A 115,343-nucleotide genomic window follows, 5' to 3' on the forward strand; every position below is an offset into this window, starting at 1 on the left:
CCTTCGCTTTTTCCATTATGATTCTCCTCTACTATTGGATAGTTTCCAAAGACCTTTGGGCGATGTCAGGATAACGCTTACAATCATTCTCGAAACGATCCATCGTTTATAAATACCATTCCATATAACGATGTGAAATGACTATTTTGTCGCTTTCCATTGGGCGGAGCAAATGACCTGTATGTACGTCCTCCTCGCCTCTATAATTTACATTATTCTTAATTAATATCATATTCATTAACGATAAACAAGGGTATGGATGATGAAATATCCACGCCCTTGTTTATCTTTTTCTTCTATTGTAGGATTCGTTCACCATATGTGGGATTTGTGTACCTTGAGAATGAAATTGCTGCTTGTTTGCCTTCTAAAATAATCCGTCGATGACTCCATCATCTGACAATGACATACGTTCGGCAGCTGGTATTTTGGGCAGACCTGGCATCGTCATCGTATTGCCTGTTTCTACTACGACAAATCCTGCTCCAGCAGATAACGATACACGCGATACATGAATCGTAAAGTTCTCCGGTGCGCCCAATCGTGACGGCTGATCAGTAAACGAATACGGCGTCTTCGCCATGCACACAGGCAAATGACCAAATCCTTGCTTCTCCAATTCGTTCAGCATCTTTTGCGCGCTTGGCGTATAGATTACATCTTTGCCACCGTATAGATCACTTACAATCGTATAGATTTTGTCCTGTAACGATAATTTGTCATCATACAAAGGAGCAAATGCACACTGCTGATTGTCCAAAATTTGCAATAGACGCTCTGCCAGTTTTCTGCCGCCTTGACTGCCTTCTGCCCAAACACGCGACAGTTCACATGCTACTCCCAGACGTTCGCACTCCGACTGAATGATATGCAGCTCCTGCTCGGTATCCCCAGCAAAATGATTAATTGCCACTAGCACGGGCACACCAAATTTGCGCAAATTGTGCAAATGACGACGCAGATTGCTCATGCCACTACGCAAAGCTTGATGTTGCGCATCTTCGCTCGATGCGACTGCGGCTTGCTCCGATTGACCGTTATATTTTAATGCTTTCACTGTGACAACTAAGACCGCAGCGGCTGGTGAGAGGTCAGCTTGACGGCATTTAATATCAAAGAACTTTTCCGCACCTAGCTCGGCTCCGAATCCGGCTTCGGTAATGACGATATCCCCTAACTTGAGTGCTGTCTTCGTACCGATCACACTACTGCATCCATGAGCAATATTCGCAAATGGACCTCCGTGAATAATGACAGGCGTGCCTTCTAATGTCTGTACGAGGTTGGGCTTGATCGCTTCCTTGAGCAGTACAGCCATCGGCTCTACCGCACGCAGATCGGCAGCAGTAACCGGCTCGTTATCATACGTATAGCCGATAATGATGCGACTGAGCCGTTGCTTCAGATCATGCAGGTCTTCGCTCAGGCAGAGAATTGCCATCACTTCCGAAGCGGAAGTGATCACGTAGCCGCTCTCCCTTGTTTCACCATTGCCGCTGCCAAGCCCCGTTACGATACTGCGCAAGCTGCGGTCGTTCATGTCAACAGCGCGTGTCCAAGTGACTTTTTTCGGATGAATACGCAGTGTATTGCCGTGGTACAGATGATTGTCGATCAGTGCCGCCAGTAGATTATGCGCAGAAGAGATAGCATGAATATCCCCGGTAAAATGAAGATTGATCTCGTCCGCCGGTACAATCTGTGCCTTGCCACTGCCGGTTGCTCCGCCCTTCATACCGAAGCAAGGTCCAAGCGATGGTTCACGCAATGCTGCTACGCTATGGGTTCCTAGTGCATTCAGCGCCTGTGATAACCCGATAGTCGTCAACGTCTTGCCTTCGCCTGCCGGAGTTGGGTTGATGGCGGTAACAAGCACCAGCTTGCCGTCAGGGCGGGAGGATAGACGCTGCCGCAGTTCCGGTTCCAGCTTGGCTTTGTATTTGCCATAGAGCTGCACTTCTTGTTCTTCTATGCCTGTTTGCAGTGCAATATTCATAATCGGTTTCATTGTATGTAGTTCCCCCTATCCAGTATGTGCCTGTTCAAAGCTGATTTCTCTGGTATTATCCAGCATCCGTTATCGGTTTGCAACATGATGGGAATGGGTTTGCGCTTTTTGTCACAACTGTGATTTGGGACCTGCCAATTGTTGATGTGCATGATACAATCAGATGAATGAGCAGTGACAAGCATGAGAGCGTTTTATACAAATTTAGGATATGCAAGACTGTATACGATCTCATTTTATTTGTTGGTCCTGTGCAAATTGTGCTAAGAATATATGTACATGTAACCGAACTATACTATATAGTGAGGATAATTTGAAAAATGAGAACAATACTTTGCGAACGCATCGTATAGGGAGTGGAATCGTATGTGCAATGACAAGAATGAAATACCTCCGCTTCTTGCTCTGGCTCTGGATGCAATCGAAGATTTTGTCTACATTATGCATGTGCATGATGAACAATTTTACTACAGCTATGTAAATCGTTCGGCTGCATTATTCAGCGGTGTTGGAAAAGAAGATATGGGCAAGACCTTTTTTGAATGTTACGCAGATCAGCCAGATATGGCTATTTATTTGCAAAACAAATATACAAGGGTGCTCGCTTCCGGAGAAAGCATGCGCTTTGAGGACGGAAACGTGCTTCCGAACGGTAGTTTAAGTGGCGAAAGTATTATCTCGCCTTTACGCGATGAGCAAGGCAACATTACTCACCTGATCTGTATGACCCGTGATTATACGGAACGCAGCAAACATGAGGAAAAATTGAAATTTTACGCATACTACGACGAATTGACGCATCTGTTCAACCGCCGTTTTTTGTATGAATACGCAGTGGAGCATGGCACTTTATTTTTGCTAAATATCGATAATTTCAAAAGTATTAACGATATGATGGGTCATGAGAATGGCGATGCGCTGCTGATTCAATTGGCTGCTCGCATCAAGCAACTGTTCGTCGACGGTGAAATTATTTGCCGATTGGGAGGCGATGAATTTTTGGTTGTCTGCAAAGATTTGTCTCGCATCCCACATGAAACTGCTCAAAAAATGCTGGATGCTTTAAGTACTCCATTTTCGCTCAAAGATCGTGAACTGAAAATTACTGCCAGCATCGGAATTGCTCCTTTTACCCAGCATATGAATGCACAGACAGCGCTACGTCATGCCGATATTGCGCTGCATTATGCCAAAAGTCAGGGGCGCAGTCGTTATCATATTTTCGATACTGCATTGCGGTATGAGCAAATTGTACGGTTCCATCATGAGATGGCACTGAATAATTGCTTGGAAAAAGATGAGCTACAGCTGCTATACCAACCGATCTACAGTATGGATCATCATCGAGTGATCACGATTGAAGCGCTGCTGCGCTGGCACAAGGATCATAAGCAGCTCGTTTCGCCTGCGGAATTTATACCAGTTGCGGAAGATACCGGTCTGATTCTGCCGATTGGAGATTGGGTCATTCGCCAGGTATGTCGCGATCTGCCGATCTTGCAGAGCAAATATGGTGAGGCGATTCGCATTGCGGTTAATATTTCTCGCATTCAGCTGGATGATCCAGACTTTATGTACCGGGTGAACCGAATTCTGGAGGAAGAACAGGTCGCTGCTTGTTGTATTGATCTGGAGATTACTGAGAGTGTTGCGACCAGCAATGCGGTGGAAGAACATTCGTTACTATCTCATCTGCGAGAACAGGGATATACGATATCGTTGGATGACTTTGGCACCGGTTATTCATCGCTCAGTATGCTTACGCGTCTGCCTATCGATAAGATTAAGATTGATCGTTCCTTTGTCACACAGATGAATCCACCTGTACTCAAAGCGCTCATTACGATGGCAGAAGCACTCAATCTGAAGGTGGTAGCAGAGGGTATCGAAGATCAGGAGCAATTGGAGCGACTACTCGAACTGGGTTATCGCGAATTCCAAGGCTACTGGCTGAGCTATCCGATGCCAGTTAATCATTTGCCGGATCTGGATCATCTGTTGCCTGCTTCACCAGCGGAATGATGGTCTAGCCTAGCGATGATCTGTCGTCTCAGCATGAATGTAAAAGAAGCATAGTCACTTTTGCAGGAAATTCAACTAAGAATATTGCCTTATACATGTAAAGCAGCCATTTCTGCATCGAAATGGCTGCTTTTTTATTTATCTTGTTGCTGGTATTGGATTCGCTAATAGTTGTGGTGTGATTAACTTTTATAGGATCACAACATATTCAGCAGCAACGATTACGATTGAGCAAGCAGGCTTATTGTACGCTAATGTTCCATTCATTCACTGTCAATTTTCCGCTACCGCTCAATACATCAGTGCCAAATTTCACACCACTTACATAGTTGCCTGTCATCGTCAACTCACTGCGATCCAGCAAGTTTTTCACAAAATCAGTCAGGTTGAGTGAGATGCTTTCGGTATTGGCTGTACGTACATAGGTGTACGTTACATGATTGTTAGCATTCGCAGATGTAACAGTATGATCGGCATTGGTCGTTGTGCGGTATACATTCCATGTCGAACCACCGATACTTACCGTGCTCAGCCATTGTCCCCATGCACCCGATTCATTTTGCATAGCATCTGTGCTGCCTGCTGTACTAGTAAACACGTTATCCGCTACACTGGTTTCTGTGCGATTGGACATATCACTGGAAGACATAGCACCGCTTGTATCATCATTGCCAGGATTCGCAGACGTGGAAGTGATCACTTTGATCGTCGCTGTTGGTGTCGTATCCATACCTGCCCATTGCGTATTGTGGATATATACTGTGTATCCTGTTGCATAATCACCGGTTACATCAGACGTCGTATAGGCGACAGAAGTATCGATATTTTTCATCTGCGTTCCGCTGTTAGAGGAACGATTACGTGCATTGTCGCGGAATACCTCGACTGGAACATTGCCTGCCCCTTCGTAGCCATTCGTCCAGTTCCAACCGAATGAGATCGCTGGGGACGATTGAATGCCTGTTTTGTCTGCTGGATACATCCAGTTATATCCGAAGGAAGTCGCATTATCATAGAAAATGGATTGATCACTGGACATGATCTCCCCTGCTCCAGTTGCAGACGATGTACTGCCTGTCCAACCCGTATTACTCAAATAACTACTGCTATTCAGCGAAAAACTGCCATTCGCTGTGTTGTTCTGTTCAGCGAATGCCGCACCGGGAAGCAGTAGCGAAGCGGTTAATGTCATCGTTGCAAGTGCACAGATCGGTTTTTTGAAATTGGATTTCTTAGTCATGATTATTCCCTCCATTGATGTATTCAGTATGTTGTTAAGAGAGATCGATATACATTATGGTGCTAGAATAAATCTGTTTTACATAATAGAACATAACGACAAAGCTCCAAACTGATATGCAGAAAGGCACAGTAAAATAACAGGAATATTATCAATGATACGCATGGATACACATGCTGTCTTGTACAATAATGGCAACAACTAAGACCGCCACATTACAGCAATCGTAATCCTGATTCTGAAGCAGGCGGTATGTAGTTCCACATACTCAGGCTTCATCTCCAACTTGATCCTTGTATATCGACGTTCCCAGATATTATTTACCCACCCTTTTGCATCGAATAACCTATTTCGCAAAAATGTTTGAAAAATTTACTAATATTTGTAATCTTTTGTATGTAAAAATACCTAGAAATATAGCAAAACAGACCATTTGCATGGTCTGTTGTCTACTCCATATGATGTAGGTTACATAGCAAGATCGTACGATACGCATATTACGCTGGACATATAATAATCCTTTTCAACTGTGAAATTAGCTGCTAGCACGTGGGTCTAGCCGATCACGTAATTCGTCTCCGATCAGATTCACCGCCAGCACAAAGCTTGTAATTGCCAAGCCCGGAAATGTACAAATCCACCATGCAACTGTCAGATAGCCACGTCCTTGTGACAATAACGCTCCCCAATCCGGAATCTCGCTTACCGTTCCAAGCCCAAGAAAGCTCAGCCCCGCTCCGGTCAGAATCGAGCTGCCCAGACCAATCGTTGCCATAACGACGACTGGAGATATCGCATTGGGCAAAATATGACGACGGACAATATGCCAGTTGGATGCGCCCAATGTACGCGAAGATTCAATATAGCCTCGTGTGAGCAATCCAACAATTTGTCCACGCATGACCCGTGCATAGCCGGGAATGGACGCGACTGCAATTGCCAGTACGATATTAGGCAGACCCGGACCGAGTGCTGCTGCAATCGCAAGCGCCAGCAGGACACCCGGGATCGTCATGAGAATGTCCATAATGCGCATAATGATGATGTCTGTCCAACCACCGACATACCCTGCCAATGCTCCAAGTGCACCACCTGCAAGCACCCCGGCGATCACGGAACTGAAACCAATCAGCAGCGAATCGCGGGTGCCGTAAATAACCAGACTCAGAATATCACGTCCAAAATAATCCGTACCGAGCCAATTCGCTGCTCCGGGCGGCTGCAAAATCCGATCTGCCATCATCGCTGTCGGCGCATACGGCGCAAGCCACTGTGGCACTAGCGCAAACACAACTAACATCGCTACTAGCGCCGCCGCAAAGCCCGCCAGAATGAGACTGATGCGCTGCTGTCTTTTTTGCCGTTTCCAGCCGACACCTTCACCTTGTATGGCTTCCGCCTTGCTGGTGCGATTGCGTCCACTCAGCGCTGCTGTCCACGATAGAACTTTCATTCGCACACCTCCCGTTCTGTAACTGCATATTTCTGATTTTTTGGATCACTAATACTCAACATGTACAATCTTGCTCACTACAACATTTATGTGGAGCGACGAATACGCGGATCAATATACGCATATGACAGATCAACGATCAGATTGATGACTACATACACAATCGCTGTGAAAAAGACGACCCCTTGCACTACCGGAATATCTCGTCCCATAATCGCATCTGCTAGAATACGACCGATCCCCTGTCTGGAAAATACCGTCTCAATGACAACCGTTCCTGCCAGCATCTCGCCCAGCTGCATACCGACGATAGTCACTACCGGAATCAATGCGTTGCGAAGAGCGTGATGGTACATGATCACCCTTTCGCCGATACCTTTGGCACGCAGTGTGGTGATAAACGGTTCGTTGATCACTTCGAGCATGCTGCTGCGTACCATACGAATAATAAAGCCCGCACCAACGATCCCAAGTGCGACCGAAGGTAACACTAACGTCTGCCAGCCATCCGAACCCATTGCCGGAAACCAGCCAAGCTGAATAGAGAAGATCAGGATGAGCAGAATACCTGACCAGAACGTCGGCATTGAAATACCGAACAGTCCGATAATGCGGGCAATAACATCAATCCAGCCATTGCGATGTACTGCCGACAGCACACCGAGCGTAATACCGATCACCGCAGCGATGAGTGTACTGGTCAGTGTTAGCGTCAATGTTGCTGGAAAATGAGCAATGATTTTCGGCAATACCGGCTCGGAGTTGAGCATCGATACGCCGAAGTCACCGCGTACAATACCGCTAACATAATTCCAGAACTGCATGTAAAAGGGCTGATCTAGTCCTAACTGCACGCGCAGATTTTGTACCATTTCCGCCGTGGCATACGACGGATCGATCATCGACAATACCGGATCGCCGGGTAGCAGATAAAAGATGGCAAACACCAGCACCAGCGATCCCAACACGACCAGCAATGAAGAGATAATACGTATTCCTGCCAGACGGAGCATAGTTACCCTCCTGTTCCTGTCAATTTCACATCGTTAAAGTTTGGATAACCAAGATGGTTGAAAGTCAGACCTTGTACACTTTTGGACGCAGCTATCGTATACGGAAAAATGTAAATTGGAATAATGATTGCCTGATCGCTAATCCACTGCTGGATATTACGATAAATTTCTTCACGTTTGGCAGTGTCCTTTTCTACTGCGCCTTCATCCAGCCACTTGTCGAGCTGTGGATTGGATAGACCTGACAACGTCTCACGCGCACCTTTTGCAGGTGTATGGTAGAACGCGGACAATGCGTTAGGATCGGCATTGACTTGACTGTTGCCATACAGATCGTACGCCTGATTTTGGAATATCGTTGTAGCAACATCCTTGGTAATATTCACCTGAACCTCGATGCCAACGGCTTTTAGTTGCTGCTGCACCATTGCGGCAATATCATTGCGCTTTTCACGATTGGGCGAACCGTCTACATAGCGCAGAACAAGTCGTTTGCCGTCCTTGACACGAATGCCGTCCGCGCCTTTGGTCCAGCCCAGTTCATCCAATAGTTGATTGGCATGCTCTACATTGGGCTGGATTTTATTTTCCAGCGACGAGTCGTAGCCGAGAATGCCCGGTGTGAGCGAAGACCATGCTTGCTTGTAGGTGCCTAAGTACAGCGTTTTGACGATAGCTCCTACGTCGATGGCAGATTGTAGCGCCTGACGTGCTTTTAGATCATTCCACGGTGCATTGCGTTGATTGATAAATAGCGTGTATGGCAAGCCCGGTGTATCTGCCTGTAACAGCTGTTGATCCGGGCTATTTTGTAGCGCCAGTACATTTTGTGGTGGCACCGTTTCAGCAGCAAGTACTTGATTGCTCTGCACACTACCAATTCGCGTCGCTTCCTCTGGAATGATCGAGAAGGTAATGCCATCGAGATACGGCGCCTTCGTATTGCTAACCGTCTCTGGTCCCCAAGCGTAATTCTCATTGCGCTTCAGCTTGATGCTAGCGTTATCCTCCCAGCTGACAAATTCAAATGGTCCTGTGCCAACGGGATGCTGACCGAATTGATCGCCGTATTTTTTGGCGGCAGTCGGAGATACGATACCGAGCATCGTCTGACTCAAATTGACTAGAAATGCCTGTGATGGACGCGACAGATTCACTTTCACAGTATACTCGTCGATCACTTCGGACGAATCATACGGCTGTACCAGCGCAAGCGCATTAGCTGCCTTGGTCGCTGGATCGATGACGCGATCGAGATTGAATTTGACGGCTTCCGCATTGAATGGTGTGCCATCTTGGAATGTCACATCCTTGCGCAGCTTGAACGTGTAGCTTTTGGCATCTTTGGATTCTGTCCAGCTCTCAGCTAGCCACGGCTTGATCTTGCCATCATTATCCTGCACAACTAGATTGTCATAAATGTTGTGGAATACGCGCACCGACACCGCCCAGCCGCTACGATGCGGATCCAGCGTATCCGGTGTTGTTGCCAGCGCATATGTCAACGTACCGCCTGTTCCGCCATTGGCAGCTTGCGCTGCTTCACTGCCTGTACCAGCACTGGAAGCGCAACCCGACAGAATCAATACAATTGCCATCAGGCTGATCAGTGTACTACTCCATGTATATCGCGGCGACCACCTTTTGCGGCGTTCACTGCTTGTCTGCTCGGCTACATGTCTCGTTACTGAAGCATTTTTTTGCGACTGTTTGTGTGGAGTGGATATATTCTCTTTCTCTGTCACTATCGTCATCATCATCTCCCCTTCTTTCCTGTTAACTAGATAACATTATGTACACCGACATACAGAGAGATCCATTCAGAATAACGTCTGGATGCCGATGTGTTGCAAGTGTTGCAGCTTCATTCAAGACAACCGTCCGATGTCAGGAGTGGATTTTCGGAGCCTGACGTTCAGCGGTATAGCGATTCTGCGGTGCAGGCAGACCGAGATTGCCACGCAATGTGGAATGCTCATAATCAGTACGATACAGCCCTTTTTCCTGCAACAAGGGAACGACCTGATCAATAAATTCACCCAGCCCATTCGGTGTGCCGCCGCCCACAATAAATCCATCTGCTGCGCCAGCGAGGAACCATTCTTCCAGCTGATCGGCAATATGCTGCGCTGTTCCGATAAAGGTCGGTCGTGGCGTTGCCGCCTGTAACGCTACCTGACGCAGTGTCAGCCCATTCTCCTTGGCATTGCGCTTAATGCTATCGGTAGTACTACGGAAGCTATTGTCGCCAAGATCGCCCAGTTCCGGGAATGGCTCGTCCAGCGGATACTGCCCGAAGTCATGATGTTCAAAATAACGCCCCAGATAATCAATCGCATTATCGATCGTCACCAGCTGGGCAACCTGCCAGTATTTGCGCTCCGCTTCCTCATCCGTTTCCCCAATAATGACGCTAATGCCCGGCAGAATGAGCAGATCATCTGATGTACGTCCATATTGCGGCAATCGACCTTTCAGATCATTGTAAAAGTCCACCGTCTTCTCCAGACTGTCATGACGCGTGAATACCGCATCCGCCTGACTTGCTGCCAGATTCTTACCATCCTCAGAGGAACCTGCTTGAAAAATAACCGGCTGTCCCTGCGGCGAACGACCAATATTGAGCGGTCCTTGAACGGAAAAGTGGTCTCCTTGATGATTCAACGTATGCAGCTTATCGTGGTCAAAAAATTCACCCGTTTCCTTATTACGTACGAATGCGTCCTCTTCCCATGAATCCCATAACCCCTTCGTTACCTGCAAATACTCCTGTGCAATCCGGTAACGTTCTGGATGACTTGGATGCTCATCTCGGCTAAAGTTACGCGCCGAACCTTCCAGCGGTGACGTCACTACATTCCAGCCCCCACGTCCGCCACTAATATGATCCAGACTGGCAAACTGACGGGACACGGTAAACGGTTCACTGTACGATGTGGACAACGTGCCAACCAGACCGATACGCGACGTAACCGAAGCTAGCGCCGACAATAGCGTAATCGGCTCAAACCGGTTCAGGAAGTGCGGAATCGACTTTTCATTGATATACAATCCGTCCGCGATAAACAGGAAATCGAATTTGCCTTGCTCCGCCTTCTGCGCTTGTTGACGGTAATAGTCAAAGTTAATACTCGCATCTACCGTAGCTTCCGGATGCCGCCAAGCAGACATATTGCCGCCTACGCCTTGAATAATAGCGCCTAGATGCAGCTGTTTTCCGCGTGCATGACTGTTATTGGATGCAGAAGCAGCAGCTTGCGCTTGGGCAGCTGAAGCTTGTGAAGAACGGGATTGTGAATCATTAGCGTGATTGCTCATAGTTAGACATCCTCTCGTTTATGGGAAATGGAAGATAACGCATTTCTGGCAAACTGCACATGCAGGCGTGTGCCTAACAGCAGTACGTGTTCATCAATATCAAAACGCGGATGATGCAGCGGATACGCTTCTGTCTGATCCGGTGCCCGACAACCGATAAAGGCAAATGCTCCCGGTCGCTGCTCTGTATACAATGCAAAATCCTCACCCGCCAGCACCGGCTGCTCCAGAATCTGCACGCCATCCGCTCCGAATACTTGCTGCGCCGCTGCTTCCACCTGCCGCACAATATCAGGATCATTGCGCAGCACCGTTCCCGTTCGCTGAACCACTTCCGCGGTTCCACCCTGCTGCGTGGCAATCTGCTTGGCATACCCTTCAATCGCTGCTGTAATGCGCTCTACCGTCTGCGGATCAAAGGTGCGGAAGGTGCCGGTCAATTCACTTTTGCCAGCAATCGCATTTTTCACCGTTCCCGCATGCAACGTACCGAACGACAACACTGCCGATTCTAGCGGATCAATAAGCGTTGCCATGAACAGCTTGATGTCATTAATAAATCGTGCCGCCATAATAATGCTATCTGAAGCCAGATGCGGTGTGCTGTGATGACCCGGCGTTCCGCTAAACGTGATCGTAAAATGACTGGATGCCGCCATTGCTGTACCGGGATGAATACCGATCTGCCCGGTTTCTAGCTGCGGCCACACATGCAGTGCAAACACCTGATCCACATGCTCCAATATACCGTCCTCGATCAGATCGCGACCGCCGCTGATCAAGCGTCCATCTAGCGGCGACGGCTGTGCCCCTTCCTCCGCTGGCTGAAAGGCAAACACAATCGTGCCATGCAACTGCTCTCGCTCTGCTGATAACACTCTTGCCGCGCCAAGCAGCATCGCTGTATGTGCATCATGTCCACAAGCATGCATTACCCCTTCATGTACCGATGCGTATGCCGCCGTATTTTGCTCCGCAATCGGCAACGCGTCTACATCGGCACGCAGTAGAATGACTGGTCCCGGCTGTGCACCGCGCAGGATACCAATCACACCTTTATGAAAATGTCGACCGACCTGCTCATGCAGTTCAATATCCCATTTGCGCAGCAGCCCAGCTATTAGCTTCATCGTCTGATCCACATCAAACAGCAGCTCTGGATAACTATGCAAATGACGACGAATACGCGACAGATCGCTTTCCAATGTGTCATTCAGCAGCCCGGCTGAAGATGATAGATGATCCAGCATATTGTGCTCCTCCTTCCTCTTCTGTGCTTATTCATTTAATTCCTATCGAATAAATATGAATTATGTCATTAAATGTATGCCTTATTTTCGTCAGCGTCAATGTATCTGCTAATAGATAAGATCAATCCGCTTATAGAATATATCAATACAAGTTCTTAGCATTTGTTAAGAATGTTTTAAACAATTCTTGTGAAAATTAGCGCAAAAGCATTAAGAACTATCGGTTGTAATGAATAGAGTGAAACACGCTGCCGCTCAACACACGACAGCAATACTACGTTTGGAAAGGAACGTCGGCATGACAACATCTACTCTTACACCCGGCAAAAAAGAACGATTGTCCCAGCTTCAGGTCGTGCGTGCGATCGCGATTATGGGCGTCATTACTGTGCATTCAACATCGTATGCCACACTCAATATGCTGGAATCAAATTACTACTGGTTATACAATTTTCTGAATATTTTTATGAAATTCGGAACGCCGACCTTTATCGCGTTGAGTAGCTTTGTGCTATTTTACAACTATATGGATCGTCCGTTAGATCGCAAGATGGTAAGCAGCTTTTACAAGCGCAGGCTGCTATATATCGTGATTCCGTATGTATTGTTTTCGCTATTTTACTTTGGATTGCAGCAATATTTGAACGGTAGTCAGCTGTCGCTACATGAGATGACAGCGAATTTTATTGATAAGCTGCTGACTGGCAAGGCGTATACGCATCTGTACTTTGTGTTTATCAATATGCAGTTTTATATTCTGTTTCCACTGTTTCTATGGTTGTTCAAGTCTTCGCCGCGTCTTGCTCGCTGGGCGATACCGATTGGACTGTTGTTGCAATGGGCATTTGTACTGGGGAATAAGTATTATTTTCAGGTGGATAATCGGGGGAGCTGGTCACTGTCGTACTTCTCGTACTATATGCTCGGTGCGACGCTCGGCATCTATTACAATCAGTTGAAAACATGGCTGATCATCTGCCGTGAACATGTGTCTGCTGCGCGAATCGGAGCATGGCTGCTGCTATGGACGGTATGGCTCGGCAGTGGTCTAACACATGTATATATTTGGTATGAAAATCGGTTATACGGCACAGCATACAATTCTACATTGTTCGATCTGTTCTATAGTCTGTATGCCTTTACCAGTGTACTCGTGTTGCTGCAACTGTCATTTCTCTTATATCGCAGCGGACGTTCATTGACCGGACGCATCTTCTCACGACTCGGTTCATTTTCGTTTGGTATTTATCTGATCCATCCATTCTTCCTGCTGGTATATCGCAGATTAGTACCGGAATCAGGCAATTCGCTGCTGGAGCATGCTTGGTATGCAGGCGGATTCCTAACTGCGCTGCTCTGTTCGTGGCTAATTGTCTATCTCGCTGCCCGTTATCTTCCATTCGCATGGCTGGCATTTGGTAGTTTGCCAAAAACAGGTGCAACATCCAAACCGACAACAGCAACCATATCCAAACCAACAAGCACCGTACCGACAGGAAACACATCTACATCTACATCTACATCTGCAACATCAACTGCATCCAACATGTCGCCAGCATCAGCTAGAACTACTGGAACTACTGGAACTACTGTTCAAACTATGACTAAGAACAGCAAGCCTACAACTGATACGACATTCAGTTGATTCATATAGCATTCAGCATTATTTGATCTAGGCATTGTTTGATCTAAGTATCGTTCCGTTCGTCTGCATTATGTTCCGATTGGTCTATACACTACTCAATTGATCAATACAACACGATCCTATACAGATCTTATCTTAGGTAAGCTTCCCGTTCATGCCGAGTTCATACATGAATTGTATGATCATCCCATATTATATGCTGCTACATCTCATGTCGGCAGTGCGGGAGGATAACAATCATGACACAGGGTAAAATATTGCTTGTTGACGACGAGCCAGATATCGTCAAGCTGATGCAGATTTATTTGCAATACGAAGGGTATGATCTATTGACTGCTACGGACGGACAGCAGGCGCTAGAGATGATTGCCGCCGAACAGGTTGATCTGATAGTGCTCGATGTGATGATGCCCAGACTGGATGGCATTCAGACCTGTATGCAGATTCGTGAAAAAGAACATTTTCCAATCATCATGCTGTCTGCTAAAGGACAGGATATGGACAAAATCACCGGATTGAGTGTTGGCGCAGACGATTATGTCACCAAACCGTTCAATCCGCTAGAGCTGGTAGCACGCATCAAGTCGCAATTGCGCCGTGCTCAAAGCTATACGCCGCAGATCAGTACGTCGAGCGAGCAGATTGAACTCGGTGCTCTACAGATTGATGTGTCCAATCACGAAGTGCTATTGCATGGCGAATCGGTGCGATTGACTCCGCGTGAATTTGCCATTTTGTTACTACTCGTTCGCCACCCGGGACAAGTATTCAGCACTGAGCATATTTACCAGAAAGTATGGAAAGAAGACTATATGGATTCACCCAATACCGTTATGGTGCACATTCGCAAAATACGTGAAAAGATCGAGTCCAATCCACGCCAGCCCCATTATCTGAAAACGGTCTGGGGAATCGGCTACAAGATTGAGAATGTATAATAGCTTCTACCACTTACCAATATATGTTTTCCAGTAATAAAAACCTATCATGGACTTAGAGAAAGAGTGACTATATGATGATTCATCGACGTCTGGATACACTTGGCTGGCGCATGATTTTGTACAGTCTCGCCGCCATCGGATGTGCCGCCGCTATCGTTTTTGCCGGGTATGTGGGAGCGCGTATGCTGCTCTGGTTTCATCCGCCTCTGCCAGAACCGGCACTATACATCAGCATCATTCGCTGGTGTGTGAACAACATCGGCTTTGGTCCGGTGATGATCATTTGTTTTATTCCGTTATATGTATTGTTTTTGCATCGATTTTCTCGTCCGCTGCTACGTCAAATGCGTCAGCTTAGCAGTGGAATGAGTATGGTAGCAGACGGCAATACTTCCCATCGATTGCCGATATCATCCGGTGATGAGCTGGGCAGACTGTCTTCCCAACTCAATCATATGCTGGATCAATTGAATCAGGCGATGAATGAAGAACGAACGGCGTTACAATCGCAAAATCATCTCATTACTGGCGTCTCGCATGATCTACGCACTCCGCTCACATCGATAATCGGTTTTCTCGGATATGTAGAAAGTGATCGTTACCGCGATGAGATCGAGCTGCGACATTACGTGCATATCGCCTACGAGAAATCGCTAACGATGCAAAAGCTACTTGAAGATCTGCTAGACTATACCCGCATTACGTATCATGCACAACCATTGCAATCTACATCGCTAAATCTTGTTCAACTGTTGGAACAACTGGCAGAGGAATGTGTACCGATGCTAGAGCAAGCAGGTATGGAATACCGTCTCACCTCAACCGATCCGCTTATACGAGTGTCCGGGAATGGCGACGAGCTAGTTCGCTTGTTCGAGAACCTCTTTTCCAATGCGGTACGTTATGGAAGCTGTGGACACTGGCTAGATATCCAACTGCAACAGCATCACGATCAAGTGATCATTCGCTGTATCAATTACGGTCAGCCGATCCCGCCAGAGGAATTGCCCTATCTCTTTGACCGATTTTACCGTGCAGATGCTGCGCGTTCGAGTTATAGCAACGGTAGCGGTCTAGGACTTGCCATTGTAAAAAGTATCGCTGAGCGTCATCAAGGCAGCGTTTCTGTACAGAGCAATGCTGCCCAAACTTGCTTCGAAGTGATCTTACCTGCTAGCTGATCAATCTTTGCCCAATGCACCATAAATAACAAATACAAATAAGGCTACGATCGCTCATGCTGCTGCATCAACGATCGTAGCCTTATTTGTGTAATCATAATTCTATCGTTCCGGTCTGGTTCATCCATCAATGCTTGCTAGGTCCTGAATAGGAATCTGGCATCATTTCACTAGAAAAGACCGTCGTGCGATTTCTTCCTTCACGTTTGGATGTATACAGCGACTCATCCGCCTTTGCAATCAGATCATTCGGCGAATCTCCCTGTTCAGGGAAAACGACGACGCCAAGCGAGACAGTAATAAGCTGACCGGAAGGTCCCGGTGTGCTGCTAACCAGTTGACGCAGACGTTCTGCTACAATATATGCGCGCGTCACATTGCAGCCACGTAGCAGAATACCAAGTTCTTCTCCACCATATCGGAAACACAGATCACCCTCACGCGATACATTACGCATCGTAGATGCGAGGAACTGAATGACCCGGTCACCAACCAGATGCCCATGCGTATCATTGACCCGTTTGAAATGATCGATATCGACCATAATCAATGCAAACGGCTCCGTATCCAGACACCACGTTTCCAGCGTCGCATCAAAGTTACGTCGATTGGCAAGACCGGTCAATCCGTCCAATGCCGTCTCGTTACGCAGCTTATTGATGTACGTTTGCAATTGCCGTGTCGTTATACGCAAACTGTTATACAGCGATTTGATCTCATACGTGGCAGATCGAACAGGCGGCAGATCACCTGAGTTCCACTCGGTTAACATCTTGTTAGAATATTCTGCAAGTCGGTGCAACGGACGAACGACCAGATAGGTCAGCACCCATCCTGCCGCCAATGTAATCAGCAGCAGCGGTAGCGATTGTAACGTACTGCTTTGCAGCAGATTATTCAATGGCTCATTGATTATACTTGCCGGTGTTTGCGATACGATGCCCCAGCCGGACTTCATATTGTACGCATAACCGGCGTAATACTCTACCTGATTATTGTCCGTATACGTGACCGATCCGTTCAATCCAGCGATTACTTTCCATACCGCTTCGTTGGAAGCGATATTTTTGCCAATCATCGCTGCATCAGGATGAAAAATAACATTGCCTTTGGAATCGACCGCATATACATACGAGCCATCACTATCATAATCCTGCTGTAAGACCAGCTGCATCATGTTAGACTCATGCAAATAAATCGTTCCTGCGATATATCCATAATACTTGTTGTTTTTATCAAATAATGGACTGGTCACCAGTACAACTAAGTTTCCTGTTTTTCCGACAAACGGATTGGTCACCATATCATCGCGTGCTTTTACAATCGCACGGCTAGTATCGCTATCCAATGTTTGCCCAATTTTCAAATTGACACTCGTCGGTGCAACCCCTGTTACGGTAAAGTCATTGCGTACTACTGTCAGGGAATTAAAATATTCACTGTTTGTCAGATACAAATCATCCAGCCGGGCCTGATCAATACTGCCATCGCGCTTCCACATTTCAGCCATTGAATGGATACTTTTCTGAATACGCTCTAGCAAATCTCCGGTCGTGGCAGACAGATCCATAGCCCGATCATAATTGCCGCTCAAATAATTATTAACCAGGGATTGTTTACTGACATTATAAGCAGAATGAATGGAAATGATCATTGTGAGTACAATCGATACGACAATAATAAAGCTGACGATAGTAACAAGCTTAAACCCCTTTTTAGGATATAAACTCAATATTCCATCCCACCTGGCAATAAAATAGTATATCAACTTCATCATAACACACTGGTCGAGAGAAAGGAACGCAAAAGAACGGTATCCATTTCTATATCAATGCACCACCACATAGGGACAAAAAGCCTTCTGCGGATACGTGCACACACGTTTATCGGCAGAAAGCTCTGTTCGAATAAGTCAGCTACCAATCAAGAGTGAATGGTATGTTGTTGATCTTGACGATTCGCATAGACTTTATTCATTTTGTTCAATGTTTTATTAATCCAGATCGCAGCTTGTGCACCTTCACCCATCGCGATGTTCGCCTGCTCCGAATGTGCCGCCAGATCGCCCGCAACCCAGACATTCTCGATATTGGTCATTTTGGAACGTGGATGTGTCTCTATATGATGATTGTGCAGTGTTTCTACGCCGAGCTGCTCGGCAAGCTCAGAATTGACATGATTGCCACCAAAAGCGATAAATCCACGCTCCGCTTCCAGCAATTGACCATCTTCTAATTCTACGCTTTGCAATACGCCTGCTTCCTCCTGATGGATATGTTTGATTGCTGCCTCTATATATTCAATTCCGCTTTCGCGTAACCGTTCCATCGTCTCCGGTTTGAACGGTTTACTCTCATGGTTGATATACACCAGCTGGTCGGTGCGTGTCGATAAGATCAAAGCCATCTGTGCGCCAGCCTCGCCTGCTCCCATAACTAGAGTACGACGTCCTTCGATCTCATATCCATCACAATCCGGGCAGACATACACACTGTGACCAAGCGTTTCGATCAATCCCGGCAAACGTGGGAAGCGATCAATCAGACCGGTCGCCAATAATAATGTACGTGCGCGATAACTTTCCCCTTCCGCTCCTTTTAGCAAAAATTGATCGTCTTCTTTTTTTGCTTCTAGGATGCGATCGGCATGAAATTCTACGCCCAGTGGCTCAGCCTGGCTATGTCCAATTTGACGTAATTCATCACCGGAAATGCCATCTGGAAAACCGAGTATATTTCCATAGTTTTGGCAAAACGTCGATCGTCCTTTGCCAGCATCAATTACGAGTATCCGGTGTGCGGAATAACGTCCAAGTTGAATTGCCGCCTGTAACCCGGCAATGCCTCCTCCTACAATAATGCAATCATATATGGTGTTGCTATCGATCATATGGGAACCTCCTACAGTTCGGATATAAAGTATACTTTCGTAACATGCGTATACGTTAATATGTAAACCTTCTATATAATATGAAACGTAATGCATCCATAATTGGATGACTATTTCCTAAAATACCGATAGGTAATCTATTGGATTCGCTCAAGAGATACGAACATAAAAAATCCCATCGCTGCAATCATATCGCAAACGATGGGATCATGAAGAACGATTCGGTAAGAATATCCTTATGAAAAGTAGATATTGTATTTCATAAAATCAATCGGTCACATCTTCCGGTGTGATTTCGTACAGAGTATTACTCATCATACCGAAGCCACCAAATCCGCCAGTCATACCATCAGTACGATTCATGCCATTGGCTATCGTGCTAGAAGTATCGGAAGTGGATGTACTGTCTTTGCCAGACAACGCATTTTGTACAACAGATGTTGTGGTTTCTTCCCATTCGGATGATGGAACTTCTGTACCGTTCTGCTCAATCCATTCGGTAATGTCACTTGAACCACCGCGACCCATACCGCCAAGCAGGAAGTACTTGATCTCTCCGGCTTTGATCAATGCTTTCAGTTTATCGAGCGTCAGGATTGGATCGCTACCGCTATAGCCACCCATTGCCATAACCGCTTTGCCAGTTTTGATAATATAGGAAGAAGCAGAGTTGGAGTTGCTAACAGCAAACAGGTATTTCTCACCTGTATTATTCTCCGTCACATACGTCAGTAGCTTCTCATTGACCGATTCGCCCATGCCCATACCGCCACCGCGTGTACCGCCCGTGCGTGTTGTACCACCGCCAGTAGCGCCAGTGCCTGTACCACCCGGAGGCGTACCTGTCGGTGCAGTCATACCGTCATTTCCGTTCATACCACCGTTGCCGGTTGTACCTGTTCCGTTTGTTCCGGCACCATTGGTACCTGTACCGTTCATACCTGTACCCATTCCGTTCTCGGTTCCGGTTGTTGCGCCTGTTCCATTATTCATGCCAGGCTGACGTTGACCGTTACCCATGCCCATGCCGCCTGCACGGTTGCCACCTCCACCGCCAAAGCCCATTTCCGTTACCGGACCGCCGTATGGCAGTGCGATATTGCTAGAAGGATTCATTAGTGGGAAAGAAGACCAGTACAGAGGTGTGAGCAACAACGCGCCGATGGCTCCAGAAACGACATACGTTTTGGCATTATGCAACGCTTTGACGCGTGGTACTACAATCAATGCGACCGTTGCGATGATGCCCAATGCTGCGATCAGATAGAACCAGACCGAAGCAATCTCGTTGCGATACGGATAAATGACATACAGCTGGAAGGCAGCCGTCAATAACACACTGATTGGCAGCAGCCATGATAACCAGCCTTTGCCTTCACAATAATAACGCCATTGTGCAACCAGACCCGCTGCTGCAATCGCCGCAACTGGCGGTGCTAGCATAATCAGATAATACTGATGGAAGAAGTTCGCGATGCTGAAGAATCCAGCAACCGGAATTAGCCACATCAACCAGAATACAATCTCCGTATGCTCTAGACGACGCCAATTGTTACGACGTACACCTGCAAACAGTGCAATCAGTGAAATGATTGCAAATGGCAGAAGCAGACTTGCCTGTCCGGACAGTTCTTTTTGGAACAGTCGGAACGGACCGACTTCACCCGTGTTGAACATACCGCCGGTACGACGACCGTTATCACTGCCACCCGGAGGCTGCATATTGCCGCCTTGCATACCGGCACCCATAGCATTACCAGCTGCACCGTTTTCGGTCGATGTTTGCCCTGTCGTCGATGTTGCTCCACCAGTTGTACCTGTTGCAGTGGCACCATTCTCGGTTGTTGTACCGGTCATACCCGGCATTCCACCGCCACCACCCATATTACCGAAGCTTTGCGTTTCACCAGTCAGACGGCTCACACCGTTATAACCGAATGCTAACTCCAGTACAGAGTTTGTCTGGCTACTACCGATATAAGGACGCTGATCTGCCGGAACACTATCGACAATGACAGGCCATGAGAGCGATACCCCTGCCAATGCAATCGTACCGAGTACCAGTACAGACAGTTTCTTTTTCCAGTTTACTTTGTAAGCGAGCAGATAGAACAGATACAATGCAGGCAAAATCATATACGCCTGTAGCATTTTTTCGTTAAAGGCGACGCCGATCATCGCGAATCCGCCGACGATCCAGCCGATTTTTTGCAGACGGACACCTTTTAATAGCATCCACGATGCCAGCAGCAGCGTGAACACGAGAATGCCGTCCACGTTGTTCGAGCGTTGGACAGCTACTGCTACCGGCGTAATTGCCATGAACAGCGCAGCCACACGAGCAGCTGTCAGACCGAAGGTCGGTTTGACGATTGCATAAAGAAGACCGACCGAACCTACACCTGCCAGTGCCGCAGGTAAAGTAACACTCCATCCGTGCACGCCAAATATCGCCGCAAACAACGTCTGAATCCAGAACGCTACAGGCGGCTTATCAATCGTTACGAATCCCGCGGGATCAAATGAAGCATAGAAGAAATTATGGAAGCTTTGCAGCATGCTTGTAATAGCAGCTGTATAGTACGAGTTGGCATTTCCGTTATCCCAGATATTCCAGATATTCAGAAATGCAGATAAAATCAAGATGAGAATGAGGGGAATATCTACTCTTACGCGAGATACAGTAGTGGTTCTTGGTTCCATTGGACTTCCTCCCGAATTGGTAATTGGATGATCTGACGCATCCTTTACTGTTGCTCGTCTTGTTCCGTTCCGGATGAGGATGACAGATATTGGGATCGAGCAGTTATGACGGCTTGGTTATTCCTCCTCGTCTATTAAATATGATGTATATGTATTTTGTATGAACAACATTAAGAACAGCTCATAGAATTCTTAAAAACAAATAAAAAATAAAAAAGTACCGCTAGATAGCGGTACCTCGGACACTTTCCGATCAGAGTATGATCCTTATGCAACATATGGGGGGATATGGCATAACGGTTATCACCTTGAAAAGGGGGCATTCCTGCTGCTGTCGATACTGTAGCAATGATCATTGTATCGCATAGTACGAAACAGTCAGCAGAAACAGATTCAATCTATACAGCCGTTCATTTGCTATTGATCCCGGTAAGAATCAGTATTGTACATTGCCGCTTTCAGAAATATTCGCCGAGTTCACGCCACGGAATTTGGTCGGGATATTGTGATAACGAGTGTTGGTCATTTTCACAGTGGATGTACTGCTGTCTGTACGGAAAATAGATTCTTTCATATTAGAGATATCACAGCGGTCGATAATGACATTAACTTTAAACGTGCTGCCACCCAACTGACGGATGAATTTACCGGCATTGGAGCCTTTGAAGTTTTTGACGGTAAATGTAGCTTCCGCGTTAATCTGGAACATTTTATCGTCGCCATTGGTAGCAGAACCACCATCCAGCGTTACATTCCCTTTTTGTTTGATCGTAAGGGCATCTTCACCGATATCTTCCCAAACGATATTTTGCAGCGTTGCATTACCGTACGTATGTATGCCGTCTGCCGCAGGTGCACCGATGACTACGTTTTTGATGGCGCCACCATTTTCGATACGGAAAATAGGTTTTTGTCCTTCTTGTTGACTGCCATCACCCAGTGCGCTACCTGCGATATAACGTTGACCTTTACCGTCGAATACTTCGCCACTTTTTACGATGATCGTTGTATTCTGTACTCCCGGTGTTGCCGACGTTGCTGCTGATACTGTCGTTGTTGCTGGAACGATTGTCATAACCGAAGCTAGCACCGTACCTGCCATGAATGAGACGAACCATTTCTTCATTTTCTTACTCTCTCCTTCGTTATTCTATTGTTACCCGCAGTAGATTGTATTGCAGCGGGTACAACTCAACACTAGCATCAGTTGGATAATTTATCCATATGAAAATGAAGAACCCTTCTCATGAATAATTTTGAATTTTTATGTATATTGCATCATATTGTAAATTTTTACATGTATGCCTGATAATAATCCAATTTCTTGGGCATAATTCCTAATAATAATGGATGCATCTATTGATCACGATTTGCACATTGGCACAAAAATATACCGCACACCAACGATGTGCGGTATTCCCATGTTATTTTATCCACGTTTCTGCTCTTTATCGAAAAAGTAATGCTCATATCGAATATCTTCATCCTCAATGAAAAGTTTGCCATAAGAATAACGAGGCTGCATCCGTTTGTCGGTCGGAGAACCCGGATTAAATAATAGTACACCATCGCGTTCTTCCGCAAACGGAATATGCGAATGACCAAACACGATCACATCAACTTCACCAGGCTCAAATGAACGAAACGCGCGATCCTGGGTCGTCCCTCGAAATCCGCCATCTCCGTGTACGATTCCAATGTTCTTGCCGCCCACTTTAATAATCTTGCGCCGTCCCAGCTTGTCCACAATGCTCTGTGAATCATTATTTCCGGCAATCGCTTCAACCGGAGCAACCTCAGATAGCAATTCATATACGCCCCAATCACAGAAGTCACCTGCATGAAGTATTAAATCGACATCTGCCAGACCATCCCATACCTGTTGTGGCAAAGTCAGCCGATGCCGGAATAGATGAGTATCCGAAATAACACCAATAATCATATTACCCCTCCTTCGATTCATAGGCGAGCCGCCGCTCTTCACGCACACCCTCGCTCATTTTAGGACAGTTAAAACAGTAATCGCCGCTGTCCATCTTATGGTACAAACAGCAGGCACTGCGAATCAATACCTGTCCGCTACGTTCCAGATTGTCAGTATAACGTGGTGGAACCCGCAGTGGATTGCGACTGAGCGCAAATACATCCGCTGGCAGCTCGTTCAGCACATAGTTCAAATCCTGTTCTAACCGAATACGCACCGGCTCCTCCACCTGCTGCTGCCACAGCTGCACAAAATAATAATACCGTGCCGGTATTTGCCGCCACAGCATACGTACATGCTCACCTGTCACTGCTGCCATACTTTCAAGCAGCGGTCGTAAAATATCTTCATACATCGCTGCTACTGTATGATACCGCAACAAATCCCGATCACCAGACACAGGCTCCAACCAAAGCGTATCCGCTTCAAAAGCAAACTGACAATATGGTCCGCTCATATACATATTCAGTGTTAACTGCTGTAAGGACAGACGCATCGCAGTTTGATGCACAGATAAATAGTATTGCACCGCCAGCGGTAATCCAGTCAGCCATGAGCAGAAAAAAGTTGCCGCCGGTACAAGATCCGGCGCTCCCAGTCTGGGCGCATAGTCTTCAAGAAATGACTTCATTCCCTGCGGTGTTGCTAGCTCCACAAATGGAATCCGGTACAACACATCAGGTTGCGGCTCATTCACGATATAAAATTGCTGCCGCAGCTGTTCCCAATCCGGCTGTATGATATGCCCCATCGCATTCATCTCCCTTGCCGTATTCAAAATGATATTCATTCATCCTATACCTTTTATAAACGTAGTTCAAACAAAAAAAGGGACAGCCCGACATGCGGACTGTCCAAATCACGGAGGTAATGCGGAGAAAGCATACCCGTCTTCCTTCTATTGCGATCCCAAAGGATCATATCGTTGTGGGGGAGGCCACAAGCGATAGCAATAGGACGAGAAACGGATATTACGATGTAAACCTTAACCCAGTAAAGCTTCAGACGCTTATTGCGCCTGTTTGACGGCAGCCTGCTGTTTCTTGCTTGTCGCCGATTCCACGGCTGCCGTGCGACGGTCTTCTGGATTACCAGTCGACTGAATTTTGGCGATCTTGTGCAGCACTTCTTTATTCGGCAAATAATGAAGTGACTTGATATAACGAATCGTTTTGGTTTTAGCTCTCATCACGATGGAATGCGTTTCTGCGCGTTCGTCACCTACATAACGCACACCGCCCAGAATCTCGCCCGGTGTAACACCCGTTGCAGCGAAGATCACATCGTCTGTACCGATCATATCCTGCATCGTCAATACACGATACGGATCTTCAATGCCCATCGCCTTACAACGAGCAAATTCGTCGGCATTGGCAGGCATGAGACGTCCCTGAATTTCACCGCCAAGGCATGAGAGCGCCGCAGCCGCCAGTACACCTTCAGGCGCACCGCCAGAACCAATGTATAGATCAATACCGGCTTCCGGGAAAGCTGGAGCCATCGCACCCGCTACGTCGCCATCGCTTAGGAACTTGATACGAACGCCCGTTTTGCGCAATGTTTTGATCGTACTTTCATGACGATCACGATCCAGAATCATAACCGTCAAATCCGCCATTTTCTTACCCAGCGCCTTCGCTGCCTTGCGCAACGTGACATCCACCGGGTCTTCAATGCTGAGTTTACCAACAAGTGCCGGACCAACGGCCAGCTTCTCCATATACATGTCTGGTGCATGGAGCAGATTACCCTTGTCCGCTACAGCGATTACGGATAATGCATTATTCAACCCCTTCGCTACAATGACGGTGCCTTCCAGTGGATCTACAGCGACATCCACTTCAGGAGCCTGAGTACTTCCTAGCTTCTCGCCGATATACAGCATCGGTGCTTCGTCCATTTCTCCTTCGCCGATTACAACCGTACCATTGACTGATACGGAATCAAACATAGCTCTCATGGCTAATGTTGCTGCCTCGTCTGCACTGTTCTTGTCACCGCGACCCATCCACGGAGCCGAAGCCAATGCTGCGACTTCAGTTACTCTTACAATTTCCAATGCTAATTCGCGTTCCATGTCTTCCACTCCTTCTATTTTGTGGGTTTTCAAAGAGAAATGATTGTTTCTGCTGACTATAATAGCATCTTTCTTTGAATATTTGTTGCTTTTTTTGAAAATTTTCTTCCAAAACAAATTTATTGCATCTATAAAGAAAGATTATATGTAATTATAACCACTTTTCACGACATGAAACAACATTTTACATTGGGATTATAGTCCCTATTCCATTCAACTTCCGTACCCAAATTCATGAAAACAATCAAAATACACAATAAAAACGCCCAATAGTTAATCAATATTGGGCGTTTGGAATCATTTTAGCTATTATGAATATACGACAAAATAATATCAATAGATTAGAACATGCAAATACGGCTGATCAAGGGGGTTGACCAGCCGTAGCAAAACACAATGTCCGAAACCAACATTTTATGTCACATTCAGACATTTGCATTGCGATGAGCAGACACTGGATTTATTATCCGACTCTTCTCATCTGCAATACTTACTGTTTGTGCCTGTTTCCTTCATTAGATACATATACCACTATGAGTCCAACAGGAAACGATAAGCAGGCATAACAGCCTATCTATTAGAAGATCCCCACTGCGTCGAAAGCATCCTTGACGGAAGTGGTTTGCGTGGAGCCAGCGCCATACAGGTCTGTAGAAGCCTGTGTCATTGCTGCCCGGAAGTCAGCAAAGTCAGATGTGGACGTCAGATACAGTGTCAGTGCGCGATAAACAATCGCAATAGCTTGACTGTTACCGATGCCGTTTACCGTTACACCTTCAAATGTACCTCCGTGAGACAGCAAATAATATGTTTTGTTCGGAATGCCACTGTTTGTGTGAACACCGCCCCAATCCCCATCTTCGGTGTTGGGCAAGTTTTTGTACTGATCCATATGAGCCGGATCTCCATACAAAGTTGGATCTGCCATAGATCGCAGTGCATCACCCGCTTTGCTCGGCGTATACACATCTTCACCAATTAGCCAGTCATTTTTACCTTGAATGGCATTACCGAACATATCAGCAATCGCTTCATTCAATGCACCTGACTGATTCTCATATTCCAGATTGGCGGTATGCTCAATAACGCCGTGCGTCATCTCGTGAGCGACCACATCAAGCGCCCCAGACAATGGAGCGAATACCTTACCATCTCCATCCCCATAGATCATATAAGAACCATTCCAGAAGGCGTTGTTATATTTGGAACCATAGTGAGTGACCGACTGAATACGCAAGCCAGAACCATCCAGACTGTTGCGTTTGAACTTCTCTTTGTAGAAGTCATACACTTTGGCGGCATACGCATGAGCGTCAACAGCTGCTGGATCGTTAAAAGTAGAACTCGAGCTGGATATCGTACTCAGCGAGCCAGAGGTGCGATTATTAATCGTATATGTCTCAATACCGCCGCCACGCGTCGTGTCGCGCAGCAGATGACGTGTACCGACTTGAGCTACCGTTAACGATTTGGTATCACCTAGCACGCCTTTACCTGTGCCTGTTGCATGCTCCAGCAGCTGCTGCTTCTGTACGATAGATCCATTTTTGGCATCAATAAAATAACGCGTACGTACCGGCTCCGGGTCCAGCAGATTCACTTCCGTCATATAGACGAGGTGTGCCTCTTGTCCTTCTGGAGCATATATATACAATGTAGCTGTCGGATCGTCCAGTGGATGAACCGAGCTTCCAATCACTGCTGCTGTATCCTTCTGCGCAATTCGGATCGCCTCAGCAGTGCTCAACTTTGGTGTAACAAGGGACTTACTGTCTACACTAGATTCATTGTTATCCGAATCTGATGGATATACATCCTCTGTTACTGCTGGAGAAGATAGCGTTTGTTTGCTGTCTTGTTTACTATATACTTCCTCTGTCACATTGCCTTGAGACGAAGCCAGCTTGCCATATACATCGTCTACGACCTTACCGAGATAAAGGGATACTTTGCCCGATGGATCAAAATGCAGTGTTTGATCTGCTCCATAGATCGGCACACCTTCATACGTTTGTGCCAGACGATAGTGATCTGTGCCAGTTGCCGAATCCGGCTGACGCTTCGTAATCTCAAAGCGCTGACGGATATAATCCGATGACGCCTCAGAGGATGCATCATTTGTTGTTAATGAGCGATTTTGCTGTTCCAGAAAAGACCATACTTTCTCATCACCGGATATGGAAGTCTGACTGACTACTTTCGGTGTATATTCGCCAAGCGGATGTACATCTTCGGCGGCAAATACGGACGACTGAGTGCTGATCAACAAACTGCCTGCGAGTAGAAAACCTGCTGTTTTTTTCAAATCATTCTCTCCTGTTCCAGTAAAGTGGGGGTATGAATCTGACATGAAACATGCCATTTCCATGTGGCTTGAGTGAGATCCATTCTACGGTACAGCCTATGTATACCATCGCAACAAACATGGATAACGGAAGAAAAGTTCCGCTTGCTCCTCTATCTTCTTATACAGAGTTGCAAATAATGGAACACCTATCCATGTGTTGGAAAGAATATTACCATGATTCCTAAAGAAAATAAACACCTATTTAGATTTTAACAGAAAAACACCTCTCTACCGTCAGGCAGAGAGGTGCTTGACTTCAACTCCATCATCGAACCATTAGAGGGTTCGACAGCGGAATTAGTTGATACCAACCGCGCTCAGAGAGTTCTTCACAGCTGTAGTCTGTGTGGAGCTAGCACCATACAGGTCAGTGGAAGCTTGAACCAGAGCAGAACGGTAGCTCGCGAAGTTCGAAGTGGACGTCAGGTACAGTGTCAGTGCACGGTACACGATTTGGATCGCTTGGGAGCGACCGATACCAGTTACTTTCACACCATCAAATGTGCCACCTTGTACTAACAGGTAGTATGCTTTGTTCGTGATACCACTGTTTGTGTGTACGCCGCCATTATCGGAAGACGTGTTCAGGTAGTCAGCGAAACGAGCTGGTTGTCCACCTTTTTCAGGGTTATCCATGTAACGCAGAGCATCACCGGATGTACCTGGTGTATAGATAGCATCGCCGATCAGCCAGTTTTTACCTTCGATTGTGTTACCGAAGATATCGGAGATGGATTCGTTCAGTGCGCCGGATTGACCGTAGTATTCCAGGTTCGCTGTATACTCGGTTACACCGTGAGTCAACTCGTGACCAACAACGTCCAGATCGCCGGACAGTGGTACGAATGTTGTACCGTCGCCATCACCGTATACCATTTGCGTACCGTTCCAGAACGCATTGTTGTATTTGCTGGAATAGTGCGCAGTGGAGCGCAGAACCAGACCGTTACCATCGATGCTGTTACGGTTGAAGTTGGATTTGTAGAAATCATATACTTTTGCAGCATATGCGTGTGCATCAACAGCAGCTGGATCGTTGAATGTGCTGCTTGTGCTTGTTACTGTCGAACCTGGCAGGGATGTACGGTTCGATGCAGTGTATGTTTGGATACCTTTACCACGAGTTGTATCGGACAGAACATAAGAAGAACCGGATGTGCTAACAGTCAGTGTTTTGGTGTCGCCCAGTACACCTTTACCTGTACCTGTTGCATGCTCGATCAGGTCGTATTGGAACAGGATGGAACCGTCTTTCGCATCAACGAAGTAACGTGTACGCAGTGGCTCTGGTTGCAGTACGTTTACTTCTGTTACGTATGCCAGACGAGCTTCTTTATCTTCTGGAGCATAGATGTACAGTTTCGCTTCTGGTGTTTTTTGAGCTTCGCCCAGTGCGCCTACTTTGGAAGCAGCGTCTTTTTCAGCAACAGCGATTGCAGCAGAAGCGCTCAATTTCGGTGTTACCAGATCAGTAGCACTGTCTTCTTTTGCATACACATCAGCAGTTACGCCTTGTGCTTTTTCGGAAGATTCCAGTTTACCGTATACATCTTCAACGACTTGACCCAGATACAGAGATACGTTACCGGATTTGTCAAAGTGCAGTGTTTGCTCTGCGCCGTATACCGGAATACCTTTGAAAGTTTGATTCAGACGATAGTGCTCAGTTCCGGTTTTGGAATCGGATTGGCGCTTCGTAATTTCAAACAGTTCTTTTACATTAGTGGAGCTAGCATTGTCCGTTACGATGGAACGTTTTTGTTTATCCAAGAACGTCCATACTTTCGCATCGCCATTACCGGAAATACCAGTCGTTTGAGTGATCACTTTTGGTGTGTAATCACCGAGTGGTGCCAGACTATTCGTATCAGCTGCAAAAGCCGAAGTTGTTGCACCAACGAGCAAACTGCCTGCGAGTAAAAGACCTACTGTTTTTTTCAAAGTATTCTCCCCTGTTCACTTGGTTTTTTTTGAATAATAAACTGCTCCGGTTGAAACATTCAGTGTACATCCGTAAGTGTACCTGTTACTAAACAACCTGAGATTCTGCTTACACCCTGCCAGCTATGTATAGCGGGCTTGCCAAACCTGTGATGCCGCTGTCCTGTTCACCTCCTGCGATTTCGATTTAAATCGTCATTTGCGGAACACATCTCTGTGTTGGGAGAAAGCGTATCACGATTCCTAAAAAAAATAAATACCCTTTTGACTAAAAAAATGAAAAAATCTTAAAAAGATCCTAATAACTAACATATGAGGTGTCTTTAATTGACAAACGGTCAAAAAAATCGGCATTTTCACACGCAAAAAAGACTTAAAAAACGCTTCTGCGATTTCTTAAGTCTTTTTTTACATGTTAAATTAAGTTTTGATTCAAAACATATAGGAATCAGGAATATGATTCCTTCATTTTGACGCTATCATCTGCCTTTTTCTATCTTGCATTGCAAAAAAGCGAAATGCATGTAAGGAATAGTTCGCCAATCGAACTATTGCTGTATCAACGGTTACGACGATTGATTGAACACAACGAGCTTCGTTTCGAGCATATCTTCGAGTGCATATTTGACTCCTTCGCGACCAATACCGCTCTGTTTCACTCCACCATATGGCATTTGATCCACGCGGAAGGAAGGAATATCGTTCACAATTACGCCGCCTACTTCCAGCTGACCAATCGCACGGAAGGCAGTATCCAATCTCGACGTATAGATGCCCGCCTGTAGTCCATAATCCGAATGATTAACGGCAGCTACTGCTTCATCCATATCTTTGACTACATTAATCATGACAACCGGGGCAAACGCTTCGCGGCAAGCAATGCGTGCTTCCGGGTCGACATTCAATAATACGGTCGGTAGCAGCAAGCCGTCTTGTAACTCATTCCCGCAAGCGACTTTGGCTCCCTGCTCAATCGCTTCTCCGATCCATTCCAATGCGCGCTTCTGTTCCTTCGGTGCGATCATCGCAGCTACATCGGTATCTTCAGACAGCGGATCACCCAATTTGAGCTTGCCTGTCGCTTCGACAAACTTTTGTACAAACGTATCAAAGATCTCTTCGTGCACATAAATACGCTGAACGGAAATACAGACTTGTCCCTGATTGCCGAATGCTCCAGAGACCGCACGTTCAATCATGCCATCGATATTCGTATCGCGATCAATAATCAGCCCTGAGTTCGAACCTAGCTCCAGCGTCACCTTTTTCAACCCAGAGCGAGAGCGGATAGAAATGCCGACGCCTGGACTACCGGTAAACGATAACGCTTTGACCCGATCATCGGTTACGATGACATCGCCAACCGTCTTGCCGTCACCAGTTACTACATTTAATGCGCCAGCAGGCAATCCTGCTTCTTCTAATAACTGTGCTAACAATAGAGACGAGAGCGGTGTCTGCTCGGCTGGTTTTAACACGACCGTGTTGCCTGCTGCGAGTGCTGGTCCTACTTTGTGAGCAACCAGATTCATCGGAAAGTTAAATGGCGTAATAGCTCCGACTACACCGACAGGTTCTTTGATCGTATAGGCGATTTTGCCTTCGCCTGTTGCAGCGGCATCCAACGGCACCGTTTCGCCGTGAATACGCTTCGCTTCCTCTGCGGAAAATTTATACGTTTCAATCGTACGTGCCACTTCGCCACGCGCTGCTTTTAACGGCTTGGAGCCTTCGAGTGCAATGAGTCTTGCTGCTTCCTCGCTTCGCTCTTGTAGCAAATGTGCCAATTGTTCCAAAATGGCTGCCCGTTTGTGAGCGGGCAAATCCCGCATAATAGGAGCTGCTTGCGCAGCCGCAGCAATCGCTTGACGTGTCTCATCCTCACTCGCTTCCGCTACCTCTGCAATCTGCGCTCCATTATATGGAGAGTATAACGGCTCATACGATGCCGCCTCCTGCCATTTCCCATCAATATATAGATGCTTTTTCGCAACTTCGTTTAATGTATCAGTCATGATTATTCATCCTTTCTGCTGTGCTTTAAAGTACCCTACCGTTATTTTAAACGAACCAACGGTAGCCTAATCGAATACAGCCGAAATGTCTAATTTTGTTCATAACCAATCTACTTTATTCGATTAATTTCGACAAAATAAGATATATTTCCTATTTTTAACAGCGTGGTCCTAGGACTATAATTAATTTACTTAGTCCTACCGACATATAATACAGAGATTAGAAATGATTATATTTATTGGGCTAAAGACATAGATAATAAGGGGTTACATCATTGTAGTCTTTCTTTTATAAACATGAGATGCCAATGACGGCAAATCGGGAACGATTTCACAACCAGATTCTACCATACTTATATTCGACAAAAACCAGCATTTCCGCTACACCGTTTACCAATCGCAGCTACTTTAATCAGATGGAGTGATTTACATGCGCAATTTAACTGTACAAACGAAAATTTTAACCCTGCTCGCTGTCACAATCTTGTTTATGGCTGTTATCGGCTATGGTAGTTATAACGCTACCGTCCAGATCGCTGATAAAGCAAATGATATGTACCATAAAAATATGCTCGCCAGTGAAGATGTCAGCCAGATCATTATCGACAACCGTACAATCGAAGCTGCATTACTAGAAATGATGATTACGACCAAAGCTGAGCGCAATACCGAACTGACAAGTACAATCAATGAACGCAATGAGATGAATAAGACTTTATATGAAGAAATGAAATCTCTCGTTATTGGAGAACAGGCATCCAAACTGTACAACGAGTATTTGAATAATCTTGATACGTATCAAACCTTGCTGCAACAAGTACAGACAATGGCAACAAACAATCAGAATGCAGCCGCTTATACATTATTCAACACCCAGGTAGAACCATTACGTCAAACGATGAATACAACCGTTCGCAGCCTCAATGCTATCTTGAGCAGCGAAGCCAAAACAGCCAACACTGAAATTGAGCAAGTCACTAGCAATTCTCGTATGATCATGATCATCCTGATCGTTGCTGCTATCGCCTTGTCTCTAACTATCGGTCTACTGATTAGCCGTATGGTTACCCGTCCACTTCGCAATCTGAGTCAGCTGATGAGTCGTGCTGGTGCAGGCGATCTGACAGTGACTGGCGATTATCTTTCCCGTGATGAGATTGGTCAAGTAACTGGTTCATTTAATGAAATGATCACGAATATGCGCGACATTATCCGCAAAGTCGATGAAAGTGCTCTGACTCTATCTGCTTCGTCAGAGCAATTGACAGCAAGTGCAGAACAAACCGCTCAGGCGTCCGAACACATTACGATCGCTACGAGCGAATTGTCGACCGGTGTAGAAACACAAGTAGAATCGGTCAACCAGGTGAACAATTCCGTCAACTCTATGTATGAGAAAATGGGCATTGTTGCTTCCAACAGCCAACAAGTGGCGGCACTAACAGACGAAATGAAATCGGCGGCACAACATGGTCAGGAACAAGTCAAAGATATCAGCCGTCTGATCGAAACACTGGCGATTGATATGGAGCGCAACTTGCAGGTGATGCAGCAATTGTCTACTACTTCCGATCGTATCGGTCTGGCATCGTCCGCTATTCAGAATATCGCCAAACAAACGAATCTGCTTGCACTGAATGCTTCCATTGAAGCTGCCCGTGCCGGTGAAGCTGGTCGTGGATTCGCCGTTGTTGCCGAAGAGATTCGCAAACTCGCTTCAGGTGCTGCCGATTCTTCTCGTGAAATTTCCGATATGGTGCAAATGATGCAAGATAGCAGCAAAGCTGCTGTGGAACAAGTCAGCCAATCTTCCGCCAGCATTCAAGAAAGTGTGCAGAGCAGTCAAAATGTCAGCACCGCATTCGAAGCGATTCGCCAATCCGTTGACAATACAGCGGATCGCATCCTTGCTTCCGGCAGCATCATTCAGGAAGTTGCTCAGCAATCTGAGAAGATCGCTGAAGCAATGGAAAATGTCAGTGCGATCATGGAACAATCTTCCGCTAGCCTGCAACAAACCGGTGCTGCCAGTGAAGAACAACTGTCTACAATGGAAGAAGTTTCGGGTTCTGCCCGTTACCTGTCCGAACTAGCTGAGAATCTGCAACAAGTGATGACGCGCTTTACGATCTAATTACGATTGTACGGTCACGCCAAAATCACATGGATACAATCATTTGATATACAGAGAACAAATGACAAATCGTAACAATATGACGTAGCAAAAGGGGATTATATCGATATGAAAAACTTGCGTGTCCGTACCAAAATCGTTATTTTAATCATTGTCAATTTACTGTTGCTGACAGCTATCAGCTTGAATGGTACAAGTGCCAGTTCCAAAATGTCTACCATTGCCAACGATATGTATGAAACAAATATCAAAGCGATTACGGCAATAGATCAGCTCGTCATTAATTATAGTACGAATGCAACGCGAGTATTGCGACTGATGAATACTACCGATACCAGTACTCAGCAATCATTGATTGAAGAAGTGAATACAACATCAGCCAATACAAAACAACAATACGAAATTCTGGGACAATTGAAACTTAGTACAGCCAATCAACAAATCTCTGCTCAACTGGTTGCAGCTGCTCAAGCACAATCTGTAGTACGTCAAAAAGTATTAGATGCCATTACAGCGGGTAATCAAGCAGAAGCTCAAGCAGATTATGCTGAACTAGATGTAACGCGTAATACATTGAATCAATACCTGAACCAAATGCGCGACAATATTCTGAACGAAGCTAACGAAAGCAAAGTTGTTGCTGATACTACGTATAATGCTTCCAAAGGATTAACAATCATCGTTTTTGTAGTCGGTATAATCGTTTCTCTGCTAATGGGTATCTGGATTACTGTTATGATCTCTAGACCACTGCGCCAAGTACAAAACTTGATGAATCAAGCAGCAGAGGGTGACCTAACCGTTACTGCTAGCTACACAGCACGCGACGAGATCGGACAAGTCGCAACTGCGTTCAATAAGCTGATCGATAGTATGCGTAAAATTATAAAAAGTGTGGACGAGAGTGCGATGACGTTGTCTGCTTCATCCGAACAATTGACTGCTAGTGCGGAACAAACCGCTCAGGCATCCTCTCATATCGCTGTATCTTCTGGTGAATTGTCCACCGGCTTCACCTCGCAGACTCAGACTGTCATTCAAGTCACAGATTCGGTTAATCATATGGCTACCCAGATGGAACAAGTTGCCCATACGAGTAAAGAAATTGACGAATTGACCGGCAATATGAAACAAACAGCAGAACAAGGATTGGGCGAAGTAAACGAGATTACCGATCGCATCCAGCGCCTGTCTACCGATATTCACTCTACGTTGAATGTACTAACTAGCCTGAACACCAAGTCCGAACAGATCGGTTATGCTTCTTCCGCTATTCAACAAATTGCCAAACAAACAAATCTACTTGCGCTCAATGCTTCTATCGAAGCTGCGCGTGCGGGTGAAGCAGGACGCGGCTTTGCCGTCGTTGCCGAGGAAATCCGCAAGCTTGCAGAAAGTGCTGCCGAGTCCTCTACAATGATTACTGGACTTGTCAGCGACGTACAGCAGGAAAGTCAGAGTGCAGTCGAACAAGCTCAGGAATCAGTAAGCAGCGTACAGGCAAGTGTCGACGGTAGCCGCCGGGTTACAGTCGCTTTTGAAGCAATTCAACAATCCGTTGGCACTGCTGTGCAAAAGATCGACACGACCAGTTCCTTGATCGGCAATGCAAATCAGCGTTCCCAACAAATCGCTGAAGCGATGGAACATCTGAGTGCTCTTTCCCAACAAGGCTCTGCTGGCATCGACGAAATGAATGCTGCCAGTGAAGAGCAATTATCTACGATGGAAGATGTCGCTTCCTCCGCTCGTCACTTATCTGCACTGGCGGAAGAATTGCAACAATTAATCTCGTTCTGCAAATTATAATTCGCGACAAGCACAGAGTCGCATCCATTAGCATCACATATGAACATCGCACTGATATTCGCCTGTACAGGGGTATACGGGCTTGATCATATATCGCAATATCTTCTATAAAACAAACTCCGGCATCTTCGTGAACATGTGATCTTCACGAGGATGCCGGAGTTTTTGTGTTACTTCATATATCTGGAGAACAGATCGCCTGCTTTTTTGGCGAGTTCTTCGAGGTTGAGTGTACTGTTGACGACGCCAATCCGTGCATACCAATTTTTTACCGTATCAAGTACCCAAGATGGGATACTTTTACCAGCGATACGATCATAGAGCTGATCATAAGCCCATACCAGATGATCCCAGCGCTTATCATCGCCTTCTTTGACATATTCAGATACGTCGATTACTTTGGCACGCCCATTTTGCATAATTACATTTTTGAGATGGATATCGCGTGGATTCATACCAACGCCGCGTACATATTTGCGTGCAGCTTCCACATCGGTGATGACTTGACGCGGCACTTCAATTCCTTGTAATAAACAATCTTGCAGTGTCGGTCCAGCTTCATAGCTGAGTACTAGATAATTGGCGTCACTGCCGTAACATACAGGGAAGAAAGGTGCTGACTTCAAGCGTTCGTACACAGACACTTCCACCGGAATTTTGTCTATCGCTTGCGGCGTGAACACTTTGAAAGCATAACCAGGTGCTTGATCATATGTGAATACGGCTGCATCTGTACCAATTCCGATACAACGCACCCCTTCTGCGTATCCAGAAATAACGACCGGCTCATTATCCTCACTTCCGTTAACAGTAATTTGCTGTAAAGCATCTTTTGCGGTTTTCCAATCTTCCTTCCAATTCATCAAATGTGCTCCTCTCTCCTGCACCAGGGCAATCGCAATCTTTATACATTACATTTGCATATCGGTTTTGCGGGAATAGTTTTCATCAGCGTTCACATCCTGTAATATAGATAGGACGGATCATTTCATTTCCATGCATGATCCCAGTTCACTCGTTGTGATCGCCCTATTTGCGGTGCATAACGATACACATACAGTTAGTCGAAACGGAGGAACTATTCATGTCAGATTTTCAGACAAACCTGGAACAATATGCCGAGCTTGCAGTCCGCGTCGGCGTTAACGTACAACCAGGACAAAAGTTCATCATCAACGCACCGCTGCACGCAGCTGAATTTGTACGCCTGCTGACCAAAAAAGGCTACGAAGCCGGTGCTCTACTCGTAAAGGTTAACTGGTCGGATGATCAGATTACACGCCTGCGTTATGAGCTAGCACCTGACGAATCGTTCGAGCTTGGTCCAAAATGGTATGCTGCCGAGATGGAAGAACTGGCAGAAGAACAAGGTGCTGTACTGCACGTCGTATCGGACGATCCAGATCTGCTGAAAGGTATCGATTCCAAGCGTATCGCTACGTTCCAAAAAGCAGCTAGCAAAGTGCTGGTCAAATACCGCGAGTATGTGCAATCCGATAAAATGAGCTGGTCGATCGTAGCTGTACCTTCCAAAGCGTGGGCAGCGAAAGTATTCCCGGATCAACCAGCTGAAGAACAGATCAACCATATGTGGGATTACATTTTCAAAGCCGTTCGTGTAGGTCAGGGCGATACGATCTCTGCATGGCAAGAGCATGTCAAACTGCTGAACGAGAAATCCAAATATCTGAATGATAAAGCATACAAGCAACTCCATTATGTGGCGCCGGGCACGGATCTGACAATCGGTTTGCCAGAAGGTCATATCTGGGCAGCTGCTGACAGTGTGAGCGAACGCGGCGACTCCTTTATCGCCAACATGCCAACAGAGGAAGTGTTCACGGCTCCGCTCAAGTCTGATGTAAACGGGTATGTGAGCAGCACCAAGCCGCTTAGCTATGGTGGTACGATCATCGACAACTTCAAATTGACGTTCAAAGACGGTCGCATCGTTGGTGTGGAAGCCGAAAAAGGTCAAGAAACATTAGAACATCTGGTGGAAATGGACGAAGGCGCGCATTACCTGGGCGAAGTTGCCCTTGTACCGCACCGTTCCCCGATCTCCGAATCCAATATTCTCTATTATAATACCCTGTTTGATGAGAATGCTTCCAACCATCTGGCAATCGGTAGCGCGTATGCGTTCAACTTACAAGGCGGCAAACAAATGTCCCGTGATGAGCTGACAGAACGCGGTCTGAACAACAGTCTGGTACACGTTGACTTTATGATCGGTTCCGGTGAGATGGACATTTATGGTATTACCGAAGATGGTAAAGAAGAACCTGTCTTCAAACAAGGCGGCTGGGCATTCTAATGCAAGAATGATGATTCAAGTAGCATCATTCTTGCATAGTACAAGATGCTTTATTATTATCCGATTCGTAGGCAAGTTAAACAGCAACAGAGCATCAATAGACACCGAGCATACATTGTCGGTGTCTATTTACTGTTCATTATTCACAAGCGAATGACATCAGCTTACTAAATGACCATAGCTTTTCCATGAATACTATCCGTTCATTTCATTGATGTTCCTTGATCGCATTGTCATTTGCAATATGTGGCAGATCATTTACAATCATAGATAGAATATGAATGATCATAGCTTTTGTATGAATATGATTATTTTATGTATGAAATACAAGTTATATACGGGTATAAGGAGGAATCTATCATGTCACCAAGAATCGGCTTAACTCTCGACCTGATCGTCAAAACCGCTTCCGAAATTGCGGATGAATACGGTATACAGTACATTACGCTTGCCGTCGTTGCAAAAAAGTTAAATGTACGATCCCCTTCTCTATACAATCATGTGGATGGCTTACCCGGATTACGCCGCGCTATGGCACTTAAAGGGCTGGAACAGCTACGGGAAATGACGATGCAGGCAGCTGTCGGACGCTCTCGCGATACCGCGATCCGCGAAGTAGCACGAGCATATTTGCAATTTGTACGCACGCAACCGGGACTGTACGAAGCAACCTTTTACCAGCCAGAGCAGGATGATGAGCCATTGCACAATGTCTCCAATCAACTGCTGGAGCTATGGTTCCAAATCTTGCGGGAATTTGAATTGACCGACGATGGACTGGTTCATGCTGCACGTGGTTTGCGTAGCGTATTACACGGATTTAGTTCATTGGAGCGCAATCAAGGTTTCGGTCTAAATGTAGATGTCAATACTAGCTTTGAGATGATCATAACTGCTTATTTACATGGATTACAACAACTAAAAACTAATAATATTAGTAAAAATTAAATAAACATGTTGATAAAACTAATAGTATTAGTTATGATGAAATTGGAGGTGATACGTATGAAAATAAACAGTAATGGACATTTACATCAGCTTGTTTATTTCCCCGGTATATTCCCTGTCAATTGTTATCTCATTGAGGAAAACGAAAGCTTAACATTGATTGATGCTGGCTTGCCTACTAGCTACAAAGGCATTCAACAGGCTGAAGCACAGCTGGGTAAACCGCTAACCCGAATCGTACTCACTCACGTACATAGTGACCATGTCGGTTCACTTGATAAACTGGTAGAGCTGTATCCGGGGATTGAAGTGTATGTATCTCGACGCGATGCTCGTCTGATGAATGGTGATATGTCTTTGGATGCTCACGAAGCACAGACACCGATCAAAGGCGGTGTGCCGAAACATCTGAAAACTCGCCCCACTCAGCTTCTGGATGAAGGAGATACTGTCGGTTCATTGCAAGTGATAGAAGTGCCTGGTCATACGCCCGGTTCCATCGCATTACTAGATACACGAAATCGATTTGTCATTGCAGGCGATGCTTTTCAAACTCGTGGCGGCATAGCAGTAGCTGGCGATCTACGTTTCATCTTCCCTTTTCCAGCACTCGCTACATGGTCCAAAGCTGATGCGTTGCAAAGTGCGCAAAAGCTGCTTCAACTGCAACCTGCACTACTCGCAATCGGTCATGGTGATATGATTCAACAGCCTGCACAGCAGATGCAACGCGCGATCCAGCAAGCAGCATCTCGCTGGAACATCGTACTCTCTCTTTTGTGATTGGATATTTTGTTTGGTCAATATATTCTTTTACTCTCGTTGCTGTAACTATATTTGTAAATTGTAAAAATGGCATCTGGCTTATCTATCGCTTATAGACAGCAAAAAGCCTGCATCGGACATCTTCATTCCGATACAGGCTTCATTTTTGTGCATTGTCATGTAAGATATTAGCCTCATGCTAACAATCCTACTACTTGCTGCTCAAGATTATGGCTTCAGGATGACCTTGATGCAATCTTCTTTTTTATCATTGAAAATATCATATCCGTGCTCAGCATCACTCAGCGAAACTTTGTGTGTAATAATGTCAGTCGCATCAATGGTACCATCCGTGATCTGCTTAAACAGCTCCGGCATGTAATGTACGACTGGTGCCTGTCCCATCGCTAGCTTCACATTACGTTCAAACAGATGACCAAATGGGAAGTTGTTATATGTTTCCCCATATACGCCCGTCACTTGAATCGTACCGAATTTGCGTACCACATTAGCAGCGATATTGAATGCGCTCAAGCTACCGCCTTGCAATTTGAGTGTAGTCTGAATCTTCTCACCTACACTCATTTCAGCATCCAATCCAACACAGTCAATAACGACGTCCGCGCCGCCACTTGTGATTTCTAATAAATGTTGATCCACCTCGTCCACTTCTTTGAAGTTGATCACTTCTACGTTATTGGTACGCTTCGCATGAGCGAGTCGGTATGGCAGATGATCGACAGCGATGACGCGCTTGGCACCTTTTTGCCATGCAAACTTCTGAGCGAGCAACCCAACCGGTCCGCAGCCGAGAATGATAACGGTATCACCGGATTTGACCCCACCACTCTCTACGCTCCAATATGCTGTTGGCATAATATCAGATAGGAATAGTACTTGTTCATCCGTGACTTCCGCCGATTCGGGTACAACGAATGGCAGGAAGTTAGCGTATGGCACACGCATTAGCTCTGCCTGACCGCCTGGATAACCACCGTAAATATCGAAACCGAAGTAAGCGCCTGTATTTTTTTGTTCCATCTCATTGGAATTATCGCATTGACTTTCCATTTGATTTTTACAGAAGAAACACTCGCCACATGAGACGTTAAATGGAATAACGACACGATCGCCTTTTTTCACACGGGTGACACCTGGACCAACCTCTTCTACGATCCCCATCGGCTCATGACCGATCACATAATCATCATGCACGACAGGCATAGCACCATTATAAATATGAAGGTCGGAACCACAAATTGCCGTAGATGTAATACGAACGACAATATCATCCGGCTTCTGAATTTTAGCGTCCTCTACCTCTTTTACTTTTACATTTTGCTTGCCTTGATAAGTAAGTGCTTTCATCATTATTCCCCTTTTCCGGTAATTTGAATGTGTGTACTTGCTAGTCTTCCGAAATGAAACAAACAATGGTGAAATACGGTAGCATATGAATCGTATTCATGTACTTTTAAGTAAAAGGTAAAATCTAATCTTTGTTGTATTAACCAACCTATTCCAATTATTAACCGTTCCTATACAAACAGTAGATTTTACGATTAAGTTGATTCTTATTTCATTTGTATTTGTTATTTGTAATAGAAGGCTTTTGCAAGAGCAGAAGTCTGTGCACATCCAAACTAAAGATGAGCAATACAAGAAGATTGATTTTCTGTTTCCTAGGGTAATTGAGGTAGAACGGGTTTGTTGCTGTTCATTCGGAACACAATCAACTCATGCAGCTAATGACCGAAGGGAGATCATAATGATGAAACATTTAACAGATGCTCAAATAGAGGAATTAAAAAACAGCTTGCTAGAAGAAAAAAGCGAGCTAGAACGTCACTTTAACACAGAGGATCAAACTGCTGATGGTCAACCAGAATCCGAACGCGATTCTACAGGCGAATTGTCCGCGGTTGATAACCACCCTGCTGATCTCGGTACAGAGACATTTGAACGTGGACGCGACCTGGCGATCGACGATCAGATGAGTGAGACACTGGAACAGGTGAATGCTGCCTTGCAACGTATTGAAGAAGGCACGTATGGCGTCAGTGAAGTAAGCGGTAAAGAAATTCCATTTGAACGTCTGCAAGCACTACCATTTACAACATATCTAGTCGACGAGAGTCCACAGCAAAATCAAGTGAATGACTACCGACCGGTTGAAGAAGACCTGATTACACCAGCTGCCAAAGGCTCTGGTGAGAATCGTCAGCATAACACCGGACGCTTCGACGATGCAGGTGCTTGGCAGGCAGTTGAGGATTACGGCGTTGCCGACTCCCCTGCTATGAGTGCTCAACGCGAAGTTCATGATTATACCGAACTTGCCGAAGGCAGCGGTGATAATGAGAATTTCACCGAAAGTATCGAGACGTTTGCTGCTAACGACATTGATGGCGATAACCGTCATGTAGAACAGGGCAATGCGGTAAAAGCATACGAAGATCGTGGCGAAGGCGATACTGAGCTGCAAATTGACGAGGATGATCAGGAAGTCGATGCTGAAGTAAAAGAAGCAGATCGTCGTCGTTAATTGTTTAACGAATACATGATCATCAACAAGTATCATCGATAGTATCACTTCTATCTATTGATACAAAAGAGGAATGAATCGCATTATGCGCATTCATTCCTCTTTTTACTTTTGATTACAACGTTCGGAATAACTCCAAGCTGTACAGTGGTTGCTCAGATTGACGCTTTATCATTTCATGAATGACCGATCGATCTCGCAATACAAGCTTCTCATCCTCAGACAATTGTTCTTTAGTCATCCATTGATAGTCTATAATCTCATTCACCTGAATCTGTATATTTCGATTAGATCAAGCGCTCTATCTGTCTGTCATATAGTAATAGGCAATAAAAAAGGAACGGGATTGCTCCTCGTTCCTTTTTTACATTCACATGCCAAGTTACTAAAAACTTTTTACGTTCAAGCTCCCGCTTGCGTTGTATTGACCGCGAATTGCGTAATCACTAACTTGATTCGCGAAATACGTTTGTTCTCCGTCTCTTCTACCACTAACAAATGCCCGTCATGTGCCACGCTCTGTCCTATTTGCGGAGGCAGTGATTCGACTCGCGAATACAGCCAACCGCCGATCGTATCATATTCGGAAACATCCAGATCCAGCGAGAAGCGAGTATTGAACTCCTCAATCAGCATCAGGCCGTCGATGGAATACATCATTTCGTTAATCGGCTCCACAACAGGACGTTCATGATCAAACTCGTCCTGAATTTCACCAACGATCTCTTCCATTATATCTTCCAATGTTACTAGACCGGCTGTACCTCCGTATTCATCGATCAATATTGCGATCTGTGTCTTGCCGCGTTGCATTAATTTCATCAGTTCGCTAATCTTGATCGACTCGGGTACAGCAATAACCGGACGAATCAGTTTGACCGAGTCTGTAATCTGATAACGCATCAGATCCTTAATATGCAAGAAACCGACAATATGGTCTTTGTCGCCATCGCATACTGGATAACGGGTACGCATGCCATCTAGCGCAATCTGCAAATTCTCCTCACGGGACGCATGCAGACTCAGACAGATCATTTCGGTACGTGGAATCATAATCTCATGGGCGGTTGTATCGGCAAATTCGAATATATTATCAACCAGCGCCAGTTCGGTATTATCGATCAGCCCGCTCTTGTTGCTTTCTTTCATGAGTATGCGTATCTCTTCTTCGGTGTGGGCGGATTCATGTTCAGATGCCGGAGCGATTCCGAACAATTTTAGCAATGCGTTTGCCATACCATTCAACATCCAGATAAAAGGATACATGATTTTGTGAAACAGCATCATCGGTGCAGCTGTCCACAGAGTTACGCTTTCCGCTTTGCGGATCGCGAGTGATTTGGGTGCCAATTCGCCAAGTACAATATGCAGAACCGTAATAACCGCAAAGGCAATTACAATCGATACACTGTGTACGGCAACTTCGTTATTCCAGCCAATCGCTGCGAATATCGGACGGATCAGTTCGGCGATTGCCGGTTCACCAATCCAGCCAAGCCCTAGTGAAGCCAGTGTAATTCCCAGCTGACATGCTGAGAGATAGGCGTCCAAGTTATTAACGATGGACTGTGCAAAGCGCGCTCGTTTATTTCCTTCATCGACAAGTGTTTCCAGTCGACTACTGCGAATTTTGACCATTGCAAATTCCGCTGCTACAAAAAAACCATTCAATAGTACTAGTGCCAACACCAGCAAAAGATTCAACAAACTGGGTAAGGGGTCAGTCAAGTGTTATTCCCGCGCTGCGTTCCTCTATTCGGAATACAACCAGCGACGGGTTCACCTCCTTCGGAACTTAAATTTTTGGATAAGACGACGTTGTACAGTCAGCATCAATTCCCCAATGCATTCACCTCTTTCGTATATGTAAGTGCAATAAGATATTTTGCTCAAGCAAACATCATTTTTCATCAAACTCCGTGTTTGACATTCGCAAACACTATAAGTATAGACGTTGCCTGATTATATTATAGACCGAAAATGAAAACAGTCAAATATCCCTCCGTCCTATTTTGCCGTTACGAAGGATACATAATTTTTACATTCATGCCTATTGTCGTTAACATGCGCTCTTTATACTTTAGCAGGTGAACAGGAATGATGAACTGCTCTTATGCGCAGGCATAATGAAAATAGACATGAAAGTGAGGATGATCATTTTGGACAAATCTACCGCTGTTCCCGTCAAACGCAATTTCAAGCGAAGCATAGCCAAAAGCCGCTCTACGCTGCGTCTGCCCCGGCGCGCTGGACGCTGGCAGGAATATTCATTGGCAGGGCTGTTTCTTGCTCCATCGCTAGTACTGTTTAGTATTTTCCTGTTCTATCCGCTGCTTAAATCGGTGTATCTGAGTGTACACTCCACAACGCCGCGCGGTGATGTGGCTAAGTACATTGGATTGCGCAATTTTGAGAAACTATTTGATTCTGGGCATTTTCTATCCAGTCTATGGGTGACATTTGAATTCATGTTATTCACGGTACCTACCTCTATTCTGCTTGCTCTGATTCTGGCGGCAATCTGCCGGACGCACCTGCGCGGTAGCAAAATCTTCCGATTTCTGTTCTCGCTACCGATTGCGATATCAGTCGGAACTGGATCGGTCATCTGGATGATGCTGTTCCATCCGACACTCGGCATGCTGAATTATATCCTGCAATCGCTTGGCTTGCCCGCAGTACAATGGCTCACTAGCCCGGATTGGGCGCTGCTGTCCATCTCGCTCATGACGATCTGGATGAATGTCGGCTTTCTGTTCATTTTGCTGCTCGGCGGTATGGAAGGCGTGCCAGAGGATATTTATGAAAGTGCCAAAATGGACGGAGCTAGCCCGATACGTACGTTTATCCAGTTAACCTTGCCACTGATCTCTCCCACACTTTTCTTTGCCAGCGTAACCTCGATGATCGGTGCATTTCAGTCGTTCGGGCAGATTCATATACTAACCAAAGGGGGACCGATGAACAGTACGAATGTGCTTGTATACAATCTGTATCAGGACGCATTTGTGAATTTCCGGTTTGGCTCAGGTAGCGCGCAGGCGCTCGTCCTGTTCGTACTCATTCTGATTCTGACGATCATCCAGTTCACATTCGGAGAAAAGAAGGTGCATTATCAGTGAAGCCCCATATTTTGCGTCAAGGTGCTGCGTATACCGTGCTGCTGATCGCCGCGGTAATGATTCTGTTTCCGTTCTGGATCGCTCTGTCGAACGCATGGATGACTGAAGCCGAATCCGCTACATATCCGCCCAAACTCTTTCCGTCCCGTCTGCATCTGGACAACTTTGTTAATGTATGGAACACGATCCCGGTGGGGCGCTTTATTCTGAATAGCTTTGTGACGAGCGGCGTCATTACTATTGGACAAATCATAACGTCGTGCATGGCTGCTTATGCGTTTGCTTTTCTACGTTTTCCCGGTCGTAAGGTGCTGTTCGCACTATTTATGGCGACGATGATGATTCCGTGGGAAGTGACGGTTATTCCGAATTATTTGACCGTTCGTAGCTGGGGCTGGCTGGACTCGTATCCAGGGCTAACAATTCCATTTCTAGCGAGCGCCTTTGGTACGTTTTTGATGCGACAGTTTTTCCTGCAATTGCCTAAGGAACTGATGGAAGCGGCGCGGATCGATGGCTGTGGACATATCCGTATTTTTCTGTCGATTGCAGTTCCATTGTCAATGCCGGGGCTTGCTACACTTGGCGTCTACTCGTTTCTGAGTAACTGGAATATGTATTTATGGCCGCTCTTGATCACGAATACCGAGAGTATGCGAACTGTCCAAATCGGAGTTAGTATGCTGCAATTCGCCGAAGTGACCGCTTGGAATATGGTAATGGCGGGCATTGTAATGGTACTGCTGCCTTCACTCGTATTGCTGGCGATTGGATTGGGACGATTGGTTGGCGGATTAACGGCCGGATCACTCAAAGGATAAAGCATGATGCATCTGCTTCCTCATTCTGTTCTTACTTATTTGAATATAAAGGAGAATGTATACACATGAAACGCAAACCTATCTGGACCCGCACATGGGGTCTGCTAGCATTAAGTTTGTTCGTATTCCTTGCAGCTTGCGGTGGCGGCGCTTCGCAAGGATCAGAGCCTGCTTCGGCAGCAGATGGTAGTTCTTCGGAAGCTTCTACTAGTCCGGTCAAAGTCGTCTGGTGGCATTCGATGAGCGGTGAACTAGGAGAAACAGTCGACAATCTGGTCAAACAATTCAACGAATCCCAATCCGACGTACAAGTCCAAGCCGTATATCAAGGGGAATATGATGAAGGGCTAAACAAATTCAAGACAGCAATGGGTTCTGGTAGCGGCCCAACGATGATGCAGACGTATGAAGTCGGCAGCCGTTTTATGATTGATTCGCAGGCAATTACGCCGATGCAGCAGTTCATCGATGCTGACAAATTCGATCTTTCCCAGCTGGAAGAGAATATTTTGGCGTATTATACCTTTGACAATAAGCTGTATTCGATGCCGTTTAACACATCCAATCCGATTCTGTATTACAACAAAGACGCGTTCAAAGCCGCTGGCTTGGACCCAGAACATCCACCGACAACGTATGCAGGGATCGAAGCTGCTGCTCAAAAGCTGAGCAAAGACGGTCAGTCTGGTGGTGCGTTCCCGATCTATAGCTGGCTGATGGAACAATTGCTGGCGAATCAGGATGCCCAATTGCTGAACAACAATAACGGTCGCAGCGCACTTGCTACCGAATCACTTGTAAATTCTCAAGCAGCCGTCGATACACTGACATGGTGGAAGAAGCTCGTCGACGACAAAGTAATGATCAACCTCGGTCGCAAAACCGATGATACGAAAAAAGCATTCGCTGCTGGTCAGATCGCCATGACGATGGATAGTACCGCTTCTCTGCGCGGGATTGTAAACTCTGTAGGTGGCAAATTTGAAGTCGGCACAGCGCCGATTCCGAAGCCATCCGATGAGTACAAAGGTAAAGGTGGCGTGATTGTCGGTGGTGCCAGCCTCTGGATCATGAATGACAAATCCGAAGCTGAGCAGCAAGCAGCATGGAAATTCATTAAATTCTTGACTGAGCCTTCGACGCAAGCATATTGGCATGTAAACACCGGCTACTTCCCGATTACGAAAAAGGCATATGACGAAGAGTTGGTCAAAGAAAATATGAAGAAATACCCGCAATTCGAGACTGCCGTTACACAATTGCACGATACGAAGATCGATCCAGCTACGCAAGGTGCGGTGATGGGCATCTTCCCTGAAGCGCGTCAACTGACAGAAACGGCGATGGAGGAAGCAATCAACGGCTCCAAAACGCCAAAAGAAGCGCTGGACAATGCCGCTGCTCAAATTACACAGAAGTTGCAAGATTATAACGACTCAATTGCCCAATAACAGACACAATAAAACGCCGATGCTTCGGATCAATTCCGAGCATCGGCGTTTGTATTGTATATGTGTTTCTATTGTTTGTATATGTTGTGTAATGGATAAGCTGTGTTGGATTCGCTTACTGACCAGATAAGGAATAACGACTTGGAGCTGCCTGACCGGAAATACTCGTATAAGCAGACGTTGATTCGGTGAAAATAGCACTGTCCAACGCTGACAACGGCAATACTTCACGTTGACCGGAATTCATATGACGAACGATAAAATGATCTTCGCCTGTCGCTTCCAATCTGCCGCGATACACCTGATTGTTCACACCATGTCCCGGAATCATATGAAACGTTCCGACCAGACCGACCTTCTCCTGCAACTGTTGCCGTGTGGACATATCATCCTTGCGCGGCATCGACTTCTGATCCGTTACGGACGACGCTGCACTTGCATGTGGCTGGGAAGCAGCCTCCCCAGGGTGCGTATACCTATGTTCGTTACGATACGAAACCGGACGATAAGGTTGGGTCAACATGATTGCATTCCTCCCGTAATTCAAAGTTGAGTATCACATCCTGTACATTACCCTTGCCGCTTACCACTGAATCGAAAAAATCCAAGCAGAATTTTACAGCTTTAGCACATGTTCCTGCCATCTGTAGTCTGTTGGATGTGAGTTGTTAGGTATAGTATGTAATGTTTGTATGAACGATAGTTTGAAAAAAGGGCATACACAGATTATACCAGACTTTACAGTGAACAGGTATGACAATCATTTCATTATTTACTATAGACATACTTTACTTTACGCGTACAGTATTGGTAATCAATCAGACAACCTGTATCTAATAGAGATACAGGTTGTCTGATTGATACATTTGATTATGCTTGATCGACTCCAGTCCATTCCACAGACAATGCCCACAAACGTTTCGCTTCGTTAGGATCAACAGCATACGATTGCACGCCAACGCGCGGACCGTCTTGCGGTGTGATCTCAGCGATTTCGCAATCTTCGCAGTAGACTCCACCTTTGCCCTCCAGTTGTGGCGATGTTGCTGCCCAAACTTGAGTTGCTGCTCCTTGTTCTGGTGATTTGAAAGCAGGATTCACCGCATTTCCTTCCTCATCCACCCATTTCAATTCTACCATTTCCTCACGGCTGAGATGACGCTGCAATGGGGTCAGAATACCACCCGGATGCACCGCAAATAGTGAATTGGCTGTTTTCGATTGTCCATATGCTTCGAATTTATGATAATTGCCTTCAAAATTCAGATTGTCCCAACGAATCGGTGAGAAATGGTGACCAGCGGACGATGTAACTACCACACGCGCACCGTCTCCTGCTGTCAGTAGCGGCCATAGCAAATAAATCAATGTAAAATGACCAAGATGATTCGTTGCAAATTGCAATTCCCAACCTGGGCCGACCCGCGTCTCTGGGCTTGCCATTACACCGGCATTTAGAATCGCCAGATCGATGCTGCGCCCACTCTCCAGCAATGTGCTGGCGAATGCCCGCACACTGTCCAGATCCGACAAATCAAGTTCGCCCACTTCTACATGCTCAATATCACTCAATGCTTCTTTCGCTACATCTGGACGACGAGCAGGTACGATAACATGCGCTCCCGCATGAACAAGCGCAGTCGTCGTTTCCAGACCAAGACCAGAATATCCGCCAGTGACAAGTGCCAGTTTGCCAGACAGATCAATGCCTTGCAGCACCTCGGTTGCTGTAGTTTGATGACCGAAACCTGAATGTATGTTATGTTGCGGTGTTCTGTGATAAGCGTGTTCCATAATTACTCTCTCCTTTGCGATTGGCATTTCATCAATAGGATGATGATTCCACTTTACTAGCTAGAGTCTACTCTAGGTCAAGCCCAATTTTGCGATGAAACGGGAATGCTATTATCGTGTGATTCCGATTGCTTATGTGTAGCCTGCTGTTGTAGATAGGATTCATAAACGTCTGCCTTGGATGTGATGACATCCAGACATTCATTCAATTCCTCCACCTGCCGCACAACGCGTTGCTGATGTTCTTTCAAAATCGCTAATCGCTCATATTCATTACCCGAACCAGAACGTACTAGTTCAGCAAAGCGGCGAATCTCGGCAATCGGCATGCCTGACGAACGTAGCCGAGTACAGATGGCAAGCCATTGTACATCCGCTTCGCTATAGCGCCGCCGTCCACCTTTATCACGATTAATACGCGTCGTTAGCAGCAAGCCTTCACGTTCATAAAAGCGCAGTGAATGTACACTCAAGCCGGATCGTTCCGATACCTGCCCGATGCTGAGCGTCTGGTATAAACTATTTTCCTGAGGATTCGTATTCATGTTATTCCCTCCTTCAACTATTGCTGTTTCTGTATCGCGAAGATCAATCTACATATGCACAATTGTTCATAGTGATTATCTTATAACGAAGCCTATTCATCTGCCAACAAAGCATTTGACACTCCTATATGAACATGCTAGAATTTTTATACCAAGTATGTTTGTCGGATTAGTTAGTGCTATTATCTATTACTTATTAACAATCTCTATGTATTGTCGATGAAAAATATACTTTTCATCATATTATTGATGTCACGTATATTTTTCATCATGTATATTGTCATCTAATGCCTAAATATAAAGGAGTTCTCCTTATGTCTACTGATTCTATCTATCGTGAAAATGTTGAATTTGGCTGGTTCATGCCTACTATGGGAGATGGCACCAGTCTTGGTCGCGAATCTGAGCGTAAGCCTACACTGGATTATCTAACCTCGGTTGCGCGTACCGCTGAGCAATCCGGGTTTGAATTTGTATTGATTCCGACTGGTGGTGCATGTATCGACTCGTGGGTAGTCGGTTCTGCGATTATTGGCGCGACGACAACATTGAAGCCACTCGTTGCAGTTAGACCGGGTCTGATTGCACCCGTGTTAACAGCTCGCATGGCAGCTGCGCTGGATACATTGTCTGAAGGACGTGCACGTATTAATATCGTAACTGGCAGCTCACCAGACGATCTGGAAGAACTGGGCGATCCACTCGCCAGAGCACATGATGAGAAATACGACCGTACTCGCGAATACCTTGACGTTATCAAAGGGGTATGGGAACAGGCAGCCGGTCTGTCTTCTACCGAATTCGGTGCAAGTGCAGATGCATCGGTCAAAGACAACAAAGTGTATTTTAAAGGCGACTATTACGATATTAAAGGCGGTACCAGCCGTCCAGCTACTGTGCAGAAGCAGGGTTTGCCGATCTATTTTGGCGGCAGCTCTCCCATGGCGAAAAGCGTAGGCGCCGAATACGCCGATGTGTTCCTCATGTGGTCGGAACCGCTGGAGATGATCAAGCAGCAGATTGAAGAACTGCAAGTCCAGCAGCACAAACTGGCTGAGCAGCATGGCAGTATCCGCCCGCTTCGTGTTGGTATGCGCGCTCAGGTGCTTGTACGTGATACCGAAGAAGAAGCGTGGGAAGCCGCGCGCAATCTGATTAAGGATATTGATCCAGCAACAATCGAACGCGCCAAAGCTTCCTTTAGCAAAACCGGTGCAACCGGACAAAATCGTCAAAACCAGATTCGTGATGCAGCAGCGGCTAATGATTTTGTCGTTGGACCGAATCTGTGGGCAGGTCTGTCCAATGTACGCTCCGGCGGTGCGCTGATGTTCGTCGGTACACCAGATCAGGTATCAGATCGCTTACTGGAATATGCGGAAGCAGGTGTAACTTCATTTATCTTATCGAGCTATCCACATCTGGAAGAAGCCCAAATCTTCGGTGAAAGCACATTACCATTGTTCAAAGAAAAATGGAATCGCCGTCTCGTATCTTCTGTCTGAGGATTGAATGATTCTCATCGTACTGACGATTCTCTTATTCATAATAAGCATTGTCGCAATTTACTGCTCAATAATATACAACGTATACAATCAAAAGCCCGTTTGCATATATCCATGCAAACGGGCTTTTGCGATACAACTGAACACATTGAAATACATTTGTTATTTAGTACGGATTACTATCATAATCGTCAAAAGGATCGCGATCATGCATCCATACTATGTTAATATCATACTAGTCTACTAGCTTATTACTCACTGCTCTACCATTTCACTACTTCACTTGTTCATTCCTTCATTCGTTGCTATTTCACTGTCCCACTACTCGATATAAATCATCTTGCGAGTCATTCCGCCGTCAATCACCAGTTCTGCTCCGGTAATAAACGTATTGTCGTCTGAAGTCAGGAATAGACAGGCACTAGCGATGTCCGCCGGTTTGCCGACACGACGTGCTGGATGCTGCTCATGGTCTTCTTTTTTCAAAGCGGCATAATCTCCATTCTCAATCCAGCCGGGACTAATACAATTGACGCGGATATGATCTTCTCCGAGTGAGATAGCGAGCGCATGTGTCAGCGCCGTGATGCCGCCCTTGGATGCCGCATACGCTTCTGAATTGGGCTCAGACATATGTGCACGGGTGGAGGAAATGTTAACGATACTACCGCCTTCATTCGTCTTCATCACTTTGGCTGCTTCACGGGAAACGAGAAAACAGGCGCGTACATTCGTATTCAGTACATCATCCCAATCCTCAATTGTCAGTTCATACGGCGACTTCCAGCGTCCGATACCCGCATTATTAATCACCACATCAATCTGACCAGTCGTATCTACCACTTCTCCGATCAATTGCTTGATCTGTTCTTCACTGCGTACATCACAGGGTAGAAAATGCGCTTGTCCACCATTCTCACGGATGGCTGCCGCTGTTGCTGCACCTTCCGAATCTGGCATATCACTCAAAAAAACCGTTGCTCCCGCAGCAGCATAATGCTCTGCCACTGCACGTCCGATTCCTTGGGCAGCACCGGTTATCACTACAGTCTTGGATGTATATTGCATCATATCCCTCCATCAGTTTCGTATTTAGGCTGCATTGTATGCTATTCATACCTCTACAGCAATATTCAACGACTACAGGATAGACGAAACATCAGATATCATATGGACATACAAATAAACCTCCACACGTCCTCTTTTGGAGTGTGGAGGTTTATGAATTGCCGGCGATGGTATCCGCTGCGCCGTGGTACGAATAGGTTAACGACAGCAAGGTGATATACTCACGGCGGTTATAGTACTGACTGGAATCAAGCATAGTAAGCATTGAGCATTTGATGTGTATCATCTTGTTCTTTGTCGAACAATCCTTGATCTGCCCAACAAGCGAGGCAAGTTTCTTCATCCTGACATTTGGCAGCTTCTTCACAGTTGTAACACAGATCCATGTAATATTTAGTAAAATTTTTAGTAACGTTTGTTTTCATCATCTTAATCATCTCCTTGTTTTTTCTACACCTTTATCTTAACCGACAGATATAAATAATAATGTGATTTATTTCACAATTGAATGCAAATTTTAAATTATTTTTTATTTATTGTGTTTTTAATAGAAAAACCGTCGTACAGACTGGATTCTGCACAACGGTTTTACATGATTGTTTTCGGTACGATTATTATTTAATCTGTGCTGGCAACCCTGATTGTAACTGAACATCGGTTACAATACATGCCATGTTTTGCCACCATCTGTCGTCTGCATGAGCAAGGAACGACGCTCCTCATTTTTGGAGACGAGCAGCCAGCCTACTTCTTTGGAGAAGAATTGTAGCTTAGACAGCTCTGGATAATTTACCAGCGTCTTTTTGAGGGTTGCATCCTGTGGTAGGGCGCTCCACGTTTTGCCTTGATTTTGCGAACGATATACGATTCCGTTTACGATTGACCAGCCCGTGCTTTCATTCAGGAAAGTCGGTCCCATCGCCTGATTGATACCGGTTTGTGGCTTCAGATTGAATGGCGCGACATCCCAATTTTTACCGCCATCGGTTGTAAAATAACCCATGTACCGCGTTGTATTGTTATTGACACAGCCAATATTCATCCAGCCCTTTGTTTTACTACTGCCAAAAAATTGTGGTTTGCTCGTCGTCAGCACGGAGCAGAGCTTGCCATTTTGCTGCATCAATGCTTTGCCCTGTGTCCAGCTACTGCCGCCGTCAGATGTTGTATACAGATGAGGTTGTCCGTCATCTTCCAACGTTACAAAGCCATTTTTCGAATTGCGGAACGACATGCCCACTAGCGTCCCATTTTGTGGAATCGCATTCGATGTAGCATTCATCGCGGAGATCGCTCCGGTATTCTGCATCAGCTTCTTCCAGTTCAAGCCGCCATCATTCGTACGATACAGCGCCTTTTCCTGATTATTGCCGTCGGTCTCATCAGATGTCATAACCCAGCCCGTTTTCTCATCAGTAAAATAAATGCCTAGAATGGTCGCGTCGTTGTTGAACGTTTTGACATTCCAATTCTGTCCACCATCTGTCGTATGCAGAATCAACGTCTGACCGACACCATTCGCATTACGTGCCACCCAGCCATTTTTTTGATTCAGGAAAAAGATACCGCTACCATATACCGGTGATTCGGAAAAAGTAACCGTCGGTGCTGGCGATACATTGTCCCATATTTTCCCGTTATCCTGCGTTACATAAATCCGCAGTTCGTTACGCGTGATCCCCCAAGCCAGACCGGCATTCGCACTGAGCAACTGAAAATCAGTCAGTCTCGTTTGAATGCGATATCCTTCTTCTTGCGTTTTGTTGTCTCCACCTTTATTTATATTGGAATCCGTTGTTTTTTTGAGTGTAATTGTTTGTCCCTGATCTTCTTTTGACTGTTGAAGCTGTTGCTGTACAGATTCACTAACAGGCGCCATATCTCCGCCATTAGACGTACAAGCTGACAGAAGAAGGATCAAGGCTATTCCGGGTAGAAGCGATTTGGCAATACTCCACTTCATTGGTAATTCTCCTTCCACACACTTGCCCTGAGCCAAGATATTCATTGATCACAACTTATATTAGAGTAAACTATATTTTTGATAGGTGGTTTACAGAAAAGTTACAAGGCATTACAGTTTCAAGTCTTTTCGATACGTTTTTACAGTTTTTTGGGTAAAGGACAGAGAAGCCCTTTTTACATTCAGGTGTCTTTCCGCTACAATAGTAGCGAATCTGTAACACAAAATGAGAAGGAGATGATAATTTATGCCTGAATCCGTATCCAAACCTCACCGTGTTGTTGTCATTGGTACAGGTGCCGTTGGTGCCACTACCGCGTACACACTGTTACTGCGTAACCGAATGTCCGAGCTTGTCTTCATTGATGCCAATAAAGACCGTGCCCTTGGCGAAGCACTCGATATGAACCATGGACTGCCCTTCGTGGGTGGAGTCAAACTCTGGGCTGGCGATTATTCCGATTGCAAGGACGCCGATATTATTATCATCGCCGCTGGTTCTAACCAACGACCGGGCGAAACCCGGATCGATCTGTTGAACCGCAATGCTGCCATTTTTGACGACATTATCAAAAATATCACCCAGTATAACAATCATGGTATTCTGCTGGTCGCCACCAATCCGGTGGATATTCTGACCTATGTATCATGGAAAAAAAGTGGCTGGCCTGCCAACCGCGTTATCGGTTCCGGTACGCTACTTGACAGCGCTCGCTTCCGCTACCTAATTGGTAAGCATAAAGAAATCGATCCACGTAGCATTCACGCCCATATTATTGGCGAGCATGGTGATTCCGAGCTGCCGGTATGGAGCCTGGCGAACGTAGCCGGTGCAACGCTTGATTTTGAAGAAGCCGAACGCGACGATATTTTTAACAGCACCAAAAATGCCGCCTACGAGATTATCAACGCCAAAGGCTCTACCTCGTATGCGATCGCACTTGCGCTCGATCGGATCGTCGCAGCGATTCTGCAAAATGAACACGCCGTATTGAATGTATCTTCCCTGCTGGATGACTATCACGGCATCTCCGACGTCTACCTCGGCGTACCGTCCATTGTCGGTCGTGAAGGTATTCGTGAGAAGCTGCAAATCCCATTGAACTCGCAGGAAGAACAGCTGCTGCGCGCTTCGGCACAGAAGCTCAAGGATCAGATTGCGCAATTGAATATTTAAATTAGAACAAGAATACAGGGCCAGTATGCGCCTGTATTCTTTTTTCATTTATTGCTCTGTATACATTTTTATCGAATCTATGTGTTTTGTCAATGAAAGCGATTGCAAATGTAGTGTTTATACGAAATAATTTAACAGCTTAGTTATCAAAAATCCACTATTTATGTATGGCTTAACAAAGCTTATTATGCAGCTCTAACTAAAGTTCTCCTCATACCATATGATACAAATGAATATAAAAAAAGCATCCGTCGTTTCATTATGCGGATGCTTTTTGCTGTTCTATTTAGGTTCTATTATATATTTTACCAGATTACAATATTTATCTGCCATTAAGCATACTTCATCAATACGGCATCTCATCATCTGGCTCAGATGGACGATTTGCTTTCTCGATCAACTGCTGTGCCAGATTCTCAAAGCTATCCGGTTGCAGCAACTCAACCGGTGAGAAGCCTTTTTCAAACGTAAACGACTCGCCTTCAATGACCATCGCATAATGATCGCCCAGTTTGGCGATATGCATACGGAACCCGAAATCCGCCAGTAGCCCTTTCACACTCGTATCACCCAGCTTCACCCGAATCTCAATCTCCGGCTTGATCTCGACGATTCGCTCGGCTGCTTCAATAACCTGCTGCGGCTCCCACTTTTCCTGCAAATCGCGCTTATCACTAGCTGCCCACAGCTCCAGATCCTGCTCCTCGCGCTGACGCTCCACATTGCCTGCATCGGGCCACTTTTCTTCCACATACGTCTGTACATAATCCATCACCCGCTCATTAACGATCTCAGGAATGGACTGCTCATACGTCACGAATTTCAAAAAGTCCTCAAAATAACGCGCATGCGACGACTGATGCACCTTCAGCTCCCACTCTTCGATCATGCCTTCTTCCGGCATATGTGGGTACTGGATCGATTTCATGTTACGCGCACTAATCGCCATCTCCACTTCACTGATCAGGCTACGTTCGTCGGAAATGCGAGCGATTTGCTTTTCAAAATCGCATTTCATTACAAATACGAACGGATCGTCCAGATGCGTGTCCAGCTTCACCTGCGAGACGATCAGCGCACCGCCGCGCACAGAACTGGTATCCAGATAGCTGCGTACCAGATCGTCGCAAGCATTTTTAAAATCATCCTTGTTATCGACCGTACGCAAACGAGCAAACAAATTGAAATTCGGATTGCTGGTCAGTTCATGTCCCGGCTCAACGAGAAAGGTTGCTACCTTCGTTGGCGGCTGCTCACTAGACGGATTCTTTTCCACTTTGCGCTTGGCGGTACGTGTGAACTCCGCATGTAAAAAGTTCTTAATCTGGCTCAGCTCATATTCGTCCTCATCCAGTGTTTGATAATGCTTATAGTTTTTGGAGGTCTGACCTTCCTTACCTTCGACCTGCAATACGAAAAATGATAAAAATTGAACGCTAAATCGCATGATCTGCTCCTTTATAACGTAATATGCCGATGCTGGTTGAACGTGCGGATTCCGGTCAAGTATCCACGTTAAGGACACTGCCGAATCAATAGCTACGTTCTCCACTATACTTGAAATCGAAGGCGAACGTAAGTTTTAATTTTGAAGATATGTAGCATGAAGCGATATAATAAAATGAGCTTATTAATATATGATGATTGTCCGGCATTGTCGGATATCATCACTGGAGGATACATAACAATGAAACTTGATCTTGCACACCGTCAATTGAGCACGATGCCCGAACTGGAAACAAACCCTCTGGATATTACCGATCTTAACTTGTTTGACAATGAATTGACCGAAATCCCGGAGGCTACTTTTGCCATGCACAATCTCACGATTCTCAATGTGTCGGTGAACCGTCTCACTCATATTTCCAATCAGATCGGTGAACTAACCAAGCTGAAGATGATCGATCTGGGACATAACCAGATTACGCATGTGCCGGATGCGCTGTATACGTTATTGAATCTGTCAGACTATCTGTATCTGCATAACAACCAGATTGAGCAATTGGATGAACGCATTGGCGATTTTCCGCAGCTTCGTTATTTGAATCTTAGCGATAATGGGCTTCAACAACTACCAGATGGGATTGGTAAGCTGGGAGCAATTGTGGAACTTCGCTGTATGAACAATCTGTTGACTTGCTTGCCAGAAACGCTGAAAGGTCTGCATCGCATTCGTGAATTGCATTTCCGTAACAACCAGTTAACTGCACTGCCGGACGTGTTCGATTCTCTACATACGCTACGTGTACTGGATCTGGAAAGCAATCGTTTATCTTCGCTGCCAAATAGTATCGGAAATGCTACACAATTGCGTCGTTTGAATCTTCGTCATAATGAGCTGACCACATTGCCAGACGAGATAAGTGGCTGTCATGCGCTGTTAGAGCTGGATTTGCGCAGTAATTTGCTGACTTCACTACCAGAATCGTTGCGTCAGTTAACAGCTCTGGAGCGGCTGGATCTACGTTGGAATCATGAGTTACAATTTCCAGCTTGGCTGGACGAGCTGGAAGCCAATGGATGCACTGTGTATCGGTAATATGTCGATGGGAACTGGAAGATTTCATTTCTGCATGATGTAACTTGTATTGCATCACATTGCTATTGTTATTCAGCTGCATATTAGCCAAAAGAGGAAGCAACCTGCCACTTCGGCACAATTGCTTCCTCTTCTGCTATCCGCTATCTGCTATCTGCTATCTGCTTGAGCTTGCTTCTGGATACGCCCGGTTGACGCATGGACAGGAGAGCGTTGACTACGACTCCACTCACTACCAGCACCATGCCGATCCACATTCCTATTGATGACAGCATTACGCCAAGCAGAATCCATTCGCCCAATAAAGTAAATACGACTTCCAACGCTTGTGTCGCTTCTACTGCCGCTAATTGGGCTGGGTGTCTACGCGCCTGATCCGTCGCACCGAAGAACAATACCGTAGCAATAACACCGGAAAAGAGGGCAACCAGAAACGATTGACCAATCTGATCATAAGAAGGTCCTCCCTGCTGTACCCAGCCTACTACCGATAAAATAATCCAAAAAGGCAAGCTCGCAATGCTCATCCCAAGCGTTCGCTGAAAGGCATTCAGTCGACCATCGCATACTTGCATCATTTTACGATTCCCAAGCGGATAGGCAAACGCCGCAATCACAATCAGCACAATCGCCTGCCAGCTTCCACCTCCTGCTTGCGCTTGTTCCAGCTGCATCAATCCGATTCCAACTAGCATTACTAGCGCAATGATCAGTGCACTACGTGGAATACGCCCGCGACGACGCACCGGTCCATCTGCTCCTGCATATTCGAAGAAAAAGAACGGTGATAGCAGCATGCCTGCCACAATCGTCAATTGAAAGCCTGCTGCGGTTAACCATGCCGGTGCATACACAGCCGAAGCACATAACGGTGCATAAAATAGTCCAAAGCCTACCGTGCTCCATAGCAACCATTGCCACGGCTGACGCTTCATCTCCTGCCATACGGGATGCAATTGTCGCCGCATCACGACTAATATCCCCAATAGCGGCACCATGAAAAAGTAACGCAATGAGCCACTCCATACCCAGTAGCCACCGCCAACTTCCATCAATCGATTCAATACAAAGCTGGAAGCGAAAAAGAAGGCTGCGGCAACACCAATCCAGACTGCCTTCATAACACTTCCCCTTCGTCATGATCTTTGCCAGTCAGCCATTGACCGAGACTAAGCCAGTTTTGCTCCATTAGCTGGGCGGCTTGCTCGGCTTGCCCTTCACGGCAGGCTTGCATCATTCGCTTATGATCTTCCGGCGACTGCGTATGATCAATTTGACTGAATTTTGCCAATTCCAAACGGCGGATTTTGGACATACTAATCTGTAGGGAAGCAGCAATCTCCGGGTTGCCTGCCACCTCAATCAATACCTGATGAAAACGACCATCCGCTTCTACCGCACGCTCAGCATTCTGCTGCTGCAATGCAGCAATCAACTGTTCATTCGCTGCTTGCATCTCCTCATAATGCTCATCTCGCAACAAAGGAGTTGCTATTTTGGTAGCCAGTGCGTGCAAAACAGCTACCACTGGAAAAGCATGTGCTGCCGCTTCTGTATGTAACGGTGTAATCCGCGTAACTGCCCCCGGAAATGACTCAACCAGACCTTCGTCCTCCAAACGCTTGAGTGCTTCTCTGACGGGCGTACGACTGACACCAAACTGTGCAGCCAGCTCCGAATCATTTAGCTTCTGTTCAGGCGGCAATTCCAATGAAATAATACTCTGCTTGAGCGTAAGATAGATTTGCTCTCTCAGCGATAAACGATGAATTTTTTGAATGCCTGATTTGCTTGCAGACGATTCCGACACACGACGATGTGCAGATGGTTGGGGAAGATTCTCATATGTATTCATAAAACCAATATATTGCATATCAATTAGGATGACAAGGTATTGCGTATTATTTTTCAAATACGATCCTTACCAGTACAAAGGTGATGAAAGAATCTGTACTCCCACATCAAAGTGAATATAATCAACCAACACAATAAATCCAATATAATCCATCAAAATAATACATGTAGACAATATCAATGTTAGTACGATAAATTCCGGTACAGTACATTCATATACCGCAAAATAAAGAAAACAAAAAGCCTCTTCACCGCGATAAACGATGAAGAGGCTTGAGTGTAGACGTCAATCTACTATGAACGACGATTACCATTCAGCAGACTGTGACGGCGACCGTAGGAGAAGTATACAGCCAGACCGATGATCAGCCAGATGAAGAATGTGATCCATGTGAGAGCTTGCAATTGCAGCATCAAGTACACGCAACCAATCGCACTCAGAATCGGAATGACTGGCACCCAAGGAACGCGGAAGCCTCTTTTCAGATCAGGTTGTGTACGGCGCAATACGATAACACCAACACTTACTACTGTAAAGGCAAACAAAGTACCAATGTTAGTCAATTCTGCAAGACTACCCAGTGGAATAAAACCGGCGAAGAATGCGATAATTACGCTGGCAACCCATGTACCAACAGCTGGCGTTTGACTTTTGCCACTGATTTTGGAGAATACTGGTGACAATAGACCATCACGGGACATCGAATACAGCAAACGAGTCTGTCCATACATCATAACGAGCAGTACTGTTGTAATACCAGTAATCGCACCTAGCGATACGATCCATGCAATCCCATTCAGATGCACATACTGCAATGCAAAAGCAACTGGATCACTAACATTCAGCATGTTGTAAGGCACGATACCAGTCAGAATGAGCGAAACGACAATATACAATACGGTACAAATCGCCAGTGAAGCAATGATGCCGATTGGCAAGTCGCGCTGTGGACGTTTGACTTCTTCCGCCGCTGTCGAAACCGCATCGAAACCAATGTAAGCAAAAAATACAGTCGCCGCACCCGCTGTCACACCGCTAAAGCCGAATGGCAAGAAAGGTGTCCAGTTGGTTGGTTGTACATAAAATACACCTACAGCGATAAAGATCAATACGACAACCAGCTTAATTGCAACCATAACGCCGTTGGCGCGAGTTGCTTCCTTGATACCACGCGTCAGCAGCAGTGCGATAATCAATGTAATTGCCGAAGCCGTAATATCAAAATAGGTTCCTTTCGCCGGATTGAAGGCGCTAGTAAGCGCAGTTGGTAAATGAACCCCGAAACCTGCCAGCAAACTCTGGAAATACCCAGACCAGCCGCTTGCTACCGCAGCACTGGCAAATCCATATTCCAGAATCAAGTCCCAACCTAGAATCCACGCGATGATCTCGCCGAATGTAGTGTAACTGTAAGTATACGCACTACCCGATGCAGGCACCGAGGAAGCGAATTCCGAATAACAGAGGGCGGCGAATGCGCAGACCAGCCCTGCAAGCAGGAAGGAAAGTACAAGTCCAGGTCCAGCATATTTAGCTGCTGCTACACCAGTCAGTACAAAGATCCCTGTACCGATAATGGCGCCTACACCAAGTGTAGTTAGATCAAGTGGGCCCAGTACGCGTTTCAGATTGCCTTCGGATGGGACAATCGGTTTGCGTCTGAATAATGATTGTTCGCGTTTGAGATTGCTCATACAACAAATCCTTTCTTCCTGTAAGGTATAGTTACATTATGGACTAATATTAAACGGCACCTATAAAAAACTACATAATACTACACTGTGGCGCGTTAAATTATCATAATCTTTTTTTCAGAGTGATATAAAATCTTCCACCTCCAACTTGTTCTTTATGTCCATTTCTACAATGAATGAATCAAAATTGTATATTTGAAACAAAGAATGTTGAAAACCGAATACATTTAGCCTCTTTTTCTGCAAAGCATCATTTATATTCATAAAACAAACTGCAACTGTCATGTAAGCAAATCTACATTGCTCATACATCTGTATGAATCTATTCTCCAACATATGGTACGACCTATACAAAAAACACGCCTGTCAAAGAACAGGCGTGTTGAAGTTGTACTGTAATTGATCGATACCTAGTTGATGCCAATTTTGCTTGGCCAGTTGCCATACCAAGCGTACCCAGCTCTGCGTTCCTGATCGATATCTTTTAGCGCGTATTTCACAACGCCATCGCGACCGGTGAAGATCGGTTTGTTCGTATCCAGCTGGTAGAAGCGCGCCCAGATGGGTGCTGCACTGGAATCTGCAACGATATAGCTGTCTGTGCTATTGCGCTCGTAACGATAACCCGTAATTTTCACTTTTTTAAACCAGTCTTCCGCAGCTTTGATCGAAGCTGTGATCTGGGACGTTGCTGGTCTTGTTTTCAGGAATTTAATAATCGTTGTGCTCTCGCCTGCACTCAGGGAAGGAACTTCATAGATCCGTGCGCTGGTTGGTTTCAGTGTATTCTCATCATGTTGCTGTCCCCATGCGGTCAATTTGCCGCTGGAAACATATTGGGTTTTCAGCAGGCAATCCACGCCTTTGTCGACCGCTTGTTTAGCTTTGCTTGCCAGATTGCTATCCACGAAGGAGAAATCACCTTTTTTGTTAGCAATTTCGTCTAGCAGGATCAGCACATTGACCATTGCATCATCGTTGTACGTAATGTGCGTGTGGTAGTCGGAGCTTTTGTATACTTGCGGGAAGCCGCCGTTAGCATATTGCATATTCAACAGGAAGTTGATGCCTTTGATCGCTGCGGCAGAGTAAGTAGCATTTTTGCTACTGGAATATTCGCTAGCAAGACGGCGAATTTCCGTATATGTAGCTTTATTGTCGATGGTGGATTTTGCCCATTCACCGCTCGTTTCAGAATAGTATTTTTTCCAGCCGCCATCGGATTGTTGATTTTTCAAAATGTCGGAGATGCTGGCTGTTGTGCCAGAACCATCTGCTGCCATGACGATCGCTGTCGGAGCCGGTATGAATAATGATGCTCCTACGGAACCTAGCAGAGCAATGGATAATGCACATGTTAATGTACGATTTTTCATGAATAATACTCCCTCTCAACATGAATTGTGCGATACGTTAGAATGATATTTTGCGATGTGTTGCTTCAACACGAGACCCATTCTAGCGAATCAATGTTAACGTTGTCAATTATTTACTCCACTTGCATATCATGCAAATTTAAAATAAATCATTTTCCATTTCTGTATTTTTATGCTGATATTTTTCAGTCACATATCCGCTTTTCTATATGGCAACATACATATATGAATGTGATCAGGCACATCCTGTCTCTGGATCACTGCACTGCTTTAAATGAAAAGTCCAGCATAGCAAAAAGACCGGGTAATTCAGCCCCGGTCTTTGCACTTCTTTCTATTATGATACAATACGGAAATTTGCAGCATCACAATTTACAATATGTGTTCTACATTCGCAACAAACCAGATCGTCGTCTTTTCCTGAATATTATGTCACTTTTTACGTTTGATCACGCTGCTTGATGCTGTAATCGGCTTCCTTGTTATCCTTTTACCCACTTTATATTGGCTGCTCACATGCCTGCTCAAACCCATTCAAGCAGTTCGGATTGACCGATTCACTCGTTCTGAACAGTACAGCATTAACACGATAAACGCCAATACAACATAAGGAAATAAACCAATCTGTACATAACTCGCTACCAGACCGAATAATGGCGGTAGCAATGTGGCGCCGGTATAGGCTGTCGCCATCTGATAACCAATCAACCTCGCTGAATTGCCTTCCCCAAACCTCGCCGGTGTCTCGTGTAATAACCCCGGGAAAATAGGAGCAAAGCCAATCCCGATCAAAATCAATCCCAGCATAAGCAAACTACCTGGCAATGGCAATACTAACAAAATCGCTCCCAGCACCGCCAATACTTGTCCCAGCAAAATCAATGTACGATTACTTGCCCGTAACGTCAAAAATCCCGTTACAAACCGACCAATCGTAATCCCTGCAAAATAAAGCGAAATCCAGCCTGCCGCCACATCCGGTGCAACTTGCCGCGAACCAACGAGAAAGCTTGCGCCCCACAATCCGACGGTCGTCTCCGCTCCGCAATAAAATAAAAAGGTAAACAGTGTAAATGTAACCCCTCGCAATCGAAACAAGCCTTTACCGGGGATAGCTTGCGGAGAAATGTTAGTGTTGGCAGCAATTGTGTTCGTCTCATCTGCAAGATTAGCGTTCCCGCCTTTACTATGGGAAGCTGCGTCCACATTTCCTTCTATAATTATGTTGTCTGCCACGACAGGCTCACCAGCCGTACTGTCTGCTAATACACGTGCACCAGTTGTACTATCTGCTACTATAGGCTCACCGCCAGCTGTATGAAATTCATTTGCTAGTATGGGCTGTTGTCGCTGCTGCTCTTTTTCCGCTTGTCGTAAACGAGACACTTTGCCCCACAGAGGTAATGTGAGCAGTAAGATGACAACGAGTATGCCCTGTACACACGCCACTGCTATATATCCACTCCGCCAAGAACCCGCTCCAATATAATGCGCCATAATGATCGGCCCAGTGGTTGCCCCTACACCCCAGAAGCAATGCAACCAGCTCATATGATGTGCTTTATAATGAGAAGCAACGAAATGATTCAGCCCTGAATCGACTGCTCCAGCGCCAATACCGAGCGGAATCGCCAGTACTGCGAGCCATGTTAATGAAGGAACGAAGGCGAATCCTAATAATGCGCCTGCTGTCAGACAACAACTGATCAGTGTGATCACGCCTGTACCGAGCTTTTCGATCAACCGTCCGCTGGCAAGGCTGGATACAATCGTACCACCTGCCGCAATAATCGATAATACCCCTGCTGCACCAAACGGTGCACCGATATCGACGTGCAATACCGGCCACGCAGCACCAAGCATCGAATCAGGAATACCCAAACTGATAAAAGCAAGATAGATTACGATTAGGAAAAGAGTCGCCATGAATAGAACCTCCAGTATGTATACGATCCTTTTGTTTGTTTATTGAAAATCAGGATTATCATACCATCTATTCACTTTTTTGCAAGCGTATACGTGAGCTGCTCCCATTGACTAAGTTATTGACTGGTTTTTGTTTTATTTATTCCCTTTTAAGGATATTACTTCTTTCACAATATGCTTCCATTGCACGTTTCGGCGCTCACGGGTAGCACGATCTATCCATTCCACTTCCTCATTTGTAATTCCTTTGCCGATAACAAGGCGCACAGGTATGCCGATCAGATCAGCATCCTTGAACTTCACACCAGCACGTTCGTCACGATCATCCAAGAGTACGCTTACGCCATGCTGACGTAATTGCTCATACAACTGCAATGCAGTGTCATATTGCTGTTCGTCTTTTACTGATACCGGAATCAGATGCACGTCATATGGAGCTACTGCAATTGGCCAGCGTATTCCGTCTTCATCATGATGCTGCTCAATAATAGCAGACAATAGACGAGATACACCGATGCCATAACAGCCCATTAATAAGGTCTGCTGCTCCCCGTGTTGATCATGTACACGCGCCTGCATCACTTCACTATATCGTGTGCCAAGCTCAAATACATGTCCCAGTTCAATGCCTTTGCCCAATTGTAATGTTCCCTCTGCGCAACGTGGACAATGATCACCTGCTTGTACGTTACGCAAATCATACGAATCAGCCGCTGACAGGTGCACGGATGGTACGATATGCGCATAATGGTAATCTGCTTCGTTGCCACCACAGATCGCCTCCTCCATCTCGTACACCGCATGATCGACCAATAGACGCAAGTTGTTATGCTCTAATGCTTCCAGCGCATAAGGTGCAAGGAACCCGACTGGTACACCTGTCAAATGAACGACTGTATCGTGATCTGCCAATGACAATTGTTCCGCCTGTACCGCACGTTGCAGCTTGATCTCATTGATCTCATGATCGCCGCGTACAACGACCAGTAACGGTTGTCCATCTGCAATACATACTAGCGTTTTGATAATAGCGGACGCTTTCACATTCAGAAAGGCAGACAGTTGACTGATCGTTGTTGTGTGTGGTGTATGAATCTTCTCTGGGATGAATGGTGTTCGGTTTGAGTTTGCCTTGTTGTCCGTTGGGAATCTGTCTACCTGAGTGTCATGTTCGGTGTGTGCATCTGTGATTGTGTTAGCAGCTAGACGATATTCGGCTTTTTCCATATTCGCTGCATATTGGCAATGCGTGCAGGATGCAATAGTATCCTCCCCCACATCCGTCAATGCCATAAATTCATGTGTCCATCCATCACCGCCGATGGAGCCGGCATCTGCTTCCACTGCACGGAAGTTCAACCCACATCGCTCAAAAATCCGGTGATATGCCTCATACATCAGCATGTACGATTCCCGTAATGCTTCCCGGCTACTATCAAATGAATACGCATCTTTCATCGTAAATTCGCGTCCACGCAGCAAACCAAAGCGCGGACGATTCTCATCGCGGAATTTGGTCTGAATCTGATACACTCGAAGCGGCAACTGCCGATACGAACGAATTTCATTACGAATCAGATCAGTAATGACTTCTTCATGTGTCGGACCTAGTACGAAGTCGCGTCCATGTCGGTCAGCAAAGCGCATAAGCTTGCTACCATACGTATCGTACCGCCCTGACTCTTGCCACAATTCGGCAGGGTGTAGAACAGGCAAATGCAGTTCCTGCAATCCCGCTCTGTTTAATTCTTCACGAATAATCTGCTCTACCCGTTGCAGTACGAGTTGTGCCAATGGTAGATGCGTATAAATACCAGCGGCAACTTGACGAATATAACCAGCACGCAATAGCAGACGATGACTGGCAACTTCGGCGTCAGCTGGATGTTCACGCAATGTATGTCCTAGCAATTGACTCTGCTTCACGTCTATCACTCCTTCAAGATAAAATAACAAATTCGAATCTGTGCAATTGCAACAGAAAACGCAAAAAGACGCATCCGTCAGGGACGAATGCGTCGTGGTACCACCCTTGTTTATTCATCATGCTAGACGTGTACAGCTGCATGCCGTCAGACGATGATGAACCTCTTTTGCCGATAACGGGGCGACCGGCAGCACGCTCAACAGCTCTCCTTATGACTTACTAACGACATCGGGAAAGTACACGTCAAGGTCTGCTTGCTCACGGGGTAGGGCTTGATCTGACCGTATAGGAGAAACCTTTCAGCCGGTGGATTTCTTCTCTGTACAACGGTGGAATGGATCAAGGAGCCCGATCATTGCAATACTCGTATAGATCATGTTCCGGAATATGTAGTGAACAGATTACTGTATCCTTCCCCGATTCGTCAATCCCTTTTTTTCACGCTTCGTATTGACCGGATACATCTGTACACCATTCGGCAATCCATTGATACTTGAGTGATGTTGCCGGTTTACCCAGTGCATAGCCTTGCCCAAATTGAATGTGATGATGACGTAAAAACAGCAATTCCTCTGTCCGCTCAATGCCTTCCGCAATAATATGCGTACCCGATTCCAGCGCGAATTCTTGCAGTAATTTTACGACACGCTGCTGATCAGGGCGTGAATCGACATGCCGCACCAGCGACTTGTCCAGTTTGATGAATTCTGGCTTCAGACTGACGATCGATTTGAGGCTATTATATCCCGATCCAGCATCATCGATAGCAATCCGAAACCCCTGATCCCGGTAATTGGACAGTACGTTTTCGAATGCTTCGTAATCTTCCACCGCCTGCTTTTCAGTCAATTCAAATACAATCTGCTCCGGCTTGAGTCCGTAACGGAATAGATGACGCAGCGTCTCTCCGCTCCGATAATTCGTATCGCCCAGCACATCTGGATGAACATTGATGAATACGGCGCCCTGCGCAGCCAACGGTGAATAATCTAACGCCTCACGATAACGTTTAAACGATAACTCACGGCAAAATTGCTCAAATGCAAATACTTGATTCGTACCGCCAATATAATCGTAAAATGCATCGGTATGTGGGAATAACCGACAGAATGGCGGACGGTTCAACACTTCATAACCGAGACAGCTGCCATCCTGCAAATTCAGAATCGGCTGAAAAAACGTAGCGAGCTGTTGTTGCTTCATGATCTGTTTGAGTTTGAAAAATTGACGCTGGGACGTAATCAAATGCCCTGTTGTATACTGCAAATATTCCAAATAATCGTACGTTCCGTACTTCGCTCGCTTGGTCAGAAAGGGGATTTTCATGTGTATTCATCCTTTGAATGCGAAAGCCAGGACAATCATTCCTGTTGCGTGAATTATGATGGGTCTATAGTAACATTTTTTTCAAGAAAAATCGTTAATTTAAAATAAAAAATAAAAAAAGAATGAACAATCGCTTTAGAAAACGATTATTCATTCTTTCATTTAGTAATATAGGCATATAATCAGCTTATATTACCGATCTTTGGGATCATATTAGTTATAGTATGCTAGCCCTATTATCGAAACAAATTGGATTTGGCAAGATCAATCAACTCATCACCGCGTCCATTCATGATTGCTTTTGCCATCCAGAGTGAGAAGCCCTTGACTTGAGCACCTGTAATCGATGGCGGCATCGACAACTCCTGACGATTCACGACTACATCCAGCAGTGCCGGACCGTCATGCGCCAGTGCGCGTTGTACCGCATCTTCCAACTGCTCTGGATCTTCCACTCGAATCCCCTGAATGCCGAGCGCATTGGCAACCGCAGCAAAGTCGGTGCTATGCAGATCTGTACCAGATTCCAGATAACCGCCCGCTTTCATTTCCAATTCAACAAAGCTAAGTGCACTATTGTTAAAAACGACGACTTTGACTGGCAAATTGTGCTGCTTCAGTGTGATCAGATCACCCATCAGCATACTAAGTCCGCCATCGCCAGAGAAGGAGATAATCTGGCGATCTCGTTCCGTCGCTTGCAAGCCAATCGCTTGTGGTAAAGCGTTCGCCATCGTACCATGATTGAAGGAACCGATCAAACGGCGCTGCTCGCTCATTTCCAAATAACGCGCTGTCCAGACCGTTGGTGTTCCTACATCCGCAGTAAAGATTGCATTGGATGCAGCAGCATCGCTAACAACCTTGGTCAAATATTGCGGATGCAATCCTTTGCTACTGTTATTCCCTTTCACTGCCATCTCATCCAGTTCCTCACGCACTTTGCGATAGCGATCCAGCGACTTGTCCAGATGCTTGCTATTATGTTCAGTAGTGAGTAGTGGCAAGAGGCGATTCACCGTTTCTTTGACATCGCCACATAGTCCATAGGTAAGCGTCGTACGGCGCCCCAGATGAGAAGGATCAATATCCACCTGCAAAATAGTCGCCTTCTCTGGATAAAATTGACGATACGGGAAGTCCGTTCCCAGCATCAGCAATACATCGCAATCCATCATCGCATGATAACCAGACGAATAACCGATCAATCCAGTCAGACCGACAAAGTACGGATTATCGTATTCCAAATGCTCCTTACCACGTAGCGCTACAATCATCGGTGCTTGCAGTCGTTGACACAATTCCATCAATTCCGCATGAGAGAATTTGCAACCAGCTCCGCATAATAAGGAGATTTTTTTGCCTTCATTGAGGTAGGTTGCCAGCTTTTGCAAGTCCGCATCGTTCGGCACGATAACAGGACGTGTTGGATATGCCACCTGCTCTGGTACTGGATGTGTTGTTTCTTCCAACCCAGCGATATCTCCTGGTAAAATAACGACTGACACACTCGATTTGGCAATCGCAGTTTGAATCGCCATCGTTAAAGTACGCGGCATCTGCTTCTCAGTCATAATTGCTTCACAAAAGTCACTGCATTCTTGGAATATCATTTCCGGATGCGTTGCCTGGAAATAGCTGCTACCAATCTCATCACTTGGGATATGAGCAGCAATCGCCAAGACAGGCACTCGGTTACGATAACAATCATATAGACCATTGATCAGATGCAGATTGCCGGGACCGCTGCTGCCTGCACACACAGCAATCGTACCGTTCAACTCCGCCTCTGCACCCGCAGCAAATGCGGCTACCTCTTCATGCCGCACATGAATCCACTCAATCTTGCCTGACCGGCGAACCGCGTCAATGATCGCATTGAGCGAATCGCCGGTAATTCCGAATATGCGTTTCACGCCTGCGTTTACTAATGTTTCTACGACTGCATCTGCAATTGTTTTTTTCAATGTATTCACCTTCCGTTTCTACTATGTGTGACAATATGCCGACTTATCATTTGTAGATGTATCATTTGTAAATAAGCTTTTATTCTTTCCACCACACATCGTTATAGCTGCTGTCCCGTTTGAACTGGACTGCGGCATAAGAACAAGCAGGCAGAATTTTTTTATTTTCAGCGCGCGCAGCGTTAACGACCTGATCCAGCAAACCCTTAGCGATATTGCCACCACGGAAATCTGGATGTACATACGTATGGTTTAATGTCCATGTATCGCTGAATGGACCGGGAATGTATGTAATCTCACCGATAACCTGCTCTTCTTTTTTCAAGAAAAAGGCAGTGCCTTCTTGATACAATTGTCCACCTTCGATTAACTGTGCTCCAGCACTGGCTTGATCGGCGGCACGATCAGTTGCTGTATAGCCAGATTCTTCAGCAGGTGTACGCTGCGTTACTACGCCGAATAGACCTTTAACAATACTAACGCCTTGTTGAATATCTTTTTTGGTAGATGCGATATGTTTCTTGGACTGGGTCATACCTGTATTGGCTTTTTGCAGACTTTGCTTGAGTTGCTGGGTTGATGATTGAGCCTTTTCAGATGTTTGTTTGGCGTGATCCATTGTGTTTTGCAGACGCTTTTGCACCTGATCTACATCGCCTTTTACATCATCAAGTGTACCTTTGATACCATCCATCGTTTGCTTGACCTCGTTAATGCTATCTTTGATACCTTTTAATTCTTTGATTGGGTTTCTCATGCCATGCTCCTCCGTTTCATCTTCACCTGTATTTTGCACGTCTCATAATTAGATATACATTGATGTTACGCTCATAGAAGTATGCTCACTATTGTATTACCCACATCTCGCCCACTTTAAGACGGCAATTCAGAATGAATATCCAAGAGCGAAGCTTGATGATTGCGTAGATATTACATTCGGTTAACACTGAGATTTTAAATAGGATTTGTTTACAACGTTTACAAATGCGTATACACGAAAAACGGACGAAATAAAAGGAAAAAGATGGATTTTAACGTAAGTGGGATGTATTTGCTCCAAACCGGATTTTACACTGATTTAACGCAATTTACACCGCTTTCAATTTCAGTAGGAGGGGTTTATGATGTAGACATCACCAACATTAACGCTTCAACATACAGCATCACTGGCGTTGTTAGCGGTGATATCCACTCAATTCCTATCCTCAGGAAAGGAGAGACGTCCAATGGAGTAGGTTAGCGAACATACCGTTTCGACTGCAGAACAAACTGGCGTCCGTGAAAACGTCCATATTGCGCAGATTGAAGGTATGTGAAGACAACACGTATCCCATTTGACGACTGTAAGAGGAAGCTTTTTCAAGCAAGCATATTCTACTTGCAAGAAAGGAGCAGGATTCCGTTGGAAAAGGTTAGCGAAGCATACTGGCACAACTTCACGTAAGAAAAGTGTAGTGACAGCATTTTTCGTGACTTTGGAGTATGCGGGATGCAAAATGTGCATGATAAGTTGTATCGTTGATTCATGAATTTGAGAAAGTAGGTAAGGAATGAACTGTTTTCAAGCAAATGATATGAGTTGCTGAGAAGGGAGCAGGATTCCGATGCAATAACGTTAGCGAAGCATATTATAATCGACTGCACATAGAGAAATGTCCGTGAAAACATTTTTCGCAGATCGTGGATATGTGGGACATCACCTATGAATACGTTTCGTGTTTCGTAATAAATCAGTACGATTTCAGGAAAGTACAAGTATGTGAAGTACGTATTTCTCAAACTTCAGAAAGGCTGTGAACAGAGGAAAATGCTATTTTCGAGCAAGCTTACAACAACTTGTTAGGAAGGGAGCAGGATTCCAATGAAGCAGGTTAGCGATGCATACTAAGGCGTATTTCACGCTTGAAAGGTGCACGCGAAAGCATTTTTCGTGAAGACGTTGTATGCTGGAAATCATCCCATATGTAGCGACATGGATGGTGAATAGGGAAATGTGCGGACCCATTATTCAATCGATCTTGGATTGAATAACATAAATTGCCAACAGGCCAGTAGAAAATGGCTGCGGCAATCAAGTAAACAATCGCTAAACGATTGTCTGCGACTGCAGAGCATCGACGATCGGCAAGCATGGACGGCGAAAGTAACCATGTCAGGCATGTGGATTGTGTATATGTATAGGAGGAACGTTTAAAATTGAATATTGCTGTTAACGATTAAACCCCCACAGTCTTGTTGATTCAAGGATGTGGGGGATTTCATTTTGTCCAATGGTATGAAATTCAGGATAATAATATATGGCGAATCTTCTCCCCCGCCTCTTGCAGCACTTCGCCGGAACGATCGAATTGCAGCATGGACAGGAAACCGTGAATCATCCCCTCTTCATTCTGATACTCTACTGTATTGCCTGCTTGTTGTAGACTATCGGCATATTGTGCTCCATCATCTCGCAAAGGATCGTATTGAGCAGTAATGATGATCGCTGGTGGCAATCCGCTTAGATCAGAATACAGCAATGGTGAAGCATACGGCTGATCTTGATTTTCGCCCTTGCTAAAATAACTTTGCCGGAACCATGTCATCGTCTCTGCGGTTAACATATATCCTTGCCCATTCTCGCGGTAAGAATCGGTGTTTTCCCCTTTGCCAGTCGATGGATAGATGAGTAGTTGCCCTTTGATGGACGGTGCTCCCTTGTCTTTGGCGATCAGGCAAACGACGGCAGCTAGATTCCCACCTGCACTATCACCAGCAACAGCGATGGCTTGCTTGTCTACTCCCCACTCTGCTGCATGTTCTGCAATATAACATAGAGCATTATACGCATCCCACACAGCTGCTGGATACGGATTCTCCGGTGCCAGTCGATATTCAACAGCGATAACTACGGCACCGGCTGCCACACTCAAACGGCGGCATAATTCATCGTGGGAATCCAGACTTCCCAATACCCAGCCACCTCCATGGTAAAAGACAATCGCTGGATGGATCGGCTGCTCATATGGTGTGTATTTGCGAACGTTTATTGTACGATCAGCGAGTTCCATCTGTATATCAGTTACTTCATGAACAGGTGTACTCTGGCGCTGCTCTGCCATTTCCCCTTCCATGCTGCGGATTAATTTGGGATCAATCGTATGCAGTGGCGGAATCGGCATTTTGTTAAATGTATCGAGAAATTCTTGTACCTGCGGATCAAGTGGCATAAGATCAAGCTCCTTTTTCCAAATTATAAATTGTGTGAATGGGATGATAGTAAACTCGGATACATAGAAATGGTACTGCCTGACTTTACTTTAGCGTATTGACATAGACAAAAGCAATTTGTGCAGAGCCGAAGCTCACTTATACTTAGAACACTGTATTGAACTGCAACTAGATGGATACGCGACGGAATAGCACAAGACAGAATGAATACATATAACAGATAAAAAGCCGCATTCCTTTGTATGGAAATACGGCTTTTCTCATTAGGTTGTTGTTCTCTTGATGTTATTCTGTTGATGTTATGAGTCTCTGTTCATTTATTGCAGCTTTTGCAGATGATCTTCAACACGGCTGACCACTTCATCAATGGATTGACCATCAATGCTGATCACCGGGAAATCGTACAGATCGTTATCACCATCGTTAATTGCACGCACAACGCCCAGATCGTAACCTTTTACTTCCTGGTCGCTTTCTACCAGATCTACCTGGTGTCCTTTCGCGACAAGTGCTTCTTTTACGTCATCAAAAGGTTTTTCTACTGCAATTTTAGCCATGGGAATAACCTCCTTTAAAATGTAAGCATGGATGCACAGGTCATTATATATCAAGCCATTATAGGTAATGATGAAATGACAGGTCATGTATGCTTTTCTATTACAGTGCTTCCCCATAATCAGCCATATTGAAACGTTAATTATATCATTTTATACATAAAGTTCGCTTATTCCTATGTTGCGGTTACGTTGGAGATACTTGAAGTGTGGGATATTTTGCAGCATGTAAAAGAAAATAGGATGTCTCTGTATACAGAGACATCCTCCTTCTCATATTGCTACGCTGTTAGGAATGCCAGACTTCGTCAGCAATTTCCTTGATAAATCGTAGCTTGTCCCATTGCTGCTGCTCGGTGAGAATATTGCCTTCCTCGGTGGAAGCAAAGCCGCACTGTGGGCTAAGGCAAATCTGGTTAATGTTCAGAAATTCGGTCGCTTCTTCAATCCGCTTTAAGATCGTTTCTTTATTTTCCAGCTCGCCGATTTTGGAACTGAACAGACCGAGTACAACTTGCTTGTTGGCTGGTACATGCCGCAGTGGTGAGAAGTCACCCGCGCGATCAGTATCAAATTCCAGATAGAATGCATCTACATTTACAGTTCCGAACAGTACTTCGGCAATCGGCTCATAGCCGCCGCTACCTGCCCATGTAGACTTGAAGTTACCACGACATACGTGCATTGTGATGGTCAGATCTTCCGGCAGATCCTTGATTGCTTCGTTATTCAGATGCGCATACAGCTTGGCAACAACCGCTGTATCAATGCCTTGCGCTTCGGTAAATTTCGTATCACACAGCATGCCCCATGTGCAATCGTCCAATTGCAAATTGCGGCAGCCTGCTTCATAAAATGCCAGAATCGCATCACGATACGCTTTGGCAACGTCGGCAACCAGTTCATTGTTATCGCTATACACTTTCGCAAGTTCAGCGCGGTTCTCTTCATTGCGATTCAGTTCCAAGAATAGCTGCGCTGGAGAAGGAATCGTCTGACGAGCAATTACATCGTCGCCAGCTACACGTTTCAGGAATTTGAAATCATCAAGATGCGGGTGATTGGCGTATTTGATTTTGCCAGATGCGTATGCCGTTTCAGCGCGCGTCTCTACGCCATGGAACAGATAGCCTTCGCCCAATACTTTTTTCGTTACACCTTCAAAGCCCCAGAAGAAATCGAGATGCCACCAAGAGCGACGGAATTCACCATCGGTTACAGCTTTCAGACCGACTTCTTTTTGCTTTTGAACCAGCTTGGTGATTTCTTCATCTTCGATGCTGCGAAGTTGCTCGGCGGTAATTTCGTTATTTTGAAACTGCGTGCGCGCTTCTTTCAGGTTTGCCGGACGCAGGAAACTGCCTACGATGTCATTGCGAAACGGAACATTTTTGCGTTGAACGGCTTGCTCATTGTTGAATACGATACTCATGATATTACCTCCTCGTTACCCTCATTTGCGTTGGATTTACTATAGCACGGAGGTAGCGCTTCGGCATAAGTTCAAAAAGCTATGACCTATTATAAATTAAAACTATAGCGGTTTAGCTTCAGGCTATAGCGGCAATAGTGGTTGTTTGGCGCAGCAACAAAAAAAAAGAAACAATAAAAAGACTCCCGAATGAATCGAGAGTCTGGATCATGTACATGTAGCAGTGAAATTATAAGCTGAGGCAATTCAAGCATATCATTCAAATGAGACTACAACTTTAAAAAGACAATGCAAATCCCCACAAATGTTGTAGATTTATCACCTTACTGCTTATACCGAATTGCCATTCCAAACTTCGTTTGCTGTCTCGCGCACTAAGCGGATTTTGTTCCACTGTTCTTCCTCGGTCAGCATATTGCCTTCCTCTGTCGAAGCAAAGCCGCATTGTGTGCTCAGACACAGTTTATCAAGATCAATATACTGCGTCGCTTCAGCGATTCGCTCCTTCAGCACGTCTTTACTTTCCAATCCGCCATGCTTGGTCGTGACCAATCCGAGCACAACATATTGGTCTTTGACATAGCGAAGCGGCTGGAAGTCGCCTGATCGTTCATTGTCGTATTCCAGAAAAAAGGCGTCAACTTCCGCATTGGCGAATAGTTCCTCTGCTACCGGTTCATATCCACCAGCTGCAAACCACGTCGAACGGAAATTACCGCGACAGACGTGCAGCGCAATCACCATATCATCTGGACGACCAGCAATACTTTCATTGATCAATCGCACATAATCACGCGCCAGCTGATCTGGGTCTTGACCGCGATTACGAATCAGCATCCGGTGACGACTGCTGCACAGCGTACCCCATGTCGTATCATCCAGTTGCAAGTATCGACAACCAGCATCATAAAATGCCTGAATCGCTTCTCGATACACCGCGATAATATCCTGATTCAGCTCCTCTGGATCGTTATACACATCATTGCCGTTATAACTTTCCACAAAATGAAAGAGCGCGGGCGATGGAATCGTCATCTTCGCCATCCGATCACCCGCAAGATCCCGCAAATAACGAAAATGCTCGACCATGTGATGATCGCCAAAGGAAATCCGATCCACAATACGGAAGCTCTCCGCCCGGTTGCGATTATCGATCCCCGCCGTCGGCAATCCGATCTTCTCTGTCCCCTGTACCCCGCTAAAAAAGTCCAAGTGCCACCAGCCACGACGGAATTCACCATCTGTCACTGTCTGCAAGCCCATTTCCTTTTGCTTGGCAACCAGCAGCGCGATCTCCTCGTCCTCGATCACTTTCAACTGAGCCGCCGTCATCTCGCCACTTTCAAATTGAAATCGTGCCTCCCGCAGCTGTTCTGGACGCAGATAACTGCCTACAATATCACAGCGGAATGGAGGATGATTTCGACGCGTACCTGTCATTGGAATTGGCATATGCTCCCCCTATAATAAAAATTGATTCATATTCAGATAACTGTTGGATACCAGATCATTTAAAATATCAATATATCGCGAAGCAATCTCGCTCGGCTTACGATCCTTATGCGCAATCCAGCCCACTGTAAAATCCTCATTCGTCTGTAATGGAACCGACATCAATTGCTCATAATTAAACTGTGACACGAGAATGCCCGTACCAATCGTATACCCGTCTGTCCCTGCCAGCAGATTGGCTAGCGTCGCCCGGTCATTCACCTTGATGCTCTTGCCTACCGTCGAGAAGCTGACCATCTCCTCCGAGAAATGAAGCGAATTGTTCGCTCCTTGATCAAACGTAATATACGGATAATTCGCCACATCCTGAGTCGTGACATACTCTTTCTGCGCAAGCGGATGACCGGCACGGATGAAGATATGTGGGCTTGTATTAAACAACGGTGTAAACATCAGATTGCCATCGCTGAACAATTTGTTCATGACTTTGAAGTTACGTTCGTTAATATACAAGATGCCGATATCGCTACGCAATGTTTTGACATCCTCGATAATATTGTATGTTTGGGTCTCGCGTAGATGCAGATTATACTCGCTAATGTCACTCTGATCCATCAATTTCACAAATGCATCTGCGACAAACGCATAGTGTTGCGTCGATACGGAGAAGTGAGTCAGATTACGCTTGCTGCCATGATAACGGTTCTCGATCAGTTCCGCCTGCTCAATAATCTGGCGCGCATATCCGAGAAATTCCATCCCTTCTACCGAAATGCTAATCCCCCGGTTCGTCCGGTCGAAGATTGAAATGCCCAGCTCGTTTTCCAATTCCTTGATCGCATTGGATAGGCTCGGCTGGGAAATAAATAACCGCTTGGCGGCTTCGTTCATCGAGCCGCAATTTGCAATCTCGATCGCATAGCGGAGCTGTTGCAGTGTCATGCCGTTCCCCCTTTGACTGTATGACTGTAGATCCGCCGCTGTACGTCCGGGGCGGATCTGTCTATCTTTACACGGAGTTATCGTAGCACAGATAGCTATCGGAATCCAAGAGCCTTCACTAGAAAGCCAACAAATGAACAAAACAAATGCAAAAAAAGACTGCCCGGTTATGACCGAACAATCTTTTCGTATCTAGCGTTATTGCCCAGCAATCCGAATATCCTCGACGACCTCAAGTCGCTTCAATTCCAGCGCCCGGTCATCAACCCACTTCTTGAAATCTGCCGTCTTCATCGGTCGACTATAATAATACCCCTGAATATAATGACAACCGAGCTGTAGCAACTGATGCACATGCTGCTGAGTTTCTACACCTTCGGCAAGCACCTTCATGCCGAGCTGTTCAGCCAGTTCCAGTACGGAGCGTACGACCGCTTCGTTCCGCGGATTGCGATCAATATCGTATACGAGGGAACGATCGATTTTGATAAAATGAAACGGGAAGCTGGTCACTGTACGCATCGACGAATACCCCGTACCAAAATCATCAACAGCCAGCGTTACGCCCATTTTGACAATCTCATTACATAGTGCCATAATCTGCTCATCTTCACGGATTGCAGCACTTTCCGTAAATTCCAGACAAAGCATCTGCGGAGGCAAGCCGGTCTGTTTCAGTACCGTTTCTACTTTGTGGGCAAAATATGGATCAGTCAATTGGCTGGCAGATACGTTAACTGACATCTGCATATCGGTAAAGTACCCTTCATTCATCCAGCGCACTGCCTGTTCTGCTGCTTCCTGCATCACCCATTCGCCGATCAATCGGATCATACCGCTCTGCTCGGCAATCGGGATGAAGTCCTGTGGCGAGACAAATCCTAATTCCGCAGAATGCCAGCGCAGCAACGCTTCAGCACCAATCATATTGCCTGTCTCACTATCCACCTGCGGCTGATAAACAAGCGAAAACTCCTCATTTTCCAGCGCCGTTTCCAAACCTTGCTGCATCATCAGATACTGTTCCGCTGTGCTTTTCAGTGTCTCGTTAAACAATTGATACTGATTACGTCCCATTTGCTTGGCAGCATACATCGCCGTATCTGCATTGCGTAACAGAGTTTCCGGGTCGCCGCCATCCAGAGGTGCGGTACAGACGCCGATACTGCATGATACGTGGTAATACTTTTCCCGCAATGCAATCTGTTTGGCAAATCCGCGCAGAATATGGCTTGCCATCTCCGCAGGCGCATCCGGATCTTCATCGGTTGGCAACTCAACGAGCAGTGAAAATTCATCCCCGCCCATACGTGCCACAAGACTATTTTCCGGAGCATGCTGACGAATCAGTCGCGCCACATTGATCAGTAGCAGATCGCCTGCCGAATGTCCCATCGTATCATTAATCCATTTGAAATGATCCAGATCCATCTGCATGACGACTACACGATGATTGTATATACGTGAGCGTTCCAAGGCTTCTTCTAGACGCAAGTTGAATTGGTATCGATTCGCAAGACCAGTTAGGGAATCGGTATAGGCAAGCTCGAGCAGACGCGCTTCGTCTTTTTGCTGTTGCGTAATATCCCGAATGAGCAAGTAGCAATGCACTTCGCCTTCCATTTCCAGAAAATCACTATTCACTTCTACCGTATACTGAACACCCTTGCGGTTAATGATCTGAATCTGCATATTTTGCGGCAGTGACTTTTGCAAAAAGCCCTGCTCAAACAAATACATATATCGAACTTTGCTGTCTTCTGAAAACAATTCAAAGATATCGATATCGCGTTGTTCATCGTCTTCGCCCGCCAGTTCGCGGAATGCCGGATTGCTCTCTACAGCGATTCCGGCTGCATTAACGAGTGCGATCCCCCCACTAGATAGGGAAAAGATTAGCTTGTACCGCTGCTCTGCCGCTGCCAGAAATTCATACTTGTTCATAGCAACACGTAATGTACAGGCAAGGATCAATCCAGCATACGAAGGCAGGTTGTTAAGCGGAACGATTGGATTTTCGGGCAACACATTGCCCAGCAAAAAGGCAACAATCAGCCAGATCGAAGCGACAATCCCGCCGCGAACCATCGTCAGCATCATCTGCTGCTCACGTAAGTAGGCACGATTAAGCTTTAATTTGCGATAACCAAAAATAATAGTCATCAGCAAATAAGCTAATGAATAACAAGCAATGACCATAAACATCGTATCAAAACTAACACTATGCAATTCCACGCGCCAGTAATCGCCTTGGATGAGACTGACATGGAAAACATCCGGTTCCAAGAACATCAAAACAATGCCGCTGAGAGGCACTACCGCTACCATATGCAGTAAGATTCCTGATATTTTGATGCGGCTTAAAATTGTGAAAAAGTAAATCAATAACGTGAGTTCAGTAAAACTTAATACATATGCTGTGATCGGATTGATCTGACTGGCAATCGGAAATTCTAACGATTGTGTCAGAAAATCGCTCAAGAAAATCAAGGCGAGAAGAACAATCAACACCATAGTCAGCCGATGTAACGGATGATTCGGGTGACGAAGCAATATCTCAATAGCCAGAAATCCCAGCAGTATAAACGGAATAAATGAAAGAATCAAAGACATCAAAAATACGTACATACGCTTTTTCCTCCAGACAGAAGGTAAACCACTTAACTTATTATCGAAAGATCAGGCGTAAATTGTTAGGTTTTTGTTCCTTTGGAGTTGGCTGGAAACGACTGTCAACCTGAGATGAGCCATTGACGCAATTCATCTGCACTCATCGGGCGTGCATAATAATATCCTTGCACATAATGACAACCAAGTTGCTTCAGCAATTCAACCTGTCGTACCGTCTCAACGCCTTCCGCTAGCACACTCATATTAAGCTGCTCTGCCAGCTCTAGTACTGAGCGTACAACCGCTTCATTGCGCGGATTACGATCAATATCGAACACGAGCGAGCGGTCGATTTTGATACATTCAAATGGAATGCTGGTGACGGTGCGCAGCGATGAATACCCGGTGCCGAAGTCATCGACTGACAGTGAACTGCCCATGGTAATAACATTTTCACATATAGTATGAATGTGTTCGCTCTCACGAATCGCCACGCTCTCTGTAAATTCCAAACAAAACAATTGCGGCGGTAACGTAGTTTGCTCCAGTACATGCCGCATTTTCACAATAAATTGCGGATCATTGAGTTGACTGGCAGATACGTTGACTGACATTTTCAACTTACCTGTACCATCCCTCTCCCATGCCGCCGCCTGACGTGCCGCTTCTTTCATAACCCATTCGCCGATCGGACGAATCAGACCGTTCTGTTCTGCAATTGGAATGAATTCCTGCGGTGATACCGTGCCGAGCGTAGCAGAGTTCCAGCGGAGCAATGCTTCTACCCCAACAGTACGGTCGGTACGGATATCAACCTGAGGCTGATAGACGAGCGAGAACTCGTTATACTTCAGTGCTGCTTCCAATCCGCGCTGTAGCTGCATCAATCGTTCCGCGGAATTTTTTAATTGCTCGTTAAAGATTTGATACTGATTACGACCTAGCTTCTTGGCATGATACATCGCAATATCCGCATGACTGAGCAGCATTTCCGGTGTATCCCGTTCATTCTCGGAAATGTAAATTCCAATGCTACAGGATACATCGTAATATTTCTCCTTCAAATTCACTTCTCGGTGGAATCCTGACAAAATACGATTGGCGATCTCAGTCGCTTCCTGCTGCAATTGATCTGACGTCAGTACGGAAAGCAGTGCAAATTCGTCGCCACCCATACGCGCAACCAGACTTGTTTCTGGAATATGCCGACGGATTAAACCGGCAATATGAACGAGCAATTGATCGCCAGCAGAATGTCCCATCGTATCGTTAATCCATTTAAAATGATCGACATCCATCTGCATCACAGCCAGATGAGTACCATCTGCACGGCATTGTTTTAGCATCTGCTCAATATACAGACTGAATTGATAACGGTTGGCAAGCCCAGTTAACGAATCGGTATATGCTAGCTCCAGCAGTCGCTGTTGATCCTTTTGCTCTTTGGTAATATCGCGAATCATGGCATAGCAGTACAATTCGCCTTCGATTTCTAAAAAGTCACTATTCACTTCAATCGTTAGCGAATCTCCAAGGAAGTTGATAACGGGTAATTGTATTCCTTGTGGCATTCGGCGTTCGCTATAGCCCTTTTTTTGCATATTGATAATGTCTTCACGCTGCTCCTCTGGATACAGTTGAAGCACACTCACATCGTTCCGATCAGCAGCTACGCCCATGATCGTACGAAACGCAGGATTCATCTCAATCGCAATCCCACGGGAATTAATCAATGCAATCCCATGTGTGGACAGCGTAAATAGCAGCTTATAACGCTGCACTTCCCCAATCAAAAATTGATGCTTACTCATCGACAGTTGTAGGGTATAAGCCAGAATGAGTCCAGCATATGTAGGCAGACTGTCAATAGGTACATACGGGTTATCCCGCAACCACTCGCTAATGACAAAGCTCGTTAACAACCATACAACCGCATAGAAGCTCCCCCGGATAATGGTAAGCATCATGCGTTGTTCATGTTGATAGATACGTTTACTCTTTAATTTACGATACCCAAACCACATAATTAGTAGTAAATAGATCATCGTATAACAGGAAATGACTATGACCAGATATTGAAAGCCAATGCTCTGTACTTCAACCCGCCAATATCGTCCCTGAGCAACGGTAATACTGAAAACAGATGGTATACACTCCATCAGCACAATGCCGCATAAGGGGATAGCCGCCGCTGTATGCAGCACAAAACCGGGTAACGTTACCCGACTCAATTTGGTGAAAAAATAAATCAACAATGCCATCGCGCCAAAGCTAAAAATGTACGTTCCCCGAATCGTGATCTGCCTGGCAATATGATGATCCAACACTTGGGTTAAAAAATCCGACAAAAAAATTAGCGCAATTGCACTAATTAACAACATCGTCAGCCGGTGTAAAGCATGATCCGGATGTCGCCACAGAATCTTCAATGCCAAAAGACCAAGGGCTACAAAAGGAACAAAAGAGATAAAAAATGCAATCACAAATACATACATACTGTCGCCCTCCAGCTGAAATCAAAAAGCGTCCTATCTTACATATCGAAACGAAGCGTTCAAAAAGTTATATCTAATAGGCTTAATTAGTATATTTTTGTCGATATTTGTATCATTTTGGGCTGATAGGTAGTAATTCGGATGCAAAAAAGCGTGGCTGACGGCACTATACCGTTCAACCACGCTCTCCCATACATCAGAATGCAGATGACAATGATGATCAACAACTACATTTTTCACGCATGATCTTGACCTTGATATTTGCTTTGAATCGTATCTGTAACGTAGTAATTATTGCTGTTTATGCTCCTGATCGCGCAGCTCGACACGGCGAATTTTGCCGGAGCTGGTTTTGGGCAGATCGCTGACAAATTCGATTTTACGCGGATATTTGTAAGGGGCTGTCCACTCTTTGACATGGCTTTGTAGCTCACGTATTAATTCGGGTGAACCTTCCACTCCGTCGCGCAGTACGATGAATGCTTTGACAATATGACCACGAATCTCGTCTGGGCTGGCAACGGCTGCACATTCCTTCACCGCCTGATGCTTCATCAGCGCCTCTTCCACTTCAAATGGTCCAATCGTATAACCGGAGCTGATAATAATATCGTCGCCACGGCCTTCAAACCAGAAATACCCTTCTTCATCACGACGTGCACGGTCGCCAGTCACAAAGTAATCACCATTTACACTTTGCTGCTTGCGCTGTGGATCAAGGTAATACGTTTGAAACAATGCTGGCATATCATTACGTACGGCAATATCGCCCACTTCGCCAACTGGCAGCGGTTGACCATGCTCATCAATAATCTCAACAAGTCCCGGCGAAATGGATTGTCCCATCGCACCAAGGCGCACGGGCGCGCCCGTCAGATTGCCGATCAGCAACGTGCTCTCGGTCTGACCGTAGCCATCGCGAATCGTAATATCAAAATGACGACGGAACGTATGAATGACTTCTTCGTTCAGCGGCTCACCAGCGGAAACAGCACTGCGCAGCGCGGACAGATCATAATTGCCCAGCCCTTCCGTTTTTGCCATCAAACGATATTCGGTTGGTGTACAGCATAGCACGTTGACACCATGCTGCTGCAATAGCTGCAAGTATTTATGCGGTTGAAATGGTCCATTGTATACTAGCCCAGTTGCACCCCAGCCGAGTACGGATAGGAATGGACTCCAGATCCATTTTTGCCAGCCCGGTGCGGCGGTTGCCCAGACGGTATCTTGTTCACGAATATCGAGCCACGGGCGGGTAATGCGCAGATGAGCATAGCCCCAGCCGTGACTGTGTACAACGCCTTTGGGATTGCCGGTTGTGCCGGACGTATACGCCAAAATCGCCATATCGTCACGATGGGTATCAACGGCGGTGAATTGCTCAGATTGTTCATTCATCAATCCGCGCAGATCCAACCAGTTAGCGGGTAATTCGCGATCATCCGCAGCAACCGAGATTTTCCAAGCCCATTCCGGCAGATGATCGTCGATCTTATCCACTTCTGCCGTTACGCTTGACCAGGCAATAACGGCGCGTGCTTGCGAATGATGCAAACGATACGCCAGATCTTTGGCGCGTAGCATTTCGGAAGATGGAATGATGACGATGCCACTTTTCAGACAAGCGAGATAGATAATATAGGCAATAATCTGTCTTGGTACCATGACCAGCACCTTGTCGCCGCGCTTCAATCCAAGCTCTTGCATACCGTTAGCGAGCTGATTCGCTTGTTCTAGCAGATTGCCATACGTAATCTCTGCTTGCTCACCAGCTTCATTCAGCCATTTCAATGCGAGCTTGGCAGGGTTATGTTTTTCCATTTCCGACGTGATATTGTATCGTTCCGGTGCGATCCAATCCTGTTGATTCAATGTGATGACCCCTTTATGCTATATAATATGAAATGTAGTTCGTAAGCTTCCATACAGTATAGCACGTCCTAGTACCAGGTTCTAATACTAATTTAACATTTCAAGGTTCTTTCACAACATGAATGTCGTTCACAGGATCGTCGGAATGGATTGAAACGATGCGATTCTATTGTTAGTATTCTATCATTACAACTCCAAAATACCAGCACGCGGCGTAACGCCAAATGCTTGTGCGAGATCTATCAGCTCCTGCTGTGTAATTTTCTGACGGATCGGTAGATGAGCGATTAGCATATAAATTTGGGCGGCTTTCTCAATCGTTTCGATCAGACCAAATGCCTCGTCAATACAACCCCCTGTTCCAAAAATACCATGTTGCGGCCAAATGACAGCGCGGTGTTCTCTCATCTTATCCGCAGTAGCACGACCGATCTGACTCGATCCAGGCACCATCCACGGAATGATACCAATCCCGTCAGGAAATACGACCACGCACTCGGTACACATTTCCCACAGTGTACGGGTAAACGCACGTTCATCCAGATCATGGACAAAGGTCATCGCCAGAGTATGTGTCGCATGATTGTGAATGACAACGCGGTGCTGCGGATCAACCCGCAACCGCTCTATATGACTCATAAAATGCGCGGGCAGCTCACTCGTCGGTACCGCTCCATTCTCCAATCCCCATAACACTTCCAACTGTTCTCCATCTGCCGATACGCGCAATACGCCAAGATTACCTGCCGGATCATCCAGTACATTTTTAAAATATTTGCCCGAACCTGTCACGATAAAGTAACGTCCAGCCAGCTCATGCACTGGAAATGCTGGTTGCAGCGTACGTTTCACGTCCTGAATATCGATATAGGCAGCGACTTCCTGCTCATCCAGAATGCAACTGACATTGCCACCATTGCGCTCATCCCAGCCGGATTTCCACATACATTGTGTAATCTTCGCCATTTCATGAACGAAAGGAATGTCCAGCGAATGGTGCTGTGTTACATATTCATTGACAGGTAAGGTACTCATGATTATCACTCCTGAATGTAATTTTTTTCACAAGAATAGATAAGACGTAACGAAACTGGCTTAGGCGTAGAACTGACGAAACGTATGAAGCATCAACTGAGCTTCACGAGCTTGATGATCGTTAATAGGCTTTTGTATGTGTTTATCATACTCCCTTTATTATGTACAGTCAACACAAAACAAACATATTCAAAAATAAATAAACATTTATTTTCTGTTTGTGTCTGAAAATTCACTTGTATTACTTATATTGCTTGTATTACTTACATCGTAGCTTGTAGTCCGCTTTACTCACTTAACTTTATTCACTTAGCTTAATTTCTCATTTTCTCATTTCATATACTTTAGCCCGACTATTCCAACCGAATATCATATTAAGGAAATTTGCATAAACAAGTATTTTTGTAAGCGTTTTTATATTACACTGAACTGGAATAAATTTCTTATTTTGTATGGCACAATTCAAAGTATTCTATGCTTATTGGCTGAATGGAAATTTGCTTTGCCAACCTTATGTTGAAAAGGAGTGTATTTACGCATGAAAGGCAAAAAGACAGGCTTAACGTTACTTTCCCTCATCTGTTCGGCAACACTAGTTATTCCATGGAGTGCAAGCTCCTCCACAGCTTCTGCTTCATCATCCAGTCCATGGGTGCAAATCTGGGCAGACGATTTTAACGGAGCCAATGGTACCGGCGTCGATACGTCCAAGTGGAATCAGGAAATTGGCAACAACGGCGGTTGGGGTAATAACGAGCTGGAATATTATACGAATAGTACGAAAAATGCATATATGGACAATGGCAATCTGGTTATTCAAGCAAATAAAGAAAATATGCAGGGCTATCAGTACACCTCTGCTCGCCTAACTACCGCAAATAAATTCAATGTCAAATACGGTAAAATCGAGATCCGTGCCAAAGTTCCATACGGTAAAGGCATTTGGCCTGCTGCATGGATGCTAGGCAGCGATATTGGCAGCAATCCGTGGCCAGGCAGTGGTGAGATCGACATTATGGAATATGTAGGGCCTGTCGCTCCGAACACCGTATATGGTACGATTCACGGACCCGGCTACTCGGGAGCCAATGGACTCTCTGCCGGCTATACGATTGGCGAGCGTTTTAGCAATGCTTTTCATACGTATACAGTCGAATGGGAACCGGCAGTGATTCGCTGGTATGTAGATGGCAATCTGTATCATACCCGCACACCAGTCGATGCAGGCGATAACACATGGGCGTTTGACAAACCGTTCTTCCTGCTGCTCAATCTGGCAGTCGGTGGCAATTGGCCGGGCAACCCGGATGCTAACACAACCTTCCCGCAAAAATATCAGGTCGATTATGTGCATGTATTCCAACGTCAAAATGGTTATAACATCGTAGCCCTCAAAGCAGGTGCTAACAACAAATACGTCTCTGCCGAAAACTATGGCAATGGCGCGCTGATTGCTCGTTCAGATACCGTAAGCACATGGGAACGCTTTGAGCAGATCGATCTGGGCAATAACCGCATTGCCCTACGCTCGATGATTAACGGCAAATATGTGACCGCTGACAATAACGGCACCAGCCCACTCATTGCTAACAAAACAGCAATCGGGACATGGGAAACGTTTGAGCTAGGAACGACCGCAGATGGCAAACGAACGTTGAAGTCACTTGCGAATAATATGTATGTAACCGCCGAGAACGGCGGCAGCGGATCATTGATCGCTAACCGTAGCAGCGTCGGCGGTGCGTGGGAATCGTTTGAGCTGGTGAAGCAGTAACTACGTATATCAAAAAACAGGAAAGCCCAAGGCTCTCCTGTTTTTTTACTGTCATCAATGCTATCTCTGACTCTCTCCACGTCGCAATAACGAGAATCCACCAGCGAATACAACGCCAATCCAAATTGCGAATACAAGAAAAATCATGCTAAACACGCTTCCCTGCTGCATTCCGAATACACTACTCGGCGACCAGCCACTATAGCCCTGATCCAGCAGCAAGCCAAGCACCGTCGTGCCCACCGCTCCACAAATAAAGCTCAGCATCATATACATCCCCATGCCAACACCAACCTGTGAACCAGTTAATGTGCGCGATACCGCATTGGCAATCCCTACCTGTGCAAAAGTCAGTCCCGTATTACCCAGCACTAGCAGCACCATAATGACCAGATAGTAGCTGCCAGTGAACAGTGATAACAATCCATACGTTACCAATTGTAGCGTAAACGCAATGCCCAGCAAAAAGGAATTCCCCCGACGATCGGCAAGTCGACCACCAATAATGCCGAAGATTGCCGCTACCAGCGCACCGGGGAACATCACCAGACCGATCTGGAAGGAACTTAATCCATTCACACTACTCAGCAGTTGCGGAATGAGATAGGGAACACACAGATTGAACACTAGTACCAGACAGGCGATGATGAGTGTCATCGTATAATTCCGATTAGCAAAAATAGCAGGATCGACGAATGGTGCTTCTCCCCTTTTCCGCACAATATGCCAGACAAATGCAGCCAATAGCACAATAGTCAGCAAACCGAGCAATATACTTTTGTTCGTAATCGCCAGCAATAGCAGTGTTACACTCAATGCCAGCAGCACACCGCCCAGCAGATCGATCCGTGTCGCTTGCGTCTCATCACGATTCAGATATTTACGAAAAAATGGGATCGTGATTAGCGATAGCAAGCTAATCGCAAATAGATACCGCCAATCAGCAAAGCTTGTCACCAGACCACCGATAATCGGACCGAGTGCTGTACCCAGTGCCATACCAGACGAGGTAATACCGAGTGCTCGTCCGCGTTGCCTCGCATCCACATAGCGGATCGGAATTACCATCGATGAAGCGGGAATTACCGAAGCCCCTGCCGATTGCAGCACTCGCCCTGCAACAACCATGGCATAATTTTGCGATAGAAAGCCTAGCAGTGATCCTGCGGCAAAGACAAGCAGTCCGAAGGTAAGCAGATTTTTTAATTGATAGCGGTCAGCCAGCTTGCCATAGGTAACAGAGCCAATCGCATAGATGATAATATAGCCGGTCACGACCCAGCTTACCTGTGAGCTGGTCAGTTGGAATTCGGTTCGCAGTGCAGGCAACGCTACATTGAACATCGTCGAATTCATAACCGACAGAATCATGGCAAATGCCAGAATGTAGATGATTTTCATGTCATTGTTCCTTTAGTTGGATTGATGATAATTCGGTGGTGCGACGACTTTCAGATCAAGCTTGTCCATATTCGCCATCACTCGATCCATCCGAACGGCACCTGCCTCATTTGGGAACATATGATGCTCATATTCATCGCCCAATAGACGGAAAAACGGCTCAAACAATCCGCTAACTAGCAAGCCGACCACCTGTGTAAAATGATCATCCAGTCGGTAGGAATGCACCGTACCAGCAGGTACATGCAGAAAATCCCCTGGGAACAGCTGCACCTCCTGATCATTTGCCCACATCGTCATTTTGCCGCGAGTACAGAAGAATGTCTCTGTATGATGCTCATGATAATGCGAGACGATCTCGTCGCCTTTTGGTCCATCGCTGGCAACGACGATATACTCGCCACCGGTCGTTTGCTGAGTAGCAAGCAGACGATGCAGCTGATCTCCCGTCAACAGTCGAATGCCTTCTCCACTTTCCAACACATAACTGGTTACTTCGTTTGGCACATGATTATTCTGTACTAGAGAATAGGACGGAAATTCGTTGTTTGTGGCAATAGAATCATTACTTTTATCGAATACGATATCTGCTTGCTGCTCTGCCTGACGAAGCTGCTGCTCCTCATACGTATGCTGACTTACTGGCGGATACTCGATATACGGATGGTGCTCGCCAAGGATCGGATAGATTGCCGTAATATCTCCGTTGATGGAATATGAAATAAAATTGTTGCGATGTCCGATCATACGATATGCATGCTCCGTACCGGGCGCGATATGCGCATAATCGCCGGGCAATAGCAAATGACTTTGACCATCTAGCAGCAGTTGCAATCGTCCCTCCAATACATAAATGGATTCAAAGGTGCTCTCATGTCGATGTAGCGGGAAGCTCTGCCCCTTTGCTCCGCCGATTACGGCTGCTGCGAAGATGCCGCCTGTACTTTGTTCATTCGCAATAATGGTTGCCACCTGATTGCCGAACAGATAACGTTCGCCTTCTCCACGTCGCAGCAGATACGGCATTTTCTCCTTTGGTAAATGGGTTGTTAGTGTAGATGTTGTCATCATTTGCCTCCTTGAAAAAGTGATTGGCAGTGCTGTTATAGTAGCGATGCCCAAACAATTACTTTCTCATTGTAGCCAACAGTGCAAATTTGAAATATAGTTAAAGGCGACGCATATATGGGCAATTACGACATAGGAGCGATAGAGAATGAACAGTCATAGAATATCGTACACCCGACATCCATTTGAACAAAATAATCCGCTAGCTTTTATTAAGATTGATGTGGATCATTCGTATCAGCAGCATGCGCATGATTTTTATGAATTGATGTATATTTCTGAAGGGAAAGGGATTCTCTTTATAGAGCGGCAATCGCTGCACGTATCGGAAGGAGATTTATTTTTCATTCCACCGGGTACGCCGCATATGCTGCAACGGCAGGATCAGGATGCTACATCCGCTCCGCTGCAAATGCTGAATTGTCTGCTGCTGCCGGAAGTGCTAGCACCGCAGTGTCAAGAGGGACAACCTGCGTGGGATCTGGAATTTGAGCAGATCGCTGCCTTTTTCCGGCAATCAACGTCATGGCTTGGTTATCGGGAGCAGCAACATGAATTTGCTCGCATTATGTATGGCATGCATGTAAATCAGCAGCATATGCCGCCCGGGTATCGGCACAAGCAGTATATTTTGCTATTGGATCTGCTGCATACGTTATATGTTCAGCATCAATTCAGCTATCCGGCGGTGCAAGCAAAGGTAGATCATCCGGCTGAATTTGCGATCAGTTATATCGAAACGCATTATCGTGATCCACTGCGGTTGGATGCGCTGTGTAGCTGGATCGGCGTTAGTCCGCGTCATTTGCAGCGGCTTATTAAACAAGCTACAGGTCAGACATTTGTACAATTGTTGCAAAATGTGAGGGTGCTGCACAGTTGCGAGCTGTTGCTGGAAACAGATTGGAGTGTACAGATGGTCGCGGCGGAAGTGGGGATTCAGGACATGAAGTATTTTTACCGGATCTTCAAGCAGCATTGCGGACTTACGCCTTCGCGGTTTCGAGCGGAGCGCGCTTCTAGAGAAAAGCATACAGGGGTGACTCAGGATGCTTCTATGAGGGATGATTAAAGTAGCAAAATGATCAACATAGCAAGATGATCGCAGCAGTCAGATCATCACAGTAACAAGGTAATTACAGCAATAAGGTAATTCAGCAGTATAACAAAAAACCGGAGGTCTATGTCCTCCGGCTTCCTTATATAGCTGCATCGATGCACAGTTGAATCAGTCAACACGGACGATTCAATGTGCGTGCGATACGAATTACATAAGATACAACGTGCACAATATATAACACTTTACGAGTCTATACACTTATTGCGGTGCATCGTGATCAATCGTTTCCAGTGGCAGACGCACTTCAGTTGTACTACAGCTATCGCATTTGTTTTTCGCTACTGCAAAAGCAATCGTTGCTAGACCTGCTAACGCTAATGTGGTGAGCACCGGATGGCGACTTGCCTCTACATACAGACTGCCTTTGCGCACTGCGCTTGGACTGCTGCCACGTTCATGCAAACCATACCCCGGTTGATGCAATCCGCTCTGATCGGATGGAGCTGCCGGTTGCGGTTTGGATTGTCCACGGAAGCTGAGCGCATCGAATACGTTGTCCGCAAGCTGAGGTAATGTACCGCCTAATACGGAACCTACTTTTGCTTGTGAACCGACGAACATGTCGCGCTTCGGATGTTCAGCAGCGTATAGAATGGCCCGTGCCACTGCTTCTGGTGGATAGACGACACCGCGCTGTGCAGGTTGTTTCTCCAAATAGTTCTGTGCATGATCATTGTGCGGCGTGTCGATTTTGCCCGGATGAATCAAGGTAACAGAAACCGGCGCTTTGGACTTCTCCAGCTCTATACGCAGATTGTCCGTCCAGCCATGTACTGCATGCTTGGCAGACGAATACGTCGGTTGCAGATCACTGCTATGATCGCCCAGCAGACTGCCGATATTGATCAGCGCTCCCGGTACGCCCCGCTCGGTGAAATGCTGCACTGCTACTCTGGAGCCATACACTACGCCCCAGTATACGGTATCAAACAAACGCTTCATATCGTCCACGCTCACATCGGTTGTTTTACCGAAGATCGATACGCCTGCATTGTTAATCCATGTATCAAACCGTCCAAAGGTACGGATCGCTGTATCGGCAATACGTTGTACGTCCTCTTCCTTACCCACATCGGCAGTTACCCATGTTGCCGGATAGCCTTTGCCGCGTAGCTCTGCCGCCAATTGAATGATCGCTTCCTCATTGCGTGCAGCGACAACCACTTTTGCGCCTTTGGCTGCTGCCATTCTAGCCGTAACCAGACCTATTCCACTTGATGCACCGGTGATTACGATTACCTGATCTTTTAGTTTTTTGAGTGATATTGCCATGATGGTGATCCCTCCTTGAAATAGTCTCATCAACAATTTACCCGCAGATTCTGTCTACCAATCCTGATGACAACGGGTGATTCATTCCAGCCAAGGGGTCATAACGGCAAATCGGCTTTCGGAATATACACCGCTCTGCCTGTTGTTATGCCTGCCGGGTCCCTGCCAGCATTCTATCGTAGATGTACTGGCTGATATGTTTTTATTATGACAGGTCTGCGATAGAGAATCCACTTTTCGCAACGATAAAAAAGGATTCCGCCCGGTCATAGACCAAATTACGGAATCCTTGATATTTTATACCATAAGGTTGAAAAGGTGTGGTCTGTCTCGACAATGAGATATCACGTTTGATCCATCGTCAGACGCGGTTACACAACCGTATTCATTACGGAAGCAATTGCTGCACAGCTTGCCGCACATCGTCGCGCAGCAGTTCATGACCGAAGATCGACACATGTCCGCGATCCCCGCTAGAACGGATCAACCGACCAATTCCTTGACGTAAGCGCAGCAGCATATACGGCATATCCACTTCATGAAACGGATCATCCGACTCACGGCGACGTGCTGTGAATACCGGATCATTGGGCGGAAATGGCAGCGACCAGATGATCACACGCGACAACGAAGGTCCGGGTATGTCCAATCCTTCCCATAATGTCACAGCGCATAATACACTGCTCTCTTCCTGCTGGAACGTGGAGATCAGATGACTGATCTCTGCCGTACCTTCATAGAGCATTCGGTAAGGTAATGATGCACCACTTGCTTCTACAGCGGTACGGAATGCACTCAGTTCCTGCATGGACGAGAACAATACTAACGAACGTCCGCCGGTGTCTGCTATCAGGGACAGTACTTTTTCCGTCTGAAGGATCGACAGCTCTGCATCATTCGCTGTTGATATCGAAGACAGAGAACGAGATGACACAGCGGAACTCATCAGAACTTTGTCATCGAACAACTCCGCCTTCATCTGCTCCTCATAATCGTAAGGAGATGCGACAGAAAAGGATTGATACTCCTGTATGCCCAGATTGTCGGCGATATAATCAAAGGAGCCTTCAACCGACAAGGTAGCAGACGAGAAAATAACCGGCATTTTGCGACCGAACACCATCTCTGCGAGTACTTCTTTTACCTTCTTCGGCATAATAACCAGTGTCAGATCATCGCCTTCGCCATCCACCCAAGAGATCAGCTGATCTTGCTGACGGCACAGACCGAGAGCGAGCTGAATCATCTCCAGATGCTCTTCCACAATCTTCATCTGGTATTCGTCTAGTGTGAACAATCCACTCTCAAATACCAGTTCTTCCTCGATCACATCAATATGATGCTTAACCCGATTGATCTGCGTCAGCAAGGCATCATTCCAGTCAATATCGCGACGATTCGAACCCGGCACCGGACGGCTGTGTAATGCTAGTAGCTCGAACAGCAGATCACTCTCTGCAATTACTTCTTCTACCGCTACTGCCAGCGTTTCGCGAACCTCGCCTTCCAGCAGACGGGTAACAATGCTCTCAAATAGCGCTTGCTTGAGCTTATACGTCAGCGCATTTTGCGCAGCCGTTTCCAGTAAATGCCCTTCGTCAAATACAACCGAACTGTGCTCCGGCAGCAGCGGCAATTGACCTTCACGTTTGCGACCTTCATACGTCCACACATGCTCCATATAAAAGTCATGCGAACAGATGATAATATCCGCCGCTTTGCGATAATGATCGCGCGATAGTGTTTGACCACAGCGATGGCGCTGCGAGCATACTAGACAATCCTGAAATACGTCCCAGCCAATTCGATTCCACTGTGCATCATCCAGCTCAGAATAATCTTTGCGATTGCCATACGGATAAAAGCGTTGCAGCGTATCCGTATAATGTACAAACTCCGGCAGATCGGTATAAATATCACGATACAGATCATCCGCCAGCGGCTCTGCCCGCACAGCATCCAGCTTGTTCAGACAAATGTACTGATCCGGCGATTTGCCCAGACGTGCATCGACATTCAGTCCTAGATACTGTGCCAGCTTGTTAATATCGCCCTCTGGCTTCACCAGCTGTTCAATCAGCGATTCATCTGCACAGGCAATGATCGCCGGCTTGCGTGTATACCTTGCATATGCAATGGCGTATAGCAGGTACACTAACGTTTTGCCCGTTCCGACACCTGCTTCGGCGAACATCGTTTTCTTTTCGGCATATGCCTTTTCCAGCTGAAACGCCATATAAATCTGCTCGTCACGCAGCTCCAGACCAGCTTCTGGCAAAATATCATAAAATACATCGGCAATCCATTCGCCTGCTTGCTGCATAAATGGACGCTTCGAATCAAATGTAAAAGGATAAGTACTCAATCCGTTAGTTCCCCCACCCGCTTAAAAGTACAAGCCAAAAACCGCTGTATTGGACCCAGCTTTGGCTTGAATAGCATCATTTCATTATAACGGATAAGGTGGGGGTAAGGGAATCTTTATTTATATTTTATCTGCTGAATCTGTGCATCCAAATATTCCTTTAACCGATGCGCCAGTTCATCGTCCGCTAGCGGATTGCGATGTGTATTTTCCAAATAAATATGCTTTTCCGTTTCCGGCATTAGATACTGCTTGTACCATGTGAACAGATCCGGTCCATCATCCATGATGCGTACATACCGACGTAGTGCGTCCACATGCTCCAATGTATTGCGAATATTGGTCAGCCAATCCGCCCGGTAAAAGTTCTGCCAACGCCCCTGCGCCGCTAAATCCAGCGCCTGTTGCCCTTGTTCATATGCCCATAGCGCCTGTGAAATCTGGACAAATGCTCGTGCATGTTCGCCGCTACGATAATCACGGTATGCCGCGCATAACAACAGCAAACCACGGCAGCCACTCTCATGCAGCTGCACCTGAACGCCGAATTGGCGATACAGCCGCTGTGCATCTATAGGCTGCAATTGTGCTGCCACCTGTGCTGTATCCGTTTGCAGCTGCTGCCAGCGAGGCAGTGCCTTTTCCATTAACGATTGAATCATCTTCAATTGCGCCGGAAATGGCAAATGACCTGTCAGCCAGTACAATCCACGATCTCCGATATGCTGCTGCTTCATCCAGTGACCGATCAGACGGCGTCCAACATGATGATACAATTCTTCGCCAGCGCGATCATCCTCATGCGGTCCATACACAATGGTGCATTGCGCATACTGTTGATAGAGAGCAACAATTTGGCGATGCAGGTCATCATCGATTTGTGGATATAGACGATGAATCCATTGCTCCTGTTGTTTTGTAGCATCGATATATCCTGTCTGCCATTTCGCAGCAATCAGATCAAGAAACGGTAGATGCTGCAAAATATTGCCGCAGTTGATCAGCCAATACCGATCAGCACCAGCCTGTAGCACATCATCTAGCTCACGGTTCATCAATGCAGACGACGATGGAAACATCGTCAGATGATTGGACGCCTGCAAATCATGAAAAGTCACATGATAGTAAATGCCATGAGGTCCGTGATCATCAACTTGCGGCAAAGCAGAGACGCGCACATTATGATTGCCATGTCGACGCGATACCATTTTCCCATAGCCGTTATCCGCCCATATCTTGATCACACCATCTGGCAATTGCAAATGACCATCTCGATACAACTCGGCAAGCTCACCATACAATGCGATACAGCATACCGGCTGCTGTACAACATCTGCAATCATCTCATATTGCTTGCGCAGCACATTGGAGATCACTGTACCGCGACTGGATGGCGTATCAAATTGAGGGTCATCTTCCCAGAACGGCTTATCTCCTTGTCCGCGAAATGATAATACCCAAACGATCTTCTCGTCTTGTTGACGCTCAATCGCCTGCCGCCATAACTGTTCAAACTGCTGTGGATACTGTTCGTATGAAGGCGTTAGCTCTGGAAACGCACGGGCAAACATCTCCGCTCCCAGTGGCTCAGCATGATGATGCGTTACCCATAAGCCCATATCGACAGCGAGTCGATGATGAATCCCTTCACGCGGAAGATCTGTGCCGGGAATGACCATATTCCCACCGCAGCGCAGCAATGCTTCGAATACCGGTTGCCATACATCTTCTCCCGGTGGATAAACATCTGTCCAGCCGATCAGACAGACTTCATCATTCACAAACCAGCCCCGATAACGGACAGCAAACGGCTGTGAAACATACGGCAATTCCGCGATATATACCTGCTCACGCCGCACCGGAGCTAGCTCCGCCCAGAACCAGAACGGATCAACACCAAGCACATATCGGCTATAATGCAGCAATCCATAGATGATGCCCAGCTCATCTCTACCGACGATATCCAATACCCCTTGTGCACCTATACGATGAACGAACATTTCCGGTTCTCTTGGCAGTAGGGGATCGTTTGCTATCTCCTCCATAAGCAGTATACGAATATGATGAATCTGATCCTCCTGTACATCAGTTTGCTGCTCATACTCTACACTATCATTTGCATCAAAAACCTTTATATTAGGTTGCTCGCCAAATACAGCCTCATGATCGCGATAGATCATACGTAGCACATAACGAATCGGCGTAGTGATCTGCTCTGGCTCAATATATGTCACCTGTTTATCAATGGACCATGACATAAGTAATCACCTTCCCCATTCAATTGTAAACGCTATCACTCATACAATAATAGCAGAATTTTACAGAGGATGGGCTTATTTCAACAATCCTTTTTGTTGCAGGAAATCATGTGCTACTTGTGCTGCCGACTCTCCACCTACATTGACGCGGTAATTCATCTGCCGCATCTCATCATCAGTGATCTGTCCGGCAAGCTTGTTAAGCGATTCGGCAACTTCCGGGTATTGTTGGAGCGTTTCTTCTCTCATTAAGGGCGCTCCCTGATATGGTGGGAACAAATTGCGGTCGTCCTCCAGCACTTTGAGTTTGTACTGTGCCAGCTCGCTATCGGTTGAATACGCATCAATCAACTGAATATCACCAGACTCAATCGCAGTATAGCGAAGCTTCGGCTCCATCGTTGTCAGATTCGGAAACGTGAAACCGTACAGCTTCTGCATTCCCACATATCCGTCATTACGGTCAGCAAATTCGCGCGTAAAGCCTACTTTCACCTGCGGAGCAACCTGTTGCAGATCAGAAATACGGCTCAAATTATGCTGCTGCGCATAATCCGCTGGTACTGCCAGCGCATACGTATTGTTGTATTGCATCGGCGATAATAGCTCCATATGGAACGTTTGCTTCATGCCTTCTTTTGCCTGCTGATATACTTTGCCGCTATCTGTACTGTTGGCATCTTCACGCAGGAATTCAGCAATCGCTGTCCCGGTAAATTCAGGATAAATGTCTACATCGCCATTTTGCAGCGCGTTGAACAGGAATGATGTTTTGCCAAGTCCCGGTTTGAGGGAGACATTGAGATTCGTGTCCTGTTCGATCAGCTGTTGATACATATTAATGAGTATTTCTGGCTCAGAGCCAAGCTTGCCCGCGATCACTAGATCTTTTTGCGATTGATTGACCAGTGGACCGACCGTCAAGGCAACCACTACAACCGCCGCAATACCAAGCATCCATACAGCACGGCGGAAATTCGCCCGCTCTACTACCCGCAACAGCAGATCGAATACAATCGCCAGCAGTGCCGCCGGAATCGCACCAAGCAGAATCAATGCGGTATCGTTACGGTCAATCCCTAGCAAAATAATATCGCCTAACCCACCAGCACCGATCAATGCAGCCAGCGTCGTTGTACCGATAATCAGCACCATCGCGGTACGAATCCCCGCCATGATGATCGGCAATGCGAGCGGCAGTTCAATCTTGAATAACCGCTGACCACGCGTCATTCCCATCGCATCCGCCGCTTCCAGCAGTGAAGGATCGACTTTGCGGATACCAGTGTATGTATTGCGCAGAATGGGTAGTAGCGCATAGATGACAATAGCGACGATGGCTGGAACGATTCCGATACCGAGCAGCGGGATAAGCAATCCGAGTAGCGCCAACGACGGAATCGTTTGCAGCACAGCAGCAATGCCAAGCACAGCTTCCGATATTTTCAGATGACGAGAGATGTATATGCCAAGCGGAATGGCAATGACTAATGCGAACAATAACGCGATAAATGAAATCAGAATATGCTGCGATAACGCTTCCAGCCACTGATCCTGACGCTGCGTCCAAACTTCAACCAGATTGTTCCACATCATTGCTCACCTCGCTCAGGCTTAACTTCTGCCTCATACGCTGATACATCCGAACCAGCAGCTCGGAAAAATTCACGTACAAACTCATCCACTGGTTGATGGATTAATTGCTGCGGCGTATCTACCTGAATCATTTTGCCATCACGCATCACACCGATGCGATCCCCCAGCTTGATTGCTTCCTGAATATCATGGGTGACGAATACGATTGTTTTATGAATGCTATCTTGTAGCTCCAACAGATCATTTTGCAGACGTTCCCGAGCGATCGGATCAAGTGCACTAAACGGCTCATCCATTAAAATGACCGGTGGATCAGCCGCCAGCGCACGTAGTACGCCAATTCGTTGCTGCTGTCCACCGGATAATTCATGCGGTTTACGAGTACGGAAGACAGCTGGATCAAGCCCAACCATATGTAGCAGCTCGTCGATGCGCTTGTCAGTTTTTTTCCGATCCCAACCGTTTAATTCAGGTGTAATGGCAATATTCTGCTCTACTGTCAGATGAGGAAACAGTGCAATCTGTTGCAGCACATAACCGATCCCGCGACGTAACTCATGCGGCTGCATCTCCTGTACGATCTGGTTGTTCACACTGATCATGCCAGAGCTAGGTTCAATCAGCCGATTGATCATCTTGAGCGTTGTCGTCTTGCCACAACCACTCGGTCCAACCAGTACAAAAAATTCTCCTTTTTCAATATGTACATTCATCGGTTGTACAGCGATTGTTCCGTCTTCATACTGCTTCGTTACCTGTTTAAATGTAATCATGTCTAACCTCCTACATCATCGTTACCTGCTCATGTGCTATTACCCTGCATACTGTCAGCTCACCCAGTAAATTACCTTGTATCGACAATATTTCATTTAACTTTTTATAGAAGAGGATATGCGACTGATATGTAATGAAGTATGTGTCGGTAACGTAATAAACAACACAATATAAACATGAAAAAGACGACTATATTGAAAATAGTCGCCTTGTATATTGTATTTGTATCATGAACATTGTATTGATGATTGCTTATTCCTGTTCATGTGTATACAGCGTGGAATGAATATCGACAATCAATCTTCCAGCGCTGCACGCAGATCGTCGATCAGATCTTCCACATCTTCAATCCCTACTGAGATGCGTACGAGACCCGGAGTAATACCCAGCTCGGCGCGACGCTCTTCTGGAATGGATGCATGGGTCATGCGTGCCGGTACAGAGATCAGACTTTCCACGGCACCCAGACTTTCTGCTAGTGTAAAGTAGTGCAATCGGCTCAGCAGACGCTCTGCATGTTCATTACTACCAACGTCAAAGGAAATGATGCCGCCAAAGCCTTCCGCTTGCTCAGACGCCAGCTTATGCTGTGGATGCTGTTCCAGACCCGGATAGTATACTTTGCTAACCTTGTCATGCTGATCCAGAAACTTCACAATCTCCTGCGCATTGCGCTCAATTGCTTCCATGCGTAGACCAAGCGTTTTGATCCCGCGAATGAGCAACCACGAATCCTGTGGACCGAGAATACCGCCTACCGCATTCTGGATAAAATGCAGCTCATCGCCTAGCTTCTCACTGTTCACTACAGCCAATCCAGCGACCAGATCGCTATGCCCGCCCAGATATTTGGTCGCAGAGTGCAGTACGATGTCCGCGCCGAGCACAAGCGGATTTTGCCAGTATGGGGTTGCAAATGTATTGTCCACGACAACGAGTAGGTTGTGCTCATGACCGATGTCGGAGATTGCACGAATATCCGTCACTTTCAGCAGTGGATTCGTTGGCGTCTCGATATAAATTGCTTTCGTATTCGGCTGAATCGCCTGTTTTACCGCTTCCAGATCGGTTGTATCCACAAATGTAGATTCGATGCCAAGACGCGTCAATACTTTGGTAAAGATGCGATACGTACCACCGTATACATCGTCAGTCAGCAATACATGATCGCCAGTATTAAACAATGTAAATACCGCGTGAATCGCTGCCATACCAGAACCGAAGGCAAAGCCGCGCTGTCCTTCTTCCAGATCCTTGATCAACTCTTCCAGTGCAAAACGAGTCGGGTTGCCTGTACGGGAATATTCATAGCCTTGATGCACACCGATTTGTTCCTGCTGATACGTACTTACTTGGTACACGGGGACGCTAACTGCGCCTGTATTAGGATCGCCTGTAATACCGGCGTGAATGAGTTTTGTTTTGCGTTTCATATCAAATGCCTCCTTCGTAAATTTTCTTGCTCAGATACCGTTCACTACTATCCGGGAATATGGTAACGATATGCGCACCATCCGGTGCTTGTTCTGCTTCCAGCAATGCCGCATGTAGTGCGGAACCTGCGGAACTACCGATTAACAGCCCTTCCAATCGCGCTAATTCTGCTACCCGATTGAACGCATCTTCATCCGTAATCGTATGAATGGCATGAAAGTACGATTGATCGATAAAGTCAGGAATCATCTCCATGCCAATCCCTTCCGTTTTATGCGAACCAGATGGACCGCCGTTCAGAATCGAACCTTCCGGTTCTACAATTACCGTCTTCAATTGCGGATTCTGTTCTTTCAAGTAACGCGATGTACCCATGAACGTTCCGCCGGAACCGGCACCCGCTACGAATACGTCAACTTTACCATTCAGATCGTTCCAGATTTCCGGTCCCATCGTTTCGTAGTAAGCCTTTGGATTTGCTGGATTGGAAAATTGACCTGGGCAGTAGGCGTCTGGAATCTCTGCTTCCAACTCACGCGCCTTTTCAATCGCACCACGCATACCGAGTGCAGTCTGAGTATGCACAATTTCTGCACCGAGTGCCTTCATCAGAATCTGCTTCTCGATACTGAACTTTTCCGGCACAGCAAAAATAACGCGAATACCTTCGTGAATCGCCGCCATCGCCAGTCCAATACCCGCATTACCTGCGGTTGCTTCGACCAGCGTACCACCACGCTTCAACTTACCCGTCGCGAGCGCTTCCTTCACCAGTGCGCGACCGACACGGTCTTTGACACTTCCACCCGGATTCATAAATTCCAACTTGGCAAATAAACGGATGCCACGCGGCAACTCATAGGCGTGAATCTCTACCAGCGGTGTATTACCAATCAAATCCATTGTATTGTTATATAAAGTCATGATCATGCTCCTGTTCTTCTTTTAGACCAGTGGTCAATAAAATAACAAACCTTGATGCAGTGCTATTTGACAGCATCGACTATAGGATGTTTATATTCATAACCTATTAAGTTCATAGGAATTGTGAATAAGCAATAATTTGAGTATATAATCGTTTTTGCTAACCGTCAAAGGTTATTTGCTTTTTACTACAATGAAAAAAAGATGACCAGACAGCTGCAAACAACTATCTGGTCATCTTGCTATATTATCGTATTATAAACATACATCAAGCATAACGAAGAATGAACAGAACATCACTTTTCCGCATCCTCTTCTTTGACCAATCTTCTTTAACAGTCCAACTGTTATTTACGCGTACGGTCGATTTTATCTTTACCGCGTTCTAATAGATCTTTGGTTTTGTCGCGTAATGATTCATCTTCTGTTGTGCGATCATAATCGGTATCCCGCACAGCTTCGGTATTATCCATATTCGCACCAAGCGCGCCACTTGTACCAACACCGGTAGTAGGTGTACTGATATTCAGGTCGCGATCTACCGGTTGACCGGTACGATTCAGACGCTGTGCTTCTAATGCTGCCTGACTTGTACCTGGATCATCTTGATTCAGACGGCGATTTGCTTCGTCCAAACCATTCGTTTCGGTACGACGAATCGGTTCATTTAACATATCGCGATCTTCCTGACCATCCATAAGTGGCAATGTTTCACGCATATTACGATCGGTCTCGGATTCATTCCACTCGTTGCGATCTGCCAGATTGCGATCCTGAATGGGAGGATCATTGCGATGCAAACGTTGCTCCGATTCTTCTGTTGTGAACACACCGTTCACATGATCATCACTACCTTGAATCGGTGGCGTACCTGTAGCATCAGTTACAGTAGTAGTCGCTGCTGTTGCAGTTGTGTCGAAATAGCGGCTGTTGGTAGCATTGTTACGGCGGAAGACGTCATAGATGCGACCACGGTTACCGGCTGCACTATCGACCATCACCAGAATGTTACCTTCATTAATGTTGGTTTCATATTCCTTAGCTTCTTCTTCTGGAATACCTAGACCAATCAGTCCGCCTACCAGACCGCCGGCGCCCGCACCTGCTGCTGCCCCTGTCAATGCTACAGCAATCGGTCCAGCTGCCATAATCGGTCCAAAGATTGGAATCGCGGCGATGCCGAGTCCTGCTAATAGACCCGCGACACCACCAATAACACCACCGGTTGCTGCGCCTGTTGCCAGACCTTCCGGTGCTTTGGTGCCTGTTTCCTCGCTCAATTCACGCAGATCACGGCGATTTTTCCCGACGATGGAAATATCGTCCGACGAGAAGCCTTCATCCTTCAAATCACGAATGGCTTGACTTGCTTCTTCCTCGTTTACAAATACACCTACGATTTTACGGGTTTCGTCCTGAAGATTGTCATTACGGTTGTGCTCGTTGTTCAACATGATGTTTCCTCCTTCGCATTCACGCGTATTTATCTTTCAGTTTTTAGATATCATTATGAACCGTAAACCGTGCGAATGATTGCGCACTCAGTGTACTATTAACCTTGATTATGGTTTTCAAACAAATGGAATATTGTACTGCTGCTAAGCTTCTATTCTTGCGTATCTTGCACATTGGCAGCATGATTTTGACGGAAAATCTCGTACACTTCTGTCGTCCGTCCAGCTGCTTCTGCAACCAGAATCAGAATGTTTCCATCGCCCAACTGATCATGATAGCGGTGTGCATCTTCTTCAGATAATCCATAGCCAATTAGTGCGCCAATAAGTCCACCCGCTCCTGCACCGAACAGAGCACCCGTGAACATGCCGATGATCGGTCCGGCTGCCAGAATAGGACCAACGCCTGGAATGGCAAATGTACCGATGCCAGCCAACATTCCTGCCAATCCACCGAATACGGTCGTTTCTGACATACTCGTCTCTCGCTCCGCTTCAATATCAACCCCTGTCTCCTGTTCGATCAAACGTGCGTCTTCCGCATTTTTAGCTAGTACTGATATATCGCGTTCCTCGAAGCCAGCTGCTTTCAGATCGCGAATCGTTTGTACTGCATGCTGTTCATTGATAAATACACCGACAATCTTTTCCATTACTTTGTTATAATAATCGCTCATGCGTTTCACCCTCATTTCATAAAGTTCAGCTCATGTTGTATGGTTCTATGTATTATTTAGACGTATGAATAGGTCTGTTAAACGTATATTGCATAATTCATAGTTACAAATAATTGGAACGGATAAGATGTAGGATATGTTTTCTGTGATATTACGAAGGGCGACCATGCTATTTTATTAGATAAGATACAGCGATATGAACTAAGCAAGAGTAACTGAAAGACATAATCGTTCCAATCGCAGCTTCTCCCTTTCCCGTCTAACTCAAACCTAACATATGTAAACGCAACCAACTAACATCATGTTTAAAATGTCATTTATGATAGCGTTTTCAATATTACATTACGCACTTTGATCTTCTATTATGAGGTGACACAATAAGCCAATCATGACGTCATATTTCACATATTGCCTGTCACAGCAGGCTTTAAGCAGGTTCCTATTGCTTTATTACTCATGGATGTACCGCTCTGTATTCTTTATTAAAACAACACATCTATACCGCATGAGGAAGGAAGGCAGCACATTCTACATATTTACGCTATATTACAACTTTCCTTACAATAGCCTCAACGCGATACCGCTTGTCCCTAAACAACAAGCCCAAGATATCGCAAGCAAACGTCACCCATTGCTAAAGGAGGAATAGGATGCAAAAGAATATGTCCGATACGGTTCAAGTCGACCGGCTATCCCAATCCTCAGTACGGGATAAACGTCAAGGCAGATGGAAACGAATTTCGCGCAACTGGGAGTTGTACTTATTAATCGCTCCCGCCTTTCTGTACTTCCTGATCTTTCATTACGGACCGATGTATGGCATCCAGATCGCCTTCAAAAACTTTATGCCCGCACGAGGCATTACCGAAAGTCCGTGGGTCGGCTTCGACCATTTTATCCGCTTCTTCAATTCATACTACTTCTGGGATCTAATCAAAAATACACTAACCATCTCTCTCTACCAGCTCATCGTCGGTTTCCCATTACCGATCCTGCTGGCACTCGCTTTTAACGAGATCAAAAATGGCTGGTTCAAGCGTACTGTACAAACGGTTACGTACGCGCCGCATTTTATCTCGGTCGTCGTTATGGCAGGGATTATCGTTACCTTTCTCTCGCCGTCGACAGGCATTATCGTCAAAATGATCGAGTGGCTCGGCTTCACCTCACCATCCTTTCTCACTGATCCGGCATGGTTCAAGACGATGTACGTTCTATCCGGCGTCTGGCAAAGTACGGGTTGGGGCACGATCATTTATCTTGCTGCTCTGTCCGCTGTCGATCCGCAGCTGCATGAAGCCGCGATTGTTGATGGAGCGAGCCGCTGGCGTCGCATTTTGAGCATCAATATTCCGACAATCATTCCGACGATTACGATTTTGCTTATTTTGAATGTGGGCAGTATTCTTGGTGTCGGTTTTGAGAAAATATTGCTGCTGCAAAATCCACTCAATATGAGTTCATCTGATGTCATCGATACATTCGTGTACCGTACCGGTTTGCTGAATGTACAGTATAGCTTCTCAACCGCAGTCGGACTGTTTAACTCGGTAGTCAATGCGGTACTGTTAATCGCTGTCAATCAGGTCGCCCGTAAGACGAGCGAGAACAGCCTGTGGTAATCAAGCCGCGATATTGCCGACTGAAGGAGGAATTTGATTATGGCATCTGCAATTAAGGAAAGTCCATCTGACCGCGTCTTTCTTATTTTCAATTACATTTATCTGGCCATTGCGCTAACCTGTGTACTGTATCCACTCGTCTATATTGTCAGCGCCTCTATCAGCTCGCCGACATACGTCAATTCCGGTGAAATGTGGCTGTTCCCGAAAGGCATTACATTTGAAGGGTATCAACGGGTATTCGAGAATCAGTCGATCTGGCAAGGATATGGCAATACGATTCTGTACACCGTTGTGGGTACACTGGTCAATCTGATCGTAACCATTCCCGCAGCGTATGCGCTGAGTCGGTCTGACTTTGTAGGTAGAGGATTTTTTATGGGTATGTTTCTGGTCACGATGTTTTTCAGTGGCGGCTTGATTCCAACCTATCTGCTGGTGAAGAATCTCGGTATGGTCAACACGATGTGGGCACTGATCTTGCCGGGTGCCGCCTCCGTATGGAACATTATCGTCGCCCGTACATTTTTCCAATCCACGATTCCGAAAGAATTGCAGGAGGCTGCTCATATCGACGGCTGTACGAATCTGCGGTTATTTTGGAAAATCGTCGTACCGCTGTCCGCGCCAATCATTGCTGTAATGGCACTGTTCTACGGCGTTGGTCACTGGAACAGTTATTTTAACGCACTGGTATACTTAAATGATGAATCCAAATATCCACTACAAATGGTATTGCGTCAGATTCTCGTCTTGCAGGAGATGACGGGTAGCGGAATCGGTGCTGCGACGAGCGGTGAAGCAGCGATGGCAATGAATGCGCGCGCGGATGCAGCCGCACTGCTGAAATATGCAGTCATTATCGTATCTACTTTACCGATTATCGCGATCTATCCTTTCTTGCAACGCTATTTTGTACAAGGTGTGATGATCGGTTCGGTCAAAGGATAACACCACACATACGTCATCCATTTACAACATACATTGCATGTCGCAAGCGTTATCTGCTCCAACCCAATCTGAAGGAGGAATACTATGACTCACCCATCCCGTGTTCAATCCGGTTCATCCAAATCGATGTTTGCTCGGTTCAAAGCGCCCAAAACGGCAGCACTGGTCATGTCTTTTATTCTCGGTACTTCGATTCTTGCAGGCTGTTCCGGCTCCGCTGAGCCACAAGTCGGTAGCGCCGAATCTGCTGCCAATGTGAACAAGGAAGGCTTCCCGATCGTGAAGGAAAAGATTACGCTCAGTATGATGGGTCCCGATGTCGGTATGCAAAACTGGAAGGACATGCCTGCTTTTCAAGAAATGGAAAAGCTGAGCAATATCTCATTCCAATTCGAGAATCCACCACTAGATAGCTTTGAAACGAAAAAGAATCTCGTCTTCGCCAGCGGTGAATATCCCGACATCTTCTACGCTTCCTCGCTGACACAAGCAGACGAAGTCAATTATGGTAGCCAAGGGATTCTCCTGCCACTAGAAGACCTGATCGACAACGGCTACGCACCTAATTTGAAAAAAGTACTGGACGAACATCCCGAAATTCGCAAATCGATCACTACACCGGATGGACACATCTACTCTCTGCCAGTTATCAACGAGCAAAGCATCTGGTACCGCAGTCCAATGTGGTACAACGGTGACTTCCTAGAAGCGCTCAATGTCAAAGATACCGATCTGCCAACGACAACGGAAGAGTTATACGACCTGCTCGTACGTTTCCGTGACGAAGATCCGAACGGCAATGGCAAAAAAGATGAAATCCCGCTCGCTTCCGTCAAACTGGACGATATTCGTTCGTGGCTGCTGGGCGCATGGGGCATCTATGGGGAAGACATCTACAATGACGCCAACGGCAAAGTCCACTTTGCCCGTACGGAAGATGGATACCGTGAATTCCTGACGTATATGAACCGCCTGTGGAAAGAGAATCTGCTGGATCATGAGACATTCTCGCAAACCCCAGATCAGAAAAAAGCCAAAGGCGCTAACAATCAACTCGGTCTGTTCCAAGATTGGCACGCTTACTTCACTCATGGCGGGAAACCAACGACCAAAGACCCTATGTTTATTCCCGTTAAGAGCGATGCCGTTGACAAACCTGCTGTAGCCGTTCATCCGGGTCTGTCCACTGGTGCATTTGCAATTACCGAGAGCAATCCAGCTCCAGAAGCTTCTCTGCGTTGGGTAGACTATATGTACAGTTATGATGGGGCGATGCTGTTCGACAAAGGACCAGAAGGTCTTATGTACGAAACGGTTAACAAAGAAGATCACACGAAGAAATGGACAGAACTACCGAGCCAGTATAACAGCCGTGAAGACTATCGTGGTACATTGACACCTAACTATGGTACACCAGCACCAACGCTGCTCAGTCAGGATCTGCAAAAAGGGCTGAAAGAAGACTTCGACATGTGGGTCGACAAGCAAAATGAGGAGAAAATTCTCGCTTACGATCCGCAGCCTCCATTCCCTATCCTGTATCTGACCCAAGAAGAGCAAGCAGAGATCTCCAGCTTGCGTGCTGATATGGATACGTATATCCAACAGATGGAAGCCAAATTCGTAACAGGTCAAGAGCCACTTACTGGTTGGGATACGTATCTTGCTACGGTAAAACAGATGGGCAGCGACCGCATCATTGAGATTTATCAGACTGCATATGATCGCTGGAAAAATAGCTAATTTTTTTGCGGTTTTCATCCTACGAAATGAATAAATATGCAAGTATTCATCTATGAAAAGTTTATGTTTATTATGGATGTTCAGTCTACATTCACTATTCTATCTTTGCCAAATGAATACTTGTACGCCAAGGCAGTCCTTTATAGGACTGCCTTTTTTATACCTCACCTACTTTTTTACGTTCAGATTGTATAACAAATGCAGCAATAACCTTGTATATATTAGCATTTTCGTTTCTTTTCTATAATGAACAATGCGTTTTACAGGAATATACAAATAGATTTCAAAATTAAAAAAAATGACTTATTTAGTTAACAAAAAGTTACATAGCAGCCGATAATATAATTGCGGAAACAAGATTAAATATGCAATAAAGGGGATAGCATATGAAAAAATGGGGGATTTTGTGTTTGGCAGCTTTGATCGCTTTGCCTAGCACAGCTGTTACGTCAGTGTATGCCGATGAGGAAAATCCATCGAGCACAACGACAAGTAATACTAGCAATAATGAAACGTCCAGCAACAACAGTACAGTTACATCCAATACGTACTCGACGGAAAATTCGTCAACTTCCACTGAGAATAGTAATACCTCTTCATCCACTTCCAATTCTGGCGGTGGCGGTACTATCGTTACTAATTCGACAAGCAGCAAACCGGTAATCTCACTGATCGGCGATGCTAGTATTCGAATGAAGGTTGGTACTTCATTTACCGATCCGGGAACCACTGTACAGGACGATGTATACAACGACCTCTCCGCAAAGGCTACGTATACACTGAATAACCAGCCAGTAAATTCCATCGATACCAACACAATAGGCACGTATGTGATTCATTACAACGTGACGACTTCGGACGATCGTGTTGCAGATGAAGTGACTCGTGATGTAATCATAGTGGCAGTCGGTGATTATATCGATCCGTCCACCATTTCGATTAAATATTTATATGGTGCAGCTCAACATGGAGACTATGTATATGTAGCTCAACGTGAAACAGGCCTTGCCCGAGTTAATCTGTACAGTGGTAAAGTCGAGACCATTGTCAGCTCCAATCAATCGTTTATGGCAGTGGCACTTAATTCGTCCGGTGACCTATTTTATACGATTGATAGTGACCGTAACATTTATAAGTTAAGTCACAATGATCTGCAAAGTCTTCCATTAAGTGAAAGTGATTTCAATTCCAAAAAAACGAGCTACTATTATGCAGCTGACTATAACTTTATCTACGGATTGGCTATCGATCAGCAAAATAATATCTATTTTTCGGATTATACTTCTAAAGGCATTCTGAAACTGCCTGCGGGTACAACAACACCGCAAGTCGTACTGAGCAATTTTGATACGTACTTTACCAGCTTTACGATGGATTCACTTGGCAACTTATATATGAGTGGCGACAATAGCAAGCTATATCGTATCAAAGCGAATATATTGGGACAATTGCCAATCCACTCATCCGATGTTTCCGATATCAATACCAATAATTATTATAATTCATATGGAATGTTCTTTACGCCTGATGGCAGATTCTATATCAATTCTAATTTTTCTAGTTTTCAGCTAATCAAAGAAACCTCAGCATCTGTAGATGTTACACTCACTTTGAATGGCAAATCCGAAATGTACGTTTATCAAGGAGATACGTTTGTAGATCCTGGTGTAAGTGTGTCGCCTTCCGATGTGACTCCGACAGTAACCTACACACTCGATGGTTCTCCTGCACCAGGCATTGATAGTAATGTAATCGGCGTTTATACGATCCATTACACGGTAGCAGCAACAGAACAGTACGAAGCCAAAGAAATCATGCGTACAGTTACTGTTCAAGCCGTACCTACAGAATTAACCAAAGTACAGATGAATCGTCCATTCGGATTGGCTTATCACGATGGTTATGTGTACTACACCGATTATGATCGCGGTCTGTATAAAGTATCTACGACAACCTTCAAAATGAGCAAAATTGCTGACTCTTATCAGATCGTTTCCCTTGCTCTCAACAAAGAAGGCGATTTGTTCTACTCCAAAGTGTCCGACCCTACCGTTTACAAATTAAAGTATAAATATGTACGTCATAGCGAAGAACTCAATATGACTGCGGCTGATTTGCAAGAACTCAGTCAAACATATTACACATTGCCTGTAGATCTCTCTAACGATGATGTGGTCGGTATCAATGGTCTTGCCTTTGACAGTCAAGATCGTCTATATCTGAATGCTGTATCACAAAACAAGCTGAAGGTCACTAGTTCCAAAATCTGGCGTTTACCTGCCAATTCGAAAGACAATGCCGAATTAGTAGCCACGTATTCGATCGGTACGCTGGGTATGACAATTAGCCCGCTCGGCAATCTGTATGTCAATGTGATGGGATCAAACGGATTTGAAGTGTATGAAGCGGATGCTTCTTTGCTCAATAATCTTCCAATATCCGTCAATCAATTCAAATCGCTCGGTGAAACCAACAATGCTTACGGTATCGTCTTCCTGCCTGATCTGACCGGTTACACCAGTTCCGTTCAACCCATGCAAAATCTGACTAAACTGAAATTCCTGGATCGCGATTATTCCATTCCGGAAGTAATCAACGTTCCGATCACTACTATCAACTTGAATCAAAACTCAATAACTCTCAAGAAAAATGGCTCATCTCAAACATTGACAGCGACGATCTCCCCTGACAATGCGACTCATCCAGAACTCGTATGGAAAAGTAGTAATCCATCTGTAGTAACAGTACAAAATGGCGTCCTCAAACCAGTTGGCAAAGGTACAGCAACCATTCACGTGTATGCTGCTGCACAACCTGAGATTTTCTCTGACATCAATGTAACTGTTAAAGATGATGACAAATCCTCCTCTGCCTCCAGCTCCAATGATCTGAAGCTGGGCGTCGATGATGGTAAAGGCAAGAACAGCGTTCCTTCTACTGCTAACGTAGCACGTACCGTACAATCGAACGGTCAAATGCAAGATCAGATTACATTCGATTCTACAGCTATGCTGCAAGCAATTAATACGCTGAAAAGCGCTGCACAGCAAACGGTTCGTCTCGTCGTTCCAGATGCAGCAGACCAAGTAGCGCAAACGGATGTAACACTGCCACTCAATGTATCGCAAGATTTGAAAAATACGGTCATGAATTTGGAAATCAGCACTAACAATGTGAAGCTGTCTGTAGCACCTTCTTCTCTGAATAACATCAACAGTGATCTGTACTTCCACTTTATCCCGCTAAAAACGACAGCTCAGCAAAATGCTGTAGCGAATCGTGCCAAGCAGGAGCAAATCGTAAAAGATGCATTGGGCAATGGCAATATCTCGGTTGTCGGTCGTCCGATGACGATTGAAACGAATTTGCAAAATCAACCGGTGCAACTCGTAATGCCGGTCGATAACAGCGCAATCCCGACCAATGCAGCAGATCGCGAACAATGGCTGCAACAACTTCGTATCTTTATCGAGCATAGCGACGGTGATCGCGAATTGGTGCAACCGACAGTTGTCTCTTATGGCGATAACACAACAGGTCTGCAATTCACCGTTAACAAATTCAGTACGTTTACGATTGTCGATATGGATAAGCTGAATGCGTCTAACTCTACAACAACTAGCAACACCAACTCCGATAACGGAACAGGCGGCACCGTCAAACCAGCCTACATTCAAGGCTACCCTGACCAAACATTCCGTCCGGATCAAGGCATCACACGTGCCGAGATGGCATCCCTGCTCTACCGTCTGCAAGCAAGCGGTGGTACAGGCACAGCTGGTACAGTGAACTATAGCGATGTATCGTCCAGCTTCTGGACAAAACAAGCTATCAATGCCATGCAAGCAAGCGGTCTGATGAAAGGTCGTACTAGCACTACCTTCGCACCAGCTCAACTGATTACGCGTGCCGAAATGGCTGCAATTGTTAGTCGCTGGCAAGGTCTGAGCGGTACAGGCAGTTCATTTGCAAGTGATATTAACGGCAACTGGGCAGAAACGGATATCAAACGTGTAGTAACCGCTGGTCTGATGCAGGGCATTACGCCTGCCAGCTTCCAGCCGAACCAACCGTTAACCCGTGCACAAGCAGTTACAATCCTGAACAAAATTCTGGAGAAAACCGCTAACCTGTCTGCCGGTACAACGTCATGGAAAGACGTTCCGTCTTCCCACTGGGCATACAGCGATATTATGGAAGCTTCCAACTCCTACTCGCTGAAATAAACCGGTTACCAACCTTCAACAACTCAGGTATCCCGGCAACATGTCACCCAGAACTTCAAATGCATACTAAGAAAAGGCAGTCCCGCGAAGGGGCTGCCTTTTTTTCATTGCAATCATTTATGAAATGGAATTCCGTACCTGTAAATGATCTTCTCCTTCACTGCCATGATGCAATTTGCGGTATTGCCCAGGAGTACAGCCCATTTCCTTTTTAAACTTGCGGATAAAATTAGCCGTATCCAGATAACCTACGCGCACGATAATATCCTTGAGTGGATCATCCGTTTCCGTAATCTGACGAATAACCTCATCCCGGCGCAGCTGCCAGATATATTGGGAAAAGGTCTGCCCGGTCTTATCCTTGAATGTCCGGCTCAAATACGAACTGGAAATGGAAAACTGCTGCGATATCGCTTCCAGACTGAGCGCATAATCGCAATACTGCTGATGTACATGCGCAACGACCTGATCCATGAGCGATACTTGCTCTGTTTCCTGCTTGTGCTCCGCACATGCACAGATTCGTACAGCCAGCTGCTGTAACCGCCCCTCCAGTTCTTCCGCTGTCTCGAATGCAGATAGCTGCGGCATATCACGCAGACTGCCCAGCAATCCCGCATCGGTAGCAGCACGTAGCACCGTATTCAACAGATCAAACAATATACATCGCATCAGTGGCAGTGGCAGCGATTCACTGTGCACACCAGTCGTAATGACATGAATCATATGACTGGCAACTTGAATATTGCCCTGCTTCAAGCTCTGAGACAGCTTTAATAGCGATTCATTGCTGATCCAGTATTGTCCACTGCCTTGTCGCGCATCATCGTCATGCAATTGATTGAAATAAATGACACTCGCATCATCACCACTTACCCGATACTCCATCGCGGTTGCAGCTTCGATAAACGACTGGTTGATCGCCTCCAGCTGCTCATATCCATTCCCTACACCGACATTCGGACGTATGCCATAATGATTGAACACAATATCGCGCACAGCTTCCACAATGTCCGTCATGCCATTTGCAATATTGTCATCCTCCTGCGGCTTCCAGCATACGGCAAGTGCCAGACGATTGCTGGACGAGTATTCTACCCCATACACCTGAGCAGATAAAGACTCCAATTGCACCTCACTCAAAATATCCGGCAGTGTCAGATAGGCACTGAATGTCTCATCCAGCAACTCCACATTACTCTGCTCTAGCGATGATTCTGAACGACGAGCAATTAGTGTATCTCCCGATACAATCATGACAAAATATCGTTTCCTATCACCACGTAATCCCAGATCATCGATCAGACGCGCGGTTTCTGCATCATCCGGCTGCCCATGCTTCATTAGCATCAACAGACACTGATGCCGTACATACGGCTCCTGCAAGCCAACACGATCGCGATAATCAAGCAGCGTCTGACGAATCCATGCCCACTCGTTGTTAAGCGGCTGTGCAGATGCTTTTCCACTGGATGACGTTATACCACCACGGCTCTGTGCAAACTCCACCAGATCACGCAGCGGACCATATTGCCGCCTTGCTAGCATTAATGCCACTGGAATACCCGCAAGCGCCACCAGTGCGAAGATCAGCACAATGAGTGTCTGTACATGGAAGATACGGCTAAAAAATTGATCGCTCGGCATCGTAGTCACATACGTCCAGCCATTTTCCTGCGATTCTACCGCTACCACCGATTGTTGCTTGCCGTTCAATTCCATATTGTGAATACCGGATGTTAGCCCTGACAACGTACCCAGCTCTAACGGCGTTGGCGGTGTATCATGATTGTTCGTCGTCAGCACATGACCATTGTTATCAAAAATATAACTGTTACCTTTGAAGTCGCTCAATACCGAATCCATCATGCCGGTCAGACGCGATTCATTGATCAAATACACGACCGTTGCATATGGATACGCATCGGTCGGTTTGATCGGCACCATATGTACCAGCATGGACGATTGCCGCGAATTGACACTCACCTCTTCCGCAGGGCGAGTCATCGGATACTTGATTTCGTTCAGATCACGCCGGATCGCCTGCTGATCCCAGCCAGTGAACTTGTACGTTTTCCCAAATACGACATTTAATCCGCTTAATCCATCTGAAGAGTAAATGACCGAATCATTGTGAAAATAAAGTAGTAGATCATCCACAATTGCACTATTCGCACGATATTGATCCAAGCGACGAATCGCTTCGCTGCTATAATACGGATGCTTGACCATATAACGGGTCAGACTATTGTCATAACTCATACGAATCGCAATATCGCGTAGCTCTGTCATACGCCCGTCAATCGTCATTCGCACCTGATTGAGTTGATTGACATTGGACTGCTCAATCTCAGTACGCAGACTGTTGACCGCACTTTGGTAGATGAAGATCGTAATCACAATCAATGGAACTAGAAAAATCAGCAAATACGACACCATATAACTCCGCTGCAAACGGGAACCTAAGCCTGAACGTAT

Annotated in this window: 79 protein-coding genes and 1 pseudogene (2 of these 80 running past the window's edge); 22 read left to right on the plus strand and 58 right to left on the minus strand. The window is 45.9% G+C overall.

What is annotated here, in order from left to right:
• Both ACDE64_RS12020 and ACDE64_RS12025 read right to left on the minus strand, forming a co-directional pair.
• A protein-coding gene (locus ACDE64_RS12020; protein ID WP_411346909.1) for a glycoside hydrolase family 127 protein crosses the window boundary here: on the minus strand, window positions 1-16 show its start. It extends 1,943 nt beyond the left edge of the window; the window shows 16 of its 1,959 coding nt (coding positions 1-16); it begins with the start codon at window positions 14-16; the stop codon falls past the left edge of the window.
• A 351-nt stretch (window positions 17-367) separates the two neighbouring features.
• Window positions 368-2,008, minus strand: a complete 1,641-nt coding sequence (locus ACDE64_RS12025; protein ID WP_411346910.1) for a formate--tetrahydrofolate ligase — start codon at window positions 2,006-2,008, stop codon at window positions 368-370.
• Window positions 2,009-2,374: 366 nt separating this feature from the next.
• Between ACDE64_RS12025 and ACDE64_RS12030 the strand changes: the two genes are divergently transcribed.
• Complete coding sequence (locus tag ACDE64_RS12030) at window positions 2,375-4,030, plus strand: putative bifunctional diguanylate cyclase/phosphodiesterase (RefSeq protein ID WP_411346911.1); 1,656 nt, start codon at window positions 2,375-2,377, stop codon at window positions 4,028-4,030.
• A 241-nt stretch (window positions 4,031-4,271) separates the two neighbouring features.
• Here the strand turns inward: ACDE64_RS12030 and ACDE64_RS12035 are convergent, their stop codons facing one another.
• The 6 genes from ACDE64_RS12035 to ACDE64_RS12060 form a co-directional block, all read right to left on the minus strand.
• A complete protein-coding gene (locus ACDE64_RS12035) occupies window positions 4,272-5,270 on the minus strand; it encodes a GH12 family glycosyl hydrolase domain-containing protein (RefSeq protein ID WP_411346912.1) in 999 nt (332 codons plus the stop codon).
• 535 nt (window positions 5,271-5,805) lie between these two features.
• Complete coding sequence (locus ACDE64_RS12040) at window positions 5,806-6,723, minus strand: ABC transporter permease (RefSeq protein ID WP_411346913.1); 918 nt, start codon at window positions 6,721-6,723, stop codon at window positions 5,806-5,808.
• 86 nt (window positions 6,724-6,809) lie between these two features.
• Window positions 6,810-7,736, minus strand: coding sequence for an ABC transporter permease (locus ACDE64_RS12045; RefSeq protein WP_411342448.1), 927 nt, complete (start codon window positions 7,734-7,736; stop codon window positions 6,810-6,812).
• Between the two features lie 2 nt (window positions 7,737-7,738).
• Complete coding sequence (locus ACDE64_RS12050; RefSeq protein ID WP_411350281.1) at window positions 7,739-9,334, minus strand: ABC transporter substrate-binding protein; 1,596 nt, start codon at window positions 9,332-9,334, stop codon at window positions 7,739-7,741.
• Between the two features lie 289 nt (window positions 9,335-9,623).
• Window positions 9,624-11,054, minus strand: a complete 1,431-nt coding sequence (locus ACDE64_RS12055) for an LLM class flavin-dependent oxidoreductase (RefSeq protein WP_411346914.1) — start codon at window positions 11,052-11,054, stop codon at window positions 9,624-9,626.
• A gap of 2 nt (window positions 11,055-11,056) precedes the next feature.
• A complete protein-coding gene (locus ACDE64_RS12060) occupies window positions 11,057-12,304 on the minus strand; it encodes a M20 metallopeptidase family protein (protein WP_411346915.1) in 1,248 nt (415 codons plus the stop codon).
• 298 nt (window positions 12,305-12,602) lie between these two features.
• On the opposite strand from ACDE64_RS12060, the gene ACDE64_RS12065 reads away from it, so the two are divergent.
• From ACDE64_RS12065 to ACDE64_RS12075, 3 genes are all read left to right on the plus strand, one after another.
• On the plus strand, window positions 12,603-13,949 hold the full coding sequence (locus ACDE64_RS12065; protein WP_411346916.1) for an acyltransferase: 1,347 nt from the start codon (window positions 12,603-12,605) through the stop codon (window positions 13,947-13,949).
• A 239-nt stretch (window positions 13,950-14,188) separates the two neighbouring features.
• Window positions 14,189-14,887, plus strand: coding sequence for a response regulator transcription factor (locus ACDE64_RS12070; protein ID WP_411346917.1), 699 nt, complete (start codon window positions 14,189-14,191; stop codon window positions 14,885-14,887).
• Between the two features lie 74 nt (window positions 14,888-14,961).
• Window positions 14,962-16,071 (plus strand): ATP-binding protein, encoded by a 1,110-nt coding sequence (locus ACDE64_RS12075; RefSeq protein WP_411346918.1) that lies wholly within the window; start codon window positions 14,962-14,964, stop codon window positions 16,069-16,071.
• Between the two features lie 127 nt (window positions 16,072-16,198).
• Here the strand turns inward: ACDE64_RS12075 and ACDE64_RS12080 are convergent, their stop codons facing one another.
• The 10 genes from ACDE64_RS12080 to ACDE64_RS12125 form a co-directional block, all read right to left on the minus strand.
• Window positions 16,199-17,803 carry a diguanylate cyclase domain-containing protein gene (locus tag ACDE64_RS12080; protein ID WP_411346919.1) on the minus strand — a complete coding sequence of 535 codons (1,605 nt, stop codon included), beginning with the start codon at window positions 17,801-17,803 and terminating at the stop codon, window positions 16,199-16,201.
• Window positions 17,804-17,994: 191 nt separating this feature from the next.
• The gene (locus ACDE64_RS12085) at window positions 17,995-18,960 is read right to left on the minus strand and encodes an NAD(P)/FAD-dependent oxidoreductase (protein WP_411346920.1); all 966 of its coding nucleotides are present in this window, start codon (window positions 18,958-18,960) and stop codon (window positions 17,995-17,997) included.
• Window positions 18,961-19,227: 267 nt separating this feature from the next.
• The gene (locus tag ACDE64_RS12090; RefSeq protein WP_411346921.1) at window positions 19,228-21,663 is read right to left on the minus strand and encodes a glycosyltransferase family 39 protein; all 2,436 of its coding nucleotides are present in this window, start codon (window positions 21,661-21,663) and stop codon (window positions 19,228-19,230) included.
• Between the two features lie 436 nt (window positions 21,664-22,099).
• A complete protein-coding gene (locus tag ACDE64_RS12095) occupies window positions 22,100-22,738 on the minus strand; it encodes a pectate lyase (RefSeq protein WP_411350282.1) in 639 nt (212 codons plus the stop codon).
• Between the two features lie 354 nt (window positions 22,739-23,092).
• Window positions 23,093-23,605 carry a metallophosphoesterase family protein gene (locus ACDE64_RS12100; protein ID WP_411346922.1) on the minus strand — a complete coding sequence of 171 codons (513 nt, stop codon included), beginning with the start codon at window positions 23,603-23,605 and terminating at the stop codon, window positions 23,093-23,095.
• A 1-nt stretch (window position 23,606) separates the two neighbouring features.
• Entirely contained in the window at window positions 23,607-24,398 is a 792-nt protein-coding gene (locus tag ACDE64_RS12105) for a (2Fe-2S)-binding protein (RefSeq protein WP_411346923.1), read from the minus strand.
• Between the two features lie 258 nt (window positions 24,399-24,656).
• The gene (gene glpX / locus ACDE64_RS12110) at window positions 24,657-25,724 is read right to left on the minus strand and encodes a class II fructose-bisphosphatase (protein WP_411342459.1); all 1,068 of its coding nucleotides are present in this window, start codon (window positions 25,722-25,724) and stop codon (window positions 24,657-24,659) included.
• Window positions 25,725-26,301: 577 nt separating this feature from the next.
• Window positions 26,302-28,029: a M4 family metallopeptidase gene (locus ACDE64_RS12115; RefSeq protein ID WP_411346924.1), complete on the minus strand. Its 1,728-nt coding sequence runs from the start codon at window positions 28,027-28,029 to the stop codon at window positions 26,302-26,304.
• 339 nt (window positions 28,030-28,368) lie between these two features.
• Window positions 28,369-30,012, minus strand: coding sequence for a M4 family metallopeptidase (locus ACDE64_RS12120; protein ID WP_411346925.1), 1,644 nt, complete (start codon window positions 30,010-30,012; stop codon window positions 28,369-28,371).
• A gap of 566 nt (window positions 30,013-30,578) precedes the next feature.
• Window positions 30,579-32,027 carry an aldehyde dehydrogenase family protein gene (locus ACDE64_RS12125; protein WP_411346926.1) on the minus strand — a complete coding sequence of 483 codons (1,449 nt, stop codon included), beginning with the start codon at window positions 32,025-32,027 and terminating at the stop codon, window positions 30,579-30,581.
• Between the two features lie 430 nt (window positions 32,028-32,457).
• On the opposite strand from ACDE64_RS12125, the gene ACDE64_RS12130 reads away from it, so the two are divergent.
• Window positions 32,458-34,161: a methyl-accepting chemotaxis protein gene (locus ACDE64_RS12130; RefSeq protein WP_411346927.1), complete on the plus strand. Its 1,704-nt coding sequence runs from the start codon at window positions 32,458-32,460 to the stop codon at window positions 34,159-34,161.
• A 108-nt stretch (window positions 34,162-34,269) separates the two neighbouring features.
• A complete protein-coding gene (locus ACDE64_RS12135) occupies window positions 34,270-35,970 on the plus strand; it encodes a methyl-accepting chemotaxis protein (protein ID WP_411346928.1) in 1,701 nt (566 codons plus the stop codon).
• A gap of 170 nt (window positions 35,971-36,140) precedes the next feature.
• Here ACDE64_RS12135 and ACDE64_RS12140 read toward each other — a convergent pair whose 3' ends face one another.
• The gene (locus ACDE64_RS12140) at window positions 36,141-36,833 is read right to left on the minus strand and encodes a serine/threonine protein kinase (RefSeq protein WP_411346929.1); all 693 of its coding nucleotides are present in this window, start codon (window positions 36,831-36,833) and stop codon (window positions 36,141-36,143) included.
• A 221-nt stretch (window positions 36,834-37,054) separates the two neighbouring features.
• Between ACDE64_RS12140 and ACDE64_RS12145 the strand changes: the two genes are divergently transcribed.
• The 3 genes from ACDE64_RS12145 to ACDE64_RS12155 all read left to right on the plus strand — a co-directional run bounded on the left by ACDE64_RS12145 (window position 37,055) and on the right by ACDE64_RS12155 (window position 40,018).
• Window positions 37,055-38,287: an aminopeptidase gene (locus tag ACDE64_RS12145; RefSeq protein WP_411346930.1), complete on the plus strand. Its 1,233-nt coding sequence runs from the start codon at window positions 37,055-37,057 to the stop codon at window positions 38,285-38,287.
• A 360-nt stretch (window positions 38,288-38,647) separates the two neighbouring features.
• Window positions 38,648-39,235, plus strand: a complete 588-nt coding sequence (locus tag ACDE64_RS12150; RefSeq protein WP_411346931.1) for a TetR/AcrR family transcriptional regulator — start codon at window positions 38,648-38,650, stop codon at window positions 39,233-39,235.
• 57 nt (window positions 39,236-39,292) lie between these two features.
• Window positions 39,293-40,018 (plus strand): MBL fold metallo-hydrolase, encoded by a 726-nt coding sequence (locus ACDE64_RS12155; protein WP_411346932.1) that lies wholly within the window; start codon window positions 39,293-39,295, stop codon window positions 40,016-40,018.
• A gap of 210 nt (window positions 40,019-40,228) precedes the next feature.
• Here the strand turns inward: ACDE64_RS12155 and ACDE64_RS12160 are convergent, their stop codons facing one another.
• Entirely contained in the window at window positions 40,229-41,368 is a 1,140-nt protein-coding gene (locus ACDE64_RS12160) for a zinc-dependent alcohol dehydrogenase (protein ID WP_411346777.1), read from the minus strand.
• Window positions 41,369-41,768: 400 nt separating this feature from the next.
• Between ACDE64_RS12160 and ACDE64_RS12165 the strand changes: the two genes are divergently transcribed.
• The gene (locus ACDE64_RS12165; protein ID WP_411346933.1) at window positions 41,769-42,545 is read left to right on the plus strand and encodes a conjugal transfer protein TraR; all 777 of its coding nucleotides are present in this window, start codon (window positions 41,769-41,771) and stop codon (window positions 42,543-42,545) included.
• A gap of 402 nt (window positions 42,546-42,947) precedes the next feature.
• Here ACDE64_RS12165 and ACDE64_RS12170 read toward each other — a convergent pair whose 3' ends face one another.
• Window positions 42,948-44,273: a hemolysin family protein gene (locus ACDE64_RS12170; RefSeq protein WP_411342471.1), complete on the minus strand. Its 1,326-nt coding sequence runs from the start codon at window positions 44,271-44,273 to the stop codon at window positions 42,948-42,950.
• A gap of 422 nt (window positions 44,274-44,695) precedes the next feature.
• Here ACDE64_RS12170 and ACDE64_RS12175 point away from each other — a divergent pair, with 422 nt between their 5' ends.
• The 3 genes from ACDE64_RS12175 (at window position 44,696) to ACDE64_RS12185 (ending at window position 47,939) form a co-directional block, all read left to right on the plus strand.
• The gene (locus ACDE64_RS12175; protein ID WP_411350283.1) at window positions 44,696-45,667 is read left to right on the plus strand and encodes a carbohydrate ABC transporter permease; all 972 of its coding nucleotides are present in this window, start codon (window positions 44,696-44,698) and stop codon (window positions 45,665-45,667) included.
• Between the two features lie 56 nt (window positions 45,668-45,723).
• Window positions 45,724-46,488 carry a carbohydrate ABC transporter permease gene (locus tag ACDE64_RS12180; protein ID WP_411350284.1) on the plus strand — a complete coding sequence of 255 codons (765 nt, stop codon included), beginning with the start codon at window positions 45,724-45,726 and terminating at the stop codon, window positions 46,486-46,488.
• Window positions 46,489-46,553: 65 nt separating this feature from the next.
• On the plus strand, window positions 46,554-47,939 hold the full coding sequence (locus ACDE64_RS12185) for an ABC transporter substrate-binding protein (RefSeq protein WP_411346934.1): 1,386 nt from the start codon (window positions 46,554-46,556) through the stop codon (window positions 47,937-47,939).
• 115 nt (window positions 47,940-48,054) lie between these two features.
• Here the strand turns inward: ACDE64_RS12185 and ACDE64_RS12190 are convergent, their stop codons facing one another.
• The 3 genes from ACDE64_RS12190 to ACDE64_RS12200 form a co-directional block, all read right to left on the minus strand.
• Window positions 48,055-48,462, minus strand: coding sequence for a spore coat protein GerQ (locus tag ACDE64_RS12190; RefSeq protein ID WP_411342473.1), 408 nt, complete (start codon window positions 48,460-48,462; stop codon window positions 48,055-48,057).
• Between the two features lie 347 nt (window positions 48,463-48,809).
• A complete protein-coding gene (locus ACDE64_RS12195; protein WP_411346935.1) occupies window positions 48,810-49,733 on the minus strand; it encodes an SDR family NAD(P)-dependent oxidoreductase in 924 nt (307 codons plus the stop codon).
• A 77-nt stretch (window positions 49,734-49,810) separates the two neighbouring features.
• Complete coding sequence (locus tag ACDE64_RS12200; protein ID WP_411346936.1) at window positions 49,811-50,278, minus strand: MerR family transcriptional regulator; 468 nt, start codon at window positions 50,276-50,278, stop codon at window positions 49,811-49,813.
• Between the two features lie 314 nt (window positions 50,279-50,592).
• On the opposite strand from ACDE64_RS12200, the gene ACDE64_RS12205 reads away from it, so the two are divergent.
• Entirely contained in the window at window positions 50,593-51,783 is a 1,191-nt protein-coding gene (locus ACDE64_RS12205; RefSeq protein WP_411346937.1) for an LLM class flavin-dependent oxidoreductase, read from the plus strand.
• 321 nt (window positions 51,784-52,104) lie between these two features.
• Here ACDE64_RS12205 and ACDE64_RS12210 read toward each other — a convergent pair whose 3' ends face one another.
• The 3 genes from ACDE64_RS12210 to ACDE64_RS12220 all read right to left on the minus strand — a co-directional run bounded on the left by ACDE64_RS12210 (window position 52,105) and on the right by ACDE64_RS12220 (window position 54,814).
• Window positions 52,105-52,851 (minus strand): SDR family NAD(P)-dependent oxidoreductase, encoded by a 747-nt coding sequence (locus ACDE64_RS12210; protein ID WP_411350285.1) that lies wholly within the window; start codon window positions 52,849-52,851, stop codon window positions 52,105-52,107.
• A 248-nt stretch (window positions 52,852-53,099) separates the two neighbouring features.
• Window positions 53,100-53,279 (minus strand): hypothetical protein, encoded by a 180-nt coding sequence (locus tag ACDE64_RS12215; protein WP_411346938.1) that lies wholly within the window; start codon window positions 53,277-53,279, stop codon window positions 53,100-53,102.
• 230 nt (window positions 53,280-53,509) lie between these two features.
• Window positions 53,510-54,814: a WD40/YVTN/BNR-like repeat-containing protein gene (locus ACDE64_RS12220; RefSeq protein ID WP_411342478.1), complete on the minus strand. Its 1,305-nt coding sequence runs from the start codon at window positions 54,812-54,814 to the stop codon at window positions 53,510-53,512.
• 247 nt (window positions 54,815-55,061) lie between these two features.
• On the opposite strand from ACDE64_RS12220, the gene ACDE64_RS12225 reads away from it, so the two are divergent.
• Complete coding sequence (locus ACDE64_RS12225; RefSeq protein ID WP_411342479.1) at window positions 55,062-55,991, plus strand: L-lactate dehydrogenase; 930 nt, start codon at window positions 55,062-55,064, stop codon at window positions 55,989-55,991.
• A gap of 346 nt (window positions 55,992-56,337) precedes the next feature.
• Here the strand turns inward: ACDE64_RS12225 and ACDE64_RS12230 are convergent, their stop codons facing one another.
• Window positions 56,338-57,438 (minus strand): DUF3900 domain-containing protein, encoded by a 1,101-nt coding sequence (locus tag ACDE64_RS12230; protein WP_411342480.1) that lies wholly within the window; start codon window positions 57,436-57,438, stop codon window positions 56,338-56,340.
• A 240-nt stretch (window positions 57,439-57,678) separates the two neighbouring features.
• Between ACDE64_RS12230 and ACDE64_RS12235 the strand changes: the two genes are divergently transcribed.
• Window positions 57,679-58,530, plus strand: coding sequence for a leucine-rich repeat domain-containing protein (locus ACDE64_RS12235; RefSeq protein WP_411346939.1), 852 nt, complete (start codon window positions 57,679-57,681; stop codon window positions 58,528-58,530).
• A gap of 143 nt (window positions 58,531-58,673) precedes the next feature.
• Here the strand turns inward: ACDE64_RS12235 and ACDE64_RS12240 are convergent, their stop codons facing one another.
• From ACDE64_RS12240 to rhaD, 18 genes are all read right to left on the minus strand, one after another.
• The gene (locus ACDE64_RS12240; RefSeq protein ID WP_411346940.1) at window positions 58,674-59,651 is read right to left on the minus strand and encodes a multidrug resistance efflux transporter family protein; all 978 of its coding nucleotides are present in this window, start codon (window positions 59,649-59,651) and stop codon (window positions 58,674-58,676) included.
• Complete coding sequence (locus tag ACDE64_RS12245; protein ID WP_411346941.1) at window positions 59,648-60,442, minus strand: GntR family transcriptional regulator; 795 nt, start codon at window positions 60,440-60,442, stop codon at window positions 59,648-59,650. Before ACDE64_RS12245 ends, ACDE64_RS12240 begins: the two co-directional genes overlap by 4 nt.
• A gap of 236 nt (window positions 60,443-60,678) precedes the next feature.
• Window positions 60,679-62,079, minus strand: coding sequence for an amino acid permease (locus ACDE64_RS12250; protein WP_411346942.1), 1,401 nt, complete (start codon window positions 62,077-62,079; stop codon window positions 60,679-60,681).
• A gap of 410 nt (window positions 62,080-62,489) precedes the next feature.
• The gene (gene pelA / locus ACDE64_RS12255; protein WP_411346943.1) at window positions 62,490-63,455 is read right to left on the minus strand and encodes a pectate lyase; all 966 of its coding nucleotides are present in this window, start codon (window positions 63,453-63,455) and stop codon (window positions 62,490-62,492) included.
• A 534-nt stretch (window positions 63,456-63,989) separates the two neighbouring features.
• Window positions 63,990-65,381 carry an MFS transporter gene (locus ACDE64_RS12260; protein WP_411346944.1) on the minus strand — a complete coding sequence of 464 codons (1,392 nt, stop codon included), beginning with the start codon at window positions 65,379-65,381 and terminating at the stop codon, window positions 63,990-63,992.
• Window positions 65,382-65,516: 135 nt separating this feature from the next.
• A complete protein-coding gene (locus tag ACDE64_RS12265) occupies window positions 65,517-67,307 on the minus strand; it encodes a proline--tRNA ligase (RefSeq protein ID WP_411346945.1) in 1,791 nt (596 codons plus the stop codon).
• Window positions 67,308-67,746: 439 nt separating this feature from the next.
• Window positions 67,747-68,634, minus strand: coding sequence for an EAL domain-containing protein (locus ACDE64_RS12270; protein ID WP_411346946.1), 888 nt, complete (start codon window positions 68,632-68,634; stop codon window positions 67,747-67,749).
• Between the two features lie 236 nt (window positions 68,635-68,870).
• Window positions 68,871-70,601 (minus strand): ubiquinone-dependent pyruvate dehydrogenase, encoded by a 1,731-nt coding sequence (poxB, locus tag ACDE64_RS12275; RefSeq protein ID WP_411346947.1) that lies wholly within the window; start codon window positions 70,599-70,601, stop codon window positions 68,871-68,873.
• Window positions 70,602-70,680: 79 nt separating this feature from the next.
• A complete protein-coding gene (locus ACDE64_RS12280; RefSeq protein WP_411346948.1) occupies window positions 70,681-71,358 on the minus strand; it encodes a GNAT family N-acetyltransferase in 678 nt (225 codons plus the stop codon).
• Between the two features lie 1,525 nt (window positions 71,359-72,883).
• Entirely contained in the window at window positions 72,884-73,810 is a 927-nt protein-coding gene (locus tag ACDE64_RS12285) for an alpha/beta hydrolase (RefSeq protein ID WP_411346949.1), read from the minus strand.
• Window positions 73,811-74,128: 318 nt separating this feature from the next.
• On the minus strand, window positions 74,129-74,368 hold the full coding sequence (locus tag ACDE64_RS12290) for a YkuS family protein (RefSeq protein WP_411342492.1): 240 nt from the start codon (window positions 74,366-74,368) through the stop codon (window positions 74,129-74,131).
• 286 nt (window positions 74,369-74,654) lie between these two features.
• Entirely contained in the window at window positions 74,655-75,797 is a 1,143-nt protein-coding gene (locus ACDE64_RS12295; RefSeq protein WP_411346950.1) for a 5-methyltetrahydropteroyltriglutamate--homocysteine S-methyltransferase, read from the minus strand.
• A 330-nt stretch (window positions 75,798-76,127) separates the two neighbouring features.
• Window positions 76,128-77,249, minus strand: a complete 1,122-nt coding sequence (locus ACDE64_RS12300) for a 5-methyltetrahydropteroyltriglutamate--homocysteine S-methyltransferase (protein WP_411342494.1) — start codon at window positions 77,247-77,249, stop codon at window positions 76,128-76,130.
• Between the two features lie 9 nt (window positions 77,250-77,258).
• Window positions 77,259-78,191 (minus strand): LysR family transcriptional regulator, encoded by a 933-nt coding sequence (locus ACDE64_RS12305; RefSeq protein ID WP_411342495.1) that lies wholly within the window; start codon window positions 78,189-78,191, stop codon window positions 77,259-77,261.
• Between the two features lie 198 nt (window positions 78,192-78,389).
• On the minus strand, window positions 78,390-80,819 hold the full coding sequence (locus ACDE64_RS12310; protein WP_411346951.1) for a putative bifunctional diguanylate cyclase/phosphodiesterase: 2,430 nt from the start codon (window positions 80,817-80,819) through the stop codon (window positions 78,390-78,392).
• 104 nt (window positions 80,820-80,923) lie between these two features.
• Window positions 80,924-83,296, minus strand: coding sequence for a putative bifunctional diguanylate cyclase/phosphodiesterase (locus ACDE64_RS12315; RefSeq protein ID WP_411346952.1), 2,373 nt, complete (start codon window positions 83,294-83,296; stop codon window positions 80,924-80,926).
• 291 nt (window positions 83,297-83,587) lie between these two features.
• The gene (locus ACDE64_RS12320) at window positions 83,588-85,120 is read right to left on the minus strand and encodes an acyl-CoA synthetase (protein WP_411350286.1); all 1,533 of its coding nucleotides are present in this window, start codon (window positions 85,118-85,120) and stop codon (window positions 83,588-83,590) included.
• A 237-nt stretch (window positions 85,121-85,357) separates the two neighbouring features.
• Window positions 85,358-86,206: a rhamnulose-1-phosphate aldolase gene (gene rhaD, locus ACDE64_RS12325; protein WP_411346953.1), complete on the minus strand. Its 849-nt coding sequence runs from the start codon at window positions 86,204-86,206 to the stop codon at window positions 85,358-85,360.
• Between the two features lie 538 nt (window positions 86,207-86,744).
• Between rhaD and ACDE64_RS12330 the strand changes: the two genes are divergently transcribed.
• Entirely contained in the window at window positions 86,745-87,980 is a 1,236-nt protein-coding gene (locus tag ACDE64_RS12330; protein ID WP_411346954.1) for a family 16 glycosylhydrolase, read from the plus strand.
• A 60-nt stretch (window positions 87,981-88,040) separates the two neighbouring features.
• Here the strand turns inward: ACDE64_RS12330 and ACDE64_RS12335 are convergent, their stop codons facing one another.
• Together ACDE64_RS12335 and ACDE64_RS12340 are read right to left on the minus strand one after the other, a co-directional pair.
• A complete protein-coding gene (locus ACDE64_RS12335; RefSeq protein ID WP_411346955.1) occupies window positions 88,041-89,381 on the minus strand; it encodes an MFS transporter in 1,341 nt (446 codons plus the stop codon).
• A gap of 12 nt (window positions 89,382-89,393) precedes the next feature.
• Window positions 89,394-90,449: a quercetin 2,3-dioxygenase gene (locus ACDE64_RS12340; RefSeq protein WP_411350287.1), complete on the minus strand. Its 1,056-nt coding sequence runs from the start codon at window positions 90,447-90,449 to the stop codon at window positions 89,394-89,396.
• Between the two features lie 148 nt (window positions 90,450-90,597).
• Here ACDE64_RS12340 and ACDE64_RS12345 point away from each other — a divergent pair, with 148 nt between their 5' ends.
• Window positions 90,598-91,521 carry a helix-turn-helix domain-containing protein gene (locus tag ACDE64_RS12345; protein ID WP_411346956.1) on the plus strand — a complete coding sequence of 308 codons (924 nt, stop codon included), beginning with the start codon at window positions 90,598-90,600 and terminating at the stop codon, window positions 91,519-91,521.
• 246 nt (window positions 91,522-91,767) lie between these two features.
• On the opposite strand, the gene ACDE64_RS12350 is transcribed toward ACDE64_RS12345, so the two are convergent.
• From ACDE64_RS12350 to ACDE64_RS12390, 9 genes and pseudogenes are all read right to left on the minus strand, one after another.
• Window positions 91,768-92,841, minus strand: coding sequence for an SDR family oxidoreductase (locus tag ACDE64_RS12350; RefSeq protein ID WP_411346957.1), 1,074 nt, complete (start codon window positions 92,839-92,841; stop codon window positions 91,768-91,770).
• A 388-nt stretch (window positions 92,842-93,229) separates the two neighbouring features.
• A complete protein-coding gene (locus ACDE64_RS12355) occupies window positions 93,230-95,206 on the minus strand; it encodes an ATP-dependent DNA helicase (protein ID WP_411346958.1) in 1,977 nt (658 codons plus the stop codon).
• Between the two features lie 116 nt (window positions 95,207-95,322).
• Entirely contained in the window at window positions 95,323-97,464 is a 2,142-nt protein-coding gene (locus tag ACDE64_RS12360; protein WP_411346959.1) for a glycosyl hydrolase 115 family protein, read from the minus strand.
• 75 nt (window positions 97,465-97,539) lie between these two features.
• A complete protein-coding gene (locus ACDE64_RS12365) occupies window positions 97,540-99,060 on the minus strand; it encodes an ABC transporter permease/substrate-binding protein (protein ID WP_411346960.1) in 1,521 nt (506 codons plus the stop codon).
• Between the two features lie 65 nt (window positions 99,061-99,125).
• Window positions 99,126-99,833 (minus strand): annotated as a pseudogene (locus ACDE64_RS12370) (ABC transporter ATP-binding protein); the annotation flags it as partial.
• A 297-nt stretch (window positions 99,834-100,130) separates the two neighbouring features.
• On the minus strand, window positions 100,131-101,267 hold the full coding sequence (locus ACDE64_RS12375; RefSeq protein WP_411346961.1) for a bifunctional cystathionine gamma-lyase/homocysteine desulfhydrase: 1,137 nt from the start codon (window positions 101,265-101,267) through the stop codon (window positions 100,131-100,133).
• A gap of 1 nt (window position 101,268) precedes the next feature.
• Window positions 101,269-102,192 carry a PLP-dependent cysteine synthase family protein gene (locus ACDE64_RS12380; RefSeq protein WP_411342507.1) on the minus strand — a complete coding sequence of 308 codons (924 nt, stop codon included), beginning with the start codon at window positions 102,190-102,192 and terminating at the stop codon, window positions 101,269-101,271.
• Between the two features lie 347 nt (window positions 102,193-102,539).
• Complete coding sequence (locus tag ACDE64_RS12385) at window positions 102,540-103,646, minus strand: general stress protein (RefSeq protein WP_411342508.1); 1,107 nt, start codon at window positions 103,644-103,646, stop codon at window positions 102,540-102,542.
• A 152-nt stretch (window positions 103,647-103,798) separates the two neighbouring features.
• Window positions 103,799-104,323, minus strand: a complete 525-nt coding sequence (locus ACDE64_RS12390; RefSeq protein ID WP_411342509.1) for a general stress protein — start codon at window positions 104,321-104,323, stop codon at window positions 103,799-103,801.
• Window positions 104,324-104,973: 650 nt separating this feature from the next.
• On the opposite strand from ACDE64_RS12390, the gene ACDE64_RS12395 reads away from it, so the two are divergent.
• The 4 genes from ACDE64_RS12395 (at window position 104,974) to ACDE64_RS12410 (ending at window position 112,865) form a co-directional block, all read left to right on the plus strand.
• Window positions 104,974-105,945, plus strand: coding sequence for an ABC transporter permease (locus ACDE64_RS12395; protein ID WP_411342510.1), 972 nt, complete (start codon window positions 104,974-104,976; stop codon window positions 105,943-105,945).
• A gap of 39 nt (window positions 105,946-105,984) precedes the next feature.
• On the plus strand, window positions 105,985-106,896 hold the full coding sequence (locus tag ACDE64_RS12400; RefSeq protein ID WP_367058333.1) for a carbohydrate ABC transporter permease: 912 nt from the start codon (window positions 105,985-105,987) through the stop codon (window positions 106,894-106,896).
• Window positions 106,897-106,980: 84 nt separating this feature from the next.
• Window positions 106,981-108,639 carry an ABC transporter substrate-binding protein gene (locus ACDE64_RS12405; RefSeq protein WP_411342511.1) on the plus strand — a complete coding sequence of 553 codons (1,659 nt, stop codon included), beginning with the start codon at window positions 106,981-106,983 and terminating at the stop codon, window positions 108,637-108,639.
• Window positions 108,640-109,025: 386 nt separating this feature from the next.
• Window positions 109,026-112,865, plus strand: a complete 3,840-nt coding sequence (locus ACDE64_RS12410; RefSeq protein ID WP_411346962.1) for an S-layer homology domain-containing protein — start codon at window positions 109,026-109,028, stop codon at window positions 112,863-112,865.
• 117 nt (window positions 112,866-112,982) lie between these two features.
• Here ACDE64_RS12410 and ACDE64_RS12415 read toward each other — a convergent pair whose 3' ends face one another.
• Window positions 112,983-115,343, minus strand: the 3' portion of a protein-coding gene (locus ACDE64_RS12415) for a helix-turn-helix domain-containing protein (protein WP_411346963.1). It continues 9 nt past the right edge of the window; the window shows 2,361 of its 2,370 coding nt (coding positions 10-2,370); its start codon lies off the right edge, out of view; it ends in the stop codon at window positions 112,983-112,985.

The organism is Paenibacillus sp. WLX2291, assembly GCF_046603665.1.
Lineage (GTDB): Bacteria > Bacillota > Bacilli > Paenibacillales > Paenibacillaceae > Saccharibacillus.

Coding starts and splice junctions, on each gene's coding strand:
- ACDE64_RS12025 (WP_411346910.1), bottom strand. CDS start 2,008: ATGAAACCGATTATGAATATTGCACTGCAAACAGGCATAGAAGAACAA.
- ACDE64_RS12030 (WP_411346911.1), top strand. CDS start 2,375: ATGTGCAATGACAAGAATGAAATACCTCCGCTTCTTGCTCTGGCTCTG.
- ACDE64_RS12035 (WP_411346912.1), bottom strand. CDS start 5,270: ATGACTAAGAAATCCAATTTCAAAAAACCGATCTGTGCACTTGCAACG.
- ACDE64_RS12040 (WP_411346913.1), bottom strand. CDS start 6,723: ATGAAAGTTCTATCGTGGACAGCAGCGCTGAGTGGACGCAATCGCACC.
- ACDE64_RS12045 (WP_411342448.1), bottom strand. CDS start 7,736: ATGCTCCGTCTGGCAGGAATACGTATTATCTCTTCATTGCTGGTCGTG.
- ACDE64_RS12050 (WP_411350281.1), bottom strand. CDS start 9,334: ATGGCAATTGTATTGATTCTGTCGGGTTGCGCTTCCAGTGCTGGTACA.
- ACDE64_RS12055 (WP_411346914.1), bottom strand. CDS start 11,054: ATGAGCAATCACGCTAATGATTCACAATCCCGTTCTTCACAAGCTTCA.
- ACDE64_RS12060 (WP_411346915.1), bottom strand. CDS start 12,304: ATGCTGGATCATCTATCATCTTCAGCCGGGCTGCTGAATGACACATTG.
- ACDE64_RS12065 (WP_411346916.1), top strand. CDS start 12,603: ATGACAACATCTACTCTTACACCCGGCAAAAAAGAACGATTGTCCCAG.
- ACDE64_RS12070 (WP_411346917.1), top strand. CDS start 14,189: ATGACACAGGGTAAAATATTGCTTGTTGACGACGAGCCAGATATCGTC.
- ACDE64_RS12075 (WP_411346918.1), top strand. CDS start 14,962: ATGATGATTCATCGACGTCTGGATACACTTGGCTGGCGCATGATTTTG.
- ACDE64_RS12085 (WP_411346920.1), bottom strand. CDS start 18,960: ATGATCGATAGCAACACCATATATGATTGCATTATTGTAGGAGGAGGC.
- ACDE64_RS12090 (WP_411346921.1), bottom strand. CDS start 21,663: ATGGAACCAAGAACCACTACTGTATCTCGCGTAAGAGTAGATATTCCC.
- ACDE64_RS12095 (WP_411350282.1), bottom strand. CDS start 22,738: ATGACAATCGTTCCAGCAACAACGACAGTATCAGCAGCAACGTCGGCA.
- ACDE64_RS12100 (WP_411346922.1), bottom strand. CDS start 23,605: ATGATTATTGGTGTTATTTCGGATACTCATCTATTCCGGCATCGGCTG.
- ACDE64_RS12105 (WP_411346923.1), bottom strand. CDS start 24,398: ATGGGGCATATCATACAGCCGGATTGGGAACAGCTGCGGCAGCAATTT.
- glpX (WP_411342459.1), bottom strand. CDS start 25,724: ATGGAACGCGAATTAGCATTGGAAATTGTAAGAGTAACTGAAGTCGCA.
- ACDE64_RS12125 (WP_411346926.1), bottom strand. CDS start 32,027: ATGACTGATACATTAAACGAAGTTGCGAAAAAGCATCTATATATTGAT.
- ACDE64_RS12130 (WP_411346927.1), top strand. CDS start 32,458: ATGCGCAATTTAACTGTACAAACGAAAATTTTAACCCTGCTCGCTGTC.
- ACDE64_RS12135 (WP_411346928.1), top strand. CDS start 34,270: ATGAAAAACTTGCGTGTCCGTACCAAAATCGTTATTTTAATCATTGTC.
- ACDE64_RS12140 (WP_411346929.1), bottom strand. CDS start 36,833: ATGAATTGGAAGGAAGATTGGAAAACCGCAAAAGATGCTTTACAGCAA.
- ACDE64_RS12145 (WP_411346930.1), top strand. CDS start 37,055: ATGTCAGATTTTCAGACAAACCTGGAACAATATGCCGAGCTTGCAGTC.
- ACDE64_RS12150 (WP_411346931.1), top strand. CDS start 38,648: ATGTCACCAAGAATCGGCTTAACTCTCGACCTGATCGTCAAAACCGCT.
- ACDE64_RS12155 (WP_411346932.1), top strand. CDS start 39,293: ATGAAAATAAACAGTAATGGACATTTACATCAGCTTGTTTATTTCCCC.
- ACDE64_RS12160 (WP_411346777.1), bottom strand. CDS start 41,368: ATGAAAGCACTTACTTATCAAGGCAAGCAAAATGTAAAAGTAAAAGAG.
- ACDE64_RS12165 (WP_411346933.1), top strand. CDS start 41,769: ATGATGAAACATTTAACAGATGCTCAAATAGAGGAATTAAAAAACAGC.
- ACDE64_RS12175 (WP_411350283.1), top strand. CDS start 44,696: ATGATCATTTTGGACAAATCTACCGCTGTTCCCGTCAAACGCAATTTC.
- ACDE64_RS12180 (WP_411350284.1), top strand. CDS start 45,724: ATGATTCTGTTTCCGTTCTGGATCGCTCTGTCGAACGCATGGATGACT.
- ACDE64_RS12185 (WP_411346934.1), top strand. CDS start 46,554: ATGAAACGCAAACCTATCTGGACCCGCACATGGGGTCTGCTAGCATTA.
- ACDE64_RS12190 (WP_411342473.1), bottom strand. CDS start 48,462: ATGTTGACCCAACCTTATCGTCCGGTTTCGTATCGTAACGAACATAGG.
- ACDE64_RS12195 (WP_411346935.1), bottom strand. CDS start 49,733: ATGGAACACGCTTATCACAGAACACCGCAACATAACATACATTCAGGT.
- ACDE64_RS12200 (WP_411346936.1), bottom strand. CDS start 50,278: ATGAATACGAATCCTCAGGAAAATAGTTTATACCAGACGCTCAGCATC.
- ACDE64_RS12205 (WP_411346937.1), top strand. CDS start 50,593: ATGTCTACTGATTCTATCTATCGTGAAAATGTTGAATTTGGCTGGTTC.
- ACDE64_RS12210 (WP_411350285.1), bottom strand. CDS start 52,851: ATGCAATATACATCCAAGACTGTAGTGATAACCGGTGCTGCCCAAGGA.
- ACDE64_RS12215 (WP_411346938.1), bottom strand. CDS start 53,279: ATGATGAAAACAAACGTTACTAAAAATTTTACTAAATATTACATGGAT.
- ACDE64_RS12220 (WP_411342478.1), bottom strand. CDS start 54,814: ATGAAGTGGAGTATTGCCAAATCGCTTCTACCCGGAATAGCCTTGATC.
- ACDE64_RS12225 (WP_411342479.1), top strand. CDS start 55,062: ATGCCTGAATCCGTATCCAAACCTCACCGTGTTGTTGTCATTGGTACA.
- ACDE64_RS12230 (WP_411342480.1), bottom strand. CDS start 57,438: ATGCGATTTAGCGTTCAATTTTTATCATTTTTCGTATTGCAGGTCGAA.
- ACDE64_RS12235 (WP_411346939.1), top strand. CDS start 57,679: ATGAAACTTGATCTTGCACACCGTCAATTGAGCACGATGCCCGAACTG.
- ACDE64_RS12240 (WP_411346940.1), bottom strand. CDS start 59,651: ATGAAGGCAGTCTGGATTGGTGTTGCCGCAGCCTTCTTTTTCGCTTCC.
- ACDE64_RS12250 (WP_411346942.1), bottom strand. CDS start 62,079: ATGAGCAATCTCAAACGCGAACAATCATTATTCAGACGCAAACCGATT.
- pelA (WP_411346943.1), bottom strand. CDS start 63,455: ATGAAAAATCGTACATTAACATGTGCATTATCCATTGCTCTGCTAGGT.
- ACDE64_RS12260 (WP_411346944.1), bottom strand. CDS start 65,381: ATGGCGACTCTTTTCCTAATCGTAATCTATCTTGCTTTTATCAGTTTG.
- ACDE64_RS12270 (WP_411346946.1), bottom strand. CDS start 68,634: ATGAAAATCCCCTTTCTGACCAAGCGAGCGAAGTACGGAACGTACGAT.
- ACDE64_RS12280 (WP_411346948.1), bottom strand. CDS start 71,358: ATGAGAAACCCAATCAAAGAATTAAAAGGTATCAAAGATAGCATTAAC.
- ACDE64_RS12285 (WP_411346949.1), bottom strand. CDS start 73,810: ATGCCACTTGATCCGCAGGTACAAGAATTTCTCGATACATTTAACAAA.
- ACDE64_RS12290 (WP_411342492.1), bottom strand. CDS start 74,368: ATGGCTAAAATTGCAGTAGAAAAACCTTTTGATGACGTAAAAGAAGCA.
- ACDE64_RS12295 (WP_411346950.1), bottom strand. CDS start 75,797: ATGAGTATCGTATTCAACAATGAGCAAGCCGTTCAACGCAAAAATGTT.
- ACDE64_RS12300 (WP_411342494.1), bottom strand. CDS start 77,249: ATGCCAATTCCAATGACAGGTACGCGTCGAAATCATCCTCCATTCCGC.
- ACDE64_RS12305 (WP_411342495.1), bottom strand. CDS start 78,191: ATGACACTGCAACAGCTCCGCTATGCGATCGAGATTGCAAATTGCGGC.
- ACDE64_RS12310 (WP_411346951.1), bottom strand. CDS start 80,819: ATGTACGTATTTTTGATGTCTTTGATTCTTTCATTTATTCCGTTTATA.
- ACDE64_RS12315 (WP_411346952.1), bottom strand. CDS start 83,296: ATGTATGTATTTGTGATTGCATTTTTTATCTCTTTTGTTCCTTTTGTA.
- ACDE64_RS12320 (WP_411350286.1), bottom strand. CDS start 85,120: ATGGAAAAACATAACCCTGCCAAGCTCGCATTGAAATGGCTGAATGAA.
- rhaD (WP_411346953.1), bottom strand. CDS start 86,206: ATGAGTACCTTACCTGTCAATGAATATGTAACACAGCACCATTCGCTG.
- ACDE64_RS12330 (WP_411346954.1), top strand. CDS start 86,745: ATGAAAGGCAAAAAGACAGGCTTAACGTTACTTTCCCTCATCTGTTCG.
- ACDE64_RS12335 (WP_411346955.1), bottom strand. CDS start 89,381: ATGAAAATCATCTACATTCTGGCATTTGCCATGATTCTGTCGGTTATG.
- ACDE64_RS12340 (WP_411350287.1), bottom strand. CDS start 90,449: ATGACAACATCTACACTAACAACCCATTTACCAAAGGAGAAAATGCCG.
- ACDE64_RS12345 (WP_411346956.1), top strand. CDS start 90,598: ATGAACAGTCATAGAATATCGTACACCCGACATCCATTTGAACAAAAT.
- ACDE64_RS12350 (WP_411346957.1), bottom strand. CDS start 92,841: ATGGCAATATCACTCAAAAAACTAAAAGATCAGGTAATCGTAATCACC.
- ACDE64_RS12360 (WP_411346959.1), bottom strand. CDS start 97,464: ATGTCATGGTCCATTGATAAACAGGTGACATATATTGAGCCAGAGCAG.
- ACDE64_RS12365 (WP_411346960.1), bottom strand. CDS start 99,060: ATGATGTGGAACAATCTGGTTGAAGTTTGGACGCAGCGTCAGGATCAG.
- ACDE64_RS12375 (WP_411346961.1), bottom strand. CDS start 101,267: ATGAAACGCAAAACAAAACTCATTCACGCCGGTATTACAGGCGATCCT.
- ACDE64_RS12380 (WP_411342507.1), bottom strand. CDS start 102,192: ATGACTTTATATAACAATACAATGGATTTGATTGGTAATACACCGCTG.
- ACDE64_RS12385 (WP_411342508.1), bottom strand. CDS start 103,646: ATGTTGAACAACGAGCACAACCGTAATGACAATCTTCAGGACGAAACC.
- ACDE64_RS12390 (WP_411342509.1), bottom strand. CDS start 104,323: ATGAGCGATTATTATAACAAAGTAATGGAAAAGATTGTCGGTGTATTT.
- ACDE64_RS12395 (WP_411342510.1), top strand. CDS start 104,974: ATGCAAAAGAATATGTCCGATACGGTTCAAGTCGACCGGCTATCCCAA.
- ACDE64_RS12400 (WP_367058333.1), top strand. CDS start 105,985: ATGGCATCTGCAATTAAGGAAAGTCCATCTGACCGCGTCTTTCTTATT.
- ACDE64_RS12405 (WP_411342511.1), top strand. CDS start 106,981: ATGACTCACCCATCCCGTGTTCAATCCGGTTCATCCAAATCGATGTTT.
- ACDE64_RS12410 (WP_411346962.1), top strand. CDS start 109,026: ATGAAAAAATGGGGGATTTTGTGTTTGGCAGCTTTGATCGCTTTGCCT.